87 protein-coding genes (1 of these 87 running past the window's edge) are annotated in these 115,343 nt (G+C 52.2%); 48 read left to right on the forward strand and 39 right to left on the reverse strand.

The features are described 5' to 3' along the window. Window positions 1-320 precede the first annotated feature (320 nt). From B036_RS0110310 to B036_RS0110320, 3 genes are all read right to left on the reverse strand, one after another. Window positions 321-3,011, reverse strand: coding sequence for a PKD domain-containing protein (locus B036_RS0110310; protein WP_026231859.1), 2,691 nt, complete (start codon window positions 3,009-3,011; stop codon window positions 321-323). Window positions 3,012-3,411: 400 nt separating this feature from the next. Next, window positions 3,412-6,696: a VPS10 domain-containing protein gene (locus B036_RS0110315; RefSeq protein ID WP_211217385.1), complete on the reverse strand. Its 3,285-nt coding sequence runs from the start codon at window positions 6,694-6,696 to the stop codon at window positions 3,412-3,414. A 767-nt stretch (window positions 6,697-7,463) separates the two neighbouring features. Continuing rightward, a complete protein-coding gene (locus B036_RS0110320; RefSeq protein WP_020568634.1) occupies window positions 7,464-8,897 on the reverse strand; it encodes an amidohydrolase in 1,434 nt (477 codons plus the stop codon). A gap of 483 nt (window positions 8,898-9,380) precedes the next feature. On the opposite strand from B036_RS0110320, the gene B036_RS0110325 reads away from it, so the two are divergent. Next, window positions 9,381-10,106 (forward strand): class I SAM-dependent methyltransferase, encoded by a 726-nt coding sequence (locus tag B036_RS0110325; protein WP_020568635.1) that lies wholly within the window; start codon window positions 9,381-9,383, stop codon window positions 10,104-10,106. 267 nt (window positions 10,107-10,373) lie between these two features. Here B036_RS0110325 and B036_RS0110330 read toward each other — a convergent pair whose 3' ends face one another. Then, window positions 10,374-10,820, reverse strand: a complete 447-nt coding sequence (locus tag B036_RS0110330; RefSeq protein WP_026231860.1) for an Hsp20/alpha crystallin family protein — start codon at window positions 10,818-10,820, stop codon at window positions 10,374-10,376. A gap of 205 nt (window positions 10,821-11,025) precedes the next feature. Beyond that, on the reverse strand, window positions 11,026-12,039 hold the full coding sequence (locus B036_RS0110335; protein WP_020568637.1) for a zinc-binding dehydrogenase: 1,014 nt from the start codon (window positions 12,037-12,039) through the stop codon (window positions 11,026-11,028). A 443-nt stretch (window positions 12,040-12,482) separates the two neighbouring features. Here B036_RS0110335 and B036_RS0110340 point away from each other — a divergent pair, with 443 nt between their 5' ends. The 5 genes from B036_RS0110340 (at window position 12,483) to B036_RS0110360 (ending at window position 20,153) form a co-directional block, all read left to right on the forward strand. Next, window positions 12,483-13,712, forward strand: a complete 1,230-nt coding sequence (locus tag B036_RS0110340) for a M48 family metalloprotease (protein ID WP_157472117.1) — start codon at window positions 12,483-12,485, stop codon at window positions 13,710-13,712. 5 nt (window positions 13,713-13,717) lie between these two features. Further along, a complete protein-coding gene (locus tag B036_RS0110345; protein WP_020568639.1) occupies window positions 13,718-14,449 on the forward strand; it encodes a hypothetical protein in 732 nt (243 codons plus the stop codon). Between the two features lie 114 nt (window positions 14,450-14,563). Continuing rightward, complete coding sequence (locus B036_RS0110350; RefSeq protein ID WP_020568640.1) at window positions 14,564-15,874, forward strand: M48 family metalloprotease; 1,311 nt, start codon at window positions 14,564-14,566, stop codon at window positions 15,872-15,874. Window positions 15,875-15,905: 31 nt separating this feature from the next. After that, window positions 15,906-17,579, forward strand: coding sequence for a hypothetical protein (locus tag B036_RS0110355; RefSeq protein WP_026231862.1), 1,674 nt, complete (start codon window positions 15,906-15,908; stop codon window positions 17,577-17,579). Window positions 17,580-17,585: 6 nt separating this feature from the next. Continuing rightward, on the forward strand, window positions 17,586-20,153 hold the full coding sequence (locus B036_RS0110360) for a vWA domain-containing protein (RefSeq protein ID WP_157472118.1): 2,568 nt from the start codon (window positions 17,586-17,588) through the stop codon (window positions 20,151-20,153). A 292-nt stretch (window positions 20,154-20,445) separates the two neighbouring features. Here the strand turns inward: B036_RS0110360 and B036_RS0110370 are convergent, their stop codons facing one another. Continuing rightward, window positions 20,446-21,414 carry an endonuclease/exonuclease/phosphatase family protein gene (locus tag B036_RS0110370; RefSeq protein WP_020568644.1) on the reverse strand — a complete coding sequence of 323 codons (969 nt, stop codon included), beginning with the start codon at window positions 21,412-21,414 and terminating at the stop codon, window positions 20,446-20,448. A 319-nt stretch (window positions 21,415-21,733) separates the two neighbouring features. Between B036_RS0110370 and B036_RS0110375 the strand changes: the two genes are divergently transcribed. Further along, window positions 21,734-23,029 (forward strand): DoxX family protein, encoded by a 1,296-nt coding sequence (locus B036_RS0110375; RefSeq protein WP_044102398.1) that lies wholly within the window; start codon window positions 21,734-21,736, stop codon window positions 23,027-23,029. Between the two features lie 117 nt (window positions 23,030-23,146). On the opposite strand, the gene B036_RS0110380 is transcribed toward B036_RS0110375, so the two are convergent. Further along, window positions 23,147-24,001, reverse strand: coding sequence for a phytanoyl-CoA dioxygenase family protein (locus tag B036_RS0110380; protein WP_020568646.1), 855 nt, complete (start codon window positions 23,999-24,001; stop codon window positions 23,147-23,149). Window positions 24,002-24,370: 369 nt separating this feature from the next. Further along, complete coding sequence (locus tag B036_RS0110385; protein ID WP_026231864.1) at window positions 24,371-24,856, reverse strand: hypothetical protein; 486 nt, start codon at window positions 24,854-24,856, stop codon at window positions 24,371-24,373. Between the two features lie 327 nt (window positions 24,857-25,183). On the opposite strand from B036_RS0110385, the gene B036_RS0110390 reads away from it, so the two are divergent. Further along, window positions 25,184-25,669 (forward strand): GNAT family N-acetyltransferase, encoded by a 486-nt coding sequence (locus B036_RS0110390; RefSeq protein WP_020568648.1) that lies wholly within the window; start codon window positions 25,184-25,186, stop codon window positions 25,667-25,669. 137 nt (window positions 25,670-25,806) lie between these two features. On the opposite strand, the gene B036_RS0110395 is transcribed toward B036_RS0110390, so the two are convergent. Beyond that, window positions 25,807-27,240 carry an amidohydrolase gene (locus B036_RS0110395; RefSeq protein WP_020568649.1) on the reverse strand — a complete coding sequence of 478 codons (1,434 nt, stop codon included), beginning with the start codon at window positions 27,238-27,240 and terminating at the stop codon, window positions 25,807-25,809. A 207-nt stretch (window positions 27,241-27,447) separates the two neighbouring features. Here B036_RS0110395 and B036_RS28885 point away from each other — a divergent pair, with 207 nt between their 5' ends. The 8 genes from B036_RS28885 to B036_RS0110435 all read left to right on the forward strand — a co-directional run bounded on the left by B036_RS28885 (window position 27,448) and on the right by B036_RS0110435 (window position 42,460). Next, entirely contained in the window at window positions 27,448-28,476 is a 1,029-nt protein-coding gene (locus tag B036_RS28885) for a phosphotransferase family protein (RefSeq protein WP_020568650.1), read from the forward strand. 3 nt (window positions 28,477-28,479) lie between these two features. Then, the gene (locus tag B036_RS0110405) at window positions 28,480-29,679 is read left to right on the forward strand and encodes an acyl-CoA dehydrogenase family protein (protein WP_020568651.1); all 1,200 of its coding nucleotides are present in this window, start codon (window positions 28,480-28,482) and stop codon (window positions 29,677-29,679) included. Window positions 29,680-29,928: 249 nt separating this feature from the next. Beyond that, the gene (locus B036_RS0110410; protein ID WP_020568652.1) at window positions 29,929-31,209 is read left to right on the forward strand and encodes a dicarboxylate/amino acid:cation symporter; all 1,281 of its coding nucleotides are present in this window, start codon (window positions 29,929-29,931) and stop codon (window positions 31,207-31,209) included. Between the two features lie 414 nt (window positions 31,210-31,623). After that, a complete protein-coding gene (locus B036_RS0110415) occupies window positions 31,624-32,244 on the forward strand; it encodes a CatB-related O-acetyltransferase (protein WP_020568653.1) in 621 nt (206 codons plus the stop codon). Between the two features lie 354 nt (window positions 32,245-32,598). Then, window positions 32,599-35,781, forward strand: coding sequence for a SusC/RagA family TonB-linked outer membrane protein (locus B036_RS0110420; protein WP_020568654.1), 3,183 nt, complete (start codon window positions 32,599-32,601; stop codon window positions 35,779-35,781). A 101-nt stretch (window positions 35,782-35,882) separates the two neighbouring features. After that, the gene (locus B036_RS0110425) at window positions 35,883-37,760 is read left to right on the forward strand and encodes a RagB/SusD family nutrient uptake outer membrane protein (protein WP_020568655.1); all 1,878 of its coding nucleotides are present in this window, start codon (window positions 35,883-35,885) and stop codon (window positions 37,758-37,760) included. A gap of 174 nt (window positions 37,761-37,934) precedes the next feature. Beyond that, the gene (locus B036_RS28890) at window positions 37,935-40,949 is read left to right on the forward strand and encodes a VCBS repeat-containing protein (protein ID WP_020568656.1); all 3,015 of its coding nucleotides are present in this window, start codon (window positions 37,935-37,937) and stop codon (window positions 40,947-40,949) included. 5 nt (window positions 40,950-40,954) lie between these two features. Next, window positions 40,955-42,460 (forward strand): vanadium-dependent haloperoxidase, encoded by a 1,506-nt coding sequence (locus tag B036_RS0110435; protein ID WP_211217386.1) that lies wholly within the window; start codon window positions 40,955-40,957, stop codon window positions 42,458-42,460. 245 nt (window positions 42,461-42,705) lie between these two features. Here the strand turns inward: B036_RS0110435 and B036_RS0110440 are convergent, their stop codons facing one another. Both B036_RS0110440 and trpS read right to left on the reverse strand, forming a co-directional pair. Further along, the gene (locus B036_RS0110440; protein ID WP_020568658.1) at window positions 42,706-44,631 is read right to left on the reverse strand and encodes a hypothetical protein; all 1,926 of its coding nucleotides are present in this window, start codon (window positions 44,629-44,631) and stop codon (window positions 42,706-42,708) included. A gap of 428 nt (window positions 44,632-45,059) precedes the next feature. Beyond that, window positions 45,060-46,037 (reverse strand): tryptophan--tRNA ligase, encoded by a 978-nt coding sequence (trpS, locus tag B036_RS0110445; protein ID WP_020568659.1) that lies wholly within the window; start codon window positions 46,035-46,037, stop codon window positions 45,060-45,062. 357 nt (window positions 46,038-46,394) lie between these two features. Between trpS and B036_RS0110450 the strand changes: the two genes are divergently transcribed. From B036_RS0110450 to B036_RS0110470, 5 genes are all read left to right on the forward strand, one after another. After that, window positions 46,395-48,056 (forward strand): CRTAC1 family protein, encoded by a 1,662-nt coding sequence (locus B036_RS0110450; protein ID WP_406603397.1) that lies wholly within the window; start codon window positions 46,395-46,397, stop codon window positions 48,054-48,056. 118 nt (window positions 48,057-48,174) lie between these two features. Then, window positions 48,175-48,708: an SRPBCC domain-containing protein gene (locus B036_RS31935; RefSeq protein WP_020568661.1), complete on the forward strand. Its 534-nt coding sequence runs from the start codon at window positions 48,175-48,177 to the stop codon at window positions 48,706-48,708. An 83-nt stretch (window positions 48,709-48,791) separates the two neighbouring features. Next, window positions 48,792-49,298, forward strand: a complete 507-nt coding sequence (locus B036_RS0110460; protein WP_026231867.1) for a DUF3124 domain-containing protein — start codon at window positions 48,792-48,794, stop codon at window positions 49,296-49,298. Between the two features lie 323 nt (window positions 49,299-49,621). After that, the gene (locus B036_RS0110465) at window positions 49,622-50,194 is read left to right on the forward strand and encodes an RNA polymerase sigma factor (protein WP_020568663.1); all 573 of its coding nucleotides are present in this window, start codon (window positions 49,622-49,624) and stop codon (window positions 50,192-50,194) included. 2 nt (window positions 50,195-50,196) lie between these two features. Beyond that, window positions 50,197-51,489 carry a porin family protein gene (locus B036_RS0110470; protein WP_020568664.1) on the forward strand — a complete coding sequence of 431 codons (1,293 nt, stop codon included), beginning with the start codon at window positions 50,197-50,199 and terminating at the stop codon, window positions 51,487-51,489. A 4-nt stretch (window positions 51,490-51,493) separates the two neighbouring features. Here the strand turns inward: B036_RS0110470 and galK are convergent, their stop codons facing one another. From galK to B036_RS0110495, 5 genes are all read right to left on the reverse strand, one after another. After that, complete coding sequence (gene galK, locus B036_RS0110475; protein WP_020568665.1) at window positions 51,494-52,654, reverse strand: galactokinase; 1,161 nt, start codon at window positions 52,652-52,654, stop codon at window positions 51,494-51,496. 96 nt (window positions 52,655-52,750) lie between these two features. Then, window positions 52,751-53,476: a YebC/PmpR family DNA-binding transcriptional regulator gene (locus B036_RS0110480; protein WP_020568666.1), complete on the reverse strand. Its 726-nt coding sequence runs from the start codon at window positions 53,474-53,476 to the stop codon at window positions 52,751-52,753. A 315-nt stretch (window positions 53,477-53,791) separates the two neighbouring features. Further along, a complete protein-coding gene (locus B036_RS0110485) occupies window positions 53,792-54,298 on the reverse strand; it encodes a hypothetical protein (RefSeq protein ID WP_020568667.1) in 507 nt (168 codons plus the stop codon). A 217-nt stretch (window positions 54,299-54,515) separates the two neighbouring features. Then, window positions 54,516-56,108, reverse strand: a complete 1,593-nt coding sequence (gene bshC / locus B036_RS0110490) for a bacillithiol biosynthesis cysteine-adding enzyme BshC (RefSeq protein WP_020568668.1) — start codon at window positions 56,106-56,108, stop codon at window positions 54,516-54,518. Window positions 56,109-56,269: 161 nt separating this feature from the next. Then, window positions 56,270-56,671 carry a hypothetical protein gene (locus tag B036_RS0110495; protein ID WP_020568669.1) on the reverse strand — a complete coding sequence of 134 codons (402 nt, stop codon included), beginning with the start codon at window positions 56,669-56,671 and terminating at the stop codon, window positions 56,270-56,272. Window positions 56,672-57,095: 424 nt separating this feature from the next. On the opposite strand from B036_RS0110495, the gene glpK reads away from it, so the two are divergent. Next, complete coding sequence (glpK, locus tag B036_RS0110500; RefSeq protein WP_020568670.1) at window positions 57,096-58,589, forward strand: glycerol kinase GlpK; 1,494 nt, start codon at window positions 57,096-57,098, stop codon at window positions 58,587-58,589. 81 nt (window positions 58,590-58,670) lie between these two features. Further along, window positions 58,671-59,876, forward strand: a complete 1,206-nt coding sequence (locus tag B036_RS0110505; RefSeq protein ID WP_020568671.1) for a BaiN/RdsA family NAD(P)/FAD-dependent oxidoreductase — start codon at window positions 58,671-58,673, stop codon at window positions 59,874-59,876. Window positions 59,877-60,215: 339 nt separating this feature from the next. Here B036_RS0110505 and B036_RS0110510 read toward each other — a convergent pair whose 3' ends face one another. From B036_RS0110510 to truB, 4 genes are all read right to left on the reverse strand, one after another. Next, window positions 60,216-61,181, reverse strand: a complete 966-nt coding sequence (locus tag B036_RS0110510; RefSeq protein ID WP_020568672.1) for a succinylglutamate desuccinylase/aspartoacylase family protein — start codon at window positions 61,179-61,181, stop codon at window positions 60,216-60,218. After that, window positions 61,162-62,034: a 30S ribosomal protein S6--L-glutamate ligase gene (rimK, locus tag B036_RS0110515; RefSeq protein WP_020568673.1), complete on the reverse strand. Its 873-nt coding sequence runs from the start codon at window positions 62,032-62,034 to the stop codon at window positions 61,162-61,164. The genes B036_RS0110510 and rimK overlap by 20 nt, the downstream gene beginning before the upstream one ends. Further along, window positions 62,034-62,489, reverse strand: a complete 456-nt coding sequence (locus tag B036_RS0110520; RefSeq protein ID WP_026231869.1) for an ATP-dependent zinc protease family protein — start codon at window positions 62,487-62,489, stop codon at window positions 62,034-62,036. Before B036_RS0110520 ends, rimK begins: the two co-directional genes overlap by 1 nt. Window positions 62,490-62,747: 258 nt before the next feature. Then, the gene (truB, locus tag B036_RS0110525) at window positions 62,748-63,578 is read right to left on the reverse strand and encodes a tRNA pseudouridine(55) synthase TruB (protein WP_020568675.1); all 831 of its coding nucleotides are present in this window, start codon (window positions 63,576-63,578) and stop codon (window positions 62,748-62,750) included. 257 nt (window positions 63,579-63,835) lie between these two features. On the opposite strand from truB, the gene B036_RS0110530 reads away from it, so the two are divergent. Both B036_RS0110530 and B036_RS0110535 read left to right on the forward strand, forming a co-directional pair. Then, entirely contained in the window at window positions 63,836-64,702 is an 867-nt protein-coding gene (locus tag B036_RS0110530) for an SDR family oxidoreductase (protein ID WP_020568676.1), read from the forward strand. After that, a complete protein-coding gene (locus B036_RS0110535) occupies window positions 64,699-66,411 on the forward strand; it encodes a malonate decarboxylase subunit alpha (protein ID WP_020568677.1) in 1,713 nt (570 codons plus the stop codon). Before B036_RS0110530 ends, B036_RS0110535 begins: the two co-directional genes overlap by 4 nt. Before the next feature lie 131 nt (window positions 66,412-66,542). Here B036_RS0110535 and B036_RS0110540 read toward each other — a convergent pair whose 3' ends face one another. The 4 genes from B036_RS0110540 to B036_RS0110555 form a co-directional block, all read right to left on the reverse strand. Continuing rightward, window positions 66,543-67,343, reverse strand: coding sequence for an undecaprenyl-diphosphate phosphatase (locus B036_RS0110540; RefSeq protein ID WP_020568678.1), 801 nt, complete (start codon window positions 67,341-67,343; stop codon window positions 66,543-66,545). 202 nt (window positions 67,344-67,545) lie between these two features. Beyond that, window positions 67,546-67,908: a DUF3098 domain-containing protein gene (locus B036_RS0110545; protein WP_020568679.1), complete on the reverse strand. Its 363-nt coding sequence runs from the start codon at window positions 67,906-67,908 to the stop codon at window positions 67,546-67,548. A gap of 116 nt (window positions 67,909-68,024) precedes the next feature. After that, complete coding sequence (locus B036_RS0110550; protein ID WP_020568680.1) at window positions 68,025-68,882, reverse strand: cell division protein FtsX; 858 nt, start codon at window positions 68,880-68,882, stop codon at window positions 68,025-68,027. Between the two features lie 300 nt (window positions 68,883-69,182). Continuing rightward, complete coding sequence (locus B036_RS0110555; RefSeq protein WP_026231870.1) at window positions 69,183-69,860, reverse strand: cell division ATP-binding protein FtsE; 678 nt, start codon at window positions 69,858-69,860, stop codon at window positions 69,183-69,185. 331 nt (window positions 69,861-70,191) lie between these two features. Between B036_RS0110555 and B036_RS0110560 the strand changes: the two genes are divergently transcribed. Both B036_RS0110560 and B036_RS0110565 read left to right on the forward strand, forming a co-directional pair. Then, a complete protein-coding gene (locus B036_RS0110560) occupies window positions 70,192-71,286 on the forward strand; it encodes a putative type IX sorting system protein PorV2 (RefSeq protein ID WP_020568682.1) in 1,095 nt (364 codons plus the stop codon). Window positions 71,287-71,560: 274 nt separating this feature from the next. Continuing rightward, entirely contained in the window at window positions 71,561-72,301 is a 741-nt protein-coding gene (locus B036_RS0110565; protein WP_169435052.1) for an L-type lectin-domain containing protein, read from the forward strand. Window positions 72,302-72,441: 140 nt separating this feature from the next. On the opposite strand, the gene recR is transcribed toward B036_RS0110565, so the two are convergent. After that, window positions 72,442-73,041 (reverse strand): recombination mediator RecR, encoded by a 600-nt coding sequence (gene recR / locus B036_RS0110570; RefSeq protein ID WP_020568684.1) that lies wholly within the window; start codon window positions 73,039-73,041, stop codon window positions 72,442-72,444. A 272-nt stretch (window positions 73,042-73,313) separates the two neighbouring features. Here recR and B036_RS28900 point away from each other — a divergent pair, with 272 nt between their 5' ends. Next, window positions 73,314-74,636: a dihydrolipoamide acetyltransferase family protein gene (locus tag B036_RS28900; protein ID WP_044102408.1), complete on the forward strand. Its 1,323-nt coding sequence runs from the start codon at window positions 73,314-73,316 to the stop codon at window positions 74,634-74,636. 197 nt (window positions 74,637-74,833) lie between these two features. Here the strand turns inward: B036_RS28900 and B036_RS0110580 are convergent, their stop codons facing one another. Beyond that, the gene (locus B036_RS0110580) at window positions 74,834-76,624 is read right to left on the reverse strand and encodes a DUF5060 domain-containing protein (protein ID WP_020568686.1); all 1,791 of its coding nucleotides are present in this window, start codon (window positions 76,622-76,624) and stop codon (window positions 74,834-74,836) included. A 145-nt stretch (window positions 76,625-76,769) separates the two neighbouring features. Here B036_RS0110580 and B036_RS0110585 point away from each other — a divergent pair, with 145 nt between their 5' ends. Then, on the forward strand, window positions 76,770-77,507 hold the full coding sequence (locus B036_RS0110585) for a 3-keto-disaccharide hydrolase (protein WP_020568687.1): 738 nt from the start codon (window positions 76,770-76,772) through the stop codon (window positions 77,505-77,507). 347 nt (window positions 77,508-77,854) lie between these two features. On the opposite strand, the gene B036_RS0110590 is transcribed toward B036_RS0110585, so the two are convergent. Continuing rightward, window positions 77,855-78,295 (reverse strand): hypothetical protein, encoded by a 441-nt coding sequence (locus B036_RS0110590; protein ID WP_020568688.1) that lies wholly within the window; start codon window positions 78,293-78,295, stop codon window positions 77,855-77,857. 128 nt (window positions 78,296-78,423) lie between these two features. On the opposite strand from B036_RS0110590, the gene B036_RS0110595 reads away from it, so the two are divergent. The 3 genes from B036_RS0110595 (at window position 78,424) to B036_RS0110605 (ending at window position 82,216) form a co-directional block, all read left to right on the forward strand. Then, window positions 78,424-79,080, forward strand: a complete 657-nt coding sequence (locus B036_RS0110595; RefSeq protein WP_020568689.1) for a class I SAM-dependent methyltransferase — start codon at window positions 78,424-78,426, stop codon at window positions 79,078-79,080. A 366-nt stretch (window positions 79,081-79,446) separates the two neighbouring features. After that, a complete protein-coding gene (locus B036_RS0110600; RefSeq protein WP_020568690.1) occupies window positions 79,447-81,726 on the forward strand; it encodes a TonB-dependent receptor in 2,280 nt (759 codons plus the stop codon). Window positions 81,727-81,850: 124 nt separating this feature from the next. Further along, on the forward strand, window positions 81,851-82,216 hold the full coding sequence (locus B036_RS0110605) for a cupin domain-containing protein (RefSeq protein ID WP_044102423.1): 366 nt from the start codon (window positions 81,851-81,853) through the stop codon (window positions 82,214-82,216). 80 nt (window positions 82,217-82,296) lie between these two features. Here the strand turns inward: B036_RS0110605 and B036_RS0110610 are convergent, their stop codons facing one another. Continuing rightward, window positions 82,297-82,668 carry a RidA family protein gene (locus tag B036_RS0110610; RefSeq protein ID WP_020568692.1) on the reverse strand — a complete coding sequence of 124 codons (372 nt, stop codon included), beginning with the start codon at window positions 82,666-82,668 and terminating at the stop codon, window positions 82,297-82,299. 345 nt (window positions 82,669-83,013) lie between these two features. On the opposite strand from B036_RS0110610, the gene B036_RS0110615 reads away from it, so the two are divergent. From B036_RS0110615 to B036_RS0110625, 3 genes are all read left to right on the forward strand, one after another. Then, the gene (locus tag B036_RS0110615) at window positions 83,014-84,333 is read left to right on the forward strand and encodes an ATP-binding protein (protein ID WP_020568693.1); all 1,320 of its coding nucleotides are present in this window, start codon (window positions 83,014-83,016) and stop codon (window positions 84,331-84,333) included. A 69-nt stretch (window positions 84,334-84,402) separates the two neighbouring features. Beyond that, window positions 84,403-84,828: a hypothetical protein gene (locus tag B036_RS28905; protein ID WP_044102410.1), complete on the forward strand. Its 426-nt coding sequence runs from the start codon at window positions 84,403-84,405 to the stop codon at window positions 84,826-84,828. Window positions 84,829-84,928: 100 nt separating this feature from the next. Further along, window positions 84,929-86,185 (forward strand): tetratricopeptide repeat protein, encoded by a 1,257-nt coding sequence (locus tag B036_RS0110625; RefSeq protein ID WP_020568695.1) that lies wholly within the window; start codon window positions 84,929-84,931, stop codon window positions 86,183-86,185. A 345-nt stretch (window positions 86,186-86,530) separates the two neighbouring features. Here B036_RS0110625 and B036_RS0110630 read toward each other — a convergent pair whose 3' ends face one another. Beyond that, window positions 86,531-87,682 (reverse strand): aminotransferase class V-fold PLP-dependent enzyme, encoded by a 1,152-nt coding sequence (locus B036_RS0110630; protein ID WP_020568696.1) that lies wholly within the window; start codon window positions 87,680-87,682, stop codon window positions 86,531-86,533. Between the two features lie 161 nt (window positions 87,683-87,843). Between B036_RS0110630 and B036_RS0110635 the strand changes: the two genes are divergently transcribed. Beyond that, the gene (locus B036_RS0110635) at window positions 87,844-89,100 is read left to right on the forward strand and encodes a cation:proton antiporter (protein WP_020568697.1); all 1,257 of its coding nucleotides are present in this window, start codon (window positions 87,844-87,846) and stop codon (window positions 89,098-89,100) included. Window positions 89,101-89,262: 162 nt separating this feature from the next. Here the strand turns inward: B036_RS0110635 and B036_RS0110640 are convergent, their stop codons facing one another. The 5 genes from B036_RS0110640 to B036_RS0110660 form a co-directional block, all read right to left on the reverse strand. Further along, window positions 89,263-91,332, reverse strand: coding sequence for a putative porin (locus B036_RS0110640; RefSeq protein ID WP_020568698.1), 2,070 nt, complete (start codon window positions 91,330-91,332; stop codon window positions 89,263-89,265). 83 nt (window positions 91,333-91,415) lie between these two features. Next, window positions 91,416-92,117, reverse strand: coding sequence for a DUF4290 domain-containing protein (locus B036_RS28910; protein ID WP_020568699.1), 702 nt, complete (start codon window positions 92,115-92,117; stop codon window positions 91,416-91,418). A gap of 386 nt (window positions 92,118-92,503) precedes the next feature. Continuing rightward, complete coding sequence (gene glmS, locus B036_RS0110650; RefSeq protein ID WP_020568700.1) at window positions 92,504-94,342, reverse strand: glutamine--fructose-6-phosphate transaminase (isomerizing); 1,839 nt, start codon at window positions 94,340-94,342, stop codon at window positions 92,504-92,506. A gap of 295 nt (window positions 94,343-94,637) precedes the next feature. Further along, a complete protein-coding gene (locus tag B036_RS0110655) occupies window positions 94,638-96,014 on the reverse strand; it encodes a DUF4270 family protein (RefSeq protein ID WP_020568701.1) in 1,377 nt (458 codons plus the stop codon). A gap of 214 nt (window positions 96,015-96,228) precedes the next feature. After that, window positions 96,229-97,053, reverse strand: a complete 825-nt coding sequence (locus tag B036_RS0110660; RefSeq protein WP_020568702.1) for a glycogen/starch synthase — start codon at window positions 97,051-97,053, stop codon at window positions 96,229-96,231. A gap of 361 nt (window positions 97,054-97,414) precedes the next feature. Between B036_RS0110660 and panC the strand changes: the two genes are divergently transcribed. Together panC and panD are read left to right on the forward strand one after the other, a co-directional pair. Further along, entirely contained in the window at window positions 97,415-98,272 is an 858-nt protein-coding gene (gene panC, locus B036_RS0110665) for a pantoate--beta-alanine ligase (protein WP_020568703.1), read from the forward strand. A gap of 73 nt (window positions 98,273-98,345) precedes the next feature. After that, the gene (gene panD / locus B036_RS0110670) at window positions 98,346-98,690 is read left to right on the forward strand and encodes an aspartate 1-decarboxylase (RefSeq protein WP_020568704.1); all 345 of its coding nucleotides are present in this window, start codon (window positions 98,346-98,348) and stop codon (window positions 98,688-98,690) included. Window positions 98,691-98,802: 112 nt separating this feature from the next. Here the strand turns inward: panD and B036_RS0110675 are convergent, their stop codons facing one another. Further along, window positions 98,803-100,035, reverse strand: coding sequence for an ABC transporter permease (locus B036_RS0110675; RefSeq protein ID WP_020568705.1), 1,233 nt, complete (start codon window positions 100,033-100,035; stop codon window positions 98,803-98,805). A 260-nt stretch (window positions 100,036-100,295) separates the two neighbouring features. On the opposite strand from B036_RS0110675, the gene B036_RS0110680 reads away from it, so the two are divergent. The 3 genes from B036_RS0110680 (at window position 100,296) to B036_RS33920 (ending at window position 104,922) form a co-directional block, all read left to right on the forward strand. Next, window positions 100,296-102,455, forward strand: a complete 2,160-nt coding sequence (locus tag B036_RS0110680; RefSeq protein ID WP_020568706.1) for a beta-N-acetylhexosaminidase family protein — start codon at window positions 100,296-100,298, stop codon at window positions 102,453-102,455. A gap of 137 nt (window positions 102,456-102,592) precedes the next feature. Further along, complete coding sequence (locus tag B036_RS33915; RefSeq protein WP_169435053.1) at window positions 102,593-104,101, forward strand: lipopolysaccharide biosynthesis protein; 1,509 nt, start codon at window positions 102,593-102,595, stop codon at window positions 104,099-104,101. Window positions 104,102-104,262: 161 nt separating this feature from the next. Next, window positions 104,263-104,922 (forward strand): SGNH/GDSL hydrolase family protein, encoded by a 660-nt coding sequence (locus B036_RS33920; protein WP_026231871.1) that lies wholly within the window; start codon window positions 104,263-104,265, stop codon window positions 104,920-104,922. Between the two features lie 58 nt (window positions 104,923-104,980). Here B036_RS33920 and B036_RS0110695 read toward each other — a convergent pair whose 3' ends face one another. Next, window positions 104,981-105,517: an ExbD/TolR family protein gene (locus tag B036_RS0110695; RefSeq protein WP_020568709.1), complete on the reverse strand. Its 537-nt coding sequence runs from the start codon at window positions 105,515-105,517 to the stop codon at window positions 104,981-104,983. A gap of 226 nt (window positions 105,518-105,743) precedes the next feature. On the opposite strand from B036_RS0110695, the gene B036_RS28915 reads away from it, so the two are divergent. Both B036_RS28915 and B036_RS0110705 read left to right on the forward strand, forming a co-directional pair. After that, on the forward strand, window positions 105,744-106,928 hold the full coding sequence (locus tag B036_RS28915; RefSeq protein ID WP_020568710.1) for a hemolysin family protein: 1,185 nt from the start codon (window positions 105,744-105,746) through the stop codon (window positions 106,926-106,928). 127 nt (window positions 106,929-107,055) lie between these two features. Then, on the forward strand, window positions 107,056-108,288 hold the full coding sequence (locus B036_RS0110705; RefSeq protein ID WP_020568711.1) for a pyridoxal phosphate-dependent aminotransferase: 1,233 nt from the start codon (window positions 107,056-107,058) through the stop codon (window positions 108,286-108,288). A 329-nt stretch (window positions 108,289-108,617) separates the two neighbouring features. Here the strand turns inward: B036_RS0110705 and B036_RS0110710 are convergent, their stop codons facing one another. Beyond that, window positions 108,618-109,361 (reverse strand): SGNH/GDSL hydrolase family protein, encoded by a 744-nt coding sequence (locus B036_RS0110710; RefSeq protein ID WP_020568712.1) that lies wholly within the window; start codon window positions 109,359-109,361, stop codon window positions 108,618-108,620. A gap of 90 nt (window positions 109,362-109,451) precedes the next feature. On the opposite strand from B036_RS0110710, the gene B036_RS0110715 reads away from it, so the two are divergent. The 3 genes from B036_RS0110715 (at window position 109,452) to B036_RS0110725 (ending at window position 111,395) form a co-directional block, all read left to right on the forward strand. Then, window positions 109,452-109,916, forward strand: a complete 465-nt coding sequence (locus B036_RS0110715; protein ID WP_020568713.1) for a nucleoside 2-deoxyribosyltransferase domain-containing protein — start codon at window positions 109,452-109,454, stop codon at window positions 109,914-109,916. A gap of 397 nt (window positions 109,917-110,313) precedes the next feature. Further along, the gene (locus tag B036_RS0110720; protein WP_020568714.1) at window positions 110,314-110,733 is read left to right on the forward strand and encodes a hypothetical protein; all 420 of its coding nucleotides are present in this window, start codon (window positions 110,314-110,316) and stop codon (window positions 110,731-110,733) included. Window positions 110,734-110,813: 80 nt separating this feature from the next. Next, a complete protein-coding gene (locus tag B036_RS0110725; protein ID WP_020568715.1) occupies window positions 110,814-111,395 on the forward strand; it encodes an O-methyltransferase in 582 nt (193 codons plus the stop codon). A gap of 88 nt (window positions 111,396-111,483) precedes the next feature. Here B036_RS0110725 and ychF read toward each other — a convergent pair whose 3' ends face one another. Continuing rightward, window positions 111,484-112,581 (reverse strand): redox-regulated ATPase YchF, encoded by a 1,098-nt coding sequence (ychF, locus tag B036_RS0110730; RefSeq protein ID WP_020568716.1) that lies wholly within the window; start codon window positions 112,579-112,581, stop codon window positions 111,484-111,486. 411 nt (window positions 112,582-112,992) lie between these two features. Continuing rightward, the gene (locus tag B036_RS0110735; protein ID WP_020568717.1) at window positions 112,993-113,619 is read right to left on the reverse strand and encodes a rhomboid family intramembrane serine protease; all 627 of its coding nucleotides are present in this window, start codon (window positions 113,617-113,619) and stop codon (window positions 112,993-112,995) included. 156 nt (window positions 113,620-113,775) lie between these two features. Here B036_RS0110735 and B036_RS0110740 point away from each other — a divergent pair, with 156 nt between their 5' ends. Beyond that, on the forward strand, window positions 113,776-114,093 hold the full coding sequence (locus tag B036_RS0110740; protein ID WP_052333944.1) for a Dabb family protein: 318 nt from the start codon (window positions 113,776-113,778) through the stop codon (window positions 114,091-114,093). A 272-nt stretch (window positions 114,094-114,365) separates the two neighbouring features. Continuing rightward, on the forward strand, window positions 114,366-115,343 hold the start of the coding sequence (locus B036_RS0110745; RefSeq protein WP_020568720.1) for a DNA translocase FtsK. It continues 1,515 nt past the right edge of the window; the window shows 978 of its 2,493 coding nt (coding positions 1-978); it begins with the start codon at window positions 114,366-114,368; its stop codon lies off the right edge, out of view.

Consider the following 115,343-nt stretch of genomic DNA (forward strand, 5'->3'; position numbering starts at 1 on the left):
AAACATAAGAATGATGACGAATAGGTTGAAAAAAGTCCCCACCAGTCGCTTATCAATAGCAGCATCCAAATCTACCCTTATCTGACGGGTGTAACGATCTACTTGACGAAGGAGAAATGGACCTGCTTTTCGCTTTATTGGAGTAGTTGCTTTATCTTGCAGTAACTTTAAAAACATAGGCCTTTTGAGTTTTTCTTGAAGTGTGAGAACTCCTCGAAAATACACAAAAGGCCTAATTTTTTGTCATCGCCAAAATTCGGGATGACTCATGTTTGTGAAAACGGTTGGATAGCTCCCTGGCGGGCTGTTATTACACTATACTAGCGAACCACAAAACGCTGAGAATCCAGTGCCTTGCCAACCTCGTCGCGTAGCACGACGATCATAACGCCGGTAGGTAGGGAGGTGGGGGAGAGGCGATACTCCCTTGCGCCTTTCGGAAGCTGGGTTTGGAAGACTATACGACCGCTGAGGTCCATGATACCGAGGCTGGCGGGGACGTGCTCCCCGAAGTGAACGGTGACGGGCTCGTTGTGATCAGCGGGGTTGGGGTACACGCTGGTGGTTAGCGGCGAGGTGGTGTACCCGGAGTGGTCTTGTGGGGCGGCGCGCTTACTAATGTCATCACCTTTGAAGCAGTTGGGCTCGAATTCCATTTCCACTTCGCAGCGGTAAGGGGAATAGAAGCTGACGGTAACGGGTACGACCTCGCCCGGTTCACTAAAGAGCAGGTAGGGGTTGTCATCGTAGGAACCACCATCCGAGTACCAGTCAAATCCGGCGAATACAACGGGGTTGCCGGCCTGGTCCACGATGGTGACCTCGCCGTAGAAATAGTCTTCTTCGCAGGACTTGTCGTCGTATTCGAAGGAGAGAATCGGGCAATCTCCGGCACAGTTCACGGCAATGGTTCGTTCCAGGGTACACTTCTCGCCGTTGGCCAGCTCAGTGGTGGCGATGACGGTTACGGTAGTCGGTCCTTCGTAGTGGCGGGAAATGTAGCTGCGTTGCACACCGGTGATGGCGGGCTCGCCGCCAATGAACCATTCAATTTCCCAAACGTCGACGTCCAGCCGGTCACCATTGCTGTCGTATGCAGTGGCGACAAATACGTCCTCGCCACAGCCACATATGGTACAGCGACTCCTTAGCGTGAGGTCGCAGGTAAGGTCGGGCGTTTCGTCGCATTTTTCGTTTACCGTGATGGTGACGAGGTCTTCTTTTTCGCAGTTCGGGTCGCCGGGGAAGGCGTAGCGGAAGGTGTACGACTGGCCGGCTATCAGGCCGGTGACTACGGGATTACGGATGGTAGCGTCGGAAATCGTGACACCGGGGTACTCCTCGACGGGCTCCCAGAGGATGTTGATGTCGACGGGAAAACCGGCGGCATTGCGGGGCGTGGAGCCATTCAGCTGGATGTTGTCGTCGCAGATGATGGCGTCGGAGCCGGCGTCGATGTTGGGGATGTCGTCTACTACTATGGTGAAGGTGTCTGAGGGGTTGCAGGTAACAAACTCATTAATTACGTCATCAAAACCTCTGGTTCGATACTCAAATACTATCTCATAAGTTCCAATCTGGCTTAGCTGCAAAATTCCCTCCTGATCGCCAGTATCTCCGATTGTAACTCCAGTGTATCCTACAGGGTGACTTAAAATTTGAAACCCTCTTTGTCTATTTGGCGGTAAGTTCCTTGAAAGGGGATAAACACTGCCCACTCCACAGTTAATATTCACCCTGTCGTCAATTGTTCCAATAGGGAAGGGAACTCGTATTCCTACAAACTGCACGGCGGGCGGACAATCAGGCCTAAGTTCATCGTAGATCAGTACTCTGTAGGTAATGCCTGTGTTTTCAGGGTCCGGAGTACCAATAGTTGTTAGGTTTACCGTGGCCTGAGCGCCGTCAAAAGTTAATTCCTGATGCAGCCACTCGGGTACCCTAAAAATGCTCCATTCATATCTTGCATCCGTGTATTCCCTTGCTGTTAACTGCACGGTGGACAGATCGGTAAGGCTACCACAAAATCTCCGCACAATTGTTTGACTACTGGAAGGTATTCTTGAGCAAGAATCTATATCCGGGCAAGTGACATCAATTGAGGACGAAACGGTGCCACAAATATTTGTAAAAGAAAGCTCAAACGTATAGTCTCCGGCAGGGGCGGAAAAATTATAAACAAACTGATCTAGATTTATCTGAGAATAAACTACATCACCAGCAGTGACACCTACCGGAGTTGAAGTCGCGGTGATAGAATATTCAGAGCATCCCGTATTAGCGTCAAGCAACCAAAGTCTTCCGGATATCGTATTCGTTTCACAACTAACATTTAGCGCTCGTGCGTTAGGAGGGCTGACGGGGCCAACTACTTCAAGCCTTCCCGATTGAAAAGCCCGACAAGAACTTCCTCCGAAAATTGTATATTCAAAGTTTAGTGCGCACCCTGAACCAGGGTTTCGGGTAATTAAAAAACCGCCAGGTACCTCCTCTATAGAAGAAACACTAGATGGGGGAGAAAATACCAGTAGGTCCGTCACCCCCTCCGGCAACTCCCCACTCCGCGCTAAAAACACGGTGTTGCTGCATTCCGGCGTTTCCGGTATGATCAGTTTGATGTCAGGTAGTTCGACGACAGTGACGGAGGTTTCGCTGCAGGAAGTCGACCCATCAGTACAGGAAACGGTGAGGGAGAAAGTGTACGTGCCGGGTGGGTAGGTGCCATTGGCGGCGGAGACGGCGGTGACCAGGGAGTTTGGGTCGTTGATGGTGAGGCCAACGGGATTACCGGGTGCGGCTTCCCAAACGGCGTTGAGGGATTGGGCGAAATCTTCGCTGTTTTCGCCGCGCAGCACCAGTGCGCCATCGGAGCAGATGACCTGGTCCTGGCCAGCGTTGACGATGCAACCGCCTTCGGTGCAGTTCGCACGCGTCGGGAGGTCTCTAGTGCCGTCCCTTTGGGCGGTGAGGGAGATCGAAAAAAGAAAAAATAGTAGGGTAAATAAGCGCATATCAATAGGGTTTGTCACCGTCATTCATTTAACGGGTTCTAATGATATAAGTAACGGGATGCGCAAGCGTGACCAGGGCAGGATGACTTTCTTCGCGTGGGTATAGGACGCTTTGACGCGTCAGGCTTCCGGCGCGTCCAACGCTCCTGAGTCGTTAAGCTATGGCACATTGACACGTTGGCTGCCGATTAACCCCTAATTGGCAAGAAGCCATCCTGCTGGGCAAAGCGTAGCGGATGCATCCCCGATCTGTAGGGGACAAATACGGATGCACGTCCGTCAGGAACCCAAAATTGCTGGCCCATACTTTGCCCCAAAAACTTCCTTTGCACCTGCGGCCGCGCCCAAAACATTAGGGCGCGGCCGCAGGTGCAAAAAATCGGAAATGAGAGAAGGAACCCTACTCCCCGGTCCCAATCCCCCGACCAGGCGTCCAGGGCGCCCGAGCCCCATCCAATACCTTATCAATGGCCGGAATATCCTCCGAAATGATCCCCCGCAGGGCAGCCATCACCGGACCAAGCTCCTCCTCCGCAACAGCCTTAACCATGACCGAAGTTTTCGTCGGGTCAGAGAGGGAAGACATGCCCGTATAAATGGCCGTGTTGATGCGGTTGGAGAGGGAAGGCGCCTGGTCCATCTCCAGTTGGCGCTTGATGGGGTCACCGTAGAGTTGGATCCGGATGGCCTTGAGCTTATCCTCCAGCGCATCGACTTGTTTGTTTAGGGTGGGGCGATCTACCAAACGCAGGGCGGCGCGGTAGTAGGTTAGTCGCTCGTCCAGTTCGTTGTAGGTGCTGCGTATGGCATTGGACTTTTTGGACAGGTCGGTCAGCTCGCGGTGGTAGGCCAGCATGGCAGCCGGGTCGGTAGCCGGCAGGGTCCGTCGCTTCAGGTCTTTGACTTTAAAGGAGACGGGGCCAGCTAATTTGGTGATCGCGCCATCAATGCTTTTAGCCAGTTCCACGGTGTAGTCGCCGGGGAGGACCATGATGCCGGAAGAGAGGTTACTCGTCGGATCGTCTTTGCCTTTATTGACGTTGTCGATGTCCGGGTACTTCAGGTCCCAGTTAACGCGGTTGATGCCTTTTTTAGGACTGGACCGGACTTCATCAACGATCTCCCCGTTCGCATCTCGAACGGTGAAAACCATGAAGGCGGCCGCCTGCTCCGCTTCGGCAGACAGCTGATCATAAGTGGGATAAAAAACGTCTTCGCCCTCTTTACGCCGCTCTTTTTCGGCTTCTTCCCGGGTTTCCTCCTGAGATTTGTAGCCCTCCTTAAGGAAATAGGTGAAGGCCGCGCCGAACTCGGGGTTGTCCCCCAGATAGTAGGTTTCCCCCTGGAAGCCCTTGGGCCCAAGCCAGGAGATCGTATTACTCGCCGCAATCGGGCTGTAGGGCAGGTACTGGAAAGCATCCCGGACGCTGAACAGGTGCGCTTCTTCTTCAAGTACTTCCGGCGTCAGCTCGCGCAGGGCGGAATAATCGTCCATGATGTAAAACCCACGGCCAAAGGTGGCCAGCACCAGGTCGTTCTCCCTTTCCTGGATGTTGATGTCCCGAACCGCTACGGTTGGTAATCCACTACTGAGTTTACGCCAGTATTTGCCGCCATCGACGGTGGCGAAGCAGCTGAATTCTGTGCCCACGAACAGCAGATCGGCCACTTTCGGGTCCTCGGCAATGGCGTAGACGGAGCCAAGCTCGGGTAAGTTAGCGGCAATAGACTTCCACTTGTTACCCTGGTTCGTACTCTTGAGCAGATAGGGTTTAAAATCGCCGTTTTTATGGTTGTTAAAGGCGACGTAAACGACGTCCTCGTCGTGGGCGGAAGCGATAATTTCGTTCACGTAGGTCGTATCCGGCACACCCGGAAACTTGTCGTACCGGGTCCAGTTCTGGCCACCGTCGGTGGAGACGTGGACGAGCCCGTCGTCCGTGCCGGCATACAGGAGGTTTTCGTTGAGCGGAGATTCTGCCAGGGCCACGATGTTGCCATAGGGTGTGGTTGACGCGTTCTTGGCTACCGCATCCATCGGCCAGACCTTACCCATTACCTTGAGTTTATTGCGGTCAATGCCACGGGTCAGGTCACCACTGGCCTCGCGCCAGCTTTGGCCACGATCGTCCGAGCGGTGCACGCGGTCAGAGGCGTAGTAGACGCGCTTGGGGTCGTGTTGACTCACCAGTAGGGGAGAGTCCCAGTTCCAGTTGTAGGAGTAGTCTCCCTTGGGGGGCTGGGGGACAATGTTGGTCGTTTCCCCCGTAGCACGGTCGAATCGGCTCAGGTTACCGTACTGCGATTGGCTGTAGACGATGTTCGGATTAGTAGGGTCTACGTGCGGCTCAAACCCATCGCCCAGGGTCGTAACGAACCAATTGCGGTTGGTGATGCCAGTCGGCTCGGTGGTTCTGCTCGGACCGCCGAAGCTGAAGTTGTCTTGGGTGCCACCGTAGACGTTGTAGAATGGGTAGTCGTTATCGACGGCTACCTTATAGAACTGTGCCACCGGCAGGTTCGGGAAGAAGCGCCAGGTTTGACCCCGGTCCCAGGACTCGTAAACGCCACCATCGTTACCATTCAGTAAGTAATCAGGGTTCTTTGGGTTGATCCACAGCGCGTGGTTATCGATGTGCTTATTTTTCTCACCAACGTTATCGAAGTTCTTTCCGCCGTCGGAACTGACGGCCGCGAAGGTGTTCATGATGTAAACGCGATCTACTTCCACCGGATCAGCGATCACCTCCTGGTAGTAGTTTCCGCTGGAGCTGTATTTGCTCCTTTTCTCCCAGCTTTCACCCCGGTCAGTAGAACGGTAAAATCCCCCCTTATCCTCCTGGGCTTCGACGACGGCGTACACTACGTCCGGGTTGACCGGCGAAACGTCCAGACCAATCCGCCCAATGTCGCCCCCGGGCATGCCCTTCATGACCTTGCGGAAGTTTTCTCCTCCGTCGGTAGATTTATAGACGGCCGATTCCGGACCGCCGCTGATGTAGGTAAATACGTGCCGACGGCGTTGGTGGGCCACGGCGTAGACCAAGTCCGGATCACGCGGGTCAAGATGTACCTCGTGGATGCCGGTATGGATGCTGATGTCCAGGATCTTCTCCCAGTTTTCACCGCCATCGGTAGTTTTATAGAGGCCACGATCTCCGCCGGCACTCCACAGGGGACCGGTGGCGGCAACATACACCACATCGCTGTTGCGGGGGTCCACGGCGATCATCCCGATGTGTTCGGAATTTTTCAGGCCCATGTGCTTCCAGCTTTTACCGCCGTCGACACTTTTGTAGACGCCGTCGCCATAAGCCACGCTGCGCTGATTGTTGTTCTCTCCCGTACCCACCCAAACGACGTTGTGGTTATTCGGGTCCATCTCCACCACACCGATGGAGTAAGATCCCTGGCTGTCGAAAACGGGCTTGAATTCGAGCCCCTTATTCGTGGTTTTCCAGACACCGCCGGCTGCCGTGGCGACGTAGAATTCGCTCGGGTTATCCGGGTTAACGGCAAAGTCGGCAATCCTCCCCGACGTAAAGGCCGGGCCGATGGACCGGAAGGAAAGGCTGTTCCAGGACGCTTCGTAGCGGGCATCCTTGTCTTCGTCCTTTTTGTCCTCCTGGGCCGACAGGCTAACGGAGAGTATGAGTAGCAGAAAAATGGTGGTGGTACGTAGCACTTGAGTGGTTTTTTGGTTTGGATCGAAATATACAGGGAAATAGGCAAACCTCACCTCCATTGCTCCTCATCGTTTGGATAACAAATTGCAGGATTTGAACCATTTCCACCCGGACGCCCGCGGGACCCTTAGCCCTTTTAACTGCTGCGCAGTTTCCGGACTGAGGACGCCATGGGGGGCACGACTCGCCTAGTGTTGCGTCAAGTTTGATTTTGTGCACAAGGTGCTGGTAGATTTTTTCAGTTGGTAAGGCGCTCAAACCGGAGCTAAGTGAGGATTTGAGCAACGCAGCCAGTTGGGAGAAGATGCCGCAGATTGTGCCAATTTTAAACTTGACGCAGCACTAGGACCCCGTAGCGTCAGCCAAGCCCTTAAGCAAAGCGAAAGGGTTTGGTTGACCAGCGGGCATCCGTACGTATGAGGCAATAATGTGCGACTGTCGATGGACCACTTCTGCCTGAGCAGAAAGTACAGATGAAACTGAACTGCTGGTATTGGCGTAAGTCGATAATAGATTAGCCCGCAAGCGCAGCTGCACGCCGGAAACAGCTGGCTCTGCACCAGGTAGCTAAAGACCTGCCCTAACTACCCGTAAATCAAGGTATTTAAGCCTTAAAGTGTGCCTGCATCAACTCTGATTAGCGAAAAGTGATTTTGAATTTTTCAAGGTTTTGGTAAAAACCTATCCTCCTTTGCTCTCCGGTTAAACTCTGGAGGAAAAATTGCCGTAACCTAAACTCAACGCTAGCCTTTTGAAACCCCCTCTCCTAAAACTTACTATCCACCGGTGGCGGCCCCGCCGGCACCATTGGCTTATATTCATAGTCGCCAATGTCTTCCTTGAATTCAGCCTTGATGCTTTCCCGCAGCTTGGCGTCGGTAAACAAGTCGATCATCGTCATTGCCATTGCCTCGGCGCTGTAGCGCATGCCCTTGTGGCCGATGCTCATACCGCCGCAGGCGACGACAGCCCAGCTATGCCAGGGCGTACCGCTCGGAGCGGTGGTGGCGCGCAGGCGGATGACGGGCACGACGTAGCTCACGTCACCCACGTCCGTGGAACCACCGGCGGCGACGGAGAGGGTTTCCTCCAGCGGTTCAATCTTACTTTCAATACCGATCTCTGGCTTGTTGACCGCTGCTTGAATCTGGCGGGCGAAGGCCTGCTCTTCTTCCGTGTAGCTGATCGGGCCCATCGCTTCGAGGTTGCGTTGCAGTACCTCGGCACCGGTCCGGTTGACGAGCACTTCGTGTATACCGGAAATCAGCGTCAGTTCATAGTCCACATTGGCCATCATGGCCGCACCCTCGGCAATGCGTTGAATTTGTTTATACACCACCTGCACGCCTTCGTTGTTGCCGTCGCGTACGCGGGTCCAGATGCGTGAGTAATCGGGTACAACGTTGACGACTTCACCGGCCTGCTGGATGTCGTAATGGATGCGGACGCTGGGCTTGACGTGCTCGCGGTAGTAGTTGATGCCAGCGGCGTAGAGCTCCAGCGCGTCGGAGGCATCGCGGCCGTTCCAGGGGTCGGAGGCGGCGTGGGCCGCCTGACCACGGAACTCGACAACAAAGTCGACCAGCGCGAGGCCCGTTTGTACGCCCACTTTGGTTTGGGCGGAGGGGTGCCAGTCCATCACCACGTCTACGTCGTCGAAAGCGCCAGCACGGACCATCCATAGCTTCCCGAAGTACTTCTCTTCGGCGGGCGTGCCGTAGAAACGGATGGTACCTTTTAGTTTCCCCGCTTCGATCATCTCTTTAATTGCAGTGGCAGCTCCTAAACTAGCGGTGCCGAACAGGTTGTGGCCGCAGCCATGTCCGGCTCCGCCTTCGTTGCGCGGCTGCTTACGGGGAACGGTTTCCTGGCTAAGCCCGGGGAGCGCATCGAACTCCCCGAGGATGCCGATCACAGGTTTTCCGGAGCCGAATTCGGCGGTAAACGCCGTGGGGATCTCGCCGATGTTTTCCTCAATCCGGAAGCCGTTGGCGCGGGCATAAGCTTTTAGCGCCTCGGCAGATTGCGCCTCCTGAAAGGCGATTTCTTCGTAAGACCAGATGCGGTCGCTCAGGTCGGTCAACTGCTCGTACTGGGCGGCAACGCCGGCGCGTACCTCAGCTTTGAGCTTGCTTTGGGCGCGCACGCAGGTGCAGAGAAAAGTTAATAGTAGCAGGGTAGGAAGGAGGCGGGTAATCATGAAGCGTTGGTTTGGAGGGAGTAATTTAGGAATTTATCTTCGTAGCGCCAATGAGATTTTAGGGCAAAACGATAACCGGACGAGGCTTGTCGCCCTCAGGGAGTAGCGGTGGTTGCAGCCGCTGCCCGGGTCTTCAGCAGGCGGCAAAAGCTACCGCTACTGGTCCCCCTTCTTTGCTCCTGCGCCCGCGCCCAGGAAAGCTTCCCGGTGGATACTATTGACCCCATATTTCCGAAAGGATTGCGGGTGGACAGCGATAATGTTACCGTTCCGGTTTAGGTAGAGCGCATCTTATCAGGTGGACGAAGGCACGCAGCCCGTAGCGGTTGGTAACGTAGCCCTTCCGCCTAAGCCACGAAGCAATCGGCTCCGCTTACCCACTGAATAAACCCCGTGCGTAATGGGAGCGTGGGCAATTACCCTGGCTTTCTGAAAACAAATCAGGCCCTGGCCCGTCTCGTTTTTACAACCATATAAAATAGTATGCCCACTCGCCTTTTGATTCTTCTATTTTTTTTACCGGTCTTCACCGGCTGCGGCGCCCAACAAAATAACTCCGTGCAGGCGGAAGGTGACCCTTATACTTATCAATCACCTTCCCGTAACGGTACTGGCAAGTATTATCTGGGCCGGGAAATCAGTTACGTAATGGGCCACCTGGCGGCCAGTTGGTTGGAGCGTCCGGAGCGCGAACGCGAGGAAAACGTCAGTCAGGCCATTGAAAACATGGGGATTCAACCCGACGAGCACATAGCAGATATCGGGGCCGGCTCCGGATACTATACGTTCAGGATGGCGCAGCAAGCACCCAAAGGCAAAGTCTATGCCGTGGACCTGCAGCCGGAAATGTTGTCCATCATGCGCAGCAAGATTTCGGAAGAGGGCATCGAGAATGTAGAACTCGTTCAGGGCAGCGAAACCAGTCCCCAGTTGGCCGAGAACTCGGTCGACCTGGTCATCATGGTAGATGTTTACCACGAATTATCCCATCCTCGGGAGATAATGCAGGAGATTGTCAGGGCACTAAAACCGGATGGTCGCTTCGTCTTGCTGGAGTACCGGATGGAAGACCCCCAGGTACCGATAAAGCTGTTGCACAAAATGTCGGAAAAACAGGCCGTGCTGGAGATGAAATCGGTTGGGTTGCGGTTGCGGGAAAACATCGCTAATCTACCCTGGCAGCATTGTATGGTTTTTGTGAAGCCGTGAAGGTCGAAAGTGGGTTCCATGGATACTGACATTAGTCCCGCAGAGCTACTCTCCGGGCAATTATCAGTTTCCGATGAATGGGAGCAAAGGTAGTTCGGGAAAAGCAGTACTGATGGTTGAAGGTTTTCAGTACTGGTCCTCCACGAAGGTCGGAAACAAATGTTTTCCTTACATCCGATGAACTTTCTGCGGCTGCGCCAGCAGAAAGATGCATTGGATGAAAAAATGCTACGGACGCTTTGATTTGATAATCAATTAGCCTGATTGTCACTCCACAGGAATGGCCTTACTGGCCTTTTCCTGCTCCTCGGGAATGTCCGTAATTTTCAACCGGAGTAAGCCGTTTTCATACTTCGCCCGAATTTCTTCCTTGCCCAGCCCGGGGGGGAGGGACAACTGGCGCTCCAGGGACTCCGTATGTAATTCCCGCACCAGGTACTCTCCTTCCTGACTGCTTTCTTCCTTTTTGCTGGCGCGGATGGTTAGGATATCGTCCGCAACGCTCACTTCGATTTGGTCGCGGCTAAAGCCGGGAAGTCCAATCTCCAGGGTAAACCCCTTCTCCGTCTTTTTTACGTTCATTGGAGCTGTTTCCTCTTCGTGGACCAAATCGAAGAAGGACCTACCCATAAAAAAGTTACGGCGGGCGGGAGAAGAAAGCATACCACGGCGCCGATCTTCGCGGTAAGTCTGTATATCGGGATGAAACCTCATGATTAGAATGGATTTAGTTAGACCACTAAATTATGCCTCGCTATCTGCGGGTTGGATGATACCGATCAAAGGATTGGATGATTTTACGCATTTACCCGAAACACGAAAGGTAGCCGGGCGTACTGTCTGCTGCAGCTTCGCTTCGCTACCCTAAGTTTGCACCTGTTTCCGCCTCCACGGGATATTTCCGTAGAACTACCACGTCCTATTCTTCTACCTCCACCACCACCTTCCCCACCGTCTTCCCTCCCTGAAAAGTCCGCACTGCTGCGGGCAATTCTGCAAAAGGAAAGCGATGGCCAATATGCGGTCGCCCAACGTCAAGCGCCGTAAGTTCCTGCAGGATATTGTGCATCAGCTCCGCACGTTCGTACAGCCAGATGAGGTTGAAGCCCATTAAGGATTTATTGATCTCCGGTAGGTTCTGTGGGTCAATCTTAGGTCTGGTCAGGTACTGCCACAGCAGCCGTGGATAGTTGGGGCGGTTACCCACGGAGCCATAGCGCGCTGCGCCGTAAACGATGCTCCGCCCCATCGGCGCCAGGGCTTCGAAACCGACGGAGAAAATCTTCCCACCGATGCACTCCATGATCATGTGGAGCTCCCGCTCCCCGAGCGCGCGCTGTAAGTCCGTCTTGAAGGTACGCTTGTTGCGAACGATCCAGTTGTCGTAGCCTTCTCGTTGCAGGTAGGGCACCTTATCGGCATGGCCAACGGTGCCAATGGTGTAGGCGCCCAATTGGCGGGCGATCCGGCCCGCAAAAGTGCCCACTCCGCCCGCAGCGGAGTGGATCAGCACCGTCTGCCCGGCCTGCAACTGCCCCAGGTTCACCAGGCCGTAGTAAGCCGTCAGTACCTGCACGAGGTAGGCTGCGCCTTCGGCCATGGACCAACCTTCCGGTAGGGGCAGCACGTAGCGCCGGTCGATGTTCAGGGCGGTGGTGTAGGCGCCGAAGCGGGTGACGCCCATCACGGCATCGCCTACCGCGATGTCCTCCACGTCCTCCCCAATTGCCGTCACGTAGCCGGCATACTCCAGCCCCGGGGTGAAGGTTCCTTCCGGCGTCGCGCTGTACAAGCCCCAGATGGCAAAGACGTCGGCAAAGTTGAGGCCGATGGCTTTTACTGCGATGGATACTTCGCCCGGAGCGGGCGGCGGTAATGGTCGGTCTACAAGTTTGAAGTTGGCTAGGGAGCCGGCGGTGAGTTCGTAGGTCATGAGGGGGAAGGTACGGGATCTATATCGGGCGTTAGCTGGTCGTCGGTTGGGCCTATTGGGCCTACTTGCAAGGCTGACCTTACACTGCCAACCTACCTTCCCACTGCACCTGCGTCCGCGCCTAATGATGAGCGTCTGCTTTTGCTACTTCCAACCACCGCGCGATTGGTAATCTCTCCCTACACACCGTCCTTAAAACTAAACCAGGTATACTTCCCTCTATAACTAAAGTTACTATTGTGTTCAAATATATTCCCCGAAATTGCATGAAAAGATCGGCGCCTTAAACATTGGTGCCGCCTAATTCACAACACACAACACTGGCCTTCTCCTAAGGGCCACGACAAGGTAACTACGGCCTGATTTATTATTTCTTCGAGATACATCGAACGTGCTTTTCCGCAAGGATACAAAGCCGTCCAGTATCCTTATTAATCACTGCTATGCGAATACCCAAAATGTTGCTCTTCGGGTTTTATTTCTTTTGTACGGGTGCCTCTGTGGTCGCCCAATCGCTGGATATTGACCTGTTCCATCACTGCCTGTACTCCGTGGAAAATTTCAACGACCGCTTGTATTCCTTTGGCGAAGAACCAAGGGTGAAAGCGATGGTGGCTGAAATCTGCGCCGTCACCGGCGTGGAACAAGATTTCGAGGTGGTGAGTGCCACCGTGCCGACGGTTGGTGCTGTGCGAGACAGCACCAAAAATTATCTGCTCTATAGTCCGCTTTATGCGCAAAGGTTGCTGGACGAGAACCCGCGTCTGCTTTACGTGGCCCTGGCCCATGAAGTGGGGCATTTTGCCCGGAATCATCGTCTGGACGGGAAATTCCGGTTGAAAGAAGAAACCGCCGCCGACGAGTTCATGGGGCGTGCCTTGTTCCACTTGCCTGCCTTTACGAGCCTCCCCTTCAGCCTGGAGCTGATGGGACTGGAAAGCTTTGCATATGACAGCCTGTATGCGCCGAGGAAGCGAGCAGAATTTGTTTCGGCTGGTTGGCTGGCGGAGGAAGGTTTGGTAAGGTCCAACGCCAACCTTGGTTACCTGGACAGTAAGGAGAACCAGGATGCCCTGCCCATCCCCGCCTTTAAATTACACGGTTGTCCCCGGCCGTTTCATTTTCCGCAGGAAGTAATTGCCAGTTGTGAGACCCTGGCGGATGTAGATGAGTTGTTGCAGGTCGCCCTACAACAACTGGGCTATGACCGACATGGCTATTTCCACGTGCCAAACGGCTTCGCCATCCTGACGCCGATTGAACAAATCAATGCGGATGGGCAGGCCCTGAAAGGGGAGGACCGCTGGGAGGATTACCCCGCCGGCACCGACTATCAAGGAATCCTTGATTACCTATCGAAATTGCTTCGGCCCCGCGAGGGGTATTTCCGACTGTTTGTTTTCGTGGTGTCGGACCAAAACGTCCCCAGGGAATCGGAGAAAATGGATTCGGGCAAGGCTAAGGACTGGCTTCGCTCCGGAGGGGACAGGCTACCGGTGCAAATTGGCAAAGACACCGTTTCTTCTCAGCATAAGGCATCGGTCTTCATCTATGAGTTTACGGCTTCGAAGGCGGTTCAGCGCATCCGGGAATACTGTGAAAACAGGCTTCCGGTCATAGATCATCTTACGAAATCAGGCTTGGAGCAGGCCCTGAGTCGGCGAAAACGTTAAGTGGGATGTGGACCTTAATCAGCATAACCAAACGCCGGTGTTTACGGATATGGCTCGGTTTCTTCGCCGTTTTGTTTGCCGTAACGCTGGTCCAAACCATAACGGGAGCCGTGGAGGGCATGACGGCGCTTGCCTGGTCATGGTTGCTCCTCTCCACGCTGCCCGGCCTGGTTATTTTGGTGGTGGCTACTATGCGGGACCGGCAGTCTGCCCGGATCATCCCACGGTTCAATCATCGAACGTTGGTATGGTCCACCGCCGCCTATTTATTCCTGGTGTTGCTTACTCTTCTTGCCGAGGGCTGGGCGACCCGGGAGGCACGCAGCATGGTCGCGTATCGCTACCAATCCTTTTTGTGGCTGCTGCCTCTGGAAGGGCTTCTGCTAGCCGGATATGCCCTATCCCTGTGGAGCAAAAATGCCAACTTTCTTTCCCGGCAGCACGAGATCGGAGAAGTTGCCGGAAAGGAAGCAGAACGGTGGGCGGAACGGCATAATCCCTTCCGGGAAAAAGCTTTTGAGCGAATTGAAAAAGGGGATGTTGGAACGGCCATCGACCTCACCGTCGAGCACATCAAAGAAAGTGACGTTGGTGATCTGAACGAAGCCATTCTCCTTCAATCCCGCTACCAGGAGCACCAAAAGAGCATACGTATGAACATCATTTCCCACGAGGAGGCAGGTATCGAAAGAAATAAAATAACCCTGGCTTTGATGGAACTGATCAGACGGGCTTAAGCCCGAATTGAAAAAGAAGAAGATTAATAATCTCCTTCCTGGAAGAACACGGAGTACTCAGGGCAGACCTGACTGAATACGATACCCATTATCTATAAATAAAATACAGAAATAATGTTTTTTAAATCAAGCATTCTAACCATAATTATTGCAGTTCTTTCTTCGTCTCTGACGGGCCAAATTCGGTTAGACCTAAAAGAAGGTTGTAACTACACACATGGCGTTAATAACATGTCTGATTTTTATGGGTATGCTCCCTCTGAAGATGCACAGCAAATTGTAAAAAAAATACTGGATATAGTTAACATTTCTCATAAGAGATTTCAGGTAATTGCCGGTAATGTAAATAGTGCAATGGCGACAAAGGAAGGAGAAGTTAATTATATCATTTATAATGAACTTTTTATCAACAAATTCCGGCAGGATGTTAATCAGGAATATGCCATTTATAGCATCCTCGCTCATGAACTTGGCCACCTTATTCAAGGACACGACTTAGGAGAAAAAGATCCTGATAGAAGAGCGAGATACGAACTTGAAGCGGATGAGTTTTCTGGCACAATACTCCGTAGCTTATGTTCTACACAAGAGCAGGCATTATTTGCCATCAGAAATCTGAATTCAACAATTAAGGATCCGCTTTATCCCCCGCTTTCTGCCCGGGAGCAAATGATCGCTACTAGTTGGCGTCAACGGAATCAGGACATTCTTAAGGGGAAATTGGTAGATCCCTGCGGTGAAACCATTGTTCTCAAGTTTGGGGACAAACTGAAAAGCAGTGGTAATCTTATCAATAATGCCAGAGGACGTATCATGGGAGACGTTATGGTAATTACCTATGATATGGATAATTTACCTGGTGAAAACAGGTACAAGACCATGATGGCTACCCCTCGTTTGGACGACTTGTCTCCCCGAAGCATCGAGTGGCAATCAGATCCGAACCAACCGGGAAAAGAGAAAAGGGCTATTTGGCACTTTGCGAGGGACGGTTATTCCAAAGCACAAGCTAATCAATCCGCCAGGCTCGGGCTTGCTTCCTTCAAGGAAAACCGGGTGCCAAAGGCCCGTGCGGTTTGGGAGTATACGCCTGGTGCTGCCCTCCTTGCCCTCGGAGGCTTATCCTTCAGTCGCGCAGGTAAACTAAAAAGAGAATCTGTAGAACTGTACGATAACACCTATGCCGAATTTCGGAACGAAACTGCCGACATTTACCAGGGCAGTAACCCTAGCCGGGATGAAGTATACGCTGCTGCGAATGACATACATCGTCAGGCGCAGACCGCCCGGTTCTTCGGTGCCTTAGGCACGGCAGTAGGCGCCGCCTATCTATTTGACCGATACCTCAAAGACAAACGTGGTCGCATTGCCAACCTCCATTTCGGAGAAAACGGAATAGGTGGCCGGTTGACCATCGGTAATTAGAATCAATCGCTCAGATAACAATCCAACAACCATGAAACATCATTTATATACCGTTCTGGTGGGGCTGTCGCTATTGATCAGTGGAGCTTTTGCCTGTTCTGACCTGGAGGTGCTGGCACCTTGTAGCCAGGTGACTGCGATAATCTTTGACGACTGCAATTTACCCTGTGAACGGACCTTTAGGTTGGCAAATGTAGAAAACCTGGATAATGCCCGCTTTAGCTGGACGTTGTCTGGTGAGTCTATTGTAACTGAAAATTTTAATACCTCAGAATTCACTTACGCCTTCGATTCAGGCGGCGATTATGACGTTGTGGTCAACGTCAGCTTTGATTTTTCCGGTTGTGATCAAACCCTGGATGAATCCTTTAACATAAACGGTGAGCTGCCTGACGCAAGCATCGGTGCCAGCCGTATGGAATGCATCGTGGGGGATTGCACGATCAAATTGTGGCAGGAAAACCTAAGTCGAACTGCTACAAGTTGGACTTGGTCCATTCCAAACGACTCCAATGAATACGCCGACGAGGATACGGTGATGGTTGCCTTAAATGATGCTCCCAACGAATACCTGATCGGTCTGACTGCCACAAATATCAATGGGACCGTCACCACCGAAAAAACGATCACGGTAAAGCCTCATACGTTTGTTCTGCTTGGAGACCAGGAGGGGATGGAGGATTTAGACAACATTTTATGCCTGAGAGAAAACTCTGATGGTAGCTTCAGTGCAATCGGTAATAATGAGGCGAGTACCCATTCTTTTAAGGTGAGCCGGGCTGGTATCTATGATGTTAACTCCTTTGATGCACACAATGTGCCCAGGGGCTATGATCAACCCATTGGGCGAAACTGTAAAATCATTAATGGCAGTCCAATCGTAATTGGGGATGTTTCCTTTAGTAGCACTAACTCCGACTTTTACCTGGCTTCCTTTGGACAGGACTTTAGCCTGGGCCTGGATAAAACCTTTCGCGTAGGAACCAACGGTACCGAATTTGGTTCTGGCATTACAGCCGGCTTAGACGGAGGCTTTATTGTATGCGGCAGTACCCGTAGGGAAAGCGGGAGTAATTCAGGTGTTCAGGGGATGGCCTTTGTGAGACTGAGCGAGAGTTTCATTCTGCAAGGTGAGGACTATCACTTCACCGGGAACCCTGATAACGTTGCCTTGGACATCATTACTCTCAGCGATGAATACTTAGTTACAGGTATCGTAGAGGGGCGCAGTTGCTATTTTAGGCTAAACGCAAGTTTAGACTTAGTTGCCGGTAGTTTAACTTTCCTAGGCGAAGATTTCAAATCACCATTTCTGGTGAAAACTGATAGCGAGAACTTCCTGCTAATCGGGAGAGCGGGCAGTAACACAATTATCCATGCGGTTGAAAACCTCACCCAGCAACTTCCCGAACAAACGATAAATCTTACTAATATTAAGGGTGCCAAATTTGTGAATGGGCAACTGGCTCTGGTCGGATATAGGGGGACCTTCAGCTCCCGACAGCCTGTACTGCTTGTCTTTAATGGGATAGACTTTTCCAATATCCCCTCAATTGAGGAGACATTTTTAACCACGGAGGAGGCGGGCGAATTCTTCAACGTGGCTTTAACCGACGACGGTGGCTTCCTCCTTGGGGGGTCAATCGGCAGGGGAAGTAATATCCGTACCCTAATGGTACGCACCAATTCAACCGGAAAATTATAATTCAACATGAGCTACTCACAACAAGGTCACTTTGTTTACTATATCGTATGCCTTACAGTACTATTTAACAACGTAATAGCTGCTCCTTTACGAGCCCAGGATTACATAGCTCCAATTTCCCACATCTTACCCGATGCGGCTAGCAGTAACGACTATCCGACAGTCACCTTCTCCTTGGAACTTGAAAACAGCAGCACGCTTGCGATCTCTTATGATTATCTTATCATGAAAGGTACGAATACTGTAACACCAGAGGATTTCGAGATCAACACTGGCCTTTCTGTAGACGGCGATACATTATCGGGTACGGTAAATAGCATCGCTCAGTTAAGTAACAATTCTGGGGTTTATCAAATAACAGTCTCAGCAACCCTTAGCGGTTCAAACACAATAGTAGCCTCTCGAGAATATTTTCTAAATATTAGAGACCGTGCCGGGACATGTAATACCGACAATTATAAAGTATCCCTGATTCTTGACGCTTCTGGTAGTATGAATACGAACGCCAGCCCCGGAAAATCTCGATGGATAGAATTACAAGAAACTGCGATGAGCTACGCCCCATCATTAGCGGTATGGATGAAACCCACAGATTCTTTGAAGGTCGTACATTTTCAAGGATCGCAGACAAGAAGCGTTACCACTGACATATTTGATAATATTGATTGGACCGATAGTCTCGAGATCCGTAGCACCTTGTTCGGTGATCCCGTTACTACCCCAGGTGGAGGTACACCACTTGGCAGAGGCATACAAGTTTCAGAACCATACTCAACGGTTTCAACGGACCGAAACGCAGCCATCGTTTTTACGGATGGCTACGAGAACGGTTGTCCTCTCGCCCTTCCTCATTCTTCTATTAACTGCCCAACAATTACCATGCCGAGTACCAGGTTTTACGCCATTGGCTTTGCGGGCCACAATCAGGCACTGCTCGACGGGCTGGCGAGCAGTGGTAAAGGCGGTGGCAGTAGTGCTCACACCGTTCAGTCAACTGAGCTGGACTTATTGTTTCAATCCACTATTCCCGAACTATTCCGAGGCTGCACCCCAAGAATAGTCACTTTCAAACGCGGCCGGGTTCCGGCTGGCACCCCTACGCAACTAAGCGAAACTTTTCGGGTAGACAGCCTGGTCCGTAAGCTGACCGCCCGCCTGAAATGCCGGTCGGGAAACTGCGGTTTCAGCGACGAAGCCAGCCTGAGTTTGAACGGTAACTTCATGGCCAACGCTAACTTCTGGTCTTCAAACGAAGTACGCTTTACCATCGACCTTCCGCTCATCGATAGAGAAAGTTTTAGCTCCATCGACGGTGGTGGCAGCTGGACCCTGGACTGCGCGGCCAATCGCGGCAGCGAATACGAACTCATGGTTATGGTGGACGATAAGGTCATTGCCGTTGAAACGACCGTGAACAACAACCAAGCGGTCTACGCCGGGGATCAGATTAACGTCCGCACGGAGGCTACTTATGTTGGTGCTGCCTTCAACGGATTGGAAGCTGAAGCCTTTTTGCTTAGTCCCGGCGAAGACATTGGTAACTTATTGTCCGAAATGGACAGCGAAGCGACCGAAACGTTAGAGCCCAACCCGGCACCCGGGTTTTCGCGGAGTAGTTTGCTCGCTGAAGCGAAAATCGCCGACCTTTTGGCCCGGTCGAACGTACTGGAACGGTTGCGATACCGGAGTAACCGGATACCACTTGTCCGCACTGCCGATGGGCGTTTCACCGGTTCCTTCTCCATCAGTGAAAGTGAAGTAAGCTCGCATTACCGCATCCTGGTGAAATATAAAGGCTACCAACCAGGCCTCGATAGCATCCAGGGCATGACCATCGATCATTTCCTGGTCCAATTTGGGCGGCCCCAGGAAATCGACCTCAACGAATCAGTATCTACCCAGAAAGGAGAACAAGGCACCCGTTTTACCTATAAATTTAAGCCAACAAATAAATTCAAAAACGCCATCGGACCGGGCCAGGCCCAGAACATACTATTAACTCAGGGCGGAGATCGGGTTATGCTGGAGGATCTCTTTGACGGCACCTACACCGCCAGCTTCAGCGCACCCTACGGTCATCGACCGAAGGTGGAAGTTTACGTGAACAACTTCAAGCAAAGGGTAAAGAAAAGTCGGGTAGGCCCTGCATTCGGGATAAGTGTCCACGGCGGTGTATTGCGTATGTTGGAGGCACCGGTACCTTTCGATGGCGTGAGTGACGGCACTTACTACGAGGCCGACATTACCGCTCGCCTCACCAGTAGTTTTGATTTGGAGGCGATTGTCGGCCGGAATGATTTCGGAGGTGACTTAATTATCCTGGAAGGAGGCCTGTACGCCGGCCTGACCATTAACCAACCCTTATTCGCGGGTTTCAAGCCAAGAATTCAGCTTGGTGTAAGCTATTACGAACCGGATATGCTGGACGGGCAGCTGGGGGCCGGTGCGCGCCTCGGCCTGGGGAGGTTCTTCAGTTCAAATCTGCAATTAGGCTTTGAGGGTGGAGGGTCTTACCTCCTGGATTCGGAAATTCTGTTCGTCAAAGGAGGCGCTTTCTTGAAGTATTTCTTTTAGTACGTCGGCCATTTCATGTACCGCTATGCTGAGATGTTGTTTTTTGTTAAATACGTAGCCTTCCTTTTTCTTAGGCAGATCAACATTAGCCTGAATTTTAAAGAATTATCCTTGGACTTTGGGCCTTTGACCGATGCAGGCCAAGCTCCACGAATGAATTGGCTATTTGTTGGAGTGAATTTAATCAGTTTGTACTAGTACTTAAGGCGAGGCAGGAAATGAGCCCTGGAGCGGGGTAGGGCGCGGCTGCCTGAGGCCCACCAAGTCAATCCCCTCTCCTTCCAAGCCTACTCTAGGACCGAATATCAAACTCACACCACAAAGGATAATGGTCCGAAAGCATCCAGGAGAACTGGAGTTTTGAATACTTCTCCTCATCCCATAGCACGGGCACGAAATCATAATTGCCGCCAGTGCTGAATTTGAGGGAGAGCTTCGGTTTGTCGTCTTTGCCGTTGAACCAGGCAATCTGATCGTAATATTTGGTTTTGTCGAAGATCGAACGGGTAACTTCCGGGTCCTGCAGCGCTTCAGGTACGCAAAGGCCTTCGGAGAGAAAGGTCTTGTCCAGGAGATCCCCTCTTTCATCGATGTTGAAGTCGCCCAGCGCGATCAGGTTATGATCGTAAGCGTTGATGTTCTTTGCCCAACTACTGAGCCACCGCGCGATGCCCCGAAGTTCGGCAACGCGCTCCTTTGAGGATTTGCCGTACTTGATGTGCAGGGTGACAAGAATGAAGGTATTTCCTTCGGAGTTAAAACTGACGGCGTATGGGGAACGTACAAATTGCTCGGTCAGCGCGTCTTCGCCGGTTTCTGAAAGCCATTCCTTGGGGACGACAATTTCCCCGGCAAGGCCGGAAAGGTTTACCCGTCTGGTATCAAAAAGGTAAACCATCCGCTCGTCGTTGCCGGCGGCGCCGGCGGTCACGTCCGTGAGGAGGAACGACCAGTTCTTGCCCAATACTTTCAGGGTGTCTCGAAAAGCACGAAGATTACCCCTCACTTCCTGAATCGCAATTACGTCGAAGCGGGACATGATCTCGGCGATGTACCGAACGGAGGCCAAGTCCCGGCGGGGCGTGTCGTCTGGTCCGGATTGCCATACGCGCGACAAGTCCCCAAATGCCCGGATGTTCCACGAAGCAATCAGTAGGTTACGCTCAATCTGCTTGGGGGGAATCCGGCGATCAAGGTCCGCTTTCAGTGCCTGAAAGCGAGGGAGTAATTCTGGAGGCAATGGGTCGAGGATGGAAGGCATATTTTGAGGTTGATCGGGTGTAATATGGGAGAAAGGGCGAAGTCAGTATAGTTGGGAGCTTGCTCAGAACCATAAGAACGATTTGGACCGATCACTAATTTTAAAGGTGTTTATTAAATACAATTGCAGCTGCTAATTTTCTTCTTCAGCGGGGCGTTGTTGCAACAGACCAGGAGTAGGCTTTTTAAGCAAAAGCTCACCTTGGCCCAACCCTGCACCCGCGTCCGCGCCTCCTTGTACTACTTCGAGTACCCGTAAACAAATACCAGCAAGAGTTGGTGACCCCATATTTTAGCTTAATTCTTACACCCGCCCATACATGGAATCAACGATACATCCAGCCCCGTGGAGCCCTCTGAAGAGGTTCTCCTTCCGCTACATTTTTGTCTTTTTCACACTCATCATCCTACCATTTCCATTATCGGTGATTCCGTGGATTGGAGAATGGACCGAGTTTTACTCGGATCTGTACCCACCGCTGGTCGATTGGGTTGGAACCTACCTGCTGGGCATAGCGGACCCCATTGTGCACGAGGTAACGGGGAGCGGAGACACGCTCTATGATTGGGTTTGGTACCTGGTGTTGATTCTGCTGACGGTGTTGATAGGAACCATCTTCACCGTAGCTGACCGCCACAGAAAAAACTATGAACGGCTATACGGCTGGTTCCTGCTGATCCTGAGTTATTACCTAGCCTACACGCTACTTTCCTACGGCATCATTAAGCTGTTTCACCTGCAATTTTCACCTCCCGGGCTCTCGCGTTTATTCAATACCTACGGCCAGTCTTCACCGATGCGGCTGGTCTGGACCTTCATGGGGTCCTCCGCCACTTACACCATTTTTGCGGGGGCCAGCGAGACCCTTGCCGGGATACTTCTGTTGTTTCGGCGTACCCGGACGGTTGGCGCACTGTTGGCCTTTGGGGTTATGTTCAACGTCTTCATGCTTAACATGAGCTACGACATCCCCGTTAAGCTGTTTTCCCTCCAACTCGTTGTCATTAGCGTCTATATTGCAGCACGCCATTGGCGGCGGCTCTATACTTTCTTTCTCACGGAGCAGGCCGTTCCTGCGCCGTCTACCCGGTCGCTGGTCAGCTCCAACCGGGCTTGGTGGGTGCTGGTGGCGGTCCAGGTTTTATTTGGCGGTTTTGTCATCATCAGCCAGTTTAAGGGGGCTAAGGAGGGGCGAGACCAGTATGGTGTGGGCAGTCCAAGGTCAGCATTGTACGGCGTGTATAACGTCGATCATTTTGTGATGAACGGAGATACAATTCCTGATCGCTTGTCGGATACGGTCCGGTGGAAGCGGATCATTTTCGATTATCCGAAATTTACGCCGATCACCATGATGAACGACCATGATAAATACTTTGGCACGGAGATCGATACGACTGCCCGGACCATTATGTTTACGCAAAGGGGCGAAAATCAGGAAGCAGATGCCTTTACTTACGAACGGTCTGACGGAGAATTGCTGCTCAAAGGGATGATGAATTCGGATACGCTGGAAGTACACCTTAAACCCTATGACCTGAGTCGGTTTGGCTTGCTGAACCGTGGTTTCCATTGGGTCAATGAAGTGCCGTATAACCGGTACAATTACGATTAGGTGCATTAGGGCGGGGCCGCTGGTGCAGGGGGAGATTTTGATAAGCAGGGGGGGGGAGCCCCGTTCCTTGCGCTTGACAAACTTCTTTGCACCTGCGGCTCCGCCTGAAATTCCTGCCTACTTAACAATCTCGTCCCAGTCCACCTGATCATTGTGGCTATGCGTGAAGCCCATGGCCCGCTCCTGGGCGATGGTCTCACTGGCCCGGTAAGCCGCGACGTAAGTTTTACGCCATTTGGGGCTGGTGTTGCCACCGGAACCATGTACTATCCGCTCATCGTGGATCGTCATGCTACCGCGCTTAACGGGGAGGTAGACCACCTCGTCGGTAGGCTTACGGTCAATGACCAGGGTGTGGGAATCGTCGCGACTGACGGCGGCATCGTCCTCCTTTGCGCCCTTGGGCCGGTGGCTCCGCAATTCGGCTTCGAGGTTAGTTCCCGGAACCACCTGAAGACAACCGTTTTCGATGTCGGAATCACTAAGCGCCAGACTGAAAGTAGCCGTCCAGGTATTTGCTGTTTTGGGCCAATAGCCCAGGTCCTGGTGCATAGAAAACTCAGCATTTGCCTTATTAGGCCGCTTGGCCAGGAACTGCTCGTAGTCCATCGCAGGCTCTCCTGCTGTATAAAGTTGATTAGCAATGTTCTGGCTGACCCGATGATAAATATTGTTGACCAGTTCGCTCCGGTACTTACTGGGAAGCATAGCGTTGACGAGTTGAAAATCTTCCAGTGGAGTGCCGTAAGGCTGACTCATGTCACAGAAGTCGCGCCCCATGTTATCTGCCTCCTTGCCAGCAACGAAATGGTCGAACCAGGGGTCAATGGTCTTCATCTCCGTTTCGGTTAGCACGTCATGGATCACGATATAGCCGTCGCGCTTATAGGCAGTAATTTCTTCGGGCGTAATAAGGTAGTTCTCACCGCTGCGACGATGATGACCTGAGTCGGGATTGGTTACTCTTTTCATGTGCAATGATCTTTTTAGAATGCCGGAGAGGAACTACTCCGCAAAATAAGGAGTCAAAGGTTGGTCAACCCCAATTAGGCTACTAGTACACTGTAATCTAAGGTTCAATCTATAGTTTGCCCTGATTTCGCCTAGCGAATACACATTAGTTACCTCGGACAAAGTCCGGGGTGACGAACGAAGGACTAACCTTGCGACGCGCAGCGTCGTCAAACCTTAACGGCCCCTTTCGTTACCTGGTACTACGTCGTTCCTCCTTGTCCCAGACAACTCAAGTGCAGTCGCTACGCGACAACTAAAAGCAACGAAAACTTAGTTTACAAAATACCAGGTTTCGGATTTCCGATAATGATACAACTTTACCTGAAATTAATCTCCCCGAGAGACTACGAGGTTAATTCGTCGCGTCACTATCCGACCCTTATCAGTAGTGCCACTGATGTCCAGCCACTTAAGTCCGCCGACGTCCTGGGTTCGTAGGCTCATGGACCTGGGCTCTTCTGGTAGGGTAACCCGATCAATAGTCCCTTCTTCGCTCGGCACTTCGTACTCATTTGGGCCAGGAAAGGCGAGGCTGGTTTGTTTCAGAATGCGCTCGTCGGCACTTCGGAAAGTGAACAGCAGTTGCCCGTCTGCCAACTCCTCCGTAAACGTGGTCGGAAAATCGGTCCTAAGCCGCCCTTCGCCCCGGATCACGCGAAATAAATGAATACTATCTGAGGGTGGGCGGATTTCAAAAATGACCGTCACGATTGTTCCCCGGGGCTGCGCGGTAACCATAGGCGGAGTGGGGGAGACCGGCCGCATACAGGCGGCAAGGGCAAGGGTAAACATTATAACGATGAGGGCGCGCATGGTCTGGTGGATTGTAAAAAGGTTATAAGGTAGTTGAACGGCAATTGTTTAATTGGAAATTGCCTGCTTATTTCCGGACGAGCGGAACGAGCATCCCCACGCGGCAGCGACTGCCAACCATGAGCTGTTGAACTATAAACCACCTTAGTGTAGCCCTTAATGTCCTTAGTGTTCTTAATGGTTACCTACCTAGACGGACGAGCGGAGCGAGCATCCCCACGCGGCAGCGACTGCCAACTATGAGCTGTTGAACTATAAACCACCTTAGTGTAGCCCTTAATGTCCTTAGTGTTCTTAATGGTTACCTTAAGCGAAAAGTCTGCACGAATGCTCGAACTGCACCCCTTCCTTCCCGCCGATTGGGTTTACCCCGCAAGTTGGGTCGCGAATCAGGACGAACTTACCCAGTTCGCCGGCACCGAATTTCAATACCCCCTGGATGCCCGGCAGATCGCAGATTTCCTGGAATGGCCCAGCCATGAAGTTTTTAAAGCGACCTGCGAAGGCGAGGTCGTTGGCATGGCTGAAGTCATCTTTGTAGGCGACAAAGCCGCCCGCATCGGGCGGGTCATCATTGGAGAAAATGCACTGCGCGGTAAGGGCCTCGGCGGAGAATTGATGACCAAACTGGTTGCGCATATTCAGAACATCTTACATCGACCCACCGTCCGTCTCTACGTTTTTCGTTGGAACAAAGGAGCTGTTCGTTGCTACGAAAAGGTAGGTTTTGTCTTTACGGGGCAGAACACCATCGAGGTAAAGCAAGGAGATGAAGATTGGTGTGCGTTGGAGATGGAATGGAGGAACAGCTAAGGTTGAGGGTTTGTAGACCGATCGCGAACGGGGCCGTCAGGCTCCCGGAGCAGCTAACAGTGGCAGCTTTTTTGCGAAAGCGGGCAAAATCGCTGCGCTCCCTTGCCCGCTCTCGGGCCGGAAGCCCTCGACCATCCTTAATCCCGATAATCCAAAGGAGGCTTCCGGTCCCCCAGCAGCGCCTCATATTTAAAGTCCGCACCCCGACGCCGGTCCAACTCAGCTTTAGCTTTAGCGAGTAATTCAGGGTTTTGGAAGAACTCGATTCCCGTCAGCGTCATGGTTTTCGCAGCCACCATCATGCCTTTGGTGCCAATGCTTGTGCCGCCAGCCGCCACGGCCTGCCAGGAGTGTGGGGAAGTGCCCGGCACCCAGGTGGCGGTCCGTAGGGCCGTGGTTGGTACCGCCCAGCTAACGTCCCCCACGTCGGTGGAGGCACTGTAAGGTTTTTCCGGTGCCGAGAATGGCTGGACCTCTTGGGCAGCCGAAAGGTCCGTTTGCTTCGCTTCAGGAAGGGTAGCGGAAATCTTTTTGGCAAAGGCTTCCTCTTCGGCTGTATACGTTACCCCGCCGACAGTCTCCAGGTGTTTGTGGACAACCCTGGTCAATGTTTCGTTAGGCAGCAGGTTGAAAGAGCCATGAATGACTTCGAAGTCCATGGTCGTACCGGTGCCCAGGGCCGCGCCTTCGGCTGCCTTTACCACTCGGTTGAAGATGTTTTTAACCTCCCGCATCTGCGGATGGCGGACGTAGTAGAATACTTCGGCAAAGGCCGGGACTACGTTCGGGGCTTCGCCACCACTGGTGATGACGTAGTGGATGCGGGTAGTTTCAGGTACGTGCTCCCGCATCATGTTGACCATGTGGTTCATCGCCTCGACGCCGTCGAGGGCGGAGCGACCGAACTGCGGCGCAGCCGCAGCGTGAGAAGCTATGCCATAGAAGCGGAACTTGGCCGACTTGTTGGCAAGGGTAGAGCTGGCGTCTGCTCCGTTTTTATCCGATGGGTGCCAATTGAGGACGGCATCCACGTCGTCGAACAGACCGGCGCGCACCATGTACACTTTGCCCGCGCCGCCCTCTTCAGCTGGCGTGCCGTAAAGCCGGACGGTGCCGGAGCGGCCAGATGACATCAGCCATTCCTTCAGGGCGATGGCCGAAGCCGCAGATGCGGTGCCAAAAAGGTGGTGCCCGCAGGCGTGTCCTGCCTGGCTGCCTTCCCGGTTTTTTTTCTCTGGTACGGCTGCTTGGGAGACACCCGGCAGGGCGTCGTATTCCGCCAGCAGACCAATGACCGGTTTGCCACTTCCGTAGCTGGCGACGAAGGCCGTGGGAATATCCGCTACGCCTGCCTCAATGGTGAATCCAGCCTGCTTTAGCTCTGCCTGTAATAAGAGCGATGATTGTTCTTCCTTATACCCGAGTTCCGCCAACTCCCAGATTTGGTGAGCGATGTCTCCGTAGTGGTCAGTTTGGGCATCGAGTTGCTTTAGTACGGTGGCCGAATTGTCGGATTGAGCGAAGGTCAAAAAAGCAGAAAGGAGTAGCGGTAGCAAAAGGAGGTATCTCATGGGATGTTGGTTTGGTCTCAAGGTGTAAGTTAAGTTTGGCATCTTTATTAGTCGAAATAAAGGTTGAGCACTGGCCGACGCTGCCGCTCGGTCGCAGACCGCCGTCCGCCCGGGAATTAATCCCAATATTTATCATAGCTTGCACCTGGAGGTAAATGAGGGTTTTATAATCACCAATTACCATCCGTCAATTAAGAATTATTACTGATGCCCGACCACAACCCCATACGCCCCGGCGAAGAACTGGATTGGCCCCGCCTGGAAACCTACCTGCGCGAAGAATTGCCGAAATTGGAGGGGGAGATGACCGTTTCACAGTTCCACGGTGGCCACGCCAACCTTACTTACCTGATTAAATTCGGTGAAGAGGAACTGGTCTTGCGCCGTCCGCCTTTCGGCAAAATTGCCCCCGGCGCCCACGATATGCGGCGGGAATACCGGGTCCTGCACGGCCTTTCACCCTCCTTTGCTCCTGCGCCCGCGCCTCATTTGCTTTGTACGGACGACACCATCATCGGAAGTGATTTCATCGTCATGCAACGCCGGGAAGGCATCGTGATCCGCAATAAAATGCCGGATTGTTTTGCCGACATACCGGATGCGGCTACCCGCCTCTCCGCTGCGCTGATGAAGGTTTGCGCCGATCTTCACCTGGTCGATGTCGACGCCGCCGGCCTGCAGGAACTCGGCAAACCCGCCGGCTTCGCCGAACGCCAGCTGCGCGGCTGGACTAAGCGCTGGAACCTGGCCAAACTGGAAGAAAATGCCGACATGGACGCCCTGATGGATGCCTTGAATGTAGATGTGCCAGTTCCGCAGCGCGTCAGTATCGTCCACGGCGACCTCAAATTTGACAACTGCCAGTTTCAGCCCGATAACCCGGACCTGGTTACCTCGGTCTTCGACTGGGACATGGCTACGCTGGGCGATCCACTCTTCGACCTGGCGGGGCTACTGACCTACTGGCCGGAAAAAAATCCGGCAGATGTCCCCTTCCCTTTCCTGATCGGGGACTGGCCAGACAAAGCCTGGCTGAAAGAGCAATACGCTACCTACTCCGGCCTTGATTTAAGCAGAATGGATTGGTACGAAGCCTTTGCCTGCTACAAATCCGCCGTCATCGTTCAACAACTCTACGCCCGCTACGTAGCCGGTGCCACCAAAGATAAACGGATGGCAAAATTCGGTGAAGTTGCTAAAGCCTTTGCCCGCCTGGGCCTTAAAAAACTCCGCTAAGCCATGGACTTTAAATACAACGATAAGACCAACGACCTGCTGGCCCGCCTGACGGCCTTCATGGACGAGCACATTCATCCCATCGAGGACGATTACCGGATCTGGACGCACACCAACCTTTGGCAGGTTTACCCAGGGATGGAGGACCTCAAAACCAAGGCAAAAGCCGCCGGCCTCTGGAACCTTTTCCTGCCGGAAGACTACGGTGACTTTAGCCCCGGTCTCACCAATCTGGAATACGCGCCGCTGGCCGAACGCATGGGCCGGGTGCTGTGGGCCAGCGAAGTATTCAACTGCAACGCTCCGGATACCGGCAATATGGAGGTGCTGGCTAAGTATGGCTCTCCGGAAAACCAGGAAAAATGGTTGCGGCCCTTGCTTGCCGGGCAAATCCGCTCCGCTTTTCTGATGACGGAACCTGATGTGGCCAGTTCTGATGCCACCAACATTGAAACCAGCATTGTACGTGATGGCGACGAGTACGTCATCAACGGCCGTAAATGGTGGAGTACCGGGGCGATGAATCCGGAATGCAAGGTCTACGTCGTGATGGGGAAAACCAACCCTTCGGCCGACCGGCACCACCAACAGAGCATGATCCTCGTTCCGTCCGACACGCCCGGGGTGGAGATCGTCCGGCCGCTGGATGCTTTTCATACGCTGGACAGTCCCTTCGGGCACGCCGAGATTAAGCTGACCAACGTCCGGGTACCGGTGGGGAACCTGTTGCTGGGGGAAGGACGAGGTTTCGAAATCGCCCAGGGCCGGCTCGGTCCCGGCCGGATCCACCACTGTATGCGCTTGATCGGTGCAGCGCAGCGCAGCCTCGAACTGATGTGCGAACGGGTGAAGAGCCGGACGGCTTTCGGCCGGCCACTGAGCAAATTCTCCAGCATCCGGCAAGACATTGCCCGCTCCGCCTGCGAGATTGAGCAGGCGCGTTTGCTTACGCTTTCCGCCGCTGATCGGATTGACCAGGACGGCATTAAACACGCCAAGGAATTGGTGGCCATGATAAAGATCGTAGCACCGACGATGGCAGCAACGGTAGTTGATCGGGCCATCCAGGCGCATGGCGGTATGGGCGTCTCTTCGGCCGACACGCCGCTGGCGGACTTCTGGATTTATGCCCGCACCGTTCGCTTGGCCGATGGGCCCGATGAGGTGCATATGTTCCAGTTGGGGCGGTTGGTGATGGGGTAGAAACCCCCTCCCAACCCTCCCCACGGGGGAGGACTCACTAAAACGCTGCGCGTTTTTAATCGTGGCGCCAGATTTACAATTACATTATTACACGAGGCCAAACCTGTTTTAATTAGCTAACCAATGCTTGAGCATTAATTACCACATAAACGCGTAGCGTTTTCAAAAACTCCCTCCCCCGTGGGGAGGGTTGGGGAGGGGGAGCTACCAACAGATTATCAGGCATCAAATACAAATTAAGCGCATACCATGTCCGCCACTACCTCCCGAATCCCCCTCCATTTCCAAATCCTGATCGGCATCATTGTCGGTGTAGCGCTGGGGCTTGCGGCTGGCACCTTTGCCGGCGGCCAGGAGTTGATTACCAACTGGGTAAAGCCCGTTGGCGATATCTTTATCCGCCTGCTGAAGCTGATCGCCGTACCGCTCATCTTCGTTTCACTCACTAAGGGAATCAGTGACCTTAAGGACCTGTCAACGTTGTCTCGCATGGGCGTGCGCACCATCGCCTGGTACCTGGCAACGACGGTGTTTGCGGTGCTGCTGGGTTTGTTGCTGGTCAATTTTTTTGAACCAGGGGCCTTCGTCTCAGCGGAGACGATTGCCGGGTTGCAGGCCAATATGCCTGCGGGAATTGAGGGGAAAGTTGCGGTAGGTACGAGCAATGCTGCCGGAGGGCCACTTGACTTCTTTGTTCGAATGGTCCCGCAGAACCTGTTTGCTGCCCTAAGCGAGAACGGTAGCCTTTTACAGGTCATCTTCTTTACTATTTTCTTCAGCATTTGTCTGCTGTTGGTCCCGGCGGCACAGCAGGAGCCGATCAAAAAGCTCATTGATGCCCTGAATACGGTACTGCTGAAAATGGTCGATGTGATCATCCTGATCTCGCCCTACGCCGTGGTGGCCCTTATGGCCGCGCTCTTCGCGGAGACTTCGGACGCAGGGATTATTAAGGCACTGATCAGTTATGCGCTGGTTCTGTTGCTTGGGATGGCGATCATGCTGGCGATTTACCCTTTGTTGGTACGGTTTTATGCAGGGATGCCGATGATGACTTTCATTCGTGGTATTCTGCCGGCGCAGCTGGTGGCGCTATCGACCAGTTCGAGCATGGCAACTTTGCCCGTTACGATGGATTGCCTGGAAGAAAACCTGGGTATTGAAAACGAAGTGGTGAGCTTCGTCTGCCCGGTAGGCGCGACCATTAATATGGATGCGACCAGCCTCATGCAGGCCATTGCCACCGTCTTTGTTTGTCAGGTGCTGGGGCACGATTTGTCCTGGAGTGATCAGCTCATCATCGTTCTGACGGCCACACTTGCCAGCATTGGTGCGGCGGGTGCGCCAAGTGCAGGTATCGTCATGCTGGTCATTGTGCTGGAGTCCGTTGGCTTCCCGTCAGAAAACCTGCCGCTTGGCCTGGCGATGATCCTGGCGGTAGACCGGCCGTTGGATATGTGCCGGACGGTGGTCAATATTTCGGGAGACAGTTGTGTCGCGGTTTTAGTGAATAATAGCATGAGGGAATGATAGAATGGCTGCGGAGATATTTTAATATTCAATAGTGGCGGGGTCGCAGGTACAGGGTAAGTTGGAAGAGCAGTGGACGACCTGGACGAAGCTACCTCCGGTAACGCCGGCCTCTTGCCGCGTGGCGTTATACTGTGGGCCGTTGAGCGGGCGGTACTCGCCATCAAGCCGTTCGGTACCTTAACGCCGCGCTGCCGGAGGCAACCGCTTCCGCTCGGGCGCGGAGCGCCTTTCGTCCGGCCCCGGCATTGCTTCTAGTCCGTACCTTGCACCTGCGACCGCGCCAAATATGCCACTCAGTGAGTCACTCAACGATTCTCCAACTCAACAACTCACTTCTGGTGAGCAAGCACAGCACCACGATCGGCTAATGCGGTAGCCCCTTCACCCCTTCATTCATTCACACACTCACTAATGTCTGCTCCAAACCCCACCACGAAATTTCCCCTCGCCAATTATGATCGCCTCTGTTTCCTCAAGAACATCATTACCAATCCAAACATCGAGGTAGGAGATTACACTTATTACGATGACTTCGAGACCGTAGAGAATTTCGAAAAAAACGTCAGGTACCACTTCGACTTCGTTGGTGATAAGTTGATCATCGGTAAGTTCTGCATGATTGCCTCCGACGTGAAATTCATCATGAACGGAGCCAATCATCTGACGGATGCCTTCTCAACTTTTCCTTTTGCCATATTTGGTGAGGATTGGGCGGGGGCCATGGAAGGGCGTGCCTACCCGCGTAAGGGGAACCTGATCGTCGGAAATGATGTATGGATCGGATATAATGCCACGATCATGGCCGGCATAACGGTAGGGGATGGTGCCATCATTGCAACAAATGCCACGGTTGTGAAGGATGTTGCTCCCTATACCATCGTTGGCGGAAATCCCGCCCGGGAGATCAGAAAACGCTTTTCAGACGACACCATCGAAAAACTGCTGGCCCTGAAGTGGTGGGACCGTGACATCGACTGGATTACGTCTAATGTACAGGCGCTTACCGGGAGAAACTTCGATGATTTGACGTGAAATGCCATGGCCTGACCTGAGGTGAAAGATGGCACTTGAGCCCATGCATAAATGGTTCTGGAGGGGTAGGGATCGTAATTTGTAGACAAAACAATTAGTGGAAAAATCAATTATTGCCGGGTTTCATTTGGCTGATTGTGGAGCAATATCTATTTTGTCTCGTAATAAGCACATAGGATTTTGTCTTTTTTGAGTGAAGACTATGATTATGAGCTGCTTATCTACTGCCTGATTTCACACCGGAATACATTGACCGGCCCCATTTGATGCTAACGCGACACTGAAACTTACTCTACTGCTTCCGATTTTTTCGGAACAGTTGCCATATTTTAAACTTAGTCAACATTCACGATCATGAAGCAAAAATTTAATTTATTACGCATTGCAATGGCAGCTTTCTTGCTACTGATGCTTTGCGCCACGGCTGCGGCCCAACAAACCATATCCGGCACCCTGACGGATGAACAATCGGGGGACCCATTAATTGGGGCAAGTGTCCTTATTAAAGGAACTACCTCTGGTACGGTAACAGATTTTGACGGAAACTACTCTCTTCAGGCCAATGATGGGGACGTCTTGATTATTTCCTACACGGGTTACAAAACCCAGGAGATCACCGTTGGACCTGGCGTTAACTACAGCCCTGGCTTATCTAGTGGCGAGTTGCTTGACGAAGTGGTTGTTGTAGCCTACGGTAAGCAAAAGAAAGCTACCGTAACCGGAGCCGTTGTTGGCGTCCAGGGTGGTGCGCTTCAACAGTCGCCTTCCGTTAACCTCGGGGCCTCCCTGGCCGGGCGCCTGCCCGGCGTGGTGGTCATTCAGCCCAGCGGCGAGCCGGGTAACGATAACGCGGTCATCAACATTCGGGGTACGAACACACTGGGGAACAGCAGCCCACTGGTTGTCATTGACGGGGTACCTGACCGGGCCGGTGGCCTGGCGCGGCTCAGTCCGCAAGATATTGAATCCATTTCTGTTCTGAAGGACGCCTCTGCAGCCATCTATGGTGCACGAGCGGCCAACGGTGCCATTCTGGTAACCACCAAGCGCGGTACTTCCGGAAAACCGACCATCAGTTATGACTTCAACCAGGGTTTTTCTCAGCCAACAGTGCTGCCTGAAATGTCCAGTGCTGTAGAGTACGCCAACATCATGAATGAGCTACCGATTTACCAAACGGTACCGGTAAATGAGTGGTCGGCAGCTTCACAAGCTATCCGCACGTCGGGAACATATGATTCGCCTACTGCCGGTGTTGGTACGGTAAACGCCAACTTCAGCCCGGATGCCGTTCGGCAACATGGTGAGGGCAACGACCCCTGGGGATTTCCAGATACAGATTGGTTCGGCGACGCTTTCCGCACCTGGGCGCCACAGAGTCAGCATAACCTTTCCATACGCGGTGGAACCAAAGCAGTTCGCTACTTCTCTTCTGTTGGCTACACCAATCAGGAAGCATTTTATAAAAACACGGCAACTAAGTACAAGCAGTACAACTTCCGGATTAACCTGGATGCGGACGTCAGCCAGTACATCAAAACCCAGATTGGTTTCACCGCCCGCCGCGAGGCGCGTCGGTACCCAACCCAGAACGCCAACGCCATCTTCCGGATGCTGATGCGCGGCCGGCCAACGGAACCGGCAGTATGGCCCAATGGCTTGCCGGGACCTGACATCGAGAATGGTCAGAACCCAATTGTAATTACAACAAATGCAACCGGCTACGAGGACAGCCCGACGGATTACCTGCAGGCTAATGGCTCGGTAACCATCACTAACCCCTGGATTGAGGGATTGGGCATCACCTTCTCCGGTGCCGCTGACAACAGTAACACCCGTACCAAGCGTTGGGAAACACCCTGGCAACTGTACTTCTGGGATCGGGTAAGCTTCGAAGCAGATGGCGTAACGCCAATGCTGGAAGGCTCGGTCCGTTCGACTTTTACGGACCCGCGCCTGACCCAGGGTAACTCGTCAACCCTGAATACGAACCTCTCTACCCGGATTAACTACGATACCAGAATTGGTGACCATACCATCGGGTTGATGGCCGGTGTAACCCGGGAGACTTTCTCCGGGGAGAACTTCTTCGCCTTCCGTCGTAACTACATCTCCTCCGCAGTAGATCAGTTGTTTGCCGGTGGTTCCCTCGATCAATCAACCGGTGGTTCCGGTTACAACCGGGCCCGGCTTGGTTACTACGGTCGTGCACAGTACGACTATAAAGAGAAGTACCTCCTTGAATTTATTTTCCGCAACGATGGTTCCTACATCTTCCCGCAGCAGGACCGCTTCGGCTTCTTCCCCGGTGTTCTAGCCGGCTGGAACGTTACGAATGAAGACTTCTTCAACGTGCCCGGAGTTGACTTCCTGAAGCTGCGTGCCAGCTACGGACAGATGGGTAACGACCAGGTGTTTTTCAATGGTCAACTGCAAGAATTCGCCTACCTGTCTACCTACGGCTTTGGAGAATTTCCCATCAACAGTATTGTGGAAACTACCCTCCGCGAAGAGTTGCTGGCTAACCCCAGTTTCACCTGGGAACGGGCTAATAACCTGAACTTCGGTATTGATGCCATCCTGTTCAACAACCGGATCGACGTTAACCTGGAATACTTCATCAACAAACGGGACCAGATCCTGATCCAGAAGACCGGTTCTACGCCTGCTTCGTCCGGTATCAACAGCCTGCTGCCTCCGGTCAACGCTGGTGAAGTAGAGAACAAAGGCTTTGAATTCAACATTGGCTATAACGGTAAAGCAAGCAGTGCTTTCCAGTGGCGCTTCGGCATCAACGGTGGTTACGCGAAGAACAAGGTGATCTTCATGGACGAAATCCCGGGGGCACCAGAGTACCAGCTGATGGAAGGCAAGCCGATCGGTGCTTACCTGGTTTACCAGTCTGATGGTGTTTTCCGTGACCAAGCGGAAATCGATGCGGAGAACCTGGATTACAGTGCCGTAACGGCGCGCTTACTCCCCGGTGATATGAAGTTTGAGGACGTAAACGGTGACGGCCGCATCGACGGTGATGACCGGGTACGAATTGACGATAACGGCATCCCGACCTTCAACTTCGGTGCCAACCTTTCGGCGAGCTACAAAGGCTTTGACCTGACCGCTTTGATCCAGGGTGCTACGGGCTCTTCTCTCCGCGTCCAAACTGAATCTGGTGATATCGGTAACTTCCTCAAGTGGAGCCACGACAACCGCTGGAGTATCGATAACCCAAGTTCCGAACACCCACGGCTTGCCAGCCGGGGAGACACTTACTACACCGGTGGAAGCTTTGGTAACAACACCTACAATCTCTTCAGCAAGAACTACGTCCGCCTGAAGAACCTGGAGATCGGCTATACACTGCCAAGTTCGCTGACCGACCGATTCTCCATCGGTGGGCTCCGGGCGTACGTAAATGGCCTTAACCTGATCACTTTTGACAGCCTGGACTTTTTTGACCCGGAATCAACCGCAGGCAGTGGTGTTTACTACCCACAAACCCGTATCATAAATATGGGCATAAATCTCACATTCTAAACTAATTAAGCGGTTGTCCGTTACATCAATCAAGCAGGTTTTCATACCTTTATTGGTGTAACGGACTACCGCTGAATTATAAACTATCATTACACACGATTATGCAAGTACTAAAAAAATCCATCTGGAAGGTTATGGGGGCTACGGGAGTTTTCCTCCTGTTGTTGACCTCCTGTAACGACGACTTCCTGAATACGGAGCCGCTTGATAGTATTTCAAGTGAAGCAACCTGGGCCGACGGACCGCTGTCACAGGCCTTTATCTACAATGTGTACTCCTTCCTGGGGTACGGTGGTTTCGAAGAGCAGGGCCTTTCTTCCATCACGGATGAAGCCATGTTCACCCACGCGGGCCGGAATATTCGTCCCTTCAACGAAGGAACGGAAGATCCGACCAATACGGCCTGGATGAGTGCCACCTATGAATGGGGGCAGATGTACCTCGCTATCCGTCAGGCAAATGTTGCTATCGATAGGTTGCCCACCGCTACTTTCGAGGATACCGAATTGCGCGACCGTCTGCTCGGCGAAGCCCACTTCCTCCGGGCATACTACTACCACCAGCTGGCACGGTTTTATGGCGGCGTCCCATTGATTGATCGCCCTTATGGCCTTGACGAGGACTACTCCGTCGCCCGTAGTTCCTGGGCAGAAACGGTTGCCTTCATCGTAGCTGACCTCGATATGGCCGCTACTTTACTGAATGGTAAGCCGGAAACGCCCGGTCGTGCAAGCATGCTGTCTGCACAGGCCCTCAAGTCGCGTATCCTTCTGTATGATGCTTCAGACCTCCACCAATCGGACATGGTTTCCGGCATCTTCTCTGGTTTCTCTAACCTCGATCTGGTGGCTTCTTCCGGAGATCGCACGGCCAAATGGCGAGCTGCCCGCGACGCTGCTAAAGTAGTCGTTGATGCAGGTGTTGGTTACAAGTATGGCCTTAGTGCTCCGGTAGGGCCTGAAGAAGGCAAGGAAAACTTCATTGCCATTTCCATGGGCGGTGGTAGTGCGGTCGCTGATGCTTCGGCTGCCGTAGAATTGATTTTCCAACGTACGGCTACACCATTATATACTGTGGAAGACAACTGGCCACTGGGCGGCCTTAACCACGGCATTAATAACGGTCCGAACGGCTACAACAACTGGGCGGGTAACACCCCCATCCAGCAGATGGTAGACGACTACGAGATGATGGATGGTTCTACTTTTGATTGGGACAACCCCGATCATGCTTCTGCACCTTACGTTGATCGTGACCCACGTTTCTATGCCTCCGTCATGTACGACGGCGCTGGCTGGAAGCCACGGCCTTCCGCAGCAGCTGGCCTTGATCCGATGGACCAGATCCAAACTGGTTTCTACGATGATGGCAACGGCGGCACTGTAAATGGAGTCGATACGCGTTCTTCGTCCATCGAAAACTGGAACGGTACCCGTACGGCGTACTACCACCGTAAGTTCATTGATCCGAACCCTGCTTTGCCAGACAATCAGTCCAGTGCCCAGGTCGTCCCCTGGCCATTTATCCGTTACACGGAGGCGGTGCTGAACTTCGTTGAGGCCAGCATTGAGCTTGGCGAGGAGGACGCTGCCCGGCAATGGTTAAATCAAATTCGTTTCCGCGCAGGCATGCCCGCCATCTCCGATACGGGCGATGCCCTCCGGGAGCGATACCGCAACGAGCGCCGGGTAGAACTGGCCTACGAAGAGCACCGTTACCACGATGCCCGCCGTTGGTTGATTGCACCGGAAACTCTTGGTCGGATCATCCAGACGATGGACATCCGTGCTACGCTGCGGCCGGGCCAGACAGCACACGTGCCGTACCGGTATGACCCCGCAGTTTATGATTACTCCTACACCGTAGTTGAAAATACGGAGAATGAGACCCGTTCCTGGGACAACAAGATGTACTTCCGCCCCATCACGCGTGATGAGATTAACCGGAACAGCCTGTTGGTTCAGAACCCGCTTTACTAGGCGGCGTGTTGCGCCGTCAATAGTTGCAGGTTACAAGTTGCAGGTTGCAGGTTACAAGTTACAAGTTGTAAGTTGCAAGTTGTAAAACCAATAAACCCGCTTACTTCTTAATGGAGTAAGCGGGTTTTCTTATTTTACCGGCGCCGTGAATTTTAACGGCGCCTATCCATCGACATGCCAGCAATTATCCGAAATTTTATCCTGGTCCTTGGCTTGCTTTGCCTGCTCCAATGTTCCGACACTGCACCTGCGGCCGCGCCCGAAAATGCGGACGAAACGCTGTTTACTTTACTGTCTGCCACGGCAACGGGCATCAATTTTGAGAATCGGCTCACGGAGGGACCGAATACGAATATTCTGGTCTACGAATATTTCTATAATGGAGGAGGCGTTGCTGCCGGCGATTTGAATGGGGATGGGAAAACGGACCTGTATTTTACCGCGAATATGGCCGAGAATAAGCTGTACCTCAACGATGGAGCCCTGAAATTTAGCGATGCAACAGCGGCTAGTAACGCTGGTGGCAGGCCTGGGCCATGGAAAACGGGCGTAACGGTGGCCGACGTCAACGCCGACGGGAAACTGGATATTTATCTGTGTTATTCTGGCGCACTGCCCGCCGAGAAAAGGGCCAACCAATTACTGATCAATCAGGGAAATGATGCCAATGGTGTCCCTCTGTTCAAAGACGAAGCATCCGCTTACGGACTAGCCAGTACTGCTTTCAGTAACCAAATGTACTTCTTTGACTACGACCAGGACGGAGATCTGGACGGGCTATTGCTTAACCACAATCCGAAATCGTTGCCGGTACTGAACGTGGCCAAAACGAAGGAGATGTTGCAACAAGCTGACCCGCAACGCGGGCTGACGCTGTATAGAAACGACGGTGGAAAATTCAAGGATGTGACGACGGCGGCAGGCATCAGCGGATCGGCACTGAGCTATGGCCTGGGCTTGGCCATTTCCGATCTGGACCGGGATGGAGATCCTGATTTTTACGTCTCCAACGACTACGAAGTACCCGATTTTCTGTACTATAATAACGGTGACGGAACCTTCACGGACCGACTAGGGAACCAGATGGGGCATACCAGTCATTTCTCGATGGGCAACGACATTGGAGACATCAATAACGATGGCCATCCGGATATTTTTACGCTCGATATGCTCCCGGCGGATAACCGTCGGCAGAAACTACTGATGCCCGACGATAATCGTTCCAAACTGGACCTTAATCTGGAGAGTGGCTTCCATCACCAGACGATGCGGAACATGCTTCAGCTTAACCAGGGCAACGGCTCCTTTGCGGAGATTGGCCGGCTGGCGGGCGTTGCGATGACGGACTGGAGTTGGTCGGCTTTATTTGCCGATTTTGATAACGATGGCTGGCAGGACCTGCACGTGACGAACGGCTACCTGAAGGACTATACCAATATGGACTTTATCAGTTTCATGGAGGATTACGTGGCGAAAAAAGGGCGGTTGCAACGGGCTGATTTACGGGGTATTTTGGAAGAAATGCCCGCTTCCGACGTCAATAACTATGCTTTCGGAAACCAGGGAGATAAGACTTTTGCGGACCAGACTAAGGCCTGGGGCTTAGCCCGGCCGTCGAACAGCAACGGGGCGGTGTACGCTGACCTGGATGATGATGGCGACCTTGATTTGGTGGTGAATAATGTGGATCAGCAGGCTTTTGTGTATCGAAATAATAGCCAGGATCAGCATTATTTATCGGTAGTACTGGAAGGAGGGAAAGGGAATACTTTTGGGGTAGGAACCAGGGTCGAGGTAACGGCAGAGAACGTGACCCAATCCCGGGAGATGTACTCAAACCGTGGCTATCTGTCCAGTGTCGATCCCGTGCTGCATTTCGGTTTGGGCGCGCGGACGCAGGTGCAAAGGGTGGTGGTCACCTGGCCGGATGGCAGCGTACAAACCCTGGAGGATATTGCGGTGGATCAAAGGCTGGTCTTCCGCCAGGATGCAGCAAGCAAAGGGGGAATGGATAAAGAAATAAAGGAAGGGACAGCCTTTGTTGAAGTCACCTCACCGTTGCCTTACGTCGATCAACTTTCTGGAAAACGGGACTTTGATGCGGAACCGCTTTTACTGCGGGAATATTCCCACTTCGGCCCGGCGATCACCGATGAAGGCCAGTTGGTTGCGCGGAATAACAAGGTACTCGCTTATACTTCTGGTGAGCCCATTGTTTCGTTTCTTGGCAATAGTTACGTTGAAGGTAAATATCCGCAAGCAGACGATGTGACCATTAGGATAGACGGAGGAACACCCTTAAAACTTCCAAATAATTTGGAAAACGTCAGTAAAATCAACGCTGCTATATGGTCTGACTTGAATAGGGATGGTAACAAAGAACTGATTATTGCCGGAGAATGGACCCCGCTGCTGGTTTATTCTTTGGATGGTGAATCCCTGGTAGATGTGACCAAAACATACTTCTCCACGGACCATCACGGCTGGTGGACTGCTCTCCACCTTTCCGACCTCAACGGAGACGGCCAACCAGATATCGTCGCCGGCAACCAGGGCCTCAATAACCTTTTCACCGCCAGCAAAGAACGACCGGTAGAACTCCACGCCGCTGATCTGGACGACAACGGCAGCATCGATCCCGTCCTAAGCTACTACGCCCCCGACGGGAAGCGATACCCCGACGCCACTAAGGACGAACTCCTCAAGCAGCTGGCCGGACTCAAACGACGCTACGTCTCTTATGCCAGCTATGCTGACCAGACCCTGGAGGAGGTATTTCCCGAATGGCCACAGGAAACCATTCACCTTACTGCTGATCGTCTGGAAACAACCCTCTACCTCAGCCAGCCGGACGGAACCTACCTCGCCTCACCTTTGCCGCTGGAAGCACAGTACGCGCCGGTCCATACCATCACGGAACTGGATTATAACTCGGATGGCCACGCCGACCTGCTGCTCTGTGGAAATGACAATATGGAGAAACAACGCTGGGGAAAGTCTGATGCGAATTCCGGCGTTCTGTTGCAAGGAGATGGAAAAGGCGGATTTGTCTACGTGCCACAGACTAAATCTGGTTTCAATTTGCGGGGAGACGTAAGAAATGTGGTGATGGTGGAGGATCTTCTTTTATTTGGGATCCGGGGTGGCAAGGCCGTGACGTATAAACAACAACGGACAAATTTGAAATGAGTAGTATGGTGATTAAAGCAGATCAGAACTTTAAGGCAGGTGTTTCATCTTTTCGCGCGGAGCAGCGGAGTGGCGGAACAGCGCGGAATAGTTGTTGCAATACCTCCGCGCTGCTCCGCTGCTCCGCCGCTTCGCGCGAGAATTCTTCGAAAGCAAATAGAGGTGGATTAGCTGCCTATTGGGTAAGGATGGTTCGTGGGACTACGATGCTATTCCTTTTATTGGGTATGTTTAGCTGTGGCCCCAGTAGCACTTATACTGACGCCGAAATCGCTACCGCCTGGGCTGATCTGACCTTAGATCTCACGAAAGGGACCCCTGGCAACAGCCCCACCTACGCCTCCCGCTGCCTGGGCTACATTGGTTTGACAATGTACGAGTCGGTTGCCCCCGCGTATCCGGAGAAGCGCAGCCTGGCGGGCCAACTCAGCATGTTGGCCCGGCTTCCGGAACCTGATGAAGGGAAAGAATATAACTACCCGCTGGCCATGAGTACGGGCCAGGCGGAGATACTCCGAAGTTTGTACAACCATACTTCCGACGCCAACAAAACCAGGATCGATTCCCTGGAAAAAGCGATGGATAACTATCTGCGGGAGACTATGGCTACTGATGTCGCTGATCGGTCCGTTTCCTTCGGCAAGCGGATGGCCAGGGCCATTTTTGAGTGGTCCAAAAGCGATGGCGGGCATCGGGCTTACCTGCGTAATTTCGAGAAAGGAATTGTCCATCCCGACGTACCGGGCAGCTGGAAGCCACCCTTGTTTGCGCAGTCGTTCAGTCACCATCCGTTGCATCCGTACTGGGGGCAGAACCGGCCGTTTCTGCCGGCGAATTATAGGATGGAAGCACCTGAATACATTACCTACGATACGCTGCCAGGGTCGCCGTACTACGAGCAATTTCTGAAAGTGTACGAGGCAGATCTGGCGCTGACGCAGGAGCAAAAAGAGATTGCCCTATGGTGGGGAGATGACCCGGACGACACCTTCACTCCGCCGGGACATTCCTACTACATCGCCACCCAGGTTTTAACCGCAAGGGACGCCGACCTGATCACCCGCGCGGAGACCTACGCCCGCGTTGGAATTGCCGTGGCGGACGCCTTCATCAATTGCTGGAAGTGGAAGTACCAGTTCTTTAGTGAGCGGCCTAATACCTACATCCCCGCCGTTATCGATGAGGAATGGGAATCTTTTTGGCCGGATCCGCCGTTTCCGGCCTTTCCGTCGGGGCACGCCATCCAGGCGGCTGCCGCCGCCACAGTACTGGAAGGCCTCCACGGCCCCGACTTCGTGTTTACCGACCGCAGCCACCTCGGCCGCCCCTACGACGAAGAACGGGAAACGGGCTGGCAAGAACGCCCATTCACCAAGTTCTGGGATGTTGCGCTGGAGACGGCCGATTCCCGCTTCTATGGCGGCATTCATACGCCGCAGGACAATGATCGGGGACTGGAGAAAGGAAAGGAAGTGGGGGAGAATGTTAATGGGTTGAGTTGGGATAAGTAAGGGGCGGGTGCCTCCAGATGCTGGGCTGAAGGGTCCCGGAGGGATCAACCTTTAATTGCCCGGTGAGGTGGAACACCGAGTCCCGGGGTTGGAAATGAGGTGGCAACTTGGCGGCGCGGAGCGCCGCATCGATAAGGGATATCACTTCAGGCCCCGGGTAAAAGCCCGCTACGCGACCTTTCATCTTAAAGGTCGCCCCCTACGGGGTCATGATTCCCTTGCACCTGCGGCCGCGCCCTAAAGGCCTACTCAACCACCACCAACTTCCGATAAACAACCCCATCCCGAAACGCTACCCGTAGCAAATAAGCTCCCGCTGGTACCCCTACCAATGAAAGCTGTACCTCCCGGCGGTCACCTGGTGGATGTAGCCGAGCGATCGTTTGCCCGGCAGTACTTAGTAACGCTACGCTTAAGACATCTTTGGCGGTCCTGATCGCTACCTCCCCCGAAGCCGGGTTAGGAAACACCCCTATCTCCCCCAAATCGAAGCCCGGCAAACTTGTCAAAGTAGTAATCGTAGCGGCAGCGCCGGAACTAAGGTTAGTAAAAGAGCCGGAAGGCGTAGTGGTCAGTTTTCCTGCCCGGACAAGGTATTGATGAGCTACCTCAGCACCCTGGCTGGAAGCCTGAAAGTCAGTACTTGTCGTTGAATCAATCAGTGCATAAACTTCCTCTGAGGCCATCCGTAAATAGATGTAATATTGATCTATTTCTTCACCAGATGGAGACCAAGTTAGATGGATGACATCGCCTTGTTCGGCCAGCGCTAAGTCCGTCGGCGGAGCCACGATATAACTCTTCAACGTAGGGTCGCCAAGCAGATTGACGTGGACCCCCCTGGGAAAAAAATCCGCCGTATAAATCGTATCGTTGTTTTGGGTCGTCGTCGTTGCGTGCGCCAGAGGATATCCGATCCCCATACTGTGAAAATGCCAGTGCGGCGCACCGGCCCAAACGGCCGATAGGGTAGTGCCGGAGCCGATTACAGCCCGCATGTAGTTGTCCTCAAAATCGTAGTCGCCAAAATAAGAGCCGAACCAACCGGTGAAGACCGCCTTGAAGTCGCTGCGAGCATAAACGAAGCTACTGCCGAGGTTGCCGGCCGCCGTTTGGGAGCCGCCACCGGCGCCATAAAACCAGAGATAGGTATCGTTGAAAACGTCTTCCCATTCGTCGTAAGTAATGTTCTCGGGACCTACCAACGGACTGAAGTTCCGGATGCCATTCTGACCAAGTGCACCTCGCCAGGGGTTCGTATTTCGCATGGCCGCGCGTTGGTTGATGGTGATCCGTTTGGTCCGGTAAGCGATGTCCTTTTGCAGGTATTCCCGGAGCAGTTGGTATTCATCCTGGTTGAAAACCGGCATATTGGAGAAATCCACCCGGCCGACGGCAACTTCCACATCGCTGGGAAGGAAGGATTGGTCCCATTTACCATCGCCTGGTACGTTGTGGTTGATGGTGTTTTCCGCCTGGGTTATGGTTACCTCGGTATCCGTCCAGGTACCGTCGAGATCACCGTAGTAAATGTCGGCCGACCAGGCACCCCGGTGGGTCGGGTGGGCGTCAGGCTTGATGTCTCCGGAATGAGGAACGGGAACATCCCCAAGTAATAATACGGCCGAAAAGGGGCTGGAACTATGAGCGGCAATGATGGCTGCTTTGACGTCGCTGACGTTGGCATTATCGTCGATGATCAGCGTACGTGCCTGCCAGCCGTCGGTCTCCACTAAGGCAAGGTATTCGTTGACATCAGGTTCGATCTGGCTTTGCGTCCCCGAGGTCAGCACGAGGAGGAGCTCCCCGGAGTGATGAACCGCTGGCCGTTCGATACTGGAAAGAACGTAGCCGTAGCCTTCGACACCCTCCACGTATTTGACCACCTTGTATTCGTACAGCGCGTGTGGCCGGACGTCAGTATCTACGTACTGCGTAGTACCAGCCGGGTAGCTGGAGATCTTCTCTCCCCAAGTACTGTCCTGGTATTCCCGCCGATAAAGGTCATAGCTGAGGGTGCGTGGGTCTTGTATCCAGTTAACCGTTATTGTCGGAGGGGCAGTGCTGACTTCGGCGGTTAGTTTTACGGATTGGTCTACGTCGAAGAAGACCTGGGCAACGAGGAAGCCGGGAAGCAGAAGAAACAGTATTTGACAGGTGGTTTTTCTCAAGGTGCCAGGGGTAATTATCTGCTCGTTAAAACAGGTGGTTATGCGACTACATCAGTTGGTGGATTTCTATATGTTTGAACCGTTGGTTCAATGTCTGTGCAAGGCTAAGTTAAGAAATCAACAATCATTGCCAGGGAACTTGTGCCGAATACTGTACCCGCCCCCGGATGGAAGGGCGGGCTTGCCGAATCAGATGCACCTTTTGCCTATCCCAATCTATAGCTTACCTCGCTGGATAGGTTGAGGAACCTTGATAATATCGATAAGCTGTAACGGCAGCAAAAGGTGTGCTTTGGCCAGAATTCATTTGGTTGACGGTTACGGGTGATTAAATGATCATGGGTTTGGTCAAGCAGATATTTGACCACATCATTTAGCAGGAGTTTCAGAAAAAGGGAAAAGTAAAGGCAAAAAGGGGTAGTGCAGAACTACTTAAAGCCAAACACCTCCCTCACTTCCAACAGTTTCTGATTAGCTAGTTGCGATGCCTGACGTTCAGAATGTTGCAGGACTTTCTCCAACTCTGCCGGGTCGTTCAGGTACCGGTTGTATTCTGATCGTGTCTCACCGTATCGGCTCATAATCAGTTCGAACAGCTCTTTTTTTGCCGCCCCGTAGCCGAATCCACCGGCCAGGTAGTTGGCCCTTAAGGCTGAAGTTTGCTCTGGTGCCGCCATCAATTTATAGATGTTGAATACGTTACAGGTGTCCGGATCTTTAGGCTCTTCTACTGGCGTAGAAGAAGTGACGATGCTGTTAATCTTCTTCTTTAGCTTCTTTTCCGGCAGGAAAATGTCGATGAAGTTATTGTAAGATTTACTCATTTTCCTGCCGTCAATACCGGGGACGATCATCACCTCTTCACTTGTCCGACTTTCAGGAACGACAAAGATATCTTTACCGTAGTGGCTGTTTATCCTTCGGGCTACGTCTCTGGCAAACTCAACGTGTTGCAATTGGTCTTTACCGACGGGCACATATGCCGCATCGTAGAGGAGAATGTCGGCACACATCAATACCGGATAGGTAAAAAGTCCAGCGTTTACATCCTCCAGGTTGTCGGCTTTATCCTTAAAGGAGTGGGCAAGCGATAAGCGGGAAAAAGGCATGAAGCAGCCCAGGTACCAGGACAGTTCAGTTACCTGAGGAACTTTGGACTGTCGATAAAGGAGATGCTTTTCGACGTTCAAGCCTAAGGCGAGCCAGGTGGCCGCAACGGAGTGAGTATTATCAATCCTGGTTTGTGCTTCCTTGATGGAGGTCAGGGAGTGCATGTCCGCAATAAAGAAAAAGCTCTTTTCGGTGGCTCGTTCAGACATTTCAATGGCTGGTTCGATCGCGCCGAGAATGTTCCCCAGGTGAGGAATTCCAGAACTTTGGATGCCGGTTAATATTCTTTTACTCATGATGTTTCCTTTTGGCTGGCGGCGAAGTTAAAACAGTTTCAGTCGAGAAGGCTATCTTGCCCGTTAAGGTGTGGATAACAAATTGCATCTAGATGCTAGCTTAGCAGCCGTCGGATGGAATTTTTGCCCACTGCGTCAGGCAAAAACGATCCGTCAGACGGCGAACAATAGCCTGGAGCGATCGTCCGACCAATTCTTTTAGCCTGGTGCAGCCGGATAAAAGTTGGTCTGACGACTTAGGCCTGCGCAATTTGTTCTATAAACCCCGTTAAGTCGTTGTCCAGCGTCACTTTTTTTGAAACATTGTAATTAAGCTAAATGGTTGCGTACGCTCCTCCTTATTGTTTTTTAGTAATGATGGCTTGGTTGGGATTTTCCAGTATTGCCCCAGCCCAAACCCAATTCACCGACGTCACCGACTCCGCTGGCATCAACCACGAGTTCGTCGTGCTGGAAGGTATGTTTGGCGGCGGTGCCTGTGTGATTGATTTCAATCAGGATGGCTTTGAGGATATCTATGTTACTGGCGGGACGGTCGATGACCAGTTGCTGCGCAACAATGGGGACGGTACGATGACCAATGTTTATGAAGGTTCGGGAATGGAGTTTACCCGCCACTTCGTTACCCAGGGTGTAGCGGGTGCAGACGTGAATCGGGACGGTTACGTAGACCTCTTCGTTACCACCATCACTTCCCGGGACAGCGCCCGAACGATCCCCCGTGCCCGTAATCTGCTGTTTCTCGGGCAGGCTGGTGGCACTTTCCGGGAAGTAACGGATACATTTGGCCTTACCCCCCTGTATTCTTTCAGCACCGGCGGAAGCTTCGGTGATTTCAACGGCGATGGCTGGCCGGACCTGTTCGTCGGCAACTACTTCATTGAATATGAGGGCAAGCTCAATGTCATCAGCGATGCCACCATCGTTGGGGCCAACCAGACGGCCAGAGATTATCTGTTGTTGAACGACGGTGGAAAAGGCTTCGTCAACGTCTACGACGAATATGGCATGGACCACCGGGGCTTTGGCTTTGGTGGCGTGTTTACCGATTTTGACAATGACGGGGACCAGGACCTTATCGTGAACAACGACTTTGGTTATAAGGCCGTCCCCAGTTTAGTGTATGAAAATCAGTACCCCAAGAAGAGATTTGTTGACGTTAGTGAAGACCTGGAGCTTGATTTACGGATCAATGCTATGGGGTCTGCCGGAGGAGATTACAACCAGGATGGGATGCTGGATTACTACATGACCAACATTCGTTTTAATCGGTTCATGGTCAGCCAGGGAGTGGGCAAACCGTTTAAGAATAGGACCAAAGAGGTAGGGATGAATTTTGTCGCCATCAGTTGGGGGGCGAATTGGGCGGATTACGATCACGACGGCGACCTCGACCTGTTTGTCAGTAACGGCGACCTGAATCCGAACTGCGTACCGATGGCCAATTACTACTACGATAACGTTGGCGATGGCTTCAACGAGATTGGAAAGCAAAATGGCACGGGAGATTACGGTATTGGCCGGGGATCGGTGCTTTTTGACCTGGAAAACGACGGTGACCTGGATATATTTATAGTCTGCCAGCGGCCGGTTTTGCCCAACTTTCCGGTCTCTTCGAAGACCAAGTTATTGCGCAACGATGCTGCCCCCGGCAACTGGCTGAAGGTGGCGTTGAAGGGTAAGGAGGCAGAAAGTCAGGGGCTGGGTAGCCGGGTGACGGTGTTCAGCAAGGGGCGGCAAATGATCCGGGAAATTGATGGCGGCGGTAGTAGCCACCTATCGCAAAACTCCGTCATCGCGCACTTTGGCCTCGGCGAGGAAACCGTTGCGGATTCGGTGCTTGTTTCCTGGACGGGTGGCGAACAGCAGTTGCTGACGGGCGTGGCGGCAAATCAACTCCTGGTGGTGGAAGAGGCGGCGCGGACGCAGGGTGCAGGGTTGGTTAAGTGGGGGCTGGGGGTAGTAAGCTTACTTGCGGTCTGCGGCGTGATTTTTGCCCTGCTGCGGAAGAAAAATTAAAGAGCAGGGTAAGAATACGTCGCTGGTACCAATAATGAGGCACAGGTCGGCCGACAAATCCTTTTGGCCTGACGCAGTCAGGCCAAAAGTTTGTCTGACGACTTTCAATTAATTCCTTATGCACCAACTAACCACCAGTATCATCATCAACGCCACCCCCGACGAAGTCTGGCTGGCCCTGGTTGACTTCCCCGGATGGGCTTCCTGGAATCCTTTCTTACGAGATATGGAGGGAGTGGCACTGAAAGGAGAACGTGTACGTGTTACCGTCAATCCGGACTACGAAACCCTCTTCGAAAGGATGCGAGACATTGACCCGGACAACATGATGGGAGATGGAGTCGTATTGAATAAATCCAGCAGCTTCAAGCCCCTGATTACCGCCTACGAGCCCGCAACACTGCTTCGGTGGAAGCAACGGCACTGGCTGACGGGACTATACCAGCAGAGCTTCCGGCTGGAAGCGGCGGGAGAGAGTGGGACCTTATTCACCAACGTGGTAGAAATGAGTGGTTTTCTCGTAAATATGGGATGGGAGGCCGCTATTCGGCCGATGTATTCAGGTGGGATGCAACTGATGAATGAAGGTTTGAAGCGCAGGGTAGAGGAGCCGGAGGCCTTTAACGAACAGCTATTTGAACTTAGGCGTTAGGGTGATCATCAAGGTCGCCGTCCCCTGCTACTTTCTACCTTACCTTGCACCTGCGGTCCCGCCTGATCTTAAAAAGCCTGAAAATGAAACACCTTATTCTGATTCCACTTGTCATTCTGTTACTAACCGGATGTAATGAAGAAGTTCCGCTAAGTTCCACTTCTCCAGAGGATTGGAGCAAGCGACGTGCGAAAACCCTCCCTGAAGGCGGCAGGGAAGGGGAGACCTACCTTTCCGTATACTCCGAAATTTACAGCTACACCGCCCATCGGAAATTCAACCTGACGGCGACCGTCAGTATGCGTAATATGAACACCTCGGATACGATCTACGTGCGTAGTGCATCGTACTTTGACACCGGCGGAGAAGCCGTAAGGGCTTACTTCGATCACCCTATTTTTATCCGGCCAATGGAGACCGTAGAAATAGTGATCGATGATACCGATCTGGCTGGCGGTACTGGCGGGAATTTCATTTTTGAATGGAGGAGCGACTCCACGGTCAATGCCCCGCTTTTTGAAGCTGTGATGATCTCTACGAGCGGACAACAGGGGCTTTCTTTTGTTACCCAGGGAGTTGCTTTGAAATAATATATCCCCATCTCGAAGTGGTTCGGTAAATTACGTGGCCCCGAGCACCCTTAAATGCTACCGATCACTAGACGAAAAAAAATACTCCCCTTAACTCACATTGGTCAGTTACGCCAGCATCATAGGGGTGTAAACTATCGAAGGGAGGTCGCTGTATTCAGCTCATACTTACTACTGTATAACGTTTTATTATTTATGCTTTTCGCAGCGTCTTCCCCCTTTTACGCTTTACTTTTAAACAATCTTTAGACCCTTTCCTTTCGCATAAGTACCCAAGGCCGTTCCTGGTGCTTGTAAACCGAAGTTCGCTGCACTGAATGTCAATGAGCCTACCCATAAGTTTGGAATCCAAACCTGCCACGGTGCAGGCGACTCCGGCTGAGGAGCTGCTAAGGCGGTGCGTGGAACAGGATCCTCGCGCGCAGCGCGAGTTTTTCAACCACCACTACCGCATGGTTTTAGGCATCGCAAGCCGTTACGCCCTGGACCAGCAGCAAGCCCGTGATTTCCTCAACCGAAGCTTCCTGAAAGCTTTCAGTTCCTTAACCCAATTCCGGGGTGACGGGGAAATTGGTGGCTGGTTACGGATGATTACCGTAAACGTCTGCCTGGCGCAGATTCGCACCAAACGAAACCAGTCTTATGCAGAGTTGCCAGAAACAGAAACCGAATTCCAGTCTCCTCAGGCCCTTCAGCAGTTGGCGCTTGAAGATCTGGTAGGGCTCATTCAACAACTGCCTCCGGTTCCCCGGGCAGTTTTTAACCTCACGGCAGTGGAGGGGATGAGCCACCGGGATGTTTCGCTGAGGCTGGGGATTAAAGAAACCACCAGTAGGTACCATCTGCGACAGGCACGGCTGCGGCTGCAAGCCGCCATTAACCATCTAAACCGATAAACATGGACCAGCACGAAAAAGACTGGCTCGATCTCGGCCGGCAATTAAAAGACTATTCTCCGGAAGGGAGTCCTGAGGAGGATTTTCAGGCATTTCAGGAACTGCAAAAGCAGCGATCAGATCAAAAGAAAGGAGGACCGGTGTTTTGGATTTCTGAAAACCTTCCCCTTTTAGTACTCCTCCCTTTGTTGGGCTTAATCGCCTTCAGCGTCGGAAAAGGCGAATGGGATCGATACCAGCGCAAAGCAGCCGCGCAACAAATGATTGTTGTTGAAGGTAAGGCCACGGATATTCGGCTACCTACAAAGGTTTATGGAGAGGTGCAAACAGCTGCCCATGATGAAACCGAAGCAATTCGAACCCAGGTGGGTACCATTGTTACTCCCGCTGAACTGAAACCTAGACCACCATTGGCGGCTAAGGCAGCCGATGGAATATCTCATCAAACGGAGTTAACTCCCGAAAAAGAGGTGGCAGTTGCCACGGCTGATGAAAAGCTAAGCCTTCCGGCTAATCCCGAAGCAATCGCTCCTTTAGTCGCCGTACTCCCCATCCAACCACTTAACCGGACTGATCTTGTGGTTGAGACGCTACCATTTGAGATACTGCTGGTTTCCGGCCCGGTTGCCGTTTCGTCCGTTCCCGCTCCCGTAGTTTCAAAGCACCCCACTAACCTACAGATTACGCTGGGCACGGGGCTTTCCAACCACTGGCGTGGCGCAAATTTCATGCAGGAGGTGGACCGGGGGATTTACGCCTACGTTGGTCTTAACCGCCGCCTGGGGCAACGCCTGGGGCTGGAGGGAAGGATCGGCTACCGGTCTCACGGTATGCGGCTACCGGTATTCAGTGACGTAGATGCGCCCTGGTCTTACCATAAGGAGGAAATTCATAATACCGGTCATATGGGAGAAGACCGGGCATACATCTATGAAGGTGTTGTGCAGGGGTATCAGGCCATGGAGTTTAGCCTCCTGGCCCATTATCAGTTGTTTCCTCGTCTGAGTATGAGTGGAGGTGTACGGTATTCACTGCCGGACCTTGCCTTTGAACGAACGGTAGTGGGCCCAGACGAGGAGAATCCTTTTTTCGAATTCATCGAAGGCCGGTCATTGGTTAAATACCAGGATTACGGTGCGCTGCTTGGTGCAGAATATCTCCTTAGCCGTCACCTGGCGATCGAAGTGGGACTCCACCTCGGCATGGTGGATCTGATTGATGACGCGGCGGCTGGCAGGACGCGGTTTAATCACTCTAGTTCTTTGAGTTTTGGGGTTAAGTACAAGTTGGAGTAGCTCCTTATATTCTACACGTCCCAGCACCAATCTCCACCCCATAAAACTCCGGCTCCTTACCGTAAGCTTCAGCGTAGGCGCCGGTCAGGAATTCCTGCAGGGCCGGGATGTCCGTTGTCCGGACTAAATTGATCGTACAACCGCCGAAACCACCACCCATAATGCGGGCCCCGGCAACGTCTCCACCAAAGGCACCAGTAGCCTGTTTCTGAAGGAAATCTACTTCGGGGCAGCTGACGGCGTAGTCGTCCCGCAGGCCGGCGTGCGTCGCATTCAGGAGGTCTCCGGCAGCCTTCACGTCTCCTGCTTTCAGGGCCTTAGCCATCTCCCGTACCCGGGCATTTTCTTCCACTACGTAGCGGCCGCGGTTGCGGACGACTTCGGGTAATTGCTCCGCAACGGCAGCAAACTGCTCAGGAGACGTTGAACTCAGGTTGGGGACGTCCGGGAAGGCGGTTTTAACCGCAGCGTAAGCTTCCGCACATTCGCGTACTCTTACCGGGTATTCGCTGCTGCCCAGTTCATGAGTAACCATGGAGTTGACCAACAGCCAGTCATAGCCAGGCAGCTTTGCACTGACGGGGGAGAATTCCAGGCTTTCACAGTTTAGCATAATTGGTCCTTCGGCGGAGCCGTTGAGGCTGGCGAACTGGTCCATGATCCCCGTAGGAACACCGATGAAGTTGTTGCTGCTGCGTTGGCAGAGCAGGGCCAGCTGCGGGCGAGAAATACCGGCTCCCAGTACCTGGTTCAACAGAAAGGCCATGCCGCCCTCCAGGGCGGCTGAGCTGCTCATGCCCGAACCCCGGGGAACGTTGCCACCAAATACGATTTCCATTCCGGGAACTTCGTGGCCCAGTAGTTGAAACTCGGCACAAATACCGGCCAGGTAGTCTACCCAAAGTTCGCCCGTTTTACCGGTTACCGGCAGGGGGAGGGTATAGCGCTGGTCGAGGTCAACTGCGTGCAACCTGAGTTCCGCAGCGTCGATCCGGCGGGCATAAAACTCAATGCCTTTATCAATGGCCGCCGGCATTACCCAGCCTCCGGTGTAATCGGTGTGCTCGCCGATGAGGTTGATTCGGCCGGGAGAATGGAGCCCTAAGGAGAATGACTCACGGGAGAGACCACGTCCGGCTAAGTAAGATTGTATATTGGGAAGCATAAGTTAGAAGCTAGAAACTAGAAGTTAGGAACCAGAGGTCTAGCTCCTAGTTTTCAGTTCCCCGGTTCCTAGTTTCTAGGTGCTGATTCCTAGATTCTATTCACTTTCGTCCATGGTGTGGAATACGTTACTGACGTCGTCGTCTTCTTCCAGCTTATCGATGAGGATAAGTACTTCTTCTACCTCCTCATCCGATAGCTTTTTGGTGTGCGTCGGAAGGCGTACAAGTTCGGCTTTGCTAACGTTGATGCCCAGCTTTTCCATTTCCGGACCGAAACCCGCAAAATCTTCGAAGCTGGTATAGAAAGAAACTTCGTCGTCCTCTGTCTCGATGCTGTCAAGGCCGGCGTCGATCAATTCCAGTTCCAGTTCTTCGAGGTCCTTACCTTTCAGGTCTTCAGTTTTAACGATGAACTGCCCCTTGCGGTTAAACATATAATCAACGGCACCATTTACGCCGAGACTGCCGCCGTACTTGCTGAACGCGTGGCGAATACTGGCCACCGTACGGTTGTTATTGTCGGTAGTAGCCTCAACGAATACGGCGATGCCATGAGGGCCGTAGCCTTCGAAGGTTACTTCCTCGTAGTTGGAGGTGTCTTTGTCCGTTGCCCGCTTAATGGCCGCATCTACGTTGGCCTTGGGCATGTTGACGGCCTTGGCGTTGTTGATCGCCAGGCGCAGTCGGGGGTTATAATCCGGGTCAGCACCACCTTCACGAATTGCGATGTTGATTTCACGACCTACTTTGGTAAATGCTTTGGCCATGCCGGCCCAGCGTTTCATTTTCGCGGCTTTGCGATATTCGAATGCACGTCCCATAGGGTAATATTTTTATCGGAGGGCAAAGATAGTCCAGTTGTCTGGTAGTCTGGTAGAGCTACCGCGATTTCCGTTCGCAGCGCTGCGCTTGCTCACCTCGGGAGGCTGTGGAACATTCACCCATTCTCTAATTCTTCCCTTCTCTTTTCGAGCGGAGCGAGCATCCACGCTATAACGTTCGGCAGCTCTACCAGACGACTAGACTATCTGCTACTAGATTAATAAGGGCGCGGCCGCAGGTGCAAAGAAAAGAACGAAGGAGCAAGGGGCCAAAGCCACCAGCAGTCTATGGCCGCAGGCCGCCAAACTAACTTCCTACTGTGACTTTGCTGCCGGAACCCGGTAGTTGGCATTAGCGAAATGGGGTATGACGTCCCAAAGGGTATGTTCCACGATGCCCCGGAATCCCTCCGGATGGCCATAATTATAAGTTCCCAGTAGAGGACCTTCCTCGAGGTAGGTGCCGTCTGGTTGGAGAATTGCTTCCATCGAGCCTCCGTCCTCTGTTTTGCTCAGTAACTTCAGGTTAGGGTTGTCTGGTTCGTAGGTGAAATTCAAGGTGTCGAGGGCCGTGCCGTAAGGTTTGGCTGGTGCAGGAATTGGATTGGCCGGTTGATGAAAAGCGTTCATGTGATGCGGGAGGCGAATCCATTCCCTGCCTTTGGTGTCCTGGTAAAGCGAGTCTTTCACTACGACAAGCGTACCCGTTGGTTTTTCGTTGTAATCGTTTCTGTTCAGATGCCAGCGGGATTGGCCCATGGTCCAGATTATCGCGAGCAAGAAAACCAGTAGGCTGAAGAAAGTGGTCAGGCGACGCTTCATGGAAGGGGATTTGCCTAAAGCTACCAAAAATAGTGAGCCCAAAGGGCTCGAATTTTAATTGCCCCGGGTGAGGCAGTATGCCGGAACCTGGGGTGATGGGTAAGTCAGGTAACGTATCGGCGCGCAGCGCCGCAACGGGTAGATTACGCCCTCACCCCGGGCAATTAAAGTTCGACCACTTCGTGGTCACTAATTCAGGAAGTACTACAGATGACCCTCACGACCGTACCACCACCATCCCCTGTTCCAGCGGATCCAGCGCCTCAATCAGCGCGGGGAACATAGCTTCCCCTTCTTCCAGGTAAACGTTCAGAAAGTTGTCCTTCCGCTCCTGAAGGCTATTACCGGGAAAGAGTTTGGCGCGTAGTGCCCGGATGGTGTCCATTGCTTCCTGATACTTCTTCTTTTCGATCCGCCGGAGGCGGGACTCGAACTGGGCAATGATTTTCGTTTGGCGGGTGCCTTCAGCCAGGGCTGCTTTTTCCAGGGTAGGGTCGATGGCCTTGGCCTTGGCGGCCAGGGAGGCGAAGAGGCCGTTGAGTTGTTCCCATTCGGCTTCCAGGGAGAGGTCGTTGGGGCTTTCTCGCGCTACGTAGTCGCGGATGATCAGATCGTCATGGCGGAAGAGCTGACGAAAATCCAGCTGTATTTTATCCAGCTGATGTTGGCTTTTTTGATCTACCCAAACGACGGAGTTCCGCCGGATGAGCATGGGGAAGTTCAAGCCAAAGGCCGCAAACTGTTCCTTCCGCTCCAGCCAGTAAGCCAGTTCTCCGCCACCGCCGATGTAGGCGAGGTTGGGAAAGATCAATTCCTGGAACAGCGGCCGCATCACCACATTGGGGCTGAAGCGTTCGGGGTGTTCCTGAAGTTCCAGTCGGAATTCGGCTTCGGTCCAGAGGTTCGTAGTGTCGAGGGCGCCGTAGTTGCCGTCCTCAAAGACGATCCGGTCCCGGCGCCCGGGGCTTAGGTAGAACAGGTTGATGTCGCGGGCATGTGCCTGGCCGGAGTACCCGGCTGCGGTCAGTTCCGCCTGTGCTTTTTCGATCAGGGGCTGGCTGACCTGTTCAAAGATTTCCCGCTCCATCATTGGCCGGAAAGCGGCCTTGAAGGCCGGTCGGCTGGGGTTGGAAATCACCAACTCAGTGTCCTTGAAGAGGTCGTGGACAAAGTGTAGCGTGGCTTCACCATAAGTACGATCGCCGGAGTATGCTTTCTCAATCCGGTCGTAAATGCCGAAAGGGGTGAATTCGCCTCCGAGCAGTCCTTTCAGCGCGGTAAGCGCAGGTTTCAGGTCGTCGATGGACATGGCTCCGACGGAGCCCCCGGGATGTTGCTTGTTCCACTCCACCTTTTTTCCCTTTATCCGGGCGTGGTTGATCTCCTCAAAGTCATGGTCCTCTCCACCGATGATGAAAACCGGGACAACGTGCTGATCGGGATACTGCTCATTGAGTTTCCTGGCCAGGTTGATCGTGGAACAGATCTTGTAAATGAAGTATAACGGACCAGTAAAAAGCGAGGGCTGGTGGGCGGTGATGACCGTCCAGGTATTGCCGTTCAACAAACTTTGCACCTGCGTCCGCGCCGTATCTGCCTGATCCAGCCCTGTGTATTGTGCCAGTAATTCGTCCACCAGAAGTTGCCGGTTTGTCTTATCGTTGGCCTTGTCCTTCATGACCTCGGCAAACGCCTGGAGCGTAACCGGATACTTGAAAAAAGGCTTTAGGTCGGCAGCACCGGTGGCGTAGGCCACGTCGCGCTGCGAAAACTGAGGAACTTCGGGAAAAGGGATCCGATCGATTTGCATGAACTGGTTTGCTGGGTGGTCAGGCGGGATAACCCCGGGAGGGGGGCGTTAGTTTAACGAAAGGTGGGGGTAGTAGGCAAAAATGCCGCTCCAACCAAAATGACAAAAAGCCATACAGGTTGGAGCGGCAAATCAATAAATACCAAAAAATGGCGTCTGTCTTAGTTCCTAGTCGCTATAATTACGCAGGTAGTACTGGTATTCGTAGAGTCGACAGTAGTAACTTCCCGGACGGATAATTCACGACCAGTCAGGGAACCATTTAGTACGATTGAAAGACCGCTTCCGGTCGCGTTGGCGGTCAGGTCACAGCCATCGAAGGGCAGAGCCCCGAATTCCGTCTGGACGGTTGCGGTCTGATAAGATACCAGGATATTGGCGGCGCCACTGGCCGCAATGGTTACCGTTACATCTTCGACGGCGCCATCACAATCGACGGTTCCGGAATAGGTGCCGACCCAGTCGGTTTGAGCGCAAACATCAGTTATGCCGTCATCATCATCTGCACAGGCAGCGATGGATAGGATGGCGAAGAAAAGGAAAGCAAATTTGAATTTTTTCATATTGGTTGGTTGGTTTGAAAAAATATTGGGGGTCGATTCAAAATCTAAAATTGGCCTAAGAAGGCAGGGATTCCGTGGTAATGAACCATCTGGTATGGCTATTATTGCAGGGGAGTGTTTTTGTTTTTGGCCAATCTGTGTTAATATTTAGAGCTTATGGACTCAACTGCCTGCTGTAGGGCAGTCAGGTCTACATCATTTTTCTAACGGAGAAGAAGAAAATCTAAGGAGGTAGGCAGAAATGTGGTGTAATCCAATCGCGCCATTATATTGGCTTGAGTGCCAGTGGCACGGCTTCGTCGTTCTGGATCACGCCACAGGCGCTAAAACCATTGTTCAATAGATTGTTCCCACGGCTAAAATCTGTACACCCTTAGCTAAACTTCCAACCTGTATATTGCAACCTGCAAATAAAAATCGATCCATGTCAAAATACATCCTCTCCCTGGACCAGGGAACCACCTCCTGCCGCGCCATCGTTTTTAATCATAACGGAGACATCGTGGCGACCGCACAGAAGGAATTTACCCAGATCTTCCCCCAATCTGCCTGGGTAGAACACGATGCAAACGAGATATGGAGTACCCAGTTTGCCGTGACGCAGGAGGTGTTGGTAAAGGCGAAGATCAAATCTTCGGATGTAGCCGGCATCGGCATCACCAACCAGCGGGAAACCACGCTGGTGTGGGACCGCAAGACCGGTGAGCCGATCCACAATGCCATCGTATGGCAGGATCGGCGTACCGCTACCTTTTGCGATGAGCTGAAGGCTCGCGGACTTGAAAAACACGTAAAGGATACCACTGGCCTGGTTGTTGATGCCTACTTCTCCGGCACCAAGATCAACTGGATACTGAACAACGTGGCGGGCGCGCGTGCCCGCGCCGAGGCTGGCGAACTCGCCTTTGGTACCATGGACAGCTGGTTGGTATACAAACTGACCGGTGGCAAAGTACACGTTACCGACGTCACCAACGCCGGTCGTACGATGCTCTTCGACATCCGTAACCGAAAGTGGGACGAAAAACTGATAAAGGAACTCGACGTTCCGGCAAGTATGTTGCCTGAGGTAAAGGGGAGCAGCGAAGTGTACGGACACACGGAGGAAGGTCTCTTCTCCACCAGTATTCCTATCGCCGGCATGGCCGGCGATCAGCACTGCGCCCTCTTCGGCCAGGCTTGCTTCGAACCCGGGCAAGCTAAGAATACCTACGGTACGGGCTGCTTCATGCTGATGAACACCGGTACAGAAGCGGTTGCTTCAGACAACGGATTGTTGACGACCGTAGCCTGGGAAGTGGATGGCGTAATGGAATACGCCCTTGAAGGTTCCGTTTTCATTGCCGGTGCGGCCATCCAATGGCTCCGTGACGGACTAAAGATCATCGATGAAGCGCCCGACAGCGAATTCTACGCCCGCAAGGTGAAAGACTCAGGCGGTGTGTACGTTGTGCCAGCCTTCGCCGGCCTCGGCGCACCTTACTGGGACATGTACGCCCGGGGGGCCATCTTCGGCCTCACCCGTGGCACGGAGAAAGCCCACATCGTCAGAGCAACGCTGCAGAGCCTGGCCTACCAGGTCCGCGACGTCCTCGATGCGATGCAGAAGGACTCCGGCGCTGACCTTAGCACCCTCCGAGTAGACGGTGGTGCTTCCAACAACAACTTCCTGATGCAGTTCCAGGCCGATATTCTCGGTACCAATGTGGAGCGGCCGGAAGTGGTGGAGACTACTGCGCTGGGCGCTGCTATGTTGGCGGGCCTTGCCGTTGGTTTCTGGACAAAGGCTGACCTTAAGAAGACGTGGCAGCTGGACCGCCGCTTTTCGGCGGAGATGGAGGAGGAGAAGCGGCAGAAGCTTTACAGCGGCTGGCAGAAGGCGGTTAAGCGGAGCATGGCCTGGGAAGATGCGGAGTAGGGGCGCAGCAGTAAAATGAATACATATGGGTTCCGACTTCATAGCAATCATATGGTTTTAAATCTTAATCACAGGGCTTAGATGAAGAAAATCACTATTGTAGGCGGAGGCCCTGCTGCACTAATGCTCGCTGCCCAGCTGGACACGAAGAAATACCAAGTGACACTGTGTGAAAAGAAAAAGACAGTGGGCCGGAAATTTTTAGTAGCGGGTGAGGGTGGATTGAACCTGACTTACCAATCAGACTTAGAAGAACTCATCTCTCAGTATTCCCCAAGTGAATTCATGGCTCCTGTTCTTCGACAGTTCACTAATGAAGATCTGATGAGCTGGCTTGATTTTCATGGGGTATCTACCTTCGTTGGATCAAGTAGCCGGGTATTTCCTGCTTTGGAACTCAAGCCGATTGAGGTACTCAATAAGATCGTAGAATACCTGGTAACCAGGGGGGTGAAATTTCAGACAGACACAAAATGGGTGGGTTGGAACGCGGAAGGAAACCTGAGTTTCGAAGGTTTCAATGATGCTGCGTCTGACCTGGTAGTATTTGCTCTGGGAGGAGCGAGTTGGAAGGTGACTGGTTCTGACGGGGAATGGCGTACAGCCTTTGAAAAGCGTGGGGTGATTGTTCGACCATTTAGCGCAGCGAACTGTGCTTTTGGTGTAGATTGGGATAAGAACTTTGTAAAAACGCACCAAGGGAAGCCTCTAAAGAATATTGGGTTGAGGTATAAAGAACATTTCTCAAAAGGAGAGCTGGTTATTTCCGAATTTGGTCTTGAGGGTAATGCTATTTATGCCTTAAGCCAAAAGCTTCAGGAAGGACTCCTTAACGAAGAACGGGTAGTCGTTCATTTGGACTTAAAGCCAACCATGACGGTTGCTCAAATAAGGGCCAAATACAAGCGGTCTAAATTAACCAAAGTGACGGAGGTTTTAAAAAAGGACTTGAACCTTGACCGTACCTCCATCGGACTGATAAAACAGTTTACGGACAAAAGCACATTTTTAGATCCCGACCTACTTGCGAAATCCATCAAATCGATCCCCGTTATTATCCAATCTGCGGATGAATTGGATAAAGCTATTTCGACCTTAGGCGGTATTACTTTGGAGGAGATGGATGAAAATTTCCAGATTAAGAAAATACCTGATGCTTACGCTATTGGGGAGATGTTGGACTGGTATGCACCTACCGGCGGCTACTTATTGCAGGGGTGCTTTAGCATGGGGTTTGCCCTGGCCAAGCACTTAAACGAGTTGGAAGTAGTCAATGAATTGGCGTGATCGGCTTGTATATACCCAAACCGCCAAGGCCGTCCTCCAGAAGTCGAAACCGGGAGTTCCATCCAGCGCTACCAAAGACTAAGCCTATTGGATGAGCTAAAATATTGGGTTGTGTAATTGAAAATCAAGGTGTTATATCTTTACACTGAATTTTATTTAGCCTACCAGACAGGTAGTTCTGCCTAAAACACAAATCGTTCCTTGCAACCACCAGCTACGGCCTTGGCCCCAGCCGGAAATGGTGGCCCTGGCGGCCGTTGAAAAATGCAAACTGTATGAGCCACTACTTGTATAGGATGCAAGTAGTTGTGAAAACACATTTTAGAGGCCAGGCGCTTCTTACTTCAACTCCAAACTAACGTGAAATACTGCGTCTCCCCGATTAACAATCGGTGCGATGTTCACGCAAAAAACGTAGCAATCGAAGGGCGCGTAAACTTTGCGTTCGAAGGAACCGAAAGGATCAGTAATGACGCCCATGACCGTCTTTTTCGTTACCCAGGTTCCATTCTCAATGTGCACGTGGAACATGCCGGAGTGAGAGGCCCGGAGCCATTTCGATTTGGCGATAATTATGGAGGGGTCCCGGGGCAAAGCCTTAAAGCTTTTCATCTTCAGGAAGCGAAGCACATTCCTGGCCCCTTGCACGCCGTATTGGATGGCCTTTTCGTCGTAGAGCATAGACTTTCCTCCTTCAAAGAGTAAGGCTGTTTTACCCAGTTCTTTGAAGGTCTCGCGCAAAGACTTTGAGATGGTTTTCGACTGTACAATGAAGGGAGCATTGAAGACTTTGGCCAGTTCCAAAGTCTTTTCGTCATCGAGCATGCAGCGGGTTTGTGCCACGTTCACCCGGTGGCCTCCTCCGGAATGAAAGTCAAGCACGTAATCAACGTGCGGGGCAATGTCTTTTTTGAATTGAAAGGCAAATTGGCTGGCCAAAGAACCTTTTGCGGAACCAGGGAAAACGCGGTTCAAATCTCTCCCATCAGGAAACTTTCGGGAGAGATTTAAAAAGCCAAAAATATTAAAGACAGGAATGCTGATGATGGTACCTCGGGTAGGTTTGTTGATTTTATTCCTGATGATCCTCCGAACGATTTCCACGCCGTTGATCTCATCGCCATGTACGCCGCCAAGCAGCAAAACCACCGGACCGTCTTTTTTAGCTCGTTCAATAAATATTGGCACCTTTATACTGTTCCTGGTATGCAGCTTTGCCACGTCAAAATCGAGGACTTTGCTTTCCCCCCGTTGAATTTCGACCCCGAGGATAGAAATCTTGTCTTTATACGTTTCGCTCGACATAGCGGATGATTTTCCTGGCAATATCTTTCCCGGTAGCTTTTTCGATACCTTCCAATCCGGGAGAAGAATTTACCTCCAAAACTAAAGGTCCGCTCTTAGATTGAAGCATGTCTACGCCAGCTACACCCAGGCCCATCGCCTTGGCCGCAATCAGGGCAGTATTTTGCTCCTCTTCGGTTAGCTCGATGATGTTCGCACTACCACCCCGGTGCAGGTTGGAACGGAACTCTCCCTCCTTACCCTGGCGCTTCATTGCGCCCACAATTACACCGTCTACGATGAAGGCCCGGATGTCAGCGCCTCCAGCTTCTTTGATGAATTGCTGCACGATAATTCTTGCTTCCAGGCCATTAAAGGCTTCCATGACCGAACCCGCCGCATTCTGGGACTCTGCCAAAATAACGCCTAACCCTTGCGTACCTTCCAGCAACTTAAGAATTACGGGAGCTCCACCAACGGAGTCAACGATGTGCTCAACGTCTTTAGAGAAATTGGTGAATATAGTTTTGGGCAGACCGACGCCGGCACGCGCCAATAGTTGCAAACTTCTGAGCTTATCCCTCGACCGGATCAAGGCCTGAGATTCTACCGCAGAAAATATTTTCATCATCTCGAACTGTCTCACTACCGCAGTGCCATAGAAGGTCACCGAGGCGCCAATCCGTGGGATGACGGCGTCCACATTCTCCAGGTAGCCTCCTTTATACCATACTTTAGGCTTCTTTTTTTCAATTTCTATGTTGCACTTCAAATGATCAACTATCAGCATTTCGTGCCCTAGTTTTTCACCTGCTTCCAGCAGCCTTTTAGTAGAGTACAAATTGGGCTGACGGGACAGGATGACTATTTTCATTATTTTTTATTTGAATCTGATGATTTCAATTTATGCGAGAGATCTGTTTTGGCGGGGTCTACGATGAATCGCTTCATCAGGAACTTGCGTCCGATCAGAATAGGAAACTTCATCTCTCCCCGCTCACTGAGTGAAAGATCAATGGGGTACTCTACCCCGAAAAGCACAATGTTAGTTTTGATCACAAAACGCTTCTCCGAACCGCCAAAAGAATTTTTCACGGACTTTTGCCTGAAATTCTCTGTTGATAATTCCCTGCTTTCGTATTGCTTATACGAAGGATCGAGGAGGGTGAAGAATAAGACCTCTTTGCCATCTACCTCTTTTGTTCCTATCTCGTGACAGTGAATCGCTGAAGTGTAGGCACCAGTGTCCATTTTTATATCGACGCTGTTTAATTCTAAGCCAGGAAAATCAGCTTTATCCTTCCTGCCTATCGTTTGTTTTTTGGTCAATTGGTTTTTGTTATTTGGCTTGCATGAACTAATCGCTTGACTGCTAGATGTTTGAACGGTCGGTTAGTTCTTGATCTGAAAAGACTGGCTGCAAGCCGCCGAAGGTAGGTATAAAGGCTGGAAAACCGTGCATTCATCGGGTATTCTCAGGGCTGCTGAAATTGTAAGCGTAAGGGATACCGCAGGACCAGTGAAAGCGGGCTTTCACTGGTCTGAACCAGAGGTAGTGGGAGACAGACTACTCATTGACTGATAAAACTATTCCTCCGGCGCCAGCGGCGGGATAACCTCCAGCAAAGTCTCCAAGTCCCACATATCCTTCTCCTCGAACGGCCCAACGGTCGTCCGTCGCAGCGCGGTGAGGTAGCCGCCCGAATCCAGCGCCTTGCCCATATCATAAGCCAGCGACCGGATGTAGGTGCCTTTAGAACAGGTTATTTCAAAGTCCACTTCCGGCAGTTCAATACGGGTGATCCTGAATTCGTGTACTGTGACGGGGCGGGGTTTTACTTCCACCTGGATGCCTTTTCGGGCTTTTTTGTACAAAGGCTGGCCGTCGATTTTGATGGCAGAGTAGATGGGAGGGAGCTGCTGTAGATCACCAGTGAGAGAGCGGGCAGCGGCGCGGACCATCTCATCGGTAATGTGCTCCGTGGGGAAGGTGGCGTTGATCGGCTCTTCGGCGTCATAGCTGGCGGTGGTGGCACCTAGGGTGATGGTGCCGGTGTAGGTTTTGTCCATACCCTGCAGCTCCTGCAGGCGTTTGGTCCACTTGCCGGTGCAGATGTTGAGCATGCCGGTGGCCATGGGGTCCAGTGTGCCAGCGTGGCCTACCTTGATTTTCTTTACCCCCAGGTGCTTGCGAATGGCCCAGCGGACCTTATTAACGACGTCGAAACTGGTCCAGCCCTTCGGTTTATCGACGAGTAGCAGGCAGCCTTCCTGGAAGGTAAAGGGTGGGGTAGTGGTAGGGGGAAGCGTTTTGATAAGCAATAAGGGATTTGTGATTAGCGATTTTGGGCGCGGCCGCAGGTGCAAAGAACGGCAATTGGGCAAGGAAGGACCAAAGGTTTGGAATAACTTATTCATTTGGCACCAGCTACAGAGAACTGGTATGCCTTCTGATTGCGTCATCCTCTAAAAGCATACCTGCCAATATTCAGCATTAACGGTTGGGTAATGTTTGTACTTTGCTTTTTATGAAACCTTCCCCTGCATCCTGCGCGCCGCCGCCCAAATTATTAGTAGCTCCCATATAACTTGATCGTTGACAAATATCAGCTTTACAGCAAACCTTGATCACTAATGATTTCTCCGGACGGGACTATTTTTCGTGAAAAGCGACGATGGAAACCAGCAAAAAATCAAGGAAACTACTGGATAAGGTGGTCTGGATAACCGGAGCTTCTTCAGGTATCGGCGAACAGCTCTGCTACCAATTTGCGAAACAAGGGGCTTCTTTAATTATTTCTGCACCCGGTGCGCCCAGGCTGGAGCGGGTAAAAGCCAACCTGGCCGCTGATCAGGTAGCCGTCCATATTTTACCTTTTGATCTGGAACAATTGGAACTGCTCCCCGACAAAGTCGCGAAGGCCCTGAGCTACTTCGGCAAGGTTGATATTTTGGTGAATAATGCAGGCATCGCACTGAAAGATTGGGCCCTGTCTACTAAGTTGGAAGTTGACCAAAAAGTGATGAACATCAATTATTTCGGTCCAATTGTCCTGACGAAGCACCTTCTTCCTCACATGTTGGAGCGAGATGCCGGGCAAATCGTTGTTATGAGCAGCCTTTCCGGCAAGTATGGCGTCCCCAAAATTTCCGCCTACGCTGCTTCTAAACACGCCCTGCATGGCTTTTTTGAGACACTACGAAGTGAGATCGCGGATACGGGAGTGGACATTTCCATTATTATACCAGGCATCATTCAGACCGAGATTACCGCTCATGCGCTAAAGGGTGATGGTAGCTTATTTGGCAAGGTGGATAAGACTTTTCAGAAGGCGTATCCGGCGGAAAAAGCCGCTGAGAAAATCGTCCAGGCGGTACTGAAACGAAAGGAAGAAACCTTCGTGGGAGGAACGGAAGGAATCACCCTTGTATTAAACCGTCTTTCTCCGTGGCTTCTGCGCCGGTTCATTCGCAACCATCCGATAAAGAAAATGAGGAAGCTGAAAGGGCTTTTGTCCTTCAACAAAACCACGGTATCATGAATTTTTTCGACAAACTACGGCTGGTCCTCCACGTCATTCGCTGGCGTTTGACGTGGCGCCGGCATTCGCTGGATTACCTTCCGGCAAAGACCAGTTCCGACAAATTCATCTCGGCCAGAAACGCTGCTAAATTAATCGAGGATAATTCCTGTGTCTTTTCAAGTGGCATTGCGGGTAACGCACGCTGTTCAGTTTTCTTCTATGCTATTCGCGAACGATTCAAACGTTCGGGCCACCCTAAATCGCTGACCTGGATAAACGGAGGCGCGCAGGGGGGGCGGGGAAGAGTTCCGGGCACGATCGAAGAGTTGGGGCTCCCGGGCTTGATGAAAAGCTACCTGGCCGCCCACATCGAAACGGCCAAGGCACAATTACAACTGGCACAAAAAGGTGACCTGGAACTATACACCTTGCCACAAGGCGTCATCTCTTTACTGTTGGAAGAACAGGGTAAAGGGAAAACTTCAATGACCTCAGAAGTAGGACTGGGTACATTTCTCGACCCGGCAGTTGGGGGGCGTGCGGCGATCAATGCAACAGCCGGGGCGAAATACATCTCCCGGGAGGGAGATACGCTGAAGTACACCATGCCGCAGCCTGAAGTAGCACTGTTCAGTGCATCGTACGCCGACGAAGAAGGGAACATCTATTTTAAGCATGCAGCCACGATCACCGAAAGTGTCCAGTCCATTAGTTCCGTACGAAAGAACAAAGGCATTGTAATGGCAGCAGTGGCTAAAATCATCCCGAAGAACAAAAAGGAGATAAGCATTCCTGCAGAGCAGGTAGATTACATTGTAGTTAATCCCTATAACGAACAAACTGCCAGCATTCTTCAGAACCGATACTGGCCCATGTTCACGCCACACGAGCAGGTGGATCGGAAAAAGGCGGTGAAGCAATTGAAATTTATTAATAATCTACTGAAGATTACGCCGGTTCGGAACACGGTCGACAGCGATATGGCCCGATTGGCAGCCAGCCTTTTTCTAAAAATTGTTCCCAGGGATGGCTTGGTCAATATTGGCGTTGGATTCCCGGAGGAAGTCGGCCGGGTGCTAGTAGAAAACGACCTGGAAGACGAATTTATCTTTACGACCGAAGCAGGCGCTTTTGGGGGGCTGCCCGCTCCTGGTATCTTTTTTGGTGCGACTGTCGGGCCCGATCATCTGGAGCCCTCTTCTAAAATGTTTGCACGCTATCACGACCATTTAGACATGGCGGTACTTGGCTTTCTGGAAGTGGATACGAAAGGTAATGTCAACGTATCTAAAAAAGGGCCGGAGGTTACCGATTACGTTGGTCCTGGCGGTTTTCCAGACATCGTTTATGGCGCTAAAAATATCATTTTCATCGGCCATTGGATGCATAAGGCTGAATTTGGGCACGAAGAAGGAAAGGTTAAATTGCTGCGGAAGGGAATTCCCAAATTCGTGGAGCAAGTCAGTGAAATTTCTTTCAATGGCCAGGAAGCACTCCGGCAAGGAAAGACCGTATTGTACGTGACCAATGTAGGGTACTTCAAATTAACCAAACACGGGCTTCAGCTAATAGCCCGCTTCCCGGGCATTGACATTGAAAAGGACATTCTTGCAAATTGCGAAGCCTGTATCTATATTCCACAAGATGAAAGTGTTCCAATAATTGACTCGGCACTGGAATTTAGCTTCAATCGTTCTAAAAACACCACAGGTATCCACTCTGGGTGACCCCGGAGGCAAGCTAGCGCAGCGGCCATAGTCCGGAGTAGCCTGCCATAAATTTTCTCCTGCACCTGTAGTGCGCTTCGCAGATGAATTAGCCGGTCGGAACGTTTAGCAGATGTTGGTTGCGCTAAACATTAACTCATGACTCCCTTCCAGACCAACACCACCGCCGCCACCGCAAAGCAGTAGTAAGCAAACCACTTCAGCTCCGCCTTTTTTACCAACTTAATCATCCAGACGCAAGCCAGAATACCGGTTAAAAATGCGGCCAGGAAGCCTACGCCTAGTTCGGGGAGAGAGACGGAGCTGGCAGTGAAATCGCCATCCATCATGTCCTTAGCCATCTTGCCAAGGATGAGCGGCACCACCATCAGGAAACTAAAACGCGCTGATTTCTCCCGGTCAATTCCCAGCATTACGCTGGTCGAGATCGTTGCCCCCGACCGACTGATGCCGGGCAGAATGGCCACCGCTTGCGCCAGACCGATGATGATCGCGTCTTTCCAGTCCACGGCTTTTTCAGTGTTCTTCGCCCGATCTGCCAGAAAAAGCAACAGGCCGGTAATGATTAGCATAATGGCAACAAGTATGATCTGGCGATCAAAAAGGGCTTCGAGCATATCATCAAAGAGCACCCCGACAATTGCCGCGGGGATCATACTGACCACGATAAGTGCAGCAAATTTAGTGCCGTCGTTCCATTGAAACTTAACCAGGTCTCCAAGAATTTCAATAATGTCTTTGCGGAAAACCACGATGGTCGCCAGCGCCGTGGCGGCGTGCAGCGTCACGGTCATCAGCATACTTTCAGCGGCAAGGCTGTCGTCCTGCATCACCCATTTGGCAAGCTCAAGATGACCGCTGCTGGATACGGGCAAAAATTCGGTCAGCCCCTGGATAATGCCAAGGACTAGCGCTTTTAGAAGTTCTAGCATTTAGGGGACTGTATTCAGTGTTCAGTATTCAGGGGGCAGGGAGCAGTATTCAGTGTTCAGAGAGGAGTAATCACCGCTCAGTATTCAGGAGTTAGTGGGCAGTATTTAGTTGGCCATTATTAAGGACGAAATCTGAACCCTGAGCCCTGACCCCTAAATCCTGAACCCTGAGCCTTGAATCCTGAGCCCTGAATCCTGAAAACTATTTCTTAAGGATAGCATAAATCACCGTACCCAAACCACCCAGAATAACGATTGGGGCGAGGGTAATGCGACGGAAAGAGTAGATCACGCTTTCATCAAAAACGGCTGGGTCGTCGCCACGTCCTCCGCTCATCAGGAGCATGCCGAGGATAACCAGGGCAAAGCCGATGCCCATCCACAGGTAGGTGTCTTTACCGAAAGTAAGGGCACGTTTAGCGGAGTTGCTGTTCTCTGAAGCGAAGGTCCTGGTGCTGCGGGTGGTTACCGGCGTAGCTGGCGCCACGCGGGTATTGTCCTGGTTGGAAGCTGCGGCGCGCTGCGCTGCCTTACGATCTTCCTTTTTCTTTCTTTGCTTACTCATGTTTTCAAGTTGCAGGTTGCAGGTTGCAGATTTCAGATTGCAAGTTGCAGGTTATCAGGTTGCAAGTTCCAGGTTTCAACGGCTGCATCTTGCAACTTGAAACCTGCAACTTGTACTTAGTATAAATCATCTAAGCGGAGGCGAAGGTAGCGACGAACGACGACATAGTGGCTGACGAAGTTGATCAGTAAACCAAGCAGCAGGATGCCGCCATAAAGGAAGCCCAGCCGAACCGGCTCCGCAAATAAATCAAGTTCAGGTAAAACGGATTGTAGCCAGACCTGCAGGCCCAGTACGCCGGTTAGTGCAATTAGCCCGGCCAGCAAGCCCTGGCCAACGGCCCGCCATAGATACGGACGGCTGATGAATCCCCAACTGGCACCCACCAGTTCCTGGGTTTTAATGGTGAAGCGATTGGCGTACAACGATAACCGGACAGTATTATGGATCAGCAGACCGGCAACGAGGGCAAACAACGCTGCAAGGCCAAGCAGTACCCAGCCTAGTCTCCGCGCATTCGCCGCAATCCGGTCAACAAAATTATCCTGGTAAAACACGCCCGCAACACCCGGTTTCACTTGCAGCTCACTTGCAATTGCAGCCAGACTATCGGATTGCAAATAAACGATCGGAACATTGAAGGTGATCACGTCAAGTAATGGATTGTTCAGCCCCAGGTCGTCAAGATCTCGCTCCAGGTCTTCTCCCATTTCCTGCAATGCCTGCTCCTTAGGCAAGTATTCGGGAGTACTTCCAGGCTGATGGTAATCCGCCGCCAGCAGCTCTAGCAGCAGCAACTCCCGTTGCTCCTTAGTATGATCAACCTCTAACTCAACAATGATGTCGAGGTTCTCCTGCAACTGCCGGGTGAGGTAGCTCGCCTGAAACGTCCACAAGCCCACCAGCCCAAGCAGGAAAAGCACCAGCGACAGACTGAAGATGACGTAGAGTTGATTAGGACGGGGGGAGGGCAAAGTTGGTAGTTTGGTGTATTGGTCTGTTAGTCTGTTGGGTGGTTGGCGAGCCACGGAACTTCATTGCCGGTTTTGTCGACCACTTGTTCCGCGTTCCAGTTTGTTGAACAAAAGTAGGGAGATTTTTGCAAGGGACTGGGTTAAAGAAGCTTAATTAAGGTTGGTTAGCCCGGCTGTAGCTAAATCCCTGATCAAATATCGCTAATCAACTATGGATATCCTACGAACGAAGTGCGCATCTCCCTGCGGCAGCCTACCTGCTATCCACCACCAAGCGAAGCGTCTATTGAGTGCAGCGAGTCACCCTTCAGCATTAAACACCCGCCCCCCTTCACACCGAACGACTCGCGCCTGAAACGTATCCAATAGTCGGTAATCATGCGTTGCAAACAGCACTGCCGTTCCGTGTTCTTTGCCCAGTTTACGCATCAGTTCCAAAATGTTTTTGCTGGTGTCGGGGTCAAGATTGCCGGTCACTTCGTCAGCAATAAACAGAGTAGGGGAGTTAAGCAGGGCCCGGGCGAAGGCAATGCGTTGGCGTTCCCCTCCGCTGAGGGTGTGGGGCATTGATCGCCGCCGGTCGGCCAGGCCAACGGCCATTAGTACTTCATCGATGCGTTGCTCGGCGAGGGTTCCTTTTTTCCAGCCGGTAGCGCGTAGGGCAAAGCGCAGGTTCTCTTCGACCGACCGGTCCATCAGCAAGTTAAAGTCCTGAAAGACGATGCCAAGTTTGCGACGTAGTTGAGGGATTTTCTTTCTGCCCGTCTTAGCCAGGTTGAAGCCAGCTACGGTGGCCGAGCCACCGCCAAGCGGCAATGCAGCATAAAGTGTTTTGAGCAAGCTGGATTTGCCCGCACCGGTTTTGCCTACCAGGTAGACGAATTCACCCGGTGCGATCCGAAGATCAACATTTTCCAGAATGTTCCGGCCTCCTTGTTGGATATTTGCCCCACGAAGTTCTACTATTGCTTCGGCCATTGGGTGTTTTTTGTGTCCGTTGATAACGTTTTGCGGCTTCAAGGTATCACTTTCGTAACTGAGTCGATGAGTTATTGAGTCACCTAGTTGCTGCCGCAAGTACCACTCACGGCGCTTCGCTTGTTCGCCCGGGCAAGTACACGACAATTAATGACTCAATAACTTGACGGCTTATTCAGTTACTGATTGGTGCAGTCTTTACTTTTGCGGGTGCGTTCCTTCAAGGTGAGCAAGCGAAGCTTGGCGAACGGTGCCGGCGGCAGCGATTCAATCATTCTCTTATTCAATTACTCCCATATTCACTCATTGTACCCCTCCAAACATAAAAGTCTTGAAAAAACTATTAACCCTTCTTCTTGTAATCGTATTCTGGGCGGGAACGCAGGATGCAATGAATGCTCAAAAGTACAGCAATGAATTCCTGACCATCGGTGTCGGTGCCAGAGCGCATGCTATGGGTACTGCAGTGGTCGCTGGCCAAAAGGATGTTTATGCTACGGCCTGGAACCCGGCCGGCCTGGCGGGCTTAGCACCGGAGGAAGGTTTGGAGATTGGTGCCATGCACGCCGAATGGTTCGGCGGTGTGGGCAACTATGATTACCTGGGCTTCACCCTGCCGTTGTCTGGCAAAAATCAGCGCCTTGGCTTCAGCATCATCCGCTTCGGCATCGATAATATTCCCAATACGCTGACGCTTTACGAGGCTGACGGCACCATCAATTTCGAAAATATCTCCGAGTTCTCGGCTGCCGACTATGCCTTTCTTGGAACTTATGCCCGCGCCTTTCCCAAGCCTAAGGGAGAGCTTCGTTTGGGTGGTAACGTAAAAATCGTCCGCCGTACCATCGGCCAGTTTGCCAACAGCTGGGGCTTCGGCATTGACCTCGGTGCCCAGATGGATCGGGGTGATTGGACCTTTGCGCTCCTGGCCAGAGACATCACCACCACTTTCAATGCCTGGTCTTTCAGTTTCAACGACAGCGAAAGGGAAACGCTCAGCCTCACCGGCAACGAAATTCCGATCAACAGCGTAGAAACTACCAACCCGACGCTCATCCTGGCCGTCAACCGGAAGTTCAACATCACCAAAGACATCGGTCTTACCGCCGAACTGGACCTCATCGCCACTACCGACGGTAAGCGAAATACCCTGATTTCTGCCGACCCCGTCAGCATCGACCCCGCTTTCGGCCTGGAAGCTGGCTATTCAGATTTCATCTTTCTGCGCGCCGGAGTTTCCCAGTTGCAGCGTATCCAGGACTTCGATCAGGTGGAGCGGCTGAACTCCCGCCCGAGCCTGGGGCTCGGCCTAAAAGTCGGCAAACTCAATGTCGACTATGCTTACACGGACCTTGGCGAGGATGATGGCCGGAGTACGTACAGCCACATTGTTTCTGTGCGGTTGGGGCTGAAGCCTAAGCAATAGTTCAGTAGCGTAGTGACCACGAAGTAGTCGAATTTAATTTGCCTCGGGTGTAAGGCCGTAAAACGGACTTTTCCCGGGGACCAATAGATGAGGCATCCATTGCGGCGCTCCGAGCCGCAAAATGCACCCGCCAACCTACCGCCCCGAGTTTGGCCGAACCGTTGCACTCGGAGTAAAACAAGTTCGATCCCTTCGGGATATTGTAGAAGAAGCTCTTTCCCAACAACTCAATTGGAAATATCACGTTCTACCTTTAATCCAATCCCGAATGCAGATGCGTGTCATTTCTCCTCCTTTCCGTACTGTTCTCTTTTTTACCCTCCTCCTTTTAGCTCTTCCTCCCTTCCTCTCCGCCCAAAGCAGCGTAGAAGAGTTCAAACTAGGCGGCACCGCCCGCGTCCTGAACGACGAATGTATTCGGTTGACCCCCGACGTACAGTTCGCCAGCGGCTCGGCCTGGTACGAAAAGGCGATTGACCTCAGCCGTCCTTTCGAGATAACGGTCTGCCTGGTCTTTGGTAAAAACGATGAGCTGGGAGCCGACGGTATCGGCTTCATTTTTCACCCAACCATGCGGACGGGCTACCGGGGAGAGGGGATGGGCTTCGCCGGCCTTTATCCTTCTTTGGGGATCGAATTTGATACCTACCAGAATTATCACCTGGCGGATCCTGCATCCGATCATGTTGCCATCAACATCAACGGTCAGCCACATCATTTCGCCAGTGTCGTTGGCCCGGAAGCTGTTCCCAACCTGGAGGACGGAAAGAAGCACCTGCTTTGGATCAACTGGGACCCGTTAGAGAAAAGGCTCACCGTTCAACTCGATGGCGAAAACCGAGCCGTCCTCGAGGAGGACATTGTAAAGCAGGTCTTTAACGGAAATCCAACAGTTTTTTGGGGGGTGACCGCCGCGACCGGACGGAAGACGAACTTCCACGACATCTGCATCAAGAAACTGACCTTCGCAGAGGCGGTGGTGCAGCCTAAGGTGGATTTTGGCGGAAAGAAGTGAATAATTGAATGAGTGAATAACTGCCGCAAGCACCGTTCGCTACCCTGCGGGAGCTCACCCGAGCGAGCAAGCGCAGCGCAGGGAGTGGAAACAGCGGCAGCCATTCAATTATCCCCCCATTCAATTATTCTCCCATTCCCTCACACCTTAGTCCTGGAGACAATACTCCGCCCCAAAGTAACCTCGTCAGCATACTCGAGTTCTCCGCCAAAGGATACCCCGCGGGCAATGTTGCTGACCGTTACGTCAATTCCTTCTAGCTGACGATTGATGAAATATATGGTCGTGTCGCCCTCAATGGTTGGGCTGATGGCCATGATGATCTCCTGGGTATCCCCATGTTTTGCCCGTTCCACCAGGGTGTCGATGTTGAGGTCTGCCGGGCCTACACCTTCGATTGGCGCAATGACGCCACCAAGAACGTGGTAAAGCCCACGGTACTGCTGGGTATCTTCGATGGCCATGACGTCTCGGATGGATTCAACGACACAAATCAGGGATTGGTCTCGCCGGGCATCTCGGCAAATGGAGCAAATGTGCTGATCAGACAGGTTCCCACACTGCGTACAGTGCTGAATGTTCTCCCGCATCGAGGAAATGGCCCGGGCAAAATGTACACTGTCTTCCGTCGGGCGCTGCACCAGGTGCAAGACCAGACGCAGAGCTGTTTTCTTTCCAATTCCAGGTAGGGAGGCGAAAGCGTTAACGGCTTCTTCGATTAGTTTGGAGGAGAATTGCATGGAGAGTCTCGTTATCGAGGTTTCGGGTTGTCTGGTTGCCCGGTAGGATTAAGAACGATTGAACTTAGAAAAGGGCGCGGCCGCAGGTGCAAAGAAAGGTAAAAGAGCAGTGTCCGTAGGGACAGACAAAGCGTAATTTTCAACCAAACCTCAAAATAAGCAACAATCCACCCCCCTTTCTGTTTGTTATACCCACATAAAAGTGGCAAATTTGCCCCTTCAATACAAACTAAGGATACTGCGGTAAACGCCGCCCACCCAAAAGATATATCATGGCCGAGATTATTCGCATGCCGCGCATGAGCGACACAATGGAAGAAGGAAACATTGTTGACTGGTTGGTCGCCGAAGGCGACGAAGTAGAAGCCGGCCAAACCCTGGCCGAAGTGGAAACTGATAAAGCCACGATGGAACTCGATTCTTACTTCGATGGTGTCCTGCTGCACATTGCCGTGAAAAACGGTGCAGTACCGATCGACGGGATCATCGCCGTAATCGGTGAGGAAGGCGAAGACTGGAAGGCCGCCATCGCCGCGGCCGGAGACGGTGCCAGTGCTCCGGCACCTGAAAAAGAAGAAGAAACTGCCGCTCCCGAAAAAGAAGAAACTGCTGCCCCGGCCGCTGCAGCTGCACCCGCGCCTGCCGCAACAGCTCCTGCTTCTACGGATTCCGATGAACGCGTAAAGGCAAGCCCCCTAGCCAAAGCGATGGCCAAAGAGGCCGGCATCGATGTTTCCACCCTTACCGGTACCGGCGAAGGCGGACGTATCGTCAAGGCCGACATTGAAAAAGCGAAGTCTGCCCCTGCTCCTGCTCCGGCAGCTGCCCCTGCACCTGCGTCCGCGCCTGCTGCTGCTCCCGCTGCCGCGCCTGCTCCACCTAATGTACCCGCTTTTGCTTTCGGAGCAAGCGGAGAGAATTATGTCGATACTCCCGTCAGCCAAATGCGTAAGGCGGTTTCTCGTCTGGTATCCAACTCTAAATTCACGGCCCCTCATTTCTACGTTACGGTCGAGATTGCAATGGATAAAATCTGGGAATTCCGTAAGCGGATCAATGAAGTAGCTCCGGTGAAGATCAGTTTCAACGACCTGGTCGTTAAAGCCTGCGCTGTGAACCTGCTGAAGCACCCGGTAATGAATTCCAGCTGGCAAGGTGATTTCATCCGGGAGAACGGCGAAGTTCATATCTCCTGCGCTGTGGCCATTCCCGACGGATTGATGATGCCGGTGGTGCGTCACGCCAATATGAAATCGCTCAGTCAGATCAACCTCGACGTGAAAGATTTGGTCGGTAAGGCAATGGCCCGCAAACTTGGTAATGAGGAGATGACGGGAAGTACTTTCTCCATCTCTAACCTGGGAATGTTTGGCATTGAAGAATTTACCGCTATTCTCAACCCACCAAACGCTGCCATTCTGGCCGTTGGCGGTATCCAGGATAAAGCCGTTGTCCGCGACGGACAAGTAGTCCCCGGAAAAGTGATGAAGGTTACCGTTAGCTGCGACCACCGCGTGGTCGATGGCGCTTCCGCCGCTGCCTTCCTCAACGACGTAAAGGCCTGCCTCGAAGATCCGATTCGTCTGATGGTCTGACCCATTTGAACGCTTGGATAAAGAAAAGCCGCGTTACTGCTCTATTGCAGTGACGCGGCTTCTATTTTACGGCGCTTTATCGCGCAGCGATTACACAATAGTTGCCCGGTACGTAGCGCCGGGCAAGGGAACGGGGGTGTTTGCGTTGATTGCCACGGGCAATCAGCGGCAGGATGAGCTCGTGATTCAGCTAAAGCCTATTCCCTTTCTACCAACACCACCCAATCCATCTCTACTTCCGACGGCGGGTTACTCAAATCAACCATACCAGATTTAGACTTCCCGGCTTTTCCGGCAAACTGTCCGGTCCGTGGGTTGAACCAGCGAACGGAGTAGTCTCCTGTACCCACTTTAAGTTGGTTAGCAGTTTTTTCCCCCAGTTTCAGTAGTACCAGGTAGGTATCATTTTCCCTGGCCAGCACCCAATCCTGGTCTCCAGAGGTGAGTTCATTCGCTGGCTTCATGCCAGGGAGGGGAACGTTCTCTGTAGCGACAAATTCCAGGAGGTAGCGGCACTGGTCCCAAAAGAGGTCCCGGCTCCGCCAGTCTTCACAGGTCAGGTCGGAGTGCGCGTGCTTGTAGCCGAAGTACCATTCGGTGCCCCAGGCACCGGCCATGAGACTGCCCCACAGCGCATTTTGACGAGCCATGTCATGTTTGGCATCGTCCTCGTCGGGTAAAAGGCTGTGTTGTGCGTCTCCTGGTTCGTCTACTGCTACCGCCCACTGGTTGAACTGGTTTCCTGAGAGGTCCACCCAACGCCGGGTCGCGGGGTACACTTCCCGGAAATCCGGCTTACTGGTCTGCAGGGAGATGCCGGTGTATTTGCTGTCGGGGCCTAGTAAGTCGTAGTACTGCTGTCCGTTATGGATCACTACATGATGGCGGTAAGGATCGTTTTCGAAGAAATAACGAGCCATGTCGAGTCGCTGCTTTGTCGTTTGGTAGGGCTTCTTCCAGTTTTTACCCCATTTACCGTTCTCTTCTCCCATATTCCAGTTCAGGGCAAGGTGATGGCCGAAGCGGGCGATCAGTTCCCGATAATAGAGCTTACGCTGTATGCCCAGATCTCCGCCGTCCAGCAGCACCTGATTCTCTACCTCACCGGTCTTGAAGTGCAGAAACATGCCCATGTGGTCACCGTGTTCAAAGACAACTTCCCATTGGTCCATTTTTGAAACGTCGATGCGTTCAAAGTTGTCGTAGATTACGTAAGGGAATACGTTTTGGTCGTCGCCGATGATGTTTAGGGTAAGGAAGCTGAAAGCATTGAGTCCCTCGCTGGCCAGATAGTTGATGGCACCAATCAGGGCTTTGCCTTTGCCATCTTTCCAGGTTGGGTCCCCGGCTTTCCAGTCTTTTAGGTGGGGCTCCCAGGTTTTAACCATGTTGTCTTTGTGGCCGTCCTGGTGGAACGTGCCATCGAAGTCGGCGTAGGAAAGTAGGTTTTCTGGTGCGTCGGTACCGTTTTTGTAGAAGAATTCTCCGGTTTCGGCCCAGACCGGGTACTGCCGGTTGTGAAACAATAGCCGGCCTTTGCTTCTGAGGTCCCGGCCGGTTTTGTTACTGGCAGAAACCTGGAATTTGCCAGAAAGCCCATCCACCTTCGAAACAGCTTCTCCTTCCCGGGGGTTGTCGGCCAGCGCGACGTTAGCTCCCTCGCGAAAACTGATGCTGTAAGACCATTCGCCAGTGAAATCAGGAGAAAGGTGGGCCTTCCATTTGTTACCGCCAGTCGCACTGGTATTCCCTGCGTTTCCATCCGCAGCGTAGTATCCGGGGACTAAGTAGGAGACGGAGTCGTGACGGAAGGTTACGTCCATACGGTAATGAAGGAACGGATTGTGGTCGTGTTGTTCGTCCGTTTCAGGGCCATCGACGGTCACGGTGATTTTGTGCCATTTCTTTTGTTCTCCGCTAACGGCCACTTGAGCCGAAACAGAAAAAGAAATAAACAGAACCAATAATATGGAGAGAATATGGTGCATAATAACGGTTTGTAGAATGGGTGATTTTCAAAAAGCAAGATAAATGCTTCCGCTTGGTTAACCGTCGGGTACTGTCGGTTATAACCATAAGGGGTATTGTTTGGGAGAATAAGCTGCTTATATTTAGCCCCAAACCAATCACATCATGCTAAAGCAAATCTTTACCGCCCTGTTGTTACTGTGCACAGTGGTCGTTTCTGCCCAAATCACCGATCCTAAAGCCACCGAATTTTACGAACCGGTACCACCTAAGGTCAAAGCGGATCCGGTTGCCGTACCACCTCCTTCCGATGCGATTGTCCTGCTGGGCAAAGGCGCAGATACCAAAGAGTGGGTCAGCGTAAATGGGGGCGGTGCAGTTACCTGGACTAAGGAAGGCGACGCTCTGGTCGTAAATCCCGGATCTGGAGGAATCCAGACCCGCCGTAACTTCGGGGACGTTCAGCTGCACGTAGAATGGCGCAGCCCCAATGAGCCCGACAAGGAAGGGCAGGGGCGTGGCAACAGTGGCGTGTTTTTCTCCGGCCGCTACGAAGTCCAGGTGCTGGAAAGTAACGGCAGCGATACTTACACGAACGGTCAGGCTGCTTCCATCTACAAGGAGTCTCCACCGCTGGTCAACGCTACTTCCGTGATGGGAGACTGGAACAGCTACGACATCATTTTCTCCGCCCCGGTCTTTGATAAGAACGGCATGGTCGTTCGCCCAGCCTACGTGACGGTACTTCATAACGGCGTACTGGTGCAAAACCACTGGGAAATCAAAGGCACGACCGCCTACATCGGTCTGCATAAGTACACCGCCCACGAGAATGGCAGCATCATGTTGCAGGACCACTCTAATAAGGTAGCTTACCGGAATATTTGGGTGCGGGAATTGTAGGGTCGCTACGCTCTGGTTGCAGGAGCGCTACGCTCTGGTTGCAGGGGTTGCAAGGTCGCTACGCTCTGGTTGCAGGGGTTGCAAGGTCGCTACGCTCTGGTTGCAGGGGTTGCAGGGTCGCTACGCTCTGGTTGCAGGGGTTGCAGGGTCGCTACGCTCTGGTTGCAGGGGTTGCAGGGGCGCTACGCTCTGGTTGCAGGGGTTGCAGGGTCGCTTCGCTCTGGTTGCAGGGGTTGCAGGGTCGCTACGCTCACGTTGCAGGAGTTGCAGGGGTGCTCCGGAGGAGGGGACTTGCAACCTGCAACTCCTGCAACGTGAGCGAAGCGCCCCCCTGCAACCTCTTCTCGCTACCGCCGCTCCCGCCAATCCGTGAGTTCAACCGTAGCATAAACCTTGCCACCAGCCAGGTCCCGCTCTACCGAAACAAAGCGACCGGTAGCATAGCCGTACATGCCCGTTTCCAGCTGGTTCATGAGCTTGGGAGAAGTGGACTCAGAGCTGACGGTATATTTGATCCCCGAAAGGTCCCCAAAGGTGTATTCTACCGTGGGTTCTCCACCCAGGTAGGCCATTTTACTGTAGGCACCAATGTGAAATTGCCAGTCTTTTATCTCTTGTCCGATTTCAATAACGGGCTCAATACCGCCATGGTCAGCCATTCGCTTAAATGCCATCTCAGCAGCTACTTGTTCCGGTGGAATGGTGGCTTCATCAAAGTTATTTCCGGCGCAGGCTGATAAAAGGAAAAAAATAAGAAGGGGGAAAAGGAGTTTAGGAAGGCGTGGCATCTGCGTTGATTTTATCTCAAGGTAAGGTGTTTACCAATCAGCCTTCCCCTTTTTAGCCTCCCTTTTTCCCTACTTCGTTGCACCCCCTCCTTTCCTCCCTTTATTCTTTCCGCCTTACTTTCGCGCTTATGGCCAAATACACGATTCGTTGGCGGGTTGCTCAGTACCTGGAACGCCGTTGGTGGCGCCGCTACCTGAAGGGTAAGTCGCCGGAAGACTACCTGGCCGATAAGCGATCCTATTGGGCTAAAACCCTTGATCAACTCGACTGGGAACCAGTCGCTGGTCGCCGGGTGCTCGATGCCGGATGTGGCCCTGCGGGCGTATTTATTTTGGTGCATGAACTTGAAAAGGTGACCGCGCTCGACCCTCTGCTCCATAGTTACGAAAAGGACCTGAGCGTTTTCAAACAGGTCGATTATCCGGGCGTACAATTTTGGCAGCAACCACTAGAAAGGGGTTTGCCAGAAGAAGAAACTTTTGATGCCATCTACTGCTTCAATGCGATCAATCATGTCGATGATTGGGGCAAAGCGTTGGATGCCCTCACCGCCCATGCCCATCCGGGAACCCGGATGGTGCTCACCAGTGATGTCCATCGCCACCAGTTTTTATTGCCCATTTTTCGGGCATTGCCAGGGGATGCCCTGCATCCTCAGCAGCACGGGCCGGAGGCTTATCGTGCCGCACTCAAGGCCCGGGGGTGGCGGGTCGAGTGGGAAGAAGTATTGCGGCGGGAGGCCATTTTTGATTACACTGCCTGGGTGGCGGTACTGGAAGACTAGGTAGCGTGAGCTAAAACGGGGAAGGGCTTCTGAACGCTGATATGAGTTTCCTGCTTCTTGTTCCTAATAAGACGGGGCCGCAGGAGCAAGGTGTTGGGATATGAAAGCAGGGGAGGGGCGTCCGTCGACTCCAAAGTGTTTGTGGTGACTAAGCTGGGTACACGTCAGCTGCTGCGCGAAATCCTCTCCGACGATGAAAGACGGTTGGTCCGGTTTTTTTTGCAAAATAGAATAATTAAAAGTTAGACTAGTCTAACTTTTGTTGTCGAGTGTGCTATATTTGCTCCTCCAGACAAGTCACTGCTCCTGCGTCCGCGCCAGAAAATGGTGATGAGATATGGAGTCTACCACGGATCAAAGCACCGCATGCGCTACACCATATTACTCCTTCAGCTTTTTCTCTTCAATATAGTTTTAGCCCAGCAGGCTACTATTACCGGGTTCATACAAGGTGAGTCTGGTCTCCCGGTCCCTTATGCGACTGTCGGCTTGCGGGGAAATGAAAAGGGGACGATGGCTGAGGGCGACGGCCGTTTTCTGTTGGAGGACCTGCCCACCGGGAGTTGTCAACTATTGATCTCCGCCCTGGGGTTTAAGCCCCAAACGCTGTCAGTTACGCTGAAAGAAGGGATAACCAATGAACTGACGATCACGCTGGAAAGCGCCAGTTCTACCCTCGATGAAGTGGTCGTTACCGGTACCATGAAGGCCGTCAGCCGGGCCAATAGCCCGGTCCCCGTGGAGGTCTACACCGCTGAGTACTTCAAGGCCAACCCTACGCCAAGCGTATTTGAGAGTCTGCAGACCGTAAACGGCGTGCGACCACAACTGAACTGCTCGGTTTGTAACACTGGCGATATTCACATCAACGGCCTTGAGGGGCCGTACACGATGGTGTTGATCGACGGAATGCCGATCGTTAGTGGCCTCTCAACGGTTTATGGCCTGACGGGAATTCCACAAAGCCTGATCGCACGAACGGAAATCGTCAAAGGACCGGCTTCCACGCTGTACGGCTCCGAAGCCGTAGGCGGACTAATCAACGTGATCACCCGGAGCCCGGAAGATGCTCCGCTGTTTTCCGCCGACGTTTTTGCTTCGGGCTGGGGAGAAGTCAACACGGACCTTGGCTTCAAAGCAAGGGTAGGGAAGAAGGCCCATGCCCTGGTCGGGGTCAACTACTTTAACTACCAGCAACCAAAAGATAAAAACGGCGACGGGTTTACCGATCTGACGCTGCAGGATCGGATCTCCATCTTCAATAAATGGTCTTTTGATCGGGATGAAGGCCGGACGTTTACTCTGGCCGGTCGGTACGTTTACGAAGACCGTTTTGGTGGAGAACTGGGTTGGGATAAGGGAGACCGGGGTGGAAATGACGTGTACGGGGAGAGTATCTATACCAATCGATGGGAAACTTTCGGTACCTATCAATTACCAGTGCAGGAACTGGTAACCTTTCAGTTCAGCGCCAACGGGCATGATCAGAATTCTGTTTACGGGGAGACGGTGTATCAGGCACAACAGTACGTTGGCTTCGGCCAGCTGACCTGGAATAAAACGCTCGGTGAACACGACCTCCTTTTCGGCACTTCGTACCGCTACACCTGGTATGATGACAATACGCCGGTTACGGCCGGTTTTGGAGACGATGCCAGCGTTAATCAACCTTCTAAAATCCACCTGCCGGGGGCTTTCGTACAGGATGAGATTCGCCTGAGCCCTCAGAATGTATTACTGTTGGGCCTTCGCTACGATTACAACAGCCTGCACGGCGGCATCGTAACGCCGCGCCTGAATTACAAATGGAACTCCCGTAATAACCTGAATGTGGTCCGCGTAAGTGTGGGCAACGGCTACCGCGTTGCTAATGTGTTCACTGAAGACCACGCCGCCCTTTCCGGTGCCCGGGAAGTCATTTTCGAAGACGAGTTGCTGCCAGAGACCAGCTGGAACGGTAACCTGAATTATGTGCGGAAAATATTCCTGGGGAATACCGTAGTCGGCCTGGATGCCGCTACCTGGTACACTTATTTCAGTAACCGTATCCTTCCGGATTACGAGACGAATCCTAACGCCATCATCTACGCTAACCTGGAGGGAGCTGCCGTCTCCCAGGGAATTAGCCTGAGTACTGACCTCAGTTTTGCCAACGGAACTTCTTTCAACGCCGGCCTTACGCTACAGGATGTTTTTACCCGGGAGAATGACGTGAAGGAGCGGCAATTACTCACGGAAACCTTTTCCGGCGTCTGGCAACTAGGCATCCCGGTGCTGAAGTACCAACTTCGCTTTGATTACACCGGAAATGTGTACGGACCGATGGACCTGCCATTGCTCGGTCCGCTTGATGATCGTCCGCGCCAGTCCCCTTGGTTTTCCACTCAGAACATTCAGTTGACCAAGACTTTAAGCAACGGTATGGAGTTGTACGGCGGGGTCAAAAATATGTTGAATTATACCCCACCCGCCAACAGCATCGCCCGGTCTTTCGATCCGTTTGACGAAGGGGTGGAGTTCAGCCAGGATGGGAGCGTCCTGGCTACGGAGAATAATCCGCGAGCGTTAACCTTCGATCCAACCTACGTATATGCGTCCAATCAGGGGCGGAGATGGTTCCTGGGGTGGCGATGGAGTTTGAAGTGAGGTTGTCTGAACCCCACGCTACCTGGCTTTTAATCCAATTGGCCGGTGCCCGACCGTAGTCGAGGGCATAATTTGTACTGGTGAGTGCTTTCTGCGCTTATTTTGCATGTATTACCTTCCCCGTATGAAAGTCAACATAGAAGAAAAATTCAGCCTGTTTACCGACCAGTGGTCACCAAAGATCATCGCTGAACTTAACGGCCAGCAACTGAAGCTGGCCAAAATACAGGGGGATTTCGTCTGGCACGACCACGCCAACGAAGATGAGTTGTTCCTTGTCTACCGCGGAACCCTTTTCCTGGATTTTCGGGACGGAAGTACCGTAAGCTTGGAGCCTGGAGAATGCTACGTGGTGCCAAAAGGCGTGGAGCACCGCCCGCGGACCAAAGACGGGGAAGAAGTGTGGCTGATGCTTATGGAGCCAGCCGAAACGAAACATACCGGCGACGTGAAATCTGAGCTGACGGTGGAGGTTTGTGAGCGGATATGATGGCTACTCTGTGCGCCCTCTGTGCCTCCCTTCGTGAGAACAATTGGCTGCGCAGCAGCATCTTCCTCTCCTGTTTTTTATCAAATAGTACAAGCCACCGCCTCCAACTCCACCAAACATCCATAGTGCAACTCCCGGCTAGGTACAACACAACGTGCCGGCCGGTGTGGACCAAAGAAATCGGAATAAATGGCGTTGACGGCTTCCCAGTAGACTACGTCCGGGATGTAAATCCGCACCTGAAGTACATGGTTGCGATCACTTCCAGCGTGCGTTAGTAAGTGGTCAAGCTTTACCAGCACCAGCTTCATCTGGTCCTCAATACCCTCTGGCATGGAACCGTCTGAATTCTTTGGTAACTGCCCGGAAATATATAGTGTACCCTGGTGTTCCATTACCGGACTGTAGTGGCCTAAAGGCCGGGGGATGTGCTCGTTTTCGATGATTTTCATGGGGCCTAAGATAGGGTTAACCACTAAGACACTAAGGAAGTAAGATGTACACTAAGGTAATGCTTAGTGAGAATCCATTCACGGCATTCAGTCATTCAGGAGGAAACTAAAATCAGGTACAATGCTGCGGGCTATTTGCCGGCTTTTTTAAACTTGCTTTTGCACCTGCGTCCGCGCCTGATCTCTTTCATTAATTCAGTAGTTGGTAACCTGTAGTTACGGCACTTTTACAAAGCTTTCTTAGTGTAGTACTTAATGCGTTACATGCCTTAATGGTTGCCTCTTCCAAACTTCGCCACCAGTTAGGCGTTTTATCCCGAACGCTGCCCGAAAAATCAGCCCCAAATGCCAGAAGACAAAGAAATAAGAGACTTGCGCGAAGCCCTGGCCGCTTCGCCGGAAAACGCTTTTATCCGCCGCCTGCTGATCAACAAACTACGTGGTGTGCCCGGTCACGAAACAGAGTTGGAGCGCGAGCTGAACCTCCTGATCAGGAAGGAACCCCGGGACCTCGACCTTAAGGAGGCGCTCATTGAGGTCTATTTCACGCAGGGTAAAAACTCTGCCTGCCTGATCATCTTTGAGGAGCTGGGACATCCTGAACTGATCAGCCCGGAGACGAGAATCCTGATTGCCAAATGCTACCTTAAAGACGGAGATCATCAACAGGCGGGAGAACTTTACCGCTCCGCCATCAACGCTAATCCGGAAGTGGCAGACGATGAACTGGACAAGGCGTTTCGGCAAACCTCCGATTTTGATTTAGACGACATGGACTTCGATGACCTGGATGAGGACGATCTGCGGATCATGTCAAAGCCTGACACGTCTTTCGCTGATGTTGGGGGTATGGACGGTGTCAAACGAGAAATCGACCTGAAGATCATCCAGCCGCTAAAGCATGCTGATCTGTATAAGAGCTATGGCAAAAAAGTTGGTGGTGGCATCCTGCTGTATGGCCCTCCGGGTTGCGGCAAAACGTTCATCGCCCGGGCTACCGCCGGGCAGATCGACGCTAACTTCATCAATGTTGGCCTTAGTGACATCCTCGACATGTGGGTCGGTAACAGCGAAAAACAGCTGGCGTCTTACTTCGACCTGGCCCGGGAAAAGAAGCCCTGCGTCCTGTTCTTCGATGAAGTAGACGCACTTGGGGCAAAGCGCTCCGATATGCGACAAAGCGCCGGCCGTAACGTCATCAACCAATTTCTGGCGGAGCTGGACGGTATTAATGACAATAACGACGGGCTGCTGATCATCGGCGCCACCAACGTCCCCTGGCACCTGGATACGGCCTTCCGCCGGCCCGGTCGATTCGACCGCATCATCTTCGTACCACCGCCCGATGCAGATGGCCGGGAGGCCATCCTGAAGCTGAAACTGGAAGGCAAACCCCAGGAGAAGGTCGACTTCGCCAAGGTGGCCAAAAAGACGAAAGACTTCTCCGGTGCTGACCTCAACGCCGTCATCGACATCGCCATCGAAGGCATCCTCGAAGAGGCGATCAGAACCGGTACGCCGCGCCCCGTCTCCACCAAAGACCTGCTGGCTGCCGTTGATCGACACCGGCCTTCTACCACCGAATGGTTTACCACGGCAAAGAACTACGCCATGTTCGCTAATAAGAGCGGATTGTATGATGATATCCTAAAGTACTTGAAATAAGTTGCAGGTTGCAAATTCCAAGTTACAGAGTTGCAGAGTTGCAGGATGGCCTTGAATAAAAGATAAGAAATGACTTTTCCAGAAGTGATGGATCCGGATTTAATAGGTACTTATCCTGCGTTGGTTAAAGCAGGAGGAGGCTTCGTATGGGACGAAGTCCTGGAATATCGTGTTTGGTGCCACCCGGAGAACGGTGCGGAGGATATGGAGGATGGAGATGATTATTACTATGTATTCGATGATTATCAGGAAGCAATGACTTTTTACCAAGGTTGCCTGGGCTCGGAAGAACCGTTAGCCTTAGTTTTGCAGGAAGAGCATATCAACGAGCCTGAACCAGGTACCTACCAGCACATTAAGGTGAATCGATTGACCGAATGGCCCGTTGAGTTTTTGAAAGGGCCTAGGCGAAACGATACTACAATACCTGATTTTCTGTCTCCTGATGCTCCCACAAACAAACTTGACATATTAAGAGGGGTTTCGACCTCCTAACCTGCAACCTACAACCTACAACCTGCATCCTGCAACCTGCATCCTGCAACCTGTAACCTGCAACCTACAACCTGCAACCTACAACCTGTAACTTCCCCAAATGCAACTCAACGCCCTACTAGAACGCCTAAACCAACTCCAGTCGCAAGCCCGCTGGCCGGAGAGTCGTGAGCTGCTGGAAAGCTACCTTGCGGATCATCCCGATGATCCGGTAGCTCAACTGTATTACATCAATACGGTGTTGAATATGGGAGAAAAGAAGCTGGCTCGTGACCTGGTCGGGCCAATGCTGGCTGAGCACCCCGACAACCCGTCGGTGCTGCGCCTGGCGGCGGTGATTGAGTTGAGCGACAATAAACCTAAGATCGCGGAACGCTTTGGTCGGCAGCTATTGGAGATGAACGCCGAAGACGACGACGCCCTGGTGCTGATGGCAAAGATCAAACTGGACCAGCGCAATTACGATGCGGCGATCAACTACGCAGATCAGGCGCTGGAGATTGACGCTCAGAATACCGAAGCGTTGAATCTGAAGATCTATGTCGGTGGCTTTTTAGGTCGCACCGACACGGAGGAGACGATCAATGAGGCACTGAACGTCAACCCGGAAGATAGTTCCACCATCGCTAATCACGGCTACCAACTGTTGCGGCAGGGTAAGGTGGAGGAAGCATTGGAGCGGTTGAAGTACGCCCTTTCGATAAATCCCAACGACCAACTCGGTCGCTTTGCCATGTTGGAAGCGCTGAAGGCACGCTTCTGGCCCTACCGCATGTACTTCAAGTATAAGGAGGCGATGGGCAAGTTGTCGGGCGGCGCCAGCTTCGGCATCATGATCGGTTTATGGTTTGGGGTCAATTTCCTCAACCGGATGGCTAATCAGCAACCCGAATTAGCCTGGTTTCTACTACCAGTTGTTTACCTGATGGTGGCCCTGTTCCTGCTTACCTGGATCATCGACCCAATCATGAACTTTTACCTGCTCACCAACCAATATGGTCGGCTGTTGCTCGATAAGGAAGACAAGTTGATGGCTTCCCTGGTGGGAGGATCTCTCGGTATGGCCATCCTGTGCCTTCTCGGTTACCTGCTGTCGGGCGGTACCTTACTGCAAGGTTTAGCCTTTGCTTTCTTGCTGCTCACCATCCCATTGGGTAGCTTCCTGCGCCCCGTCCGGCAGCAGCAAAAGACCATTCTGACGGTCTATACCGTCGGACTTGCAGTGGCCGCCATCGGTGGCTTGCTGCTTGATAACGGATGGCTGGTCAATGTCTCCTTGTTTGCCCTGCTGGCCTACCAGTTCATCATCAATGGTATGATGGTGCGGGAGAGTGGGCGGACGTTTGGGGAGGAGTGATTGGACTATTGGTCTGTTGGGGAGAATAACCACTAAGGCATTAAGACAGTAGGGGCTACACTAAGCAGATTTCGCAATAGCGCCGCTACTATTTGACTACCGACTATCTGACTATTGACTAATTAGGGCGCGGCCGCAGGTGCAAAGGAAGGTTAAAGGAGCCTCGGTTAAGGACTTTCAGTCCGACCTGGGCCAAGGGAGCGCAGCGACTTTGCCGCGAGCTACGTTTTACAGCTACCGCCGTTGCCCGCTCCGGGAGCCTTCGGCCCCGTTCGTACTCGGACTGAAAGTCCTCGACCGGAACAAACGAGCGAAGCGAGCATCCCCCTGCGGCAGCAATACCCACTATCTACTAGCCGCCACCGCCATAGCCATCCGCATCATTTCCTCCTCCGTATTATAAACGTTAGGCGAAACGCGCACGGCGTCTCCCCGGTAGCTGACCATTAGTTTTCGCTTGCTGAATTCAGCGGCTAACTTTTCCCCATCAATACTGGCGGGCAGTCGCAAGCCAACGAGGTGATGGGCTCTTTCGGTTGGAATGCGCACACCTAGTTCCTGCAACATTGGCTCCACGCCTTTCCACAGCCCCGCACAGTAGGTTTGGATACGTTCTGGCTCCCAGGCATTGACTTGCTGCAGGGCGGTTAACTGCATCGGTGCCATGAAAAAGTTGGAGTGTTCGCCTACGGCGTACCTGCTGGCGAGCGGCCGGTAGGCATCGGTATAATTAACCAGGTTGCGGAAGTCTTCGCTCCCGGCCCGGTTCACCCAGTTCTCCTCCAGCGGGCTGCCGTGGTCCATCCGCTCGCCGAAGTAGGCGTATCCGTGACCGTAGGGCCCCATCAGCCATTTGTAGCCGCCGCAGGAAAGCACGTCGGGTCGGATTTCCTGGACGTCGAATGGGTAGGCTCCTAAAGACTGTGTACCGTCAATGACCAACCAGGCAGCCACATCATCCGTTCGTTCGCGGATGGCTTTGAGGTCAAACAGGGTGCCATCGGCCCAGTGGAGTTGGGCGATGGCGACTGCGGCGGTGTTGCGATCAATGGCTTCCAGAACGTGGTCAGACCAACTGCCTGCAGCCCCGGCCTCCGGCCGGGCCACCACCCGAAGCTCCGCGCCAGCAGCTTTACACTTTTCCGCCCAGGCATAGTAATTACTTGGGAATTGGTCTTCAACTACGATGATGTTCTGGTCCGCCCGCAAAGGGAGGTTCTTTGCCGCCGTAGCAATGCCGTAACTCGCTGCCGGAATCATGGCTACCCGGTCTTTCTCCGGGCAGTTGATCAATTTGGCGAATGCCTGTTTAATTTGTTCAACCGGCCCAAAAAATTCCGGAATGGGCATGGCTGCACTTTCTTCCCGAAACCAGATGGCATTTCGGCCCGCTGCCGCAACGGCTTTCAATTGTGGAGCCCTGCTGGCACCATTGAGGTAGCCGGCTACGGCTTTTTCGGGGAAAAGGTCGCGTTGGCATTTCAGGGGTGTGGTCATGAAGTCGTTGGCTTTTGGATAGTAACGAAGGTAGGATTTTCAATGAACTAAAAGGGAGCAGCTAATCTTTAAAAAAAGTAGCTCCATTGTCTGAACGCTGGTCCCTGAATACCGAACCCTTAACCCTTAATCCTGTTAACAGAACACTGAACCATTGCCCATTGTCCACCCACATCCTTCTCCTCCTACTTGCCGGCCTGGCCCTTTTGGGTTCCTTCCTCCTTCCAGGTTTATTGCGCAACCGGTTATTAAGTCTTCCAATCATCTACGTGTCTTTTGGCTTCCTGGTGTTCAGCCTCCCGTTGGATTTGCCCCTGATAGACCCCGAAGACCGAATCTTCGACCGTCAGTTGATGGAATACATCACCGAATTCATCGTGATCATCTCCCTGGCTGGTACCGGCCTTAAGATGAAGCGTGCACCAGGGTGGAAAACATGGTCGACCGGTTGGTACCTATTGGCAATTGCTATGCCTCTGACGATTGCGGCAGTCGCGCTCTTCGGCTGGACCTTGCTGGGCCTGGCCCCAGCCTCCGCAATTTTGCTCGGGGCCGTACTGGCACCGACTGACCCTGTACTTGCCTCCAATGTACAGGTCGGGCCGCCAAAAGATGATAGTGCCGAAGACGAAGTACGCTTTGGCCTTACCCTTGAAGCTGGCCTGAACGATGGCCTGGCTTTTCCCTTCGTGTACCTGGCTCTTGCCCTTGTCGCTTCTACCAACCTGACCGATACACTTGTTACCTGGGCGTGGTGGGATTTTGGCTACCGGATAGCTGTTGGCACGCTCTGCGGGTACCTGCTGGGGAAAGGAATGGTGTACGTTTTTAACGGGTTTCAAAAACGTGTGGCGGAGCGTTACGATACAGAAATTGAAGAAGGCTTCTTTGTGCTCGCGGCCACGCTACTGACGTATTCTCTGACAGAAATTGTAGAAGGCTACGGTTTCCTGGCAGTGTTCGTGGCGGCGGTTGTTAGTGGCAGGCAGAACGGATCTGATACTGAATCCAGACAACAAAGCTATGAGGCCATCGATCAGGTCGAGCAAGCTGTTCTCAGTGTTTTCCTCATCGCCTTTGGTGGGATAACGGCCACCGGAGGTCTGGCAGACCTGACGTGGCAAGGAGCGCTGATTGGCGTCATGGTATTGCTGGTCATCCGACCGCTTTCCGGGTTGCTCGCCTTCCTGCCCTCCAAGCTGCCGTTTGTGGAGAAAATGGCCATCAGTTACTTTGGCATACGCGGCGTAGGGTCATTGTATTACCTCGCCTACGCCCACAACTCCGAGCAATTTCCTGAGATAGATACCATCTGGAGCATTGTCAACTTTACGATGCTGGTCTCTATTTTCCTGCACGGCCTGAGCGTGAAACCCGTCCTTTCATGGGTAGATAAACGGATGGGGAGAAAGGCCTGAAGCTAAAAATGAAGTCTTCTTCCCTTGCTCTTTTATCCCCTTACTTTGTACCTGCGGCCCCGCCCTAATTAATTAGTAGTCAGGTAGTCGGTAGTCCACACCACCAGATTCTTTCTGAAACCTGCAAAGTGTAGCCCTGAATACCTGAATGGTTCTTTCCTCCTAATCCAACAGCCGCCAGCTAACCCCAAATCGTAACGCTTCATCCGGGTAAGGATGCTCCGCAGCGAGGTACAGCAACTTCTCTGGCTGGATAAGATTATTGGCCTGAACGTACTTGAGGAAGAAGCGGAAACGGGTCACCCGCATGCTGAAAAAAGGATCGACCTGGTACTGGAACCCCCTGCTTTCAAAGTCCTGGAGCTGAAACTGCTGTACCACCGGGTTGAAATAGTAGGGCCGGAAAGAGGACGCATAGCGAACGTCGAAACCAAGGTTGACATTCAGCACTTTGAACCATTTGCCCGAGTAGTAAAAACTATGCTCGCCGTACAGGCGGGGGAGGCGGAAAACGTCCTGATCGGCCTCCTGCAAAAGTATCCGGTTGGTCAGGTTCCATCGGCCAAACCTGAAATCACGCTCCAGCGTGAGTTGCAATAAACTGTTGACGTCATCGGCCTGTTCCGGCTGGCCTGATTCGTTGAAGAAAACGTAATTGGTGAGCAGAGAATACGCCAAACCTGCCCGAATTTTTACGAGGGGCAGGGTATAAGCACCCTCCAGTCTTAACTCCAGGGTTTTCCCAAAACGGTTGTTCCAGATTGTTTCGCCGTTGATGCGATATACTTGTTGTACGAGGTCCGGAGCATACAACTGATTCAGTGCCTTAAGTTCCAGTTTTCCACCCACCCCAAGGTCAAGGGTTCCTTCTCCCTCGATGCGGTAATCACCCGTTTGCCCCACCAGGTTAAGTTGCCCGGAAATCAGCAGATTGAGGTTATCATTGGGCCTGAGGCCCACCCGTGCGTGAGCAAGCAGGTTATTTATGGTCGAATCCCCGTCCTGCTGAATACGGTGTAGAATGTGGGTGAGGCCAGCCTCGAGTACATCTTTTTGAACAGTCGCCTTATCCGCCGAGGTTCCCCGCCGGAAGGTGGACAGGGTGAAATCATTCTCGATAATACGATGTTCGATCTGGTTCCTTCCCCCGCGTTCATCGATCAGAAGAGAAGGAAATCGCCGGTAAAATTCCAGGGTATCTCCATTAAGTGGACTGATTACCTCGGAGGATACCCGGTACCGGCGTTGATCATACCGCAATCGGTGCCGGAGGGTAAAAGCCCGTTTTTCGTTGCCGGAAAGGCTGTCTCGCTTACCGCCGAACTTAAGGTATTGGGTGGCCATCAGTTCCCGGTAGCTGTACCGAAGCCGCGTCTCGTCCAGGTTGGCCTCCAGGTTGGCGAGGTTGTTTACCTCGTTATTGCCCTCATTATTCAGGAAGGAGGCCGGTACAATACCACCATTCTGCAACTGCTCGTAAGTATTGGCGGCGTAACTGAAGAAACCACTGTACCTACTGCCCGGTGGCCGAATACTCAGGCCCGTAGCGACGTGCGTATTTCGTAACGCCTGGCTGGGGTATTGATCTTGCTCCCCTTGCTGATTAATGCGGCTGTAGTCCAGGACCAGGTTCACTCCATCGGCAAAGTTTCTGCTGAATTTAGCAATGGTCCAGCTGTCTTCCTGCTCGCTCTCCCGCACATGAGAGAGGTAGGTAAATGGATGTTCCAGTCGGTAATAACTAAGGTCTTCACCGTCTAGCTGATAGAGATCGAATTGGCGTAGACCGACGGCGGTGCCCCGTCTCTTTATTGGCTGGTACCGGAGTGGATAGGCTGCACTGCCTCGCTGGCCAAGGGTGGCGTAATCGAAATCAACCTTTCGGTCAAGTTCATATCGCTGAAACCCGTCAAGCAGGGAATCTCTCCAATTCGATTCTGAGTCCGGATTGTCAACGGTATACTGAAAAATACCAAAGGTGTCCAGAATCGTCTCTCGCTGTTCCTGCGGACCAGCCCGGCGATCGGTTGATGCATCAAAATCAGGATCTCCCTGCTGTGGGCGGGAGGAGGCAGAGGGATCGATGATTTGGCCATTAACCGTAGCTGCGAACAAGACCGACAGGCAAACGATCAACAGGCTGGGCCACCTCAAGGCTGATGCTTCCGGGGAAAACTTGGCCGGGCATAGATTGCCGGCTTCGACGGTCAGGAAATAATTGTTTACTGGCATTAGCGGAAAGAGACATTGTTTGGTCGGAACGTTGCCGGGTTCCCCCGGCCTTAAGGGAACTTTAAGTATATCGTTCCCTCAAACTACCGCCGCCGCTTGTTGCGGTTGTTTCTGCTCTTATTCCTATTCCCTCCCTGCGGATTGCCGCTCTGTGAGTTGTGGTTTGACCGGCCTTTCTTCTTTTTATGCTTCTTTCTGCGGCCAGTTGGGTGCTGCTCAGGTTGTTTGGCATCAGGTACCCCGATTTTCACTTCCGGACCGAGCATCAATTTCTTTTCACTCAGTTCGTACAGGTCCTTACGGATCATTTCTTCATTAACAAACTGGCCGGAGGCCCAGCTGGTCAGGGCAATTTTCATGTAGTAAGCGGCAGCGTAAGTCGCCTGGTCTTTTTCCGGACCATCTTCTAATGCGGAAGCCGATTTTATCAGCAGTTGCACGTTCTGACCGTAGTGCTTCATCCGGCTGTTGAGGTCAGGGTAGGGTAGGCGGTGAGCCTCTTCAAGGGCCTCCTCTTCTATCGTTATGCCTTCTGGTATCGTCACATTGAGGGGCTCACCGGCAATTAGAAACGCGTGGCGCCAGAGCCTTTCCTGGTAATTATCCTGCGTCTTGATGCCCGGCTGCATCTGTAGCATAAGTTTGATCACGCGGTCTACGTAGGCCTGGCGGTCTTCCGCCCCTTCTACAGCATTGGCTTTACGCAGCAGGTCCTGTACCGTTCTTCCGTACTCGGGAATCAGCAAATCGTCTTGGGTGGTGTTATAGGCAATGTCCCATTCCATATTTTTAGTCTTGTAGTTTGGTAGTCTTGTAGTAAGGTCGTCTTATGATGTCCGATGTCTTGTTATCCTACTAGACTACCGGTCTACTGGACTACAAGATTATTTTTTCGGCGCTGACGCGGGTGCGAAGATAGTTAGTTAATAAGCAATGTGCGTTAACCAGGGGTGCCCGAAGGAAAATTGGTGCCTCTTTGGAGCAGAAGCTCCTCGCCCAACAGCCAAGGAACCCGAATCAAGCGCTAAAATGAGCACTTATCCGTTGAAACAATCGGGATGGTCATCAAATGATGAATAATCGACCGCCGCAGGTAGCCACAAAGTGCACCGTAGCGAAGTTAGTGGTAAGTGCGGCAGTATTCTCTCTCATTCTCTCATCCAATTATTCACTACTCCACCGTAACCGACTTAGCCAGGTTCCGTGGCTGGTCCACGTTTCGACCTAGTTCAACGGCAATGTGGTAACTGAGCAGCTGTAACGGGATCACAGAAAGCAGTGGAGTCAGGGGCTCCTCAGTAGAGGGGATTTCGATTACATGGTCGGCAATCTTAGCGATCAATTTCTCCCCTTTGTTTACAATGGCGATCACCCGGCCTTTACGGGCAACAACTTCCTGTACGTTACTTACGATTTTATCGTAGGCAGACTTATTGGTAGCAGTAACGTAAACGGGCATGTTTTCGTCGATCAATGCAATAGGACCATGCTTCATTTCAGCAGCTGGGTAACCTTCGGCGTGAACGTAACTGATCTCCTTTAGCTTCAATGCGCCCTCCAGGGCAACGGGGAAGTTATAGCCCCGGCCCAGGTACAGGGCATTGTGGTGATCTTTGACCTCCTTGGCGATGTACTTGATGTGGTCATTCTCTTTCAGGATCTCCTCTACCTTACTGGGGATAAGCTCCAGCTCACGGACCAGGGTTTGGAAATAGGTGTTACTGATGGTGCTGAGCTTGCGGGCCAGGCTGAGAGCAAGTAAAGTGAGCACCGTTACCTGGCCGGTGAAGGCCTTAGTGCTGGCAACACCGATTTCCGGACCAGCGTGAATGTAACTGCCAGCATCCGTTAGCCGGGCAATACTGGAGCCTACGCTATTGACAATACCATAAATCATGGCACCTTTCTGCTTCGCAAGTTCCAGGGCAGCCATGGTGTCGGCAGTTTCTCCACTCTGGCTAATGGCGATCACGATGTCGCGCTCGCTAAGGATGGGGTTGCGGTACCTGAATTCGCTGGCGTACTCCACCTCTACCGGAATCCGGGCAAGGTCTTCGATCAGGTATTCTCCGATCAGGCCGGAGTGGTAGCTGGTCCCACAGGCCACGATGATGATCCGGTTAGCACGGACAAAACGATTGGCATACTCTTCCAAACCGCGCAGGGTCACCCGGCTTTCTTTGCTGCTGATCCTGCCACGCATCGCATCCAGGATGGTCTTTGGTTGTTCGTAGATTTCCTTGAGCATAAAGTGCTCATAACCTTCCTTCTCCAGGGCCTCTATCTGTAGATCGAGTGTCTGGATAAAGGGGGGCTGTTCTTCGTTGGCAGTATTCCTTAATTGCAGGCCCTTCTCCAGAGAAATACAGGCAACCTGCCCATCCTCGAGGTAAACCACCCGTTTGGTGGAGTCAAGAAACGGAGAGGCATCAGACCCGATGAAAAATTCGTTGTCGCCTATACCTACTAGCAGGGGGCTTTGCTTTCGCGCGCCAACCAGTATACCAGGGTTATTTCGATCGACCACGGCAATGGCATAAGCACCTTCTACCCGATTGAGGGCCAGGCGAACCGCTTCTTCCAGCGCCAGGTTTCCTTCTTTTTGGATTTCCTCGATCAAATGAACAAGCACTTCCGTATCCGTATCACTGGAGAACGTATGCCCTTCGGCCATCAGCGCACTTTTCAACACGGCGTAATTTTCGATGATACCATTGTGTACCAAAGCCAAACGACCGTTGTTTCCCATGTGAGGGTGAGCGTTTTTATCGTTTGGCTCGCCGTGTGTTGCCCAGCGGGTATGCCCAATGCCCAGGGTACCACTGGTATCTGAAGTCTTGATCATTTTGCGAAGTGCCTTCACCTTTCCAGCCTTCTTGAAAATGGCTAAACCATTATTAATAATGGCAATTCCAGCACTGTCGTAACCACGGTACTCAAGCCTTTCTAGACCTTTAATAATGAGTTCATCCGCCTGTCTATGACCGATGTAACCTACAATTCCACACATAATTTAGTCTTAATGAGCGCCACCGACTAGAGGGGCGATGTTCGGGATTCAGGAAAATGCCCCTGGAGCAATTTATGCGATAGTAACGTAATACAGACGGCCTTAGTTTGTCTTAGTCACGGAGAGCCGTCTCCAACCAGACAAAATAAGGTTCGAACGCTAAGTACTAAACCCCAAAAAACAGGTTACAGTGATGACCTGTAACCTGCTTTTTAGAAACTAATTCTTCGTTTCCTACTAAGATTATCGAAAAAATACTTCTGGTTACCCCGGAAAAAATCTCTTTGACCGGTTCCTAGTTGCCAATTTCGGTAAACGTGACTTTTATCGACGCTGGTAGTTCCGTTGCTCCCGGTCCACGGAGAATGACCCTGCTAGGATCACGATCAGTAGGTACCACCCGTAGATAGATTTTGTTAGGAACGATTCCTTCGATCATCTCCTGCAGGTGTACAGAGAAACGGTTTCGAAAGAATAAGTTGTCATTTTCATCCCGCTGTGCATCTCCTCCCAGGAAGTCCAGGACACCAGCGGATTGGCTTAGGAGTTGACGGTCACGGATCGAAATAAGGTTACCTTCATCGTCATTATAATACAGCGAAAGAAACTCCGGCTCTGTGTACAAATCTCCCGCATATCCCTCGATAATTTCCTGGAAGAATTTTATTTCAGCCTGGTTAATAACCTTATTGTCCAAGGCAGCCAGGTCAGTAAGGGTGATTTCAATCATCACGCTTTCCTGACCACCGATGGCGAGTTGTGTTGAGGTACTGCCATTTGCCAACAGGTCTCCGGTAAGTGAACCAGTAAAGGATTTCCTGTACTGGGGCAACCAAAGGGAAAGTGGCATACGGTATATCCGTGGAGTCATTTCAGCTGAAGTGTCCCGGTAAAAAAAGTGAAAGCCGGTAAATGGCGTAGATCCCGCAGTAAGCAGAGGTCGAATACCCACTAAGCCATCCACATCGTCCGTAGGCTCAATGAACACACCGGCCAGTAACGTAGCCAGCATTGTATCGTTTTGGAACGTTGTTTCGTCCCTGGAATTCACCATAGCCAGGAAGTCGTCGTCAAAGCGAATCCTTATGTGTGCGGCCGTGGCAGTGTCTCCATTGGTGTAAATGGTATCATACAGAATGGCGGGCGTCCTAGTGGCGGAGAATTGACCTTCTGCGTTGATTTCATCGGGGCTGTTAGGCAGCGATACGTCCGCGTAATAGTCTGAGGTGAGATCAACAATGGAGGAAACAGTGGTGGCTTTAAAACCAAAGGTCCGATCTGGCCCGTAAAAAGCATAGGAGGTATCGATGGGGAGAATCAACACAACCGAGTCAACCATCCGTTCAGTAAAGGCGAAAGGAGGAGCAATTCGTAATCCGGTTGTGGTACTTCTAGGGATGGAAGGAACCAGGTAGGCACTATGTGTCCAGGTGCCGAAGACGTCATCCTGTAACCGGCCAAAGGTGAATCCGGACAGCGCTACATTACTGGCAGCATCAAAAGTCAGCAGGCTGTCGTCTCGCACAACCCGGGTGGTGAAGGGTACATCAGTTGTTTGACCAACGTTGGCGCGGTCACCGTCCAGCAAGTCATTACCAACGGTAATCGGCTCGGTACAAGAGGTAAGCACGATAAAAACCAGTGCACTCAGGTAGAATAACGTTTGTTTCATTCGGGAGGGGGGAATAAGAGTCAGATAGTCAGAAAGTCAAACAGGCAGATCATTAGTGAAGACATCAATCTAACCTTTCCAGGAAGCTAGTGTATAACGCTGTACTGCCCGGAAGAATGGGGTATTGAACAAAAGCAAGTCCTCCCCAGGGAACGGAAAGGACTTGCTTTGTAACTAAAGACGGTATTGATTTAAGAAAGGTTGGTCACCAAATTTACTTTGCGACTTCCTCTTCCAGTAAGCTGTGGTAAAACTCTAGGGAAGCAGCTGGTGCTTCCTCACCCTGGACGTCGAGGACGGGCTTACCGCAGTTGGCCAGCAGGGCCTCGTTATGAGCATTGAGCTCAGGAGAACCTTTGATTATCGCGTCAGCATACTTCACGGCACCAGCGTGGAGGTCTGGTTTGCCGTCATTCATGAATTCCTTCAGATCATCTTCCGACAATGCGTTGATGCTTGCCTTAAGCGAAAAGTCGGGATCGATGTGGTCTTCAGCACCTTGCTGGTAAAGGCTGTAAACGATCTTACTGTCCTCAAACAGTGGCTCGGTCTGGTAAGCAGTACGGAGGTAGAACGGAATCAGGCTTGTCATCCAACCGTGGCAGGCGATGATGTCTGGCGGCCAACCGAATTTCTTTACGGTTTCAATCACGCCTTTACAGAAGAACGCCGTACGGTCTGCGTTGTCTTCGAAGGGTTTACCTTCTTTGTCGTGATGAACAAACTTACGCTTGAAAAAATCCTCGTTATCGAGGAAATAAACCTGCATCCGAACGCTTTTTTCAGCAAGAGATGCGACCTTGATGATCAGCGGATAGTCATTATCATCGACAATGATGTTCATCCCGGAAAGGCGAACAACTTCGTGGAGGCGATGGCGACGTTCGTTAATGGTTCCGTACCGTGGCATGAGCACGCGGATTTCCATTTTGTTTTTCTGTAGGTGGGGGGCCAGGGCCCGTACGGTAGTAGATATATCGTTCAATGCGGTGTACGGATCCATCTCTTGGGTGACAATAAGCACCTTTTGTTTACTCATATCGCTATCGGTATCAATTCAGGTTTTCTAAGACTCGGCGGACCACCATTATGATTCGCTGTAATACCCGGCTAATCGCCAGATCGGGGGCAAATTTACGAAATATTATGGACACAGACTATCTTCGCCGCCGTTTTGGGAAGCTGGTAATGTTTTCCAGCGCAATTTTTAAGCACGTTTTATAGGCGGGGCCGCAGGTACAGTGTTAGGGTTTGAGAAGCCAAATTCTCTTCTAAGCATTAGGTGTTCCACCGAACATTCATACGCTTTGCTCCTAATCCTGCTCCTTTATCCCCCTTTCTTTTGCTCTTTTACCCCCTTCCCCTGCACCCGCGTCCGCGCCTGAGAAACAGAAAAATTAATGCGAATACTAAAAAAAGCCACCGACCTCCGGAAGGCGCTTCCCCGGAAGAAAAGCATTGCCTTTGTCCCGACTATGGGAGCTTTGCACGCCGGGCATATGGCCTTGATCAAAGCCGCAGCGGACAGCCATGACCTGGTAGTCGCAAGTATTTTCGTGAACCCAACCCAGTTCAATGAAAGATCAGATCTACAGAAATACCCCCGGACGCCCAAGGAGGATGCTGCCCTGCTGAAAGCCCATGGCTGTGATTTTCTTTATTTGCCTGATGTTGCCGACGTTTACCCGGACGGGATGAAGAAAAATGCCGCTAAGAATATCGATTTCGGGCCTCTAACCGCAACGATGGAAGGCGCCAACCGCCCGGGGCATTTTGATGGAGTCGCCCAGGTCGTGAGTCGCTTGCTTGAGATCGTTGAACCAGACACTTTGGTGCTGGGACAAAAAGATTATCAGCAAGTGGCGGTCATTAGGGCAATGATTCAGCGCCTTGACCTGCTGGTAAGGGTGTTGGTAGTGCCTACTGTCCGGGAATTCGACGGATTGGCCATGAGCAGCCGAAATAAGTTGTTAAATACCGATGAGCGGGCCGCTGCGGCAATGATTAACCGACAACTCGCGGCAGTAGTCGCCGGTCTTGCCGCCGGTTGGCCGACCCAGCCCCTAGAACAGATGGCCCTCTCCGCCCTCGGCGAACACGATTTGCTGGACCCTGAATACGTCCAGATTTTTGATGGAGATACGCTCTTGCCCTATTTGGACGGAGACAATGTCCGTGAACTCGTAGTTGCAACAGCCGTTCGATGCGGCGACGTCCGACTAATTGACAATCGAATTGTCGATTTGCCAAACCCTTAACCTTTCTTTATTGTTCCTTTCGGGTCAACCCTTCGTCTAAAGGTTGTCACGCCAACTATTTACCCCTCCGATTATGCTTATTCAACGTTTTAAAGGTAAAATTCACCGCGCCACCGTCACTGAGGCCAACCTCAATTACGTAGGCTCCATTACCATCGATGGGCTATTGCTCGATGCCTCAGGCATTATTGAGGGCGAGAAGGTCCAGATCGTAAACAACAACAATGGTGAACGTATTGAGACCTACACGATTCGTGGAGAAGAAGGCTCTGGGATCATTTGTCTCAACGGTGCCGCTGCCCGTCGTTGCCAACCCGGTGACCTGGTCATCATTATTGCCTACGGCTATATGACGGAGGAGGAAGCACTAAAATTTGAGCCTAAACTGGCGTTCCCCGATTCGGAAAATCGTATTTAGACGCAAGGCCGTCTGCAAGAAATGAACGAAGCGAATTTCGTTTACAGGCGCGAAGCACGTCTACGAGCAAGGCGCAAAGCGTCCTTACGTCTAGAATAAAAACCAGAGGCTTTTATTCGTAGCGTAGTGACTCGATCGGATCAAGCGCTGCTGCCCGCATAGCCGGGTAGAGTCCACTCAGCAATCCGACAACGGTACAAACCACCAGGGCCAGCATGATCCATAGCCAGGGAATGATAAAGCCCCCGCCGGTCGCCCAGGCAACCAGGTTGCCAAGGCCTACACCTCCGATGATGCCAAGAATACCGCCGATCTGGCAGATTACGATGGCTTCTACGAGAAACTGAAGCAACACGTTTCGCCGGGTGGCTCCGAGTGCTTTCCGAACGCCAATTTCCTTGGTCCGCTCCGTAACGGAAACAAGCATGATGTTCATCAACCCGATGGCCGCGCCCAGCAGCGTCATTAGTCCGATGGAAACTGCGGCCAGCCGTAGCGTTACGGTGTTCTCTTTGATGATACTGACGAGATCGGAGGAGTTGGTGACCTCGAAATCGTTTTCCTCGCCGGCACGAAGGCGGCGTACTTTGCGCATGGTGACGGTTGCTTCGGAAATGGCTGCTTGTACTGCAGTAGGATCTTTGAGCGCAATGAGGATGTCATAGCTGGTTTGGTTACTGCCGTAATAGCGCTTGGCGGATTGGAGCGGGATAAGTACCCGACTATCCTGATTGCCATTCATGGCACTGCCACGGCTTTTAAGGACCCCGATTACCCGCAGGCGCAAGGGGCCTGCGGAAATTTCCTTACCCATGGCATTGCTGGCATTGCCGTTAAAAAGATCATCAACTACGGCCGAGCCGATAACGGCAATATTTCCGCCTTCAGCCGTTTCTCTGGCGGTGAAGTTACGTCCCTGGTCAATTTCATATCCCTTGCTGTTCAGGTAATTAACGCTGGAACCCCAGACGGAAAAATTGGGGTTAGTCTCCTTATCGTTATACTTTACCACCGTAGTTCCTGTCGCAAAGAAGCTAACGCTGACATCGGAAGGGTAATCGTATTGTTCCACAAATTCCATCGCCTGGTCATAGGTGAATGGGGCGGACCGTTTTCGCGGACCGCGGTTGCCCCGCAGGTTGGTGCTCACCCGTTCAATCTCAATGGTGTTGGCGCCGAGACTGGAGATACTGGAGGAAAGGGAATAGATCGCCGCATCGATTGCGGTAAGAATCCCAACCAGTGCCATGATGCCCACAGCAATGATCATGGTTGTTAGCAAAGCGCGTAACAAATTAGCCATAACACTGCGCCAGGCTACCCGAAAATTTTCCATTAAATCCATAGTGCCCAAAAGTAGTTTTTTTGTTTTAGTAGAGGCTTGCTTTTCGACGAACGATAGCTTGTGCTAGACGGCCGTTTCGTGGCTTATGCAGAGGTGCTGCTTTTAGTTTGCCATGGTCTGAGCAAGCTTAAGGGGTATTTATCTCCCTTGGTTGCAACGTTTTTAATGCACACAAACAGTACGCAGGTGAATTGTTCCTGTGAGGATTGACAACCCTTAGGCCTTGTTGTGGGACCGATGACCTTTAGTTACCTTGTGAAATGCGTCATAACTACACACTTCTGCTTCTGGCCCTGACAATGTCAATTTTTACTGCTTGCGACGACCCAATCGTATCGGTTACCGACAAGGTGCTGGATCCGATGACGCAGTTTGCGCTATTTGAGATCCAATCCGCACTGGATACGATGGGGGAAGAAGGCTTTACCAGGAGTTTTCAGTTGGAGTTGCGCTTGGCGGATGAAGAAAAGGAACTGGGAGAAGAAGGCTTTCGGTTAACCAAAGACGGGCCATCGATCCAGGTAGTAGGGCATACGGCCGCAGGCGTAATGTATGGTGGGCTGGAGCTGGCCGAGCAGATTCGCCTCTACGGGCCCGACGGTCTAAGGCCCATTACCCGTAATCCTTACTTGAAGCGCAGAGGCACTAAGTTTAATATTCCGCTTGATGCCCGCACGCCCAGTTATACCGATGCCAGCGACGCTGGCCAGAAAAACATTCCGGTTATGTGGGACATGGGTTTCTGGACAGAATACCTGGATAACCTGGCCCGCCACCGCTACAACTACGTTTCATTGTGGAACCTGCATCCTTTTCCCTCTTTGGTGAAAGTGCCGGGCTATGAAGACGTGGCCCTGGATGATGTACACCGCTCGACGGTCAAATGGCAGGAAAATTATCACCTCCACGGGACGGGGTTATCTGCACCGGAAATTTTGGCCAATCCGGAGATCGTGAAGCGAATGACCATAGACGAAAAGATTGAGTTCTGGCGGAGGGTTATGCGCTACGCCAAGGAAAGAAATATAGATTTCCACCTCATCACCTGGAACATTTTCACCAACGGAACGGCAGGCAAATACGGTATTTCAGACGCCATTGACAACGAGATCACCAAGGATTATTTCCGCAAGAGTATCACGGAATGTTTCCGAACTTATCCGGACCTGGCGGGCATCGGTCTGACGGCGGGAGAAAACATGCACGGACAAACGTTTGAAGCTAAAGAGAATTGGGCCTACGACACCTACGCAGAAGGCATTTTGGAGGCCGCCAGCTTATTTCCCGACCGGAACTTTACCTTTATCCACCGCCAACACCAGACGGGTGCGAAAGACATTGCCGAGAAGTTTAAAGCGGTCATTGATCAACCCAATATTGATTTTCTATTCAGCTTTAAGTATGCTAAGGCTCACGTCTTCAGCACAACAGAGCAGCACTACCATCAAGGCTTTGTAAAAGACATCAAAGGGATGAAAACCATTTGGGGACTGCGCAACGACTCCAATTATCATTTCCGTTGGGGTTCCCCCGGTTTTGTGCGGGAATTCATCAGAAAGCTTCCTCACGATGTTGCGGAGGGCATCTACTACGGCTCTGACCAGTGGGTGTGGGGGAGAGACTTTTTGAGTAAAGAACATCCTGGCAAACTGGAAATTGAAAAGCATTGGTACCACTGGATGCTTTGGGGGCGGATGGCCTATGACCCCGAGCTGCCCGATGAAAGACTGGTGGCACTAATTGGTCACCGTTTCCCGGAAGCAGACGCTGAAAAACTCTTCGCAGCCTGGGAGGCTGCCTCAATGATCTATCCAACAGTAACTGGTTTTCATTGGGGACCCGTAGATTTTAAATGGTATCCCGAAGCTTGTAAGAGCCGGCCCGGACCGGCCAGGAACGAAACGGGGTTTCACGATGTGAACCGTTTCATCAGCTTACCGCCCCACCCGAAGGCAGGTTTTCAATCGATCAGGAGTTTTGTCGCGAATAGTAAACAAGATGCACTACTTCATCCTGGTGGGGTAGTGGAGCGGCTCCACGCGTACGCCCGATCTGCTGAGGGGCTTATTAGTGAGATTGGTCCGGTAACCAACCCGGAATTAACAGCCACCTTGTCTGATATCCGCACGATTTCTTTTTTGGGCCACTACTATGCGGCAAAAATTAGTGGGGCTACGTCACTGGCACTGTTCCGGGCCAGTGGAGATGAGCAAATGCGCGAAGAAGCAATTAGTAGTTTGAGCCTTGCCGAAAATTATTGGAGACAGTACGTGGAGGCCGCAGAGAAACAGTACCATAACCCGCTTTGGACCAACCGCGTCGGCTACGTCGACTGGGAACAGATTACTAATTGGGTGGCGGAAGACGTAGAAATCGCCCGCGATGCCAAATTTGGCGTTGATCCCACGCTGGCTCATTAAGCGCCCGTTAAGAAAGAAGCGTTGAGTTAAATGCTGTTAGTCGCGATTAGTCGGTAATCGCCTACAGCTGCTCGGGTTTCCCCTGCTCATGATATTTGCAGAACACAATGCCCGGCATCTGTTCTACCTTTGCCGCCATGTCGTTAAAAAAGTTAGGCGGAGAAACCATCATATACGGACTGAGCAGCGTGCTGGGCCGGCTGTTGAGCTTTGTCATTGCAACCTATTGGGTCCTTAAGGTAATGGATCGCGCCCAATTCGGGGTGGTAAGCGATCTGATGTTTTACACGGCTTTATTGATCTCTGTGCTGGTTTTCAGGATGGATACCGTAGTCTTTCGCTTTGCCAGTCGGGACGAATACGACGCGAATGCCGTTTTCAGGAAGGCGCAACGCTGGGTGGTCATTTCAGTAGTAGTGGTTACGGGGATCCTGTTATTGTTTTCTACCCCGCTGGCAGATGCGCTGCAGTATCCAGATCGGGTAATTTACGTTCAGCTCGTGCTGGCTACCGTCGCACTTGATGCCCTGTCGATGGTACCACTGGCCAGGTTACGGCTGGAGCAAAGACCCTGGTTTTTTGTGCTGGTGAATCTTGGCAACGTAGTCTTCAATATTCTGATGATCTTCCTCCTGCTTTTCTTTTGGCGGTGGAATTCAGACTGGTTCGCGGAGCGATTTGGCTGGCCCTACCTGAAAAACTATCAAGTTGGTTATTACCTCTTTGGGATTGCGCTGGCCTCGGCTTTTCGGTATGGCTTGCTGTTGCTGGATGGCGCGGTTAAATCTGGAAAGAAACTCTTTGGACCCAAGGTTATTGACGGGCCTGAAGTGAGTAACCTGGCGCCCTCTCTTCGTACTATGCTGATTTACGCCCTTCCGCTGACGGTAGTAGGCATTGCCGGAATCACTAATTTCCTGGTAGCACCCGCCATCATCAAATTTTATCACGGAGGTACGGTGACGGAGAACCTCGCCTTTGCGGGGGATTTTGGCGCGGCGATGAAGCTGGCGGTATTCCTCAATCTCTTCATAACGGCTTACAACTACGCTGCGGAGCCGTTCTTTTTCAGGCAGGCAGGAAAGAATGTGGCTACAGCCGATAAAACCATCTACGCTGATGCCATGCGGGCTTATGCCATCGTGGCGACATTGGCTTCCGCCGGCATCCTTTTGTTTTTACCGTGGTTACAATACTTCCTTGATGCAGAAAACCGGGGGGGGCTTTACGTACTGCCCTTATTACTGGCGGCTAACTTTTGTTTCGGCCTGTTTTCTAACCTGAGTGTAGCCTACAAATTGACGGATGAGACCATTTATGGTGGGGCAATAGCCCTGATCGGGAGTGGCATCGTTATTGGTGGGAGCATGGCTTTTACACCCGTTTATGGCCTTTGGGCACCGGCATGGGCCATGCTTTGTTGCTTTATGGTTATGTCTTTTTTGGCTTGGTTGGTCTCACGTCGGTTCTTTCCGGTCAATTATCCTTGGGGAAGGGTACTCAGCTACGGTTTGTTAACCGTGGGGGCAGTGTATTTGGGCGAGGTCGCAGGTACAGCATGGTGGATAAGAGGAGCAATTTTCGTCAGCCTGCTGGCGGCTATCGCCGCCATAGAATGGAAGTGGCTCCGGAAAACTTTTGGTTGATGCTGAGCGTCTGGTGGTCCAGGTTTCAGGTTTTCTGGTTGTCAAGGCCTCAGGTTTTCTGGTTGTCCAGTTTTCAGGCTGTCCTGGTTTCCAGTTATCATCGCTATTCCCTAACTTCCGACAACTTGAAAATACCCCAAAGAAAACTCCGTTATCAAACTATGCGCTACTTTTTATACCTCCTGCTAATGACCCTGTTTGCTTGCAGTACCCCATTGAGTAAACGCCACTTGTTGGTGATTGGAGACAGCAACGGAGCCAACAAAGGCTGGGTGTACCACTTGCAAGAGCTAAGAGGTGGTGGGCCCCTGGTGAATACTTCAATTGGCGGAAACACCTTTGGCTTTGACGGTATGGGAGAACTCCGCCGCAACTCTCTGGAGAACCTAACGGCTTATCTCCGTAAAGGGTACGCTGAGATGGGACAGATCGACGAAATACTGATCAGCCTCGGTACGAACGATTGTAAGGCAGAATACAGTGACCGGCGGGAAGAAGTGTACGAACACCTGGCCACTATACTGACGCGGACCAAAGCCTTTTTTGACGAGCGCGGCCAGGATGTCCCTCGTATCATTCTGGTTACTCCACCTGCTGCCGGATCGGACGATGTGGTCAGCGATGAATTTCAGGGTGTTGCGGCATGTCTCAAGGACCTTTCTGTAAAAATCAGGGCTGCCGCTGCTGCCGAAGGCTTATGCCTGGTTGATTTTCAGGCGAAGCCAGGAAAGGGTCTGCTTAAGTACAGTTCCGACGGTATCCACTTCAATGCAGAGGGGTACAAACTGTTGGCTGAAGCGGTGGTTAGGGAGTGTTATTAGTCAATAGTCGGTAATTCAATAGTCAGCCAACTATGAACTACCGACTACTTACTATTGACTAATTAATTGCCAACCCGTCCACATTACTGGGCTCTGCCTCAGAAATGATCATCGGAATTTCCTCCTTAATGGAGCGCTGCTGCGCAGCGTCCAGCATATCGAAGCGGGTGCCGAACCGGCGGTTCGCAAGGTCGTCCCACATCAGGAGGTAACCGGTTTTCAGGGCATCGTAGATGTCGAGGTAACGGGCGTAGCTGGTACCACGATCGTGGGTGAGGGAAACAACGGCTTGCTTCGGAGTACGCTTGGGAGAAATGACGTGGTCACGTACAAGACCGGGGATGTCGGCAACGCGAACTTCCTGGTCCTCGACCAGAAGAAAATCGTTTTTATTGATCAATACGGTAAGGACATTATTGTCGGGTACTTCCAGGATGATTTCGTCATCGTTCCATTGGGGGAGCTTTACGAGAATTCCCTGATCTTCCTGAATGGTGGTGGTGACGAGGAAGAAAATGAGGAGCAGAAAGGCGATGTCGGCCATAGAGCCAGCGTTCACGGCGGGGGATTCCCGACGCGTCTTTTTATCAGACATAATAAGGTAGATTTGTTTGTAGGGTAGATGTGTTTATGACCAAATTTGGCGGGTAGGGGAAAGGAGGTTTGGAAATACTGAGCGTCCGTCCGCCCCTGCTTCCTCAACCTTTGCCTGCACCTGCGACCGCGCCTCCGAAAACCTTTCCTCGCTCACCAAACAAATCATATCCCATCATCCGTTACCTTTGTGTTTCCTAAAATGGCCGGCCACGGCAACCACCAATATGACGAGTCTACTCCTTTTTGCATTTATCTCCATCGCCTTTTCCTTTTTATGTTCCATCTGGGAGGCGGTCCTGCTTTCCATTTCTCCTTCCTACGTGCAATTGAAAATGCAGGAAGGCGGGAAGACCGGAGAACTGCTGGACAAGTTTAAAAAGAATGTCAACGCCCCCCTAACGGCGATTCTTTCGCTGAATACCGTAGCGCATACGGTGGGAGCTATCCTCGTCGGTGCCAGTACCGGGGCTGCCTTTGGCCCGGGAGGGTTTACCTTGCCTGTTGTCGAGTGGGTGGTAAGCTATGAGGTCCTTGTCAGCGTGGTAATGACCTTGGCTATTCTAATTCTTTCTGAGATCATCCCGAAGAACCTGGGCGCCACCTATTGGAAGCAATTGGCTCCGTTCACCGTGAAGTCTCTCAATATACTGGTGAAAATATTTACCTGGACGGGCTTCATCTGGGTCTCCGATCAAATAAAAAAATTACTGCTTCGCGGCGATGATCCACACGGTACCGCCCTTAACCGCACTGAGTTTCTGGCCATGGCCGAGGCACAGACGGAGGCCGGAGAACTGAAGGCCGAAGAAGGCCGGATACTACGCAACCTGCTGAATTTTGAGTCTCTAAGCGTCCATGACGTCATGACCCCACGAACAGTTGTCGTCGGTGCCAAAGGGGAGCTGACCATTCAGCAGTTCTACGAAAAATTTGACAACAGCCCCTTCAGCCGGTACCCGGTATTCGGAGAAACCCGGGATCAGGTAGAAGGCTACGTGCTCAAAGACATGGTATATAAATCCATCATCGAGAAGTGTGAGAAGGACTCTATCCGGACCTTACTGCGGGAACTACTGGTGGTGCCGCAAGACACGACACTGCACAAACTGATTGATATGATGCTGGCGCGTCGGGAGCCGATCGCCATGGTTGTCGATGAATTTGGTGGCATGGAAGGCTTGGTAACTATGGAAGATGCCATGGAAACCCTTCTTGGCCTGGAGATTATGGATGAAATGGACACCAGCCAGGACATGCAGGACCTCGCCCGTAACCGCTGGCGCAAGCGCGCCGAAGCCATGGGCCTTGACCTCAGTCAAATGGAAGGGGATAAAATAGAAGATGCGGTAACTACCGCAGTAGAGGAAAGAATTATTGAAGCAGCGAAAAAAGATGGTTCCGGATCGTAACTTAATGATTACTAAGACCAGGCATTGAATTGATAGTATTGGTACCTTTGTGGCCGCAGGTATTTCAGTGCTCTGGCCCTGCAACGTTTGCAACCATTGCAAGTGTCCTAATCTTATTTAAGGCCCCATGCCAAAAGTATCTCACCGCTCCGAAACGGTACCATTATCGCCCTTTCGCAAACTGATTCCCCTCGCTGATAAGGCAAAGGCAGCCGGTCGGCACGTCTACCACCTCAATATCGGCCAACCCGATATCAAGACCCACCCCAGTGCGGTAGAGCGGTTCCGGAAAATTAAATGGGATGTGCTCGAGTACAGTCCCAGTAACGGTATTGCCAGCTACCGGGAAGCGCTTACTGATTATTACGCCCGATTCGACGTATCTCTGGAGGCGGACAACATCATGGTTACAACCGGCGGATCAGAGGCCATCCTGTTTTTTATGCTTTCCTGCCTCGATCCGGGAGATGAGATTATTGTTCCAGAACCTTTCTACGCCAATTACAACGGCTATGCGCACATTGCCGACGTTCGGGTAGTAGCCATCACCAGTTACATCGAAGACGGGTTCAGCCTTCCGTCTCCGGAGGCTTTTGCCAACAAGATTACCAACCGCACCAGGGCCATCATCATCACCAGCCCCAATAATCCGACCGGTGCCTGCTACTCTGATGAGGAAATGGCCAGCCTGGCAGCGATAGTGAAAAAGCACGACCTTTTCCTTTGCGCCGATGAGGTGTACCGGGAGTTTGCTTACGAGCAACCACTGCGTTCCGTACTGCAAATCCCCGGCCTGGAGCAACACGCTATCGTAATTGATTCGGTTTCTAAGCGGTACAGTGCCACGGGGGCCAGGGTCGGGGCGCTGGTTTGCCGGAATCCCGAAATATTGGCTGGTGTTGACCGTTTTGCAAAGTTAAGGCTCAGCCCTCCGGGCCTTGGACAAATGCTTTCCGAGTGTATGCTGCAAGACGATGACGCCTACCTTGAGGGTGTTAAAGAAGATTACCGCAATCGGAGAGATACCGTATATCGCCGCCTGCAGGCCATGCCCGGGGTGTTCAGCTACTCACCTGGTGGGGCCTTTTACTGTTTTGCCCGCTTTCCGATCACCGACAGTGAAGACTTCTGCCGCTGGTTACTGGAGGATTTCGAATACGAAGGAGCTACGGTGATGCTTTCACCCGGTCCCGGATTTTACGCTACCCCAGGCCTGGGAAAACAGGAATGCCGGATCGCTTATGTGCTCAACGTTGACGACCTGGAAAAGGCGATGAATTGCCTGGAGCGGGCATTAGAAGTCTACCCCGGGCGTTCGGATGATGTTGCTGCTTACCGGAATCATAAGACGCTTGCCTGAGCAGGAAGCGTGCACTATTAACGTGAATCAAGCGCTAAAGTGAGTCTTTTTACTTTACAACTAGCTTTGGATTCAGCTAATAATTGAGGGAGAGAATAATTGAAGGAGAGAATACGCTACCGCACTAACCACTCACTTCGCTACGCTTTGTTCGCCATGGTGAGCAAGCGTAGCGCAGTGAACGGTACTTGCAGTAGCCATTAACTTCGCTGCTGCCTGCGGCGGTCATTTATTCTCCCCTTCAATTATTCATCAACTATTGAGGGGGTGCTACGCAGCTTATTCTTATCACAGAAAGAGGCACGGAGGGAGCACAGAGCTGTCAAGTTCTACCGATCTTTTACTAGTTCCCAAACTGGTTCCTCCAGCACTTCTTCCACCCATCGACGGTATTGTTTCCCACTTGGGTGCAGGTCGTCCGTGGTCACCAGCGACGGATCTTCAAGACCCTGCTGAGAGATCGGCGTTATGTTGTAGAAGGGGACTTCATATCGGTCAGCAATTCTTTTACAGATGCCGTTGAACCGGACCAATGCGGTGGAGATCGCCTCCTGGCCACCGCCAGAGGGGGTGTAGGCGTAATCGGGGATGGAAACAACAAAGACTTTGTTTGTCCGGCCACCGGCATAGTCAATGGCTGTTTTAAGCAGCTCCTCGAACTCGGGTTCGAACTCGTCGATAGACAGCCCATCATATTGGTTATTGACACCGATAAGAAGGGAAACAAGGTCGTATTCCGGCAGCAGTTCATCGCGTCCGGCTTCAATGCCGTTGATTAGATTCTGGGTTGTCCAGCCTTTGACGGCTACGATGTCGACATCTACCTCCGGGGCGCTGGGCACGGTGCCGTTCCTGGCTTCGAGCGCCGCAGCAAGCAGGACGGGCCAACGCTCTTCATCGGCAACTTCGGTGCCGATGGTGTAGCTGTCGCCAAGGGCAAGATAGCGCAGGCTGTCGAAGGTGTTTTCTATCTGTTCTTCGGGCATATTCTGGTTTGTATCGTCATCATTCTGGCAAGCGAAGGTACACAGTAGGACCATAAAAGCGGTGAGGAGGTAGAGGAGTATTCTCATTGTATGTTGCGCTTGAATAAGTGCTTGTACGGGTAGCTTTGGAAAGGAACGTTTCACCAGAAATGCTTAGCTTTGTTTTAAAGCTATCTAATGAAAGAAATTACCCCACCACATTCCCTATCTGCTCACCACCGCCGCCCTTACGCCGTATTCCTCGCAGGTTCCATTGAAATGGGCGTGGCTGAAGACTGGCAAGCGAAGGTCACGGACTACTTTGTGGCGTTAGCTGACTTTACTGTCCTAAACCCCAGGCGGGCCGATTGGGACAGCAACTGGGAACAGACCTTCACGAGCCCTAACTTCTACCAACAGGTAAACTGGGAGTTGAATGGGTTAGATCGTGCCACACACATTATTCTGAACTTACTCCCCGGCACTAAGTCACCGATTTCCCTGCTGGAGTTGGGCCTTTATGCTGCCAGTGGTAAACTGATTATTTGCTGTCCAACCGGATTTTGGCGAAAAGGCAACGTTGATATCGTAGCCGAACGCTACGGTATTCCAGTTTATGAGAAGATGGAGGAATTGTTGGCGGACAACTTCGGAAAGGCATAAAAAAGCCCGCACTGCACGGCCCGAATTCAACTTGCCAATAAGTTTGGCGGAACGAGGAAGCAAATCGGCTTCCCCCAAAGATTGTTGATCAAGGGCCCGCAAGGCGGGCGCGAATAGGGTAGGTGACTATTTCCGGACCATGGTGCCGATGTTTAATAGTCTCATGCCTCAATAATATTCTCTTCCCGGTCCCTTTACCACTTTCGTCGATGAATCGGGATGAAATTACGACAAACGTAATTCCTTTGCTTGCTGAGTAAGAAAAGTCCGTCCTGTCGGGGAATGAGCCGGTTTGTGGTGATCTGGTTACCTTGGCTTTTCCCCGTAGTGCTACCAATGAAATAAATCATTCGTCGATTCCGGTTAACCGGATTGCTGCGGCAGCGTTTTTACCAATATGCAGCAAAGAGACATCATTAAGGACGAAATTGAACGCCTCGGCCGGGTATTAGGAAAGCTGATCACACTGGTCACCGGCTCCCCAGGGGGCGATATGAACTTGGAGGCCCGCCTGAAAGAAGTACAAGACCGACTACGAAACGACTTAGGGCTGGAGCCTGATGATTTGCTGCAGCTCAGTCGGGAAGACCTCATAAGTAAGCTGGATGACCTGCAACTTCAACCTAACCACCTCTATCAACTCGGAGACTTTCTTGTTACCTGGGCTTATGAAGAAAAACGTGTTGCAACGAAAATAGTATTGTATCAACGGGCACTGCTCTTGTATGACCTCGCAGGTGAACGTTCAGGCGTTTATTCGATGCAGCGGGCAGAACACGAGCAACTAATTAAAAAAGAATTGGCAAGAATATCTTAGCTCCACAAGTCGTAAATCCCCAAACCAACGGCTTGCGGGCTTAGGTTGCCAGCCCCATGTTTATGCCTCAACCACAAGGCATGAACGACGCCACCCTCCACGACATCCCGAGTATCCTGCCCGGCATTCAGGCTAAATCCGCAGAGATTGGCTTCACCATGCCCTCTGACCTTTACATCGGCACGATGCTGAAAACGCTAATGAGCAGTAAGCCTGGCGGTCGGTTTCTGGAATCGGGGACGGGCATCGGCTTGTCGCTGGCCTGGATGGTTGAAGGACTAGTCGGTGAGGCAAGCCTAGTTACCATCGATAACGATCCGGTATTGACCGGTATCGCAAACGAGTTCTTCAGCCATGACAATCGCCTGAGCATCCTCTGCGCGGATGGTGCTGACTGGATTACCTCCTACGTTGGCCCTTCTTTCGACTTAGTTTTCGCCGATGCCTGGCCCGGTAAATACAGCCAAACCAAGGAGATTCTCGCGCTGATCAAGCCCGGTGGCTTCTACGTAATTGATGATATGACTACGCAGCCCAACTGGCCCGACGGTCACGAAGACAACGTCACCTGGCTGGTCGATTATCTCGAAGCCCGCGAAGACTTCGTACTAACTAAAATGGGGTGGGGGACTGGCGTGATTGTGGCAGTACGTGTCTGCTAAAAACTTGTTCCCCCGGCACTTGTGCCGGTTGCAAATAGGAGACCGGCACAAATGACGGAGGAACAAAGAAAGCCTGCCAGAGCTAATGTTACACGTTAAACCGGAAATGCATGACGTCGCCGTCCTGCACTACGTACTCCTTTCCTTCCACACCGAGTTTACCTGCATCGCGTGCACCGGCTTCAGAGCCGTACTCCACGTAATCGGGGTAATGGATAACTTCTGCCCGAATGAAGCCTTTTTCAAAGTCGGTGTGGATCACGCCGGCAGCGCCGGGGGCTTTGGTGCCTTCGGTAATCGTCCAGGCGCGAACTTCCTTAACACCGGCAGTGAAGTAGGTCAGTAGTTTTAGCAGCTTGTAGCTAGCCTGGATGACGCGGTTGACGCCTGGTTCATCAAGGCCCATGGCTTCGAGGTACTCAAGGCGTTCTTCCTTGGTGTCCAGTTCGGCAATTTCGGCTTCGATCTGAGCAGAAACCAGGATTACTTCAGCACCTTCATCAGCAACTGCGGCTCTGAATGCTTCGGTGTGCTTGTTACCGTCGGGAAAGCTGTCTTCGTCGATGTTACAGACGTACAGAATTGGCTTGGCGGTAAGCAGGTACAGGTCTTTGACGATGGCTTCTCCTTCCTCCGTAGTTTCGAAACTACGAGCGGGTTTCTCGCTTTCCAGGTGGGCCAGCAGTGCATCGCCGACTTCCACCATAATCTTGCTTTCCTTGTCGCCGGACTTAGCCGTGCGGCGGAATTTTTCCACCTTTTTTTCCACCGTCTCAATGTCTTTGAGAATAAGCTCAGTATCGATGATCATCTTATCGCGGGCAGGGTCAACGGAACCGTCTACGTGGACGACGTTGTCGTCGTCGAAGCAACGAACTACGTGGATGATGGCGTCGGTTTCCCGGATGTTGCCAAGGAACTGGTTGCCCAGTCCTTCTCCTTTGCTGGCGCCTTTGATGAGGCCGGCAATGTCGACGATGTCGACGGTAGTTGGCTGTACCTTCTGAGGATCAACCAGTTCGGCGAGTTTGTCGAGCCGGGCATCGGGAACGGTGATGACTCCGATGTTTGGTTCTTTAGTGGCAAAAGGGTAGTTAGCCGCCAGTGCCTTGGCCGAAGTCAGGGCGTTGAACAGGGTGGATTTTCCTACGTTGGGGAGGCCTACGATGCCGCACTTAAGAGCCATAGTGATTGATTGATGGAATAATAGAATGATTGAATAATGGACCGCCATCATTCATCAAATCGGGCGCAAAAGTACGCTTTATTATTGAATAAGAGAATGATGAAATGCTTGAATAGCTACCGCAAGCACCCTTCGCAAAGCTGCGCTTGCTCACCTTAGCGAACAAGCGCAGCGCATGGAGTGGCAACGTGGGCAGCCATTCTCTCCTTCATTTATTCTCTCATTCTCTAACTCACTTTTAGGCGAGGTCGCGGGTACAAAGTAAGGGGGACAAAGGAGCGATGATTGAACAGTTGCCGAAAGCAACGTTAACAGCGCTGCGCTCACTCCCCTTGGCGAACAAGCATAGCGCAGTGAGTGGTACCAGCGGCAGCCATTCAATCATTCACTTATTCTCTCATTCACTTATTACTAAAACCCAGGTCCCTTAGGGCTCATCAATTCTGTCCAGAAGAGGTTAAGCAGTTCTGGCTCGAGGAAAAAACAAAGTACCGAATAGGCCACGAGGCCAAAAATGGCGCCCCATAAGTGAGCGTTATGGCCAATGTTTGTTCCCCCTTTTTTGTCTGCATAGTGGCTGTAAGCGATGTAACCAAAACCAAGTAAAATGGCAGGAAGTGGTGGGAAGATGAACCAATTCCAGGGTGCGAACATGATGTAGGGCCACATCACTGCCGCTACTGCACCCGATGCGCCGAGTGCTGAATAGGCGTAATTACCCTGGTGTCGCATGTAAACCACGTAGCTCGAAGCGGCAATAGCAGCCAGGTAAAATAGCAGGTACGCCAGTTTGCCGAATGTTTGTCCGAAAAGAATGCCAAAGGCATACTCTGCCGCACCTCCAAATATGTACAGGGCATACATATTGAAGAGCAGGTGCATGAAATCACCATGAATAAACCCGTGTGTAATGAACCGGTACATTTCTCCCCGTTCTTTTACCGCTGCCGGCACAAACAACATATTGGCCCGCAATTGCGGATTGTTGAAAGCCATGTAGGAGATGATGCAAGTGATGGCAATGATGATAAAGGTCATGTTCGGTTGGTCTATTAGTCTGTTAGCCTATTGGTCTGTTGGCCGGATGATGGTTCTAATACGATTAGCAGTTGCTAAAGGTTGGCACCGGATGAATTCCAGCGCATGAATTACCTTGCGTCGCATCGGCTCAGCGCCAAGTTAAAACAAACTCCCATGACCACTACTCCCGGAATGATCCACACCGTTTATTTTTGGCTGCAACCCGATCTTGGTGACTCGGGCCGTGCGGACTTTGTCCGCGGGGCCAGGCAGTTGGCGGAAGCGCCCACTGTGTTGCAATGCTTCGTTGGCACGCCGGCAGACACGCCTGAACGTGAAGTCACGGACCACTCTTTCGACTATTCTCTGCACTTGCTATTTACGGACGTGGAGACGCACAATGCTTATCAGATTGACCCCGTGCACCTGAAATTTGTGGAGGAACAGGCGCATAAGTTTGCTGCGGTTAAAGTGTTGGATACTTTGTTGTAGGGTTTTGGGTTATTTCGCCTTTCGACACATCGGATGAACTTTTTTGAGGGTTTCGGCTTCGCCTCCGCCCTCAAAAAAAAGGCATCCGATGAGCGAAAGACTAACGTAACTTCAGTGAAAGAGTAATCTTCTCATCGGATGTATCTTTTGGCCTTACGAAGTCGGACAAATGTTCATCCGATGTGTAAAATTGCTGAACATAATCCCCCGAAATCCCCCCACAACCCCAATTCTTGCGTATTTTCGCCCCAAGCGAATTCCTGACTTACTGTATGGCCAAAAGAAAATTAAAAAACCCGAACCAGCTCGGTCTCAAATTGGGACTGAACGACGAGCGCATTCCGAAACTCTTCGGCTTGCTCCTTCTTTTTGTGGCCGTATACCTCTTCATCGCTTTTACTTCCCACCTTTTCGCCTGGAAGATTGACCAGGACCGGGTCTTGCACTTTAAATGGAAGCTGTTGAGTAATCAGGGGCCCTCCGTTGATAACTGGCTGGGCCGTTTGGGAGCTTTCCTCTCTAACTTTTATTTCTACTATCTTTTTGGACTGTCGAGTTTCGGCGTGGTCTATTTCCTTTGGAAGCTGGGCATGAACCGGCTGCGCCGGCAGTCGATCAAGCCGATGGGTAACCTGTTTGTTAAGGTGATGCTGGCGGTGATCGGATCATCTGTCTTGCTGGACTTTGTATTTGGCGGCTTTACCGAATTCCCGATTGGGGGTGGGGTAGGCAAGTACCTGGTCAGTCACCTATCCGGCGTGTTGGGGGGCTTTGGCGTACTCATGTTACTGGTGGCTTTGTTTGGCTTGTACCTGATCTTCGAAGCACGCATTGACTTCAACGGTACGCCGCGTCAAATTGGTAACGACATTGTGGATCACTTCTCGGAGCGGGTCCGCTTCCGTGGTAAGCCAAAGCCGCCGCGCTTTGAGGCGAAGACCGCCACTACGGACACTGCTTCTGACGATCAACCTCTTGCACCTGCGTCCGCGGCCAGGAAATCTCCGCTGTCATTGGCTCCGGGAGATGGTTCTGATTTTGAAGTAGATGGCCCGCGTACGTTGTCTGAGAAGGGAATCGAGCAAGTACCTGGAGAACAAACCCAATTACCGCTTGAGTCTGTTGGTGACCTGACGCTGATCAGTCAGGATCCCCTCGCCGTTGGCAAGGATAACCTGACCATTGTGGATGGGGATACGGGTATCGATACCAGCCTGGCGGTAACGGAAGAAAACAAAAACCATACGGAG

Origin of the sequence: Neolewinella persica DSM 23188 (assembly GCF_000373105.1) — a bacterium.
GTDB classification, from domain to species: domain Bacteria; phylum Bacteroidota; class Bacteroidia; order Chitinophagales; family Saprospiraceae; genus Neolewinella; species Neolewinella persica.

What these genes read in the sequence shown, in the direction of transcription:
- B036_RS0110310 (WP_026231859.1), bottom strand. Translation starts at nt 3,011, where the DNA reads ATGCGCTTATTTACCCTACTATTTTTTCTTTTTTCGATCTCCCTCACC.
- B036_RS0110320 (WP_020568634.1), bottom strand. Translation starts at nt 8,897, where the DNA reads ATGATTACCCGCCTCCTTCCTACCCTGCTACTATTAACTTTTCTCTGC.
- B036_RS0110325 (WP_020568635.1), top strand. Translation starts at nt 9,381, where the DNA reads ATGCCCACTCGCCTTTTGATTCTTCTATTTTTTTTACCGGTCTTCACC.
- B036_RS0110330 (WP_026231860.1), bottom strand. Translation starts at nt 10,820, where the DNA reads ATGAGGTTTCATCCCGATATACAGACTTACCGCGAAGATCGGCGCCGT.
- B036_RS0110335 (WP_020568637.1), bottom strand. Translation starts at nt 12,039, where the DNA reads ATGACCTACGAACTCACCGCCGGCTCCCTAGCCAACTTCAAACTTGTA.
- B036_RS0110340 (WP_157472117.1), top strand. Translation starts at nt 12,483, where the DNA reads ATGCGAATACCCAAAATGTTGCTCTTCGGGTTTTATTTCTTTTGTACG.
- B036_RS0110345 (WP_020568639.1), top strand. Translation starts at nt 13,718, where the DNA reads ATGTGGACCTTAATCAGCATAACCAAACGCCGGTGTTTACGGATATGG.
- B036_RS0110350 (WP_020568640.1), top strand. Translation starts at nt 14,564, where the DNA reads ATGTTTTTTAAATCAAGCATTCTAACCATAATTATTGCAGTTCTTTCT.
- B036_RS0110355 (WP_026231862.1), top strand. Translation starts at nt 15,906, where the DNA reads ATGAAACATCATTTATATACCGTTCTGGTGGGGCTGTCGCTATTGATC.
- B036_RS0110360 (WP_157472118.1), top strand. Translation starts at nt 17,586, where the DNA reads ATGAGCTACTCACAACAAGGTCACTTTGTTTACTATATCGTATGCCTT.
- B036_RS0110370 (WP_020568644.1), bottom strand. Translation starts at nt 21,414, where the DNA reads ATGCCTTCCATCCTCGACCCATTGCCTCCAGAATTACTCCCTCGCTTT.
- B036_RS0110375 (WP_044102398.1), top strand. Translation starts at nt 21,734, where the DNA reads ATGGAATCAACGATACATCCAGCCCCGTGGAGCCCTCTGAAGAGGTTC.
- B036_RS0110380 (WP_020568646.1), bottom strand. Translation starts at nt 24,001, where the DNA reads ATGAAAAGAGTAACCAATCCCGACTCAGGTCATCATCGTCGCAGCGGT.
- B036_RS0110385 (WP_026231864.1), bottom strand. Translation starts at nt 24,856, where the DNA reads ATGCGCGCCCTCATCGTTATAATGTTTACCCTTGCCCTTGCCGCCTGT.
- B036_RS0110390 (WP_020568648.1), top strand. Translation starts at nt 25,184, where the DNA reads ATGCTCGAACTGCACCCCTTCCTTCCCGCCGATTGGGTTTACCCCGCA.
- B036_RS0110395 (WP_020568649.1), bottom strand. Translation starts at nt 27,240, where the DNA reads ATGAGATACCTCCTTTTGCTACCGCTACTCCTTTCTGCTTTTTTGACC.
- B036_RS28885 (WP_020568650.1), top strand. Translation starts at nt 27,448, where the DNA reads ATGCCCGACCACAACCCCATACGCCCCGGCGAAGAACTGGATTGGCCC.
- B036_RS0110405 (WP_020568651.1), top strand. Translation starts at nt 28,480, where the DNA reads ATGGACTTTAAATACAACGATAAGACCAACGACCTGCTGGCCCGCCTG.
- B036_RS0110410 (WP_020568652.1), top strand. Translation starts at nt 29,929, where the DNA reads ATGTCCGCCACTACCTCCCGAATCCCCCTCCATTTCCAAATCCTGATC.
- B036_RS0110415 (WP_020568653.1), top strand. Translation starts at nt 31,624, where the DNA reads ATGTCTGCTCCAAACCCCACCACGAAATTTCCCCTCGCCAATTATGAT.
- B036_RS0110420 (WP_020568654.1), top strand. Translation starts at nt 32,599, where the DNA reads ATGAAGCAAAAATTTAATTTATTACGCATTGCAATGGCAGCTTTCTTG.
- B036_RS0110425 (WP_020568655.1), top strand. Translation starts at nt 35,883, where the DNA reads ATGCAAGTACTAAAAAAATCCATCTGGAAGGTTATGGGGGCTACGGGA.
- B036_RS28890 (WP_020568656.1), top strand. Translation starts at nt 37,935, where the DNA reads ATGCCAGCAATTATCCGAAATTTTATCCTGGTCCTTGGCTTGCTTTGC.
- B036_RS0110435 (WP_211217386.1), top strand. Translation starts at nt 40,955, where the DNA reads ATGGTGATTAAAGCAGATCAGAACTTTAAGGCAGGTGTTTCATCTTTT.
- trpS (WP_020568659.1), bottom strand. Translation starts at nt 46,037, where the DNA reads ATGAGTAAAAGAATATTAACCGGCATCCAAAGTTCTGGAATTCCTCAC.
- B036_RS0110450 (WP_406603397.1), top strand. Translation starts at nt 46,395, where the DNA reads ATGGCTTGGTTGGGATTTTCCAGTATTGCCCCAGCCCAAACCCAATTC.
- B036_RS31935 (WP_020568661.1), top strand. Translation starts at nt 48,175, where the DNA reads ATGCACCAACTAACCACCAGTATCATCATCAACGCCACCCCCGACGAA.
- B036_RS0110460 (WP_026231867.1), top strand. Translation starts at nt 48,792, where the DNA reads ATGAAACACCTTATTCTGATTCCACTTGTCATTCTGTTACTAACCGGA.
- B036_RS0110465 (WP_020568663.1), top strand. Translation starts at nt 49,622, where the DNA reads ATGAGCCTACCCATAAGTTTGGAATCCAAACCTGCCACGGTGCAGGCG.
- B036_RS0110470 (WP_020568664.1), top strand. Translation starts at nt 50,197, where the DNA reads ATGGACCAGCACGAAAAAGACTGGCTCGATCTCGGCCGGCAATTAAAA.
- galK (WP_020568665.1), bottom strand. Translation starts at nt 52,654, where the DNA reads ATGCTTCCCAATATACAATCTTACTTAGCCGGACGTGGTCTCTCCCGT.
- B036_RS0110480 (WP_020568666.1), bottom strand. Translation starts at nt 53,476, where the DNA reads ATGGGACGTGCATTCGAATATCGCAAAGCCGCGAAAATGAAACGCTGG.
- B036_RS0110485 (WP_020568667.1), bottom strand. Translation starts at nt 54,298, where the DNA reads ATGAAGCGTCGCCTGACCACTTTCTTCAGCCTACTGGTTTTCTTGCTC.
- bshC (WP_020568668.1), bottom strand. Translation starts at nt 56,108, where the DNA reads ATGCAAATCGATCGGATCCCTTTTCCCGAAGTTCCTCAGTTTTCGCAG.
- B036_RS0110495 (WP_020568669.1), bottom strand. Translation starts at nt 56,671, where the DNA reads ATGAAAAAATTCAAATTTGCTTTCCTTTTCTTCGCCATCCTATCCATC.
- glpK (WP_020568670.1), top strand. Translation starts at nt 57,096, where the DNA reads ATGTCAAAATACATCCTCTCCCTGGACCAGGGAACCACCTCCTGCCGC.
- B036_RS0110505 (WP_020568671.1), top strand. Translation starts at nt 58,671, where the DNA reads ATGAAGAAAATCACTATTGTAGGCGGAGGCCCTGCTGCACTAATGCTC.
- B036_RS0110510 (WP_020568672.1), bottom strand. Translation starts at nt 61,181, where the DNA reads ATGTCGAGCGAAACGTATAAAGACAAGATTTCTATCCTCGGGGTCGAA.
- rimK (WP_020568673.1), bottom strand. Translation starts at nt 62,034, where the DNA reads ATGAAAATAGTCATCCTGTCCCGTCAGCCCAATTTGTACTCTACTAAA.
- truB (WP_020568675.1), bottom strand. Translation starts at nt 63,578, where the DNA reads ATGAATAAGTTATTCCAAACCTTTGGTCCTTCCTTGCCCAATTGCCGT.
- B036_RS0110530 (WP_020568676.1), top strand. Translation starts at nt 63,836, where the DNA reads ATGGAAACCAGCAAAAAATCAAGGAAACTACTGGATAAGGTGGTCTGG.
- B036_RS0110535 (WP_020568677.1), top strand. Translation starts at nt 64,699, where the DNA reads ATGAATTTTTTCGACAAACTACGGCTGGTCCTCCACGTCATTCGCTGG.
- B036_RS0110540 (WP_020568678.1), bottom strand. Translation starts at nt 67,343, where the DNA reads ATGCTAGAACTTCTAAAAGCGCTAGTCCTTGGCATTATCCAGGGGCTG.
- B036_RS0110545 (WP_020568679.1), bottom strand. Translation starts at nt 67,908, where the DNA reads ATGAGTAAGCAAAGAAAGAAAAAGGAAGATCGTAAGGCAGCGCAGCGC.
- B036_RS0110555 (WP_026231870.1), bottom strand. Translation starts at nt 69,860, where the DNA reads ATGGCCGAAGCAATAGTAGAACTTCGTGGGGCAAATATCCAACAAGGA.
- B036_RS0110565 (WP_169435052.1), top strand. Translation starts at nt 71,561, where the DNA reads ATGCGTGTCATTTCTCCTCCTTTCCGTACTGTTCTCTTTTTTACCCTC.
- recR (WP_020568684.1), bottom strand. Translation starts at nt 73,041, where the DNA reads ATGCAATTCTCCTCCAAACTAATCGAAGAAGCCGTTAACGCTTTCGCC.
- B036_RS28900 (WP_044102408.1), top strand. Translation starts at nt 73,314, where the DNA reads ATGGCCGAGATTATTCGCATGCCGCGCATGAGCGACACAATGGAAGAA.
- B036_RS0110580 (WP_020568686.1), bottom strand. Translation starts at nt 76,624, where the DNA reads ATGCACCATATTCTCTCCATATTATTGGTTCTGTTTATTTCTTTTTCT.
- B036_RS0110585 (WP_020568687.1), top strand. Translation starts at nt 76,770, where the DNA reads ATGCTAAAGCAAATCTTTACCGCCCTGTTGTTACTGTGCACAGTGGTC.
- B036_RS0110590 (WP_020568688.1), bottom strand. Translation starts at nt 78,295, where the DNA reads ATGCCACGCCTTCCTAAACTCCTTTTCCCCCTTCTTATTTTTTTCCTT.
- B036_RS0110595 (WP_020568689.1), top strand. Translation starts at nt 78,424, where the DNA reads ATGGCCAAATACACGATTCGTTGGCGGGTTGCTCAGTACCTGGAACGC.
- B036_RS0110600 (WP_020568690.1), top strand. Translation starts at nt 79,447, where the DNA reads ATGCGCTACACCATATTACTCCTTCAGCTTTTTCTCTTCAATATAGTT.
- B036_RS0110605 (WP_044102423.1), top strand. Translation starts at nt 81,851, where the DNA reads ATGAAAGTCAACATAGAAGAAAAATTCAGCCTGTTTACCGACCAGTGG.
- B036_RS0110610 (WP_020568692.1), bottom strand. Translation starts at nt 82,668, where the DNA reads ATGAAAATCATCGAAAACGAGCACATCCCCCGGCCTTTAGGCCACTAC.
- B036_RS0110615 (WP_020568693.1), top strand. Translation starts at nt 83,014, where the DNA reads ATGCCAGAAGACAAAGAAATAAGAGACTTGCGCGAAGCCCTGGCCGCT.
- B036_RS28905 (WP_044102410.1), top strand. Translation starts at nt 84,403, where the DNA reads ATGACTTTTCCAGAAGTGATGGATCCGGATTTAATAGGTACTTATCCT.
- B036_RS0110625 (WP_020568695.1), top strand. Translation starts at nt 84,929, where the DNA reads ATGCAACTCAACGCCCTACTAGAACGCCTAAACCAACTCCAGTCGCAA.
- B036_RS0110630 (WP_020568696.1), bottom strand. Translation starts at nt 87,682, where the DNA reads ATGACCACACCCCTGAAATGCCAACGCGACCTTTTCCCCGAAAAAGCC.
- B036_RS0110640 (WP_020568698.1), bottom strand. Translation starts at nt 91,332, where the DNA reads ATGCCAGTAAACAATTATTTCCTGACCGTCGAAGCCGGCAATCTATGC.
- B036_RS28910 (WP_020568699.1), bottom strand. Translation starts at nt 92,117, where the DNA reads ATGGAATGGGACATTGCCTATAACACCACCCAAGACGATTTGCTGATT.
- glmS (WP_020568700.1), bottom strand. Translation starts at nt 94,342, where the DNA reads ATGTGTGGAATTGTAGGTTACATCGGTCATAGACAGGCGGATGAACTC.
- B036_RS0110655 (WP_020568701.1), bottom strand. Translation starts at nt 96,014, where the DNA reads ATGAAACAAACGTTATTCTACCTGAGTGCACTGGTTTTTATCGTGCTT.
- B036_RS0110660 (WP_020568702.1), bottom strand. Translation starts at nt 97,053, where the DNA reads ATGAGTAAACAAAAGGTGCTTATTGTCACCCAAGAGATGGATCCGTAC.
- panC (WP_020568703.1), top strand. Translation starts at nt 97,415, where the DNA reads ATGCGAATACTAAAAAAAGCCACCGACCTCCGGAAGGCGCTTCCCCGG.
- panD (WP_020568704.1), top strand. Translation starts at nt 98,346, where the DNA reads ATGCTTATTCAACGTTTTAAAGGTAAAATTCACCGCGCCACCGTCACT.
- B036_RS0110675 (WP_020568705.1), bottom strand. Translation starts at nt 100,035, where the DNA reads ATGGATTTAATGGAAAATTTTCGGGTAGCCTGGCGCAGTGTTATGGCT.
- B036_RS0110680 (WP_020568706.1), top strand. Translation starts at nt 100,296, where the DNA reads ATGCGTCATAACTACACACTTCTGCTTCTGGCCCTGACAATGTCAATT.
- B036_RS33915 (WP_169435053.1), top strand. Translation starts at nt 102,593, where the DNA reads ATGTCGTTAAAAAAGTTAGGCGGAGAAACCATCATATACGGACTGAGC.
- B036_RS33920 (WP_026231871.1), top strand. Translation starts at nt 104,263, where the DNA reads ATGCGCTACTTTTTATACCTCCTGCTAATGACCCTGTTTGCTTGCAGT.
- B036_RS0110695 (WP_020568709.1), bottom strand. Translation starts at nt 105,517, where the DNA reads ATGTCTGATAAAAAGACGCGTCGGGAATCCCCCGCCGTGAACGCTGGC.
- B036_RS28915 (WP_020568710.1), top strand. Translation starts at nt 105,744, where the DNA reads ATGACGAGTCTACTCCTTTTTGCATTTATCTCCATCGCCTTTTCCTTT.
- B036_RS0110705 (WP_020568711.1), top strand. Translation starts at nt 107,056, where the DNA reads ATGCCAAAAGTATCTCACCGCTCCGAAACGGTACCATTATCGCCCTTT.
- B036_RS0110710 (WP_020568712.1), bottom strand. Translation starts at nt 109,361, where the DNA reads ATGAGAATACTCCTCTACCTCCTCACCGCTTTTATGGTCCTACTGTGT.
- B036_RS0110715 (WP_020568713.1), top strand. Translation starts at nt 109,452, where the DNA reads ATGAAAGAAATTACCCCACCACATTCCCTATCTGCTCACCACCGCCGC.
- B036_RS0110720 (WP_020568714.1), top strand. Translation starts at nt 110,314, where the DNA reads ATGCAGCAAAGAGACATCATTAAGGACGAAATTGAACGCCTCGGCCGG.
- B036_RS0110725 (WP_020568715.1), top strand. Translation starts at nt 110,814, where the DNA reads ATGAACGACGCCACCCTCCACGACATCCCGAGTATCCTGCCCGGCATT.
- ychF (WP_020568716.1), bottom strand. Translation starts at nt 112,581, where the DNA reads ATGGCTCTTAAGTGCGGCATCGTAGGCCTCCCCAACGTAGGAAAATCC.
- B036_RS0110735 (WP_020568717.1), bottom strand. Translation starts at nt 113,619, where the DNA reads ATGACCTTTATCATCATTGCCATCACTTGCATCATCTCCTACATGGCT.
- B036_RS0110740 (WP_052333944.1), top strand. Translation starts at nt 113,776, where the DNA reads ATGACCACTACTCCCGGAATGATCCACACCGTTTATTTTTGGCTGCAA.